General features: G+C 42.2%; 99 protein-coding genes and 1 tRNA gene (2 of these 100 cut by a window edge). 52 read left to right on the forward strand and 48 right to left on the reverse strand.

The window, feature by feature from the left end; genetic code table 11:
* Positions 1-846: the 5' portion of an SMP-30/gluconolactonase/LRE family protein gene (locus tag ACFQZS_RS01545; RefSeq protein WP_377096642.1), read on the reverse strand. Its footprint begins 111 nt before the window's first position; 846 of the gene's 957 nt are visible here — the first part of the coding sequence; the start codon lies at positions 844-846; its stop codon lies beyond the left edge, outside the window.
* A gap of 109 nt (positions 847-955) precedes the next feature.
* Between ACFQZS_RS01545 and ACFQZS_RS01550 the strand changes: the two genes are divergently transcribed.
* Positions 956-2,158, forward strand: coding sequence for a DUF763 domain-containing protein (locus ACFQZS_RS01550; RefSeq protein WP_377096645.1), 1,203 nt, complete (start codon positions 956-958; stop codon positions 2,156-2,158).
* A 123-nt stretch (positions 2,159-2,281) separates the two neighbouring features.
* Positions 2,282-2,614, forward strand: coding sequence for a GIY-YIG nuclease family protein (locus ACFQZS_RS01555; protein WP_377096648.1), 333 nt, complete (start codon positions 2,282-2,284; stop codon positions 2,612-2,614).
* Between the two features lie 117 nt (positions 2,615-2,731).
* Here the strand turns inward: ACFQZS_RS01555 and ACFQZS_RS01560 are convergent, their stop codons facing one another.
* The gene (locus tag ACFQZS_RS01560; protein WP_377096651.1) at positions 2,732-5,314 is read right to left on the reverse strand and encodes a phosphoenolpyruvate carboxylase; all 2,583 of its coding nucleotides are present in this window, start codon (positions 5,312-5,314) and stop codon (positions 2,732-2,734) included.
* Between the two features lie 197 nt (positions 5,315-5,511).
* Between ACFQZS_RS01560 and ACFQZS_RS01565 the strand changes: the two genes are divergently transcribed.
* Positions 5,512-7,656, forward strand: coding sequence for an FUSC family membrane protein (locus ACFQZS_RS01565; RefSeq protein ID WP_377096654.1), 2,145 nt, complete (start codon positions 5,512-5,514; stop codon positions 7,654-7,656).
* Between the two features lie 19 nt (positions 7,657-7,675).
* Here the strand turns inward: ACFQZS_RS01565 and ACFQZS_RS01570 are convergent, their stop codons facing one another.
* Both ACFQZS_RS01570 and ACFQZS_RS01575 read right to left on the reverse strand, forming a co-directional pair.
* Complete coding sequence (locus ACFQZS_RS01570) at positions 7,676-8,083, reverse strand: hypothetical protein (protein ID WP_377096656.1); 408 nt, start codon at positions 8,081-8,083, stop codon at positions 7,676-7,678.
* A 180-nt stretch (positions 8,084-8,263) separates the two neighbouring features.
* Positions 8,264-8,896, reverse strand: coding sequence for an HAD family hydrolase (locus ACFQZS_RS01575; RefSeq protein WP_377096659.1), 633 nt, complete (start codon positions 8,894-8,896; stop codon positions 8,264-8,266).
* Between the two features lie 169 nt (positions 8,897-9,065).
* Between ACFQZS_RS01575 and ACFQZS_RS01580 the strand changes: the two genes are divergently transcribed.
* Positions 9,066-9,142: transfer RNA gene (locus ACFQZS_RS01580), tRNA-Ile, on the forward strand.
* Between the two features lie 284 nt (positions 9,143-9,426).
* Entirely contained in the window at positions 9,427-10,254 is an 828-nt protein-coding gene (locus tag ACFQZS_RS01585; protein ID WP_377096662.1) for a hypothetical protein, read from the forward strand.
* A 399-nt stretch (positions 10,255-10,653) separates the two neighbouring features.
* On the opposite strand, the gene ACFQZS_RS01590 is transcribed toward ACFQZS_RS01585, so the two are convergent.
* Positions 10,654-12,087: a carboxylesterase/lipase family protein gene (locus ACFQZS_RS01590; RefSeq protein ID WP_377096664.1), complete on the reverse strand. Its 1,434-nt coding sequence runs from the start codon at positions 12,085-12,087 to the stop codon at positions 10,654-10,656.
* A 390-nt stretch (positions 12,088-12,477) separates the two neighbouring features.
* On the opposite strand from ACFQZS_RS01590, the gene ACFQZS_RS01595 reads away from it, so the two are divergent.
* The 5 genes from ACFQZS_RS01595 (at position 12,478) to ACFQZS_RS01615 (ending at position 20,432) form a co-directional block, all read left to right on the forward strand.
* Positions 12,478-13,464 (forward strand): ligand-binding sensor domain-containing protein, encoded by a 987-nt coding sequence (locus tag ACFQZS_RS01595; protein WP_377096667.1) that lies wholly within the window; start codon positions 12,478-12,480, stop codon positions 13,462-13,464.
* A gap of 270 nt (positions 13,465-13,734) precedes the next feature.
* The gene (locus ACFQZS_RS01600; protein WP_377096669.1) at positions 13,735-14,964 is read left to right on the forward strand and encodes a Pycsar system effector family protein; all 1,230 of its coding nucleotides are present in this window, start codon (positions 13,735-13,737) and stop codon (positions 14,962-14,964) included.
* Positions 14,965-14,969: 5 nt separating this feature from the next.
* Positions 14,970-17,000, forward strand: coding sequence for a polyphosphate kinase 1 (ppk1, locus tag ACFQZS_RS01605; RefSeq protein WP_377096671.1), 2,031 nt, complete (start codon positions 14,970-14,972; stop codon positions 16,998-17,000).
* Entirely contained in the window at positions 16,997-17,860 is an 864-nt protein-coding gene (locus tag ACFQZS_RS01610; RefSeq protein WP_377096672.1) for an SdiA-regulated domain-containing protein, read from the forward strand. The genes ppk1 and ACFQZS_RS01610 overlap by 4 nt, the downstream gene beginning before the upstream one ends.
* Positions 17,861-17,864: 4 nt before the next feature.
* The gene (locus ACFQZS_RS01615) at positions 17,865-20,432 is read left to right on the forward strand and encodes a BamA/TamA family outer membrane protein (RefSeq protein ID WP_377096674.1); all 2,568 of its coding nucleotides are present in this window, start codon (positions 17,865-17,867) and stop codon (positions 20,430-20,432) included.
* Between the two features lie 172 nt (positions 20,433-20,604).
* On the opposite strand, the gene ACFQZS_RS01620 is transcribed toward ACFQZS_RS01615, so the two are convergent.
* Both ACFQZS_RS01620 and ACFQZS_RS01625 read right to left on the reverse strand, forming a co-directional pair.
* Positions 20,605-22,938 (reverse strand): GAF domain-containing protein, encoded by a 2,334-nt coding sequence (locus ACFQZS_RS01620; RefSeq protein ID WP_377096675.1) that lies wholly within the window; start codon positions 22,936-22,938, stop codon positions 20,605-20,607.
* A 103-nt stretch (positions 22,939-23,041) separates the two neighbouring features.
* The gene (locus ACFQZS_RS01625) at positions 23,042-23,653 is read right to left on the reverse strand and encodes a phosphatase PAP2 family protein (protein ID WP_377096677.1); all 612 of its coding nucleotides are present in this window, start codon (positions 23,651-23,653) and stop codon (positions 23,042-23,044) included.
* Positions 23,654-23,888: 235 nt separating this feature from the next.
* Between ACFQZS_RS01625 and ACFQZS_RS01630 the strand changes: the two genes are divergently transcribed.
* The 5 genes from ACFQZS_RS01630 to ACFQZS_RS01650 all read left to right on the forward strand — a co-directional run bounded on the left by ACFQZS_RS01630 (position 23,889) and on the right by ACFQZS_RS01650 (position 37,892).
* Positions 23,889-28,154 carry a hybrid sensor histidine kinase/response regulator gene (locus ACFQZS_RS01630; RefSeq protein WP_377096679.1) on the forward strand — a complete coding sequence of 1,422 codons (4,266 nt, stop codon included), beginning with the start codon at positions 23,889-23,891 and terminating at the stop codon, positions 28,152-28,154.
* A gap of 692 nt (positions 28,155-28,846) precedes the next feature.
* Positions 28,847-32,008, forward strand: coding sequence for a glycoside hydrolase family 2 TIM barrel-domain containing protein (locus tag ACFQZS_RS01635; protein WP_377096681.1), 3,162 nt, complete (start codon positions 28,847-28,849; stop codon positions 32,006-32,008).
* A gap of 91 nt (positions 32,009-32,099) precedes the next feature.
* Positions 32,100-34,430, forward strand: coding sequence for an outer membrane protein assembly factor BamB family protein (locus tag ACFQZS_RS01640; protein WP_377096683.1), 2,331 nt, complete (start codon positions 32,100-32,102; stop codon positions 34,428-34,430).
* Between the two features lie 37 nt (positions 34,431-34,467).
* Positions 34,468-35,442, forward strand: coding sequence for a hypothetical protein (locus ACFQZS_RS01645; RefSeq protein ID WP_377096685.1), 975 nt, complete (start codon positions 34,468-34,470; stop codon positions 35,440-35,442).
* A 47-nt stretch (positions 35,443-35,489) separates the two neighbouring features.
* Positions 35,490-37,892, forward strand: coding sequence for a glycoside hydrolase family 31 protein (locus ACFQZS_RS01650; protein WP_377096686.1), 2,403 nt, complete (start codon positions 35,490-35,492; stop codon positions 37,890-37,892).
* A 67-nt stretch (positions 37,893-37,959) separates the two neighbouring features.
* On the opposite strand, the gene ACFQZS_RS01655 is transcribed toward ACFQZS_RS01650, so the two are convergent.
* Positions 37,960-38,814, reverse strand: coding sequence for an alpha/beta hydrolase (locus tag ACFQZS_RS01655; RefSeq protein ID WP_377096687.1), 855 nt, complete (start codon positions 38,812-38,814; stop codon positions 37,960-37,962).
* Between the two features lie 532 nt (positions 38,815-39,346).
* Here ACFQZS_RS01655 and ACFQZS_RS01660 point away from each other — a divergent pair.
* A complete protein-coding gene (locus tag ACFQZS_RS01660) occupies positions 39,347-41,050 on the forward strand; it encodes an endo-1,4-beta-xylanase (protein WP_377096688.1) in 1,704 nt (567 codons plus the stop codon).
* 373 nt (positions 41,051-41,423) lie between these two features.
* On the opposite strand, the gene ACFQZS_RS01665 is transcribed toward ACFQZS_RS01660, so the two are convergent.
* Both ACFQZS_RS01665 and ACFQZS_RS01670 read right to left on the reverse strand, forming a co-directional pair.
* A complete protein-coding gene (locus tag ACFQZS_RS01665) occupies positions 41,424-42,629 on the reverse strand; it encodes a GAF domain-containing sensor histidine kinase (RefSeq protein ID WP_377096690.1) in 1,206 nt (401 codons plus the stop codon).
* 199 nt (positions 42,630-42,828) lie between these two features.
* The gene (locus ACFQZS_RS01670) at positions 42,829-43,854 is read right to left on the reverse strand and encodes a hypothetical protein (RefSeq protein WP_377096692.1); all 1,026 of its coding nucleotides are present in this window, start codon (positions 43,852-43,854) and stop codon (positions 42,829-42,831) included.
* Between the two features lie 189 nt (positions 43,855-44,043).
* Here ACFQZS_RS01670 and ACFQZS_RS01675 point away from each other — a divergent pair, with 189 nt between their 5' ends.
* The 3 genes from ACFQZS_RS01675 to ACFQZS_RS01685 all read left to right on the forward strand — a co-directional run bounded on the left by ACFQZS_RS01675 (position 44,044) and on the right by ACFQZS_RS01685 (position 45,447).
* Positions 44,044-44,694 (forward strand): MgtC/SapB family protein, encoded by a 651-nt coding sequence (locus ACFQZS_RS01675; RefSeq protein ID WP_377096693.1) that lies wholly within the window; start codon positions 44,044-44,046, stop codon positions 44,692-44,694.
* 103 nt (positions 44,695-44,797) lie between these two features.
* Positions 44,798-44,989 (forward strand): cold-shock protein, encoded by a 192-nt coding sequence (locus tag ACFQZS_RS01680; RefSeq protein ID WP_377096695.1) that lies wholly within the window; start codon positions 44,798-44,800, stop codon positions 44,987-44,989.
* A gap of 5 nt (positions 44,990-44,994) precedes the next feature.
* Positions 44,995-45,447, forward strand: a complete 453-nt coding sequence (locus ACFQZS_RS01685; protein WP_377096697.1) for a cold-shock protein — start codon at positions 44,995-44,997, stop codon at positions 45,445-45,447.
* A gap of 168 nt (positions 45,448-45,615) precedes the next feature.
* Here the strand turns inward: ACFQZS_RS01685 and ACFQZS_RS01690 are convergent, their stop codons facing one another.
* Positions 45,616-46,149, reverse strand: a complete 534-nt coding sequence (locus ACFQZS_RS01690) for a YceI family protein (protein ID WP_377096699.1) — start codon at positions 46,147-46,149, stop codon at positions 45,616-45,618.
* A 258-nt stretch (positions 46,150-46,407) separates the two neighbouring features.
* On the opposite strand from ACFQZS_RS01690, the gene ACFQZS_RS01695 reads away from it, so the two are divergent.
* From ACFQZS_RS01695 to ACFQZS_RS01725, 7 genes are all read left to right on the forward strand, one after another.
* Positions 46,408-46,842 carry a LexA family protein gene (locus ACFQZS_RS01695; RefSeq protein ID WP_377096700.1) on the forward strand — a complete coding sequence of 145 codons (435 nt, stop codon included), beginning with the start codon at positions 46,408-46,410 and terminating at the stop codon, positions 46,840-46,842.
* Entirely contained in the window at positions 46,820-48,079 is a 1,260-nt protein-coding gene (locus ACFQZS_RS01700; protein WP_377096702.1) for a Y-family DNA polymerase, read from the forward strand. The genes ACFQZS_RS01695 and ACFQZS_RS01700 overlap by 23 nt, the downstream gene beginning before the upstream one ends.
* Positions 48,080-48,145: 66 nt before the next feature.
* The gene (locus tag ACFQZS_RS01705) at positions 48,146-48,757 is read left to right on the forward strand and encodes an SOS response-associated peptidase family protein (RefSeq protein ID WP_377096704.1); all 612 of its coding nucleotides are present in this window, start codon (positions 48,146-48,148) and stop codon (positions 48,755-48,757) included.
* A gap of 322 nt (positions 48,758-49,079) precedes the next feature.
* Positions 49,080-50,837 carry a circadian clock protein KaiC gene (gene kaiC / locus ACFQZS_RS01710; RefSeq protein WP_377096706.1) on the forward strand — a complete coding sequence of 586 codons (1,758 nt, stop codon included), beginning with the start codon at positions 49,080-49,082 and terminating at the stop codon, positions 50,835-50,837.
* The gene (locus ACFQZS_RS01715; protein ID WP_377096707.1) at positions 50,837-51,130 is read left to right on the forward strand and encodes a circadian clock KaiB family protein; all 294 of its coding nucleotides are present in this window, start codon (positions 50,837-50,839) and stop codon (positions 51,128-51,130) included. The genes kaiC and ACFQZS_RS01715 overlap by 1 nt, the downstream gene beginning before the upstream one ends.
* Before the next feature lie 3 nt (positions 51,131-51,133).
* Positions 51,134-51,454: a circadian clock KaiB family protein gene (locus tag ACFQZS_RS01720; RefSeq protein ID WP_377096709.1), complete on the forward strand. Its 321-nt coding sequence runs from the start codon at positions 51,134-51,136 to the stop codon at positions 51,452-51,454.
* A 7-nt stretch (positions 51,455-51,461) separates the two neighbouring features.
* Positions 51,462-53,129 carry a PAS domain-containing sensor histidine kinase gene (locus ACFQZS_RS01725; RefSeq protein ID WP_377096711.1) on the forward strand — a complete coding sequence of 556 codons (1,668 nt, stop codon included), beginning with the start codon at positions 51,462-51,464 and terminating at the stop codon, positions 53,127-53,129.
* Positions 53,130-53,135: 6 nt separating this feature from the next.
* Here ACFQZS_RS01725 and ACFQZS_RS01730 read toward each other — a convergent pair whose 3' ends face one another.
* On the reverse strand, positions 53,136-53,966 hold the full coding sequence (locus tag ACFQZS_RS01730; protein WP_377096713.1) for an ion transporter: 831 nt from the start codon (positions 53,964-53,966) through the stop codon (positions 53,136-53,138).
* A gap of 165 nt (positions 53,967-54,131) precedes the next feature.
* Between ACFQZS_RS01730 and ACFQZS_RS01735 the strand changes: the two genes are divergently transcribed.
* The 4 genes from ACFQZS_RS01735 to ACFQZS_RS01750 all read left to right on the forward strand — a co-directional run bounded on the left by ACFQZS_RS01735 (position 54,132) and on the right by ACFQZS_RS01750 (position 57,300).
* Entirely contained in the window at positions 54,132-54,722 is a 591-nt protein-coding gene (locus tag ACFQZS_RS01735) for a class I SAM-dependent methyltransferase (RefSeq protein WP_377096715.1), read from the forward strand.
* The gene (locus ACFQZS_RS01740) at positions 54,719-55,222 is read left to right on the forward strand and encodes a hypothetical protein (RefSeq protein WP_377096716.1); all 504 of its coding nucleotides are present in this window, start codon (positions 54,719-54,721) and stop codon (positions 55,220-55,222) included. The genes ACFQZS_RS01735 and ACFQZS_RS01740 overlap by 4 nt, the downstream gene beginning before the upstream one ends.
* Positions 55,223-55,234: 12 nt before the next feature.
* Complete coding sequence (locus tag ACFQZS_RS01745; RefSeq protein ID WP_377096717.1) at positions 55,235-55,597, forward strand: diacylglycerol kinase; 363 nt, start codon at positions 55,235-55,237, stop codon at positions 55,595-55,597.
* 71 nt (positions 55,598-55,668) lie between these two features.
* Entirely contained in the window at positions 55,669-57,300 is a 1,632-nt protein-coding gene (locus ACFQZS_RS01750) for an ArnT family glycosyltransferase (RefSeq protein WP_377096719.1), read from the forward strand.
* Positions 57,301-57,532: 232 nt separating this feature from the next.
* Here ACFQZS_RS01750 and ACFQZS_RS01755 read toward each other — a convergent pair whose 3' ends face one another.
* From ACFQZS_RS01755 to ACFQZS_RS01765, 3 genes are all read right to left on the reverse strand, one after another.
* Positions 57,533-58,108, reverse strand: a complete 576-nt coding sequence (locus tag ACFQZS_RS01755; RefSeq protein ID WP_377096721.1) for a DUF1543 domain-containing protein — start codon at positions 58,106-58,108, stop codon at positions 57,533-57,535.
* 9 nt (positions 58,109-58,117) lie between these two features.
* Positions 58,118-59,851, reverse strand: coding sequence for an FAD/NAD(P)-binding protein (locus ACFQZS_RS01760; RefSeq protein ID WP_377096722.1), 1,734 nt, complete (start codon positions 59,849-59,851; stop codon positions 58,118-58,120).
* A gap of 85 nt (positions 59,852-59,936) precedes the next feature.
* Positions 59,937-60,299 carry a hypothetical protein gene (locus tag ACFQZS_RS01765; RefSeq protein WP_377096724.1) on the reverse strand — a complete coding sequence of 121 codons (363 nt, stop codon included), beginning with the start codon at positions 60,297-60,299 and terminating at the stop codon, positions 59,937-59,939.
* A 101-nt stretch (positions 60,300-60,400) separates the two neighbouring features.
* Here ACFQZS_RS01765 and ACFQZS_RS01770 point away from each other — a divergent pair, with 101 nt between their 5' ends.
* A complete protein-coding gene (locus tag ACFQZS_RS01770; RefSeq protein ID WP_377096726.1) occupies positions 60,401-60,889 on the forward strand; it encodes a hypothetical protein in 489 nt (162 codons plus the stop codon).
* 53 nt (positions 60,890-60,942) lie between these two features.
* On the opposite strand, the gene ACFQZS_RS01775 is transcribed toward ACFQZS_RS01770, so the two are convergent.
* Positions 60,943-61,383, reverse strand: coding sequence for an SRPBCC family protein (locus ACFQZS_RS01775; protein WP_377096728.1), 441 nt, complete (start codon positions 61,381-61,383; stop codon positions 60,943-60,945).
* Positions 61,384-61,543: 160 nt separating this feature from the next.
* Between ACFQZS_RS01775 and ACFQZS_RS01780 the strand changes: the two genes are divergently transcribed.
* A complete protein-coding gene (locus tag ACFQZS_RS01780; RefSeq protein WP_377096729.1) occupies positions 61,544-62,293 on the forward strand; it encodes a hypothetical protein in 750 nt (249 codons plus the stop codon).
* 14 nt (positions 62,294-62,307) lie between these two features.
* Here the strand turns inward: ACFQZS_RS01780 and ACFQZS_RS01785 are convergent, their stop codons facing one another.
* From ACFQZS_RS01785 to ACFQZS_RS01800, 4 genes are all read right to left on the reverse strand, one after another.
* On the reverse strand, positions 62,308-62,712 hold the full coding sequence (locus ACFQZS_RS01785) for a hypothetical protein (RefSeq protein ID WP_377096731.1): 405 nt from the start codon (positions 62,710-62,712) through the stop codon (positions 62,308-62,310).
* A 68-nt stretch (positions 62,713-62,780) separates the two neighbouring features.
* On the reverse strand, positions 62,781-66,014 hold the full coding sequence (locus ACFQZS_RS01790) for an error-prone DNA polymerase (protein WP_377096733.1): 3,234 nt from the start codon (positions 66,012-66,014) through the stop codon (positions 62,781-62,783).
* A 218-nt stretch (positions 66,015-66,232) separates the two neighbouring features.
* Positions 66,233-67,735 carry a Y-family DNA polymerase gene (locus tag ACFQZS_RS01795; RefSeq protein ID WP_377096734.1) on the reverse strand — a complete coding sequence of 501 codons (1,503 nt, stop codon included), beginning with the start codon at positions 67,733-67,735 and terminating at the stop codon, positions 66,233-66,235.
* Between the two features lie 7 nt (positions 67,736-67,742).
* The gene (locus ACFQZS_RS01800) at positions 67,743-68,483 is read right to left on the reverse strand and encodes an ImuA family protein (protein WP_377096736.1); all 741 of its coding nucleotides are present in this window, start codon (positions 68,481-68,483) and stop codon (positions 67,743-67,745) included.
* A 265-nt stretch (positions 68,484-68,748) separates the two neighbouring features.
* On the opposite strand from ACFQZS_RS01800, the gene ACFQZS_RS01805 reads away from it, so the two are divergent.
* Positions 68,749-69,183 (forward strand): hypothetical protein, encoded by a 435-nt coding sequence (locus ACFQZS_RS01805; protein WP_377096738.1) that lies wholly within the window; start codon positions 68,749-68,751, stop codon positions 69,181-69,183.
* A 2-nt stretch (positions 69,184-69,185) separates the two neighbouring features.
* Here the strand turns inward: ACFQZS_RS01805 and ACFQZS_RS01810 are convergent, their stop codons facing one another.
* The gene (locus ACFQZS_RS01810; protein ID WP_377096739.1) at positions 69,186-69,350 is read right to left on the reverse strand and encodes a hypothetical protein; all 165 of its coding nucleotides are present in this window, start codon (positions 69,348-69,350) and stop codon (positions 69,186-69,188) included.
* A gap of 90 nt (positions 69,351-69,440) precedes the next feature.
* On the opposite strand from ACFQZS_RS01810, the gene ACFQZS_RS01815 reads away from it, so the two are divergent.
* The 6 genes from ACFQZS_RS01815 (at position 69,441) to ACFQZS_RS01840 (ending at position 73,018) form a co-directional block, all read left to right on the forward strand.
* Positions 69,441-70,199, forward strand: a complete 759-nt coding sequence (locus tag ACFQZS_RS01815; RefSeq protein ID WP_377096740.1) for an MBL fold metallo-hydrolase — start codon at positions 69,441-69,443, stop codon at positions 70,197-70,199.
* Positions 70,200-70,298: 99 nt separating this feature from the next.
* On the forward strand, positions 70,299-71,081 hold the full coding sequence (locus ACFQZS_RS01820) for a Rossmann-like and DUF2520 domain-containing protein (protein ID WP_377096742.1): 783 nt from the start codon (positions 70,299-70,301) through the stop codon (positions 71,079-71,081).
* Between the two features lie 19 nt (positions 71,082-71,100).
* Positions 71,101-71,433: a 2Fe-2S iron-sulfur cluster-binding protein gene (locus tag ACFQZS_RS01825; RefSeq protein WP_377096744.1), complete on the forward strand. Its 333-nt coding sequence runs from the start codon at positions 71,101-71,103 to the stop codon at positions 71,431-71,433.
* Positions 71,434-71,528: 95 nt separating this feature from the next.
* The gene (gene iscX, locus ACFQZS_RS01830; protein WP_377096746.1) at positions 71,529-71,771 is read left to right on the forward strand and encodes a Fe-S cluster assembly protein IscX; all 243 of its coding nucleotides are present in this window, start codon (positions 71,529-71,531) and stop codon (positions 71,769-71,771) included.
* Positions 71,772-71,844: 73 nt separating this feature from the next.
* On the forward strand, positions 71,845-72,366 hold the full coding sequence (locus ACFQZS_RS01835) for a KdsC family phosphatase (RefSeq protein WP_377096747.1): 522 nt from the start codon (positions 71,845-71,847) through the stop codon (positions 72,364-72,366).
* An 85-nt stretch (positions 72,367-72,451) separates the two neighbouring features.
* On the forward strand, positions 72,452-73,018 hold the full coding sequence (locus ACFQZS_RS01840; RefSeq protein WP_377096749.1) for a Maf family protein: 567 nt from the start codon (positions 72,452-72,454) through the stop codon (positions 73,016-73,018).
* Positions 73,019-73,425: 407 nt separating this feature from the next.
* On the opposite strand, the gene ACFQZS_RS01845 is transcribed toward ACFQZS_RS01840, so the two are convergent.
* The 3 genes from ACFQZS_RS01845 to ACFQZS_RS01855 all read right to left on the reverse strand — a co-directional run bounded on the left by ACFQZS_RS01845 (position 73,426) and on the right by ACFQZS_RS01855 (position 79,060).
* Positions 73,426-75,792, reverse strand: coding sequence for an ABC transporter permease (locus tag ACFQZS_RS01845; protein ID WP_377096750.1), 2,367 nt, complete (start codon positions 75,790-75,792; stop codon positions 73,426-73,428).
* Positions 75,793-76,206: 414 nt separating this feature from the next.
* Entirely contained in the window at positions 76,207-77,625 is a 1,419-nt protein-coding gene (dacB, locus tag ACFQZS_RS01850; RefSeq protein WP_377096752.1) for a D-alanyl-D-alanine carboxypeptidase/D-alanyl-D-alanine endopeptidase, read from the reverse strand.
* The gene (locus tag ACFQZS_RS01855; protein ID WP_377096754.1) at positions 77,597-79,060 is read right to left on the reverse strand and encodes an APC family permease; all 1,464 of its coding nucleotides are present in this window, start codon (positions 79,058-79,060) and stop codon (positions 77,597-77,599) included. The genes dacB and ACFQZS_RS01855 overlap by 29 nt, the downstream gene beginning before the upstream one ends.
* A gap of 150 nt (positions 79,061-79,210) precedes the next feature.
* Between ACFQZS_RS01855 and ACFQZS_RS01860 the strand changes: the two genes are divergently transcribed.
* Entirely contained in the window at positions 79,211-81,454 is a 2,244-nt protein-coding gene (locus ACFQZS_RS01860; protein WP_377096756.1) for a sodium-translocating pyrophosphatase, read from the forward strand.
* A 71-nt stretch (positions 81,455-81,525) separates the two neighbouring features.
* Here ACFQZS_RS01860 and ACFQZS_RS01865 read toward each other — a convergent pair whose 3' ends face one another.
* Entirely contained in the window at positions 81,526-81,957 is a 432-nt protein-coding gene (locus tag ACFQZS_RS01865) for a DUF1801 domain-containing protein (RefSeq protein WP_377096758.1), read from the reverse strand.
* A 173-nt stretch (positions 81,958-82,130) separates the two neighbouring features.
* Here ACFQZS_RS01865 and ACFQZS_RS01870 point away from each other — a divergent pair, with 173 nt between their 5' ends.
* On the forward strand, positions 82,131-83,609 hold the full coding sequence (locus tag ACFQZS_RS01870; RefSeq protein ID WP_377096759.1) for an amino acid permease: 1,479 nt from the start codon (positions 82,131-82,133) through the stop codon (positions 83,607-83,609).
* Between the two features lie 82 nt (positions 83,610-83,691).
* Positions 83,692-84,273: a MarC family protein gene (locus tag ACFQZS_RS01875; protein WP_377096761.1), complete on the forward strand. Its 582-nt coding sequence runs from the start codon at positions 83,692-83,694 to the stop codon at positions 84,271-84,273.
* Between the two features lie 174 nt (positions 84,274-84,447).
* Here ACFQZS_RS01875 and ACFQZS_RS01880 read toward each other — a convergent pair whose 3' ends face one another.
* The 4 genes from ACFQZS_RS01880 to guaA form a co-directional block, all read right to left on the reverse strand.
* On the reverse strand, positions 84,448-86,847 hold the full coding sequence (locus ACFQZS_RS01880; protein WP_377096763.1) for an ABC transporter permease: 2,400 nt from the start codon (positions 86,845-86,847) through the stop codon (positions 84,448-84,450).
* Between the two features lie 129 nt (positions 86,848-86,976).
* On the reverse strand, positions 86,977-88,143 hold the full coding sequence (locus ACFQZS_RS01885) for an RsmB/NOP family class I SAM-dependent RNA methyltransferase (protein WP_377096764.1): 1,167 nt from the start codon (positions 88,141-88,143) through the stop codon (positions 86,977-86,979).
* Entirely contained in the window at positions 88,140-89,396 is a 1,257-nt protein-coding gene (locus tag ACFQZS_RS01890; RefSeq protein WP_377096766.1) for an ABC transporter substrate-binding protein, read from the reverse strand. Before ACFQZS_RS01890 ends, ACFQZS_RS01885 begins: the two co-directional genes overlap by 4 nt.
* Positions 89,353-90,882: a glutamine-hydrolyzing GMP synthase gene (gene guaA / locus ACFQZS_RS01895; RefSeq protein ID WP_377096768.1), complete on the reverse strand. Its 1,530-nt coding sequence runs from the start codon at positions 90,880-90,882 to the stop codon at positions 89,353-89,355. The genes ACFQZS_RS01890 and guaA overlap by 44 nt, the downstream gene beginning before the upstream one ends.
* Before the next feature lie 201 nt (positions 90,883-91,083).
* Here guaA and ACFQZS_RS01900 point away from each other — a divergent pair, with 201 nt between their 5' ends.
* Both ACFQZS_RS01900 and ACFQZS_RS01905 read left to right on the forward strand, forming a co-directional pair.
* The gene (locus ACFQZS_RS01900; protein ID WP_377096769.1) at positions 91,084-91,545 is read left to right on the forward strand and encodes a peptidylprolyl isomerase; all 462 of its coding nucleotides are present in this window, start codon (positions 91,084-91,086) and stop codon (positions 91,543-91,545) included.
* A gap of 12 nt (positions 91,546-91,557) precedes the next feature.
* Positions 91,558-92,106: a DUF5606 family protein gene (locus ACFQZS_RS01905; RefSeq protein WP_377096771.1), complete on the forward strand. Its 549-nt coding sequence runs from the start codon at positions 91,558-91,560 to the stop codon at positions 92,104-92,106.
* A gap of 80 nt (positions 92,107-92,186) precedes the next feature.
* On the opposite strand, the gene ACFQZS_RS01910 is transcribed toward ACFQZS_RS01905, so the two are convergent.
* The 12 genes from ACFQZS_RS01910 to ACFQZS_RS01965 form a co-directional block, all read right to left on the reverse strand.
* On the reverse strand, positions 92,187-93,098 hold the full coding sequence (locus tag ACFQZS_RS01910; protein WP_377096773.1) for a cation diffusion facilitator family transporter: 912 nt from the start codon (positions 93,096-93,098) through the stop codon (positions 92,187-92,189).
* Between the two features lie 4 nt (positions 93,099-93,102).
* Positions 93,103-93,657: a WcaF family extracellular polysaccharide biosynthesis acetyltransferase gene (locus ACFQZS_RS01915; RefSeq protein ID WP_377096774.1), complete on the reverse strand. Its 555-nt coding sequence runs from the start codon at positions 93,655-93,657 to the stop codon at positions 93,103-93,105.
* Positions 93,644-94,192, reverse strand: coding sequence for an exosortase Y (gene xrtY / locus ACFQZS_RS01920; protein ID WP_377096776.1), 549 nt, complete (start codon positions 94,190-94,192; stop codon positions 93,644-93,646). Before xrtY ends, ACFQZS_RS01915 begins: the two co-directional genes overlap by 14 nt.
* The gene (locus ACFQZS_RS01925) at positions 94,179-95,045 is read right to left on the reverse strand and encodes a glycosyltransferase family 2 protein (protein ID WP_377096778.1); all 867 of its coding nucleotides are present in this window, start codon (positions 95,043-95,045) and stop codon (positions 94,179-94,181) included. Before ACFQZS_RS01925 ends, xrtY begins: the two co-directional genes overlap by 14 nt.
* Positions 95,042-95,662: a class I SAM-dependent methyltransferase gene (locus ACFQZS_RS01930; RefSeq protein WP_377096780.1), complete on the reverse strand. Its 621-nt coding sequence runs from the start codon at positions 95,660-95,662 to the stop codon at positions 95,042-95,044. The genes ACFQZS_RS01925 and ACFQZS_RS01930 overlap by 4 nt, the downstream gene beginning before the upstream one ends.
* Complete coding sequence (locus ACFQZS_RS01935) at positions 95,655-96,794, reverse strand: XrtY-associated glycosyltransferase XYAG1 (protein WP_377096782.1); 1,140 nt, start codon at positions 96,792-96,794, stop codon at positions 95,655-95,657. Before ACFQZS_RS01935 ends, ACFQZS_RS01930 begins: the two co-directional genes overlap by 8 nt.
* A gap of 116 nt (positions 96,795-96,910) precedes the next feature.
* Positions 96,911-97,774, reverse strand: coding sequence for an ABC transporter permease (locus tag ACFQZS_RS01940; RefSeq protein WP_377096783.1), 864 nt, complete (start codon positions 97,772-97,774; stop codon positions 96,911-96,913).
* Positions 97,764-98,729, reverse strand: coding sequence for a glycosyltransferase family 4 protein (locus ACFQZS_RS01945; RefSeq protein WP_377096785.1), 966 nt, complete (start codon positions 98,727-98,729; stop codon positions 97,764-97,766). Before ACFQZS_RS01945 ends, ACFQZS_RS01940 begins: the two co-directional genes overlap by 11 nt.
* Before the next feature lie 148 nt (positions 98,730-98,877).
* Positions 98,878-100,665 carry an asparagine synthase (glutamine-hydrolyzing) gene (asnB, locus tag ACFQZS_RS01950; RefSeq protein ID WP_377096787.1) on the reverse strand — a complete coding sequence of 596 codons (1,788 nt, stop codon included), beginning with the start codon at positions 100,663-100,665 and terminating at the stop codon, positions 98,878-98,880.
* A 125-nt stretch (positions 100,666-100,790) separates the two neighbouring features.
* Positions 100,791-101,306: a UpxY family transcription antiterminator gene (locus ACFQZS_RS01955; RefSeq protein WP_377096789.1), complete on the reverse strand. Its 516-nt coding sequence runs from the start codon at positions 101,304-101,306 to the stop codon at positions 100,791-100,793.
* 20 nt (positions 101,307-101,326) lie between these two features.
* Positions 101,327-103,747: a GumC family protein gene (locus tag ACFQZS_RS01960; protein ID WP_377096790.1), complete on the reverse strand. Its 2,421-nt coding sequence runs from the start codon at positions 103,745-103,747 to the stop codon at positions 101,327-101,329.
* Positions 103,747-104,559, reverse strand: a complete 813-nt coding sequence (locus tag ACFQZS_RS01965; RefSeq protein WP_377096792.1) for a polysaccharide biosynthesis/export family protein — start codon at positions 104,557-104,559, stop codon at positions 103,747-103,749. Before ACFQZS_RS01965 ends, ACFQZS_RS01960 begins: the two co-directional genes overlap by 1 nt.
* A gap of 61 nt (positions 104,560-104,620) precedes the next feature.
* Here ACFQZS_RS01965 and ACFQZS_RS01970 point away from each other — a divergent pair, with 61 nt between their 5' ends.
* The 6 genes from ACFQZS_RS01970 (at position 104,621) to ACFQZS_RS01995 (ending at position 109,838) form a co-directional block, all read left to right on the forward strand.
* Positions 104,621-105,367, forward strand: coding sequence for a glycosyltransferase family 2 protein (locus tag ACFQZS_RS01970; protein WP_377096794.1), 747 nt, complete (start codon positions 104,621-104,623; stop codon positions 105,365-105,367).
* A 71-nt stretch (positions 105,368-105,438) separates the two neighbouring features.
* Complete coding sequence (locus ACFQZS_RS01975; protein ID WP_377096796.1) at positions 105,439-106,542, forward strand: MraY family glycosyltransferase; 1,104 nt, start codon at positions 105,439-105,441, stop codon at positions 106,540-106,542.
* 79 nt (positions 106,543-106,621) lie between these two features.
* Entirely contained in the window at positions 106,622-107,617 is a 996-nt protein-coding gene (gene gap, locus ACFQZS_RS01980; protein WP_377096798.1) for a type I glyceraldehyde-3-phosphate dehydrogenase, read from the forward strand.
* Complete coding sequence (locus ACFQZS_RS01985) at positions 107,617-108,063, forward strand: GNAT family N-acetyltransferase (protein ID WP_377096800.1); 447 nt, start codon at positions 107,617-107,619, stop codon at positions 108,061-108,063. Before gap ends, ACFQZS_RS01985 begins: the two co-directional genes overlap by 1 nt.
* A gap of 97 nt (positions 108,064-108,160) precedes the next feature.
* Positions 108,161-109,354, forward strand: a complete 1,194-nt coding sequence (locus tag ACFQZS_RS01990; protein WP_377096802.1) for a phosphoglycerate kinase — start codon at positions 108,161-108,163, stop codon at positions 109,352-109,354.
* 85 nt (positions 109,355-109,439) lie between these two features.
* Complete coding sequence (locus ACFQZS_RS01995; protein WP_377096804.1) at positions 109,440-109,838, forward strand: (R)-mandelonitrile lyase; 399 nt, start codon at positions 109,440-109,442, stop codon at positions 109,836-109,838.
* Positions 109,839-109,848: 10 nt separating this feature from the next.
* On the opposite strand, the gene ACFQZS_RS02000 is transcribed toward ACFQZS_RS01995, so the two are convergent.
* The 4 genes from ACFQZS_RS02000 to ACFQZS_RS02015 form a co-directional block, all read right to left on the reverse strand.
* The gene (locus ACFQZS_RS02000; protein WP_377096806.1) at positions 109,849-110,802 is read right to left on the reverse strand and encodes a hypothetical protein; all 954 of its coding nucleotides are present in this window, start codon (positions 110,800-110,802) and stop codon (positions 109,849-109,851) included.
* A gap of 35 nt (positions 110,803-110,837) precedes the next feature.
* Positions 110,838-111,260, reverse strand: a complete 423-nt coding sequence (locus ACFQZS_RS02005) for an arsenate reductase ArsC (RefSeq protein WP_377096807.1) — start codon at positions 111,258-111,260, stop codon at positions 110,838-110,840.
* Positions 111,261-111,400: 140 nt separating this feature from the next.
* A complete protein-coding gene (locus ACFQZS_RS02010; RefSeq protein WP_377096809.1) occupies positions 111,401-111,955 on the reverse strand; it encodes a DUF6428 family protein in 555 nt (184 codons plus the stop codon).
* Positions 111,956-112,011: 56 nt separating this feature from the next.
* Positions 112,012-112,341, reverse strand: a complete 330-nt coding sequence (locus tag ACFQZS_RS02015) for an ArsR/SmtB family transcription factor (RefSeq protein WP_377096811.1) — start codon at positions 112,339-112,341, stop codon at positions 112,012-112,014.
* A 445-nt stretch (positions 112,342-112,786) separates the two neighbouring features.
* On the opposite strand from ACFQZS_RS02015, the gene ACFQZS_RS02020 reads away from it, so the two are divergent.
* Complete coding sequence (locus ACFQZS_RS02020) at positions 112,787-113,254, forward strand: hypothetical protein (RefSeq protein ID WP_377096813.1); 468 nt, start codon at positions 112,787-112,789, stop codon at positions 113,252-113,254.
* A gap of 137 nt (positions 113,255-113,391) precedes the next feature.
* Here the strand turns inward: ACFQZS_RS02020 and ACFQZS_RS02025 are convergent, their stop codons facing one another.
* Together ACFQZS_RS02025 and ACFQZS_RS02030 are read right to left on the reverse strand one after the other, a co-directional pair.
* Positions 113,392-113,775 carry a hypothetical protein gene (locus tag ACFQZS_RS02025; RefSeq protein WP_377096815.1) on the reverse strand — a complete coding sequence of 128 codons (384 nt, stop codon included), beginning with the start codon at positions 113,773-113,775 and terminating at the stop codon, positions 113,392-113,394.
* A 130-nt stretch (positions 113,776-113,905) separates the two neighbouring features.
* A complete protein-coding gene (locus ACFQZS_RS02030; protein ID WP_377096817.1) occupies positions 113,906-114,682 on the reverse strand; it encodes an XRE family transcriptional regulator in 777 nt (258 codons plus the stop codon).
* An 84-nt stretch (positions 114,683-114,766) separates the two neighbouring features.
* Here ACFQZS_RS02030 and ACFQZS_RS02035 point away from each other — a divergent pair, with 84 nt between their 5' ends.
* Positions 114,767-115,120, forward strand: coding sequence for a GIY-YIG nuclease family protein (locus ACFQZS_RS02035; RefSeq protein ID WP_377096818.1), 354 nt, complete (start codon positions 114,767-114,769; stop codon positions 115,118-115,120).
* Here ACFQZS_RS02035 and msrB read toward each other — a convergent pair.
* A protein-coding gene (gene msrB, locus ACFQZS_RS02040; protein ID WP_377096820.1) for a peptide-methionine (R)-S-oxide reductase MsrB crosses the window boundary here: on the reverse strand, positions 115,110-115,343 show its 3' end. The gene runs 243 nt beyond the window's last position; only the last 234 of its 477 coding nucleotides appear in the window; its start codon lies beyond the right edge, outside the window; the stop codon is at positions 115,110-115,112. The two genes, ACFQZS_RS02035 and msrB, sit on opposite strands and share 11 nt — an antisense overlap.

A 115,343-nucleotide genomic window follows, 5' to 3' on the forward strand; every position in this document is an offset into this window, starting at 1 on the left:
CGTAGGAACCGGAATTTGCGCTATGCGTTTGCCATCCTTATTATAAACGGTTACACCGCGACCTGTTAAATAAACATTGCCTTTATTATCTAAAGTCATACCGTCTGATCCCAGATCAGCAAATTGAGTTTTGTTGCTTAATGTACCATCTTTTTCAATGGTGTATTTAAAAGTTTTTCTGCCCCCGTAATCGGCAACGTACAGATATTTTCCATCAGGAGTGCCAACAACGCCGTTAGGTACACGCATATCGGTAATTACCGGTATCGCCTCACTGGTGCCTTTGCGTACCAGATAAACTTTCTGACCGTCTAATTGCATGCCCGGAGCGCCGCGGTGTTTCCAAAAAGAACGTTGGAAATATGGATCAGAAAAATACATATCACCTTTTTCAGTTACAAAAACATCATTAGGGCCATTCATAAATTTGCCGCCAATGTCTTTAACCAATGTGGTGATCTTTTTATCGGGCGATATGCTAATGATCTCGTTCCTTAACTCTGCAGCGGTAATCAGGTTGCCTTTTTTATCAAAGTAAGTACCATTTGCACGGCGCGAACTATCCATCCATACGGTTAACTTGCCGTCAAGACCATACATCCAAATCTTGTCGTTGTTCTGATCTGTAAAGTAAACGTTGCCTTTTTTATCAGGTGACGGACCTTCTGTAAATCCAAACTGGTCTGATACCAAAACCGGCACTGTACCATCAGCAAACAGATCACTGGTCGAATCAGGCAGCATTACCAATCTGGGGTTAACAACCGGCGTAGGGTTTATTTTCATCGCGATTAATGCCCCAAGCGATAAAGCCGAGGCCAAAAATATTTTCTGGGTTAATTTCATGTGTGTATATAAATGGTAGCCAATTATAATTAATAAAACGCTTATTGGCAAAAGTATGATGTTAAAATTTACTAATGGTTTAATATTAAAATTTGCTAATTTTGTTAGCATGAGGCATTCTGGACGAGCAGACCTGCCCTTGCATTACGGTTATGTACCGCAATGGCTGGCAGAACGTATGGCTAAATTGGGTTTAGCGGTTGTAGAGACCATTGTAATGGACTACGGCGCCAACGAGGTTCTACGCCGCCTGAGCGATCCGTTCTGGTTTCAAAGTTTAGGGGCGGTAATGGGTATGGATTGGCACTCATCAGGCATAACTACCTCTGTAATGGGTGCGTTAAAACGGGCCGTAAATCCGCATAGCAGGCAATTGGGTATTTACATATGCGGCGGCAAGGGCAAACATTCTAAACAAACGCCGGATGAGTTACTGAGGATAAGCCAGCAAACGGGCGTTAATGGCGACGAATTGGTGCGCTGCAGTAAGTTAAGCGCCAAGGTAGATAATACTGCCGTACAGGACGGCTTTCAGCTTTATACGCACAATTTTATAGTTAGCAGTACCGGGCAATGGAGCGTTATCCAGCAGGGGATGAATGGCGATTCGCGCATGGCGCGGCGTTATCACTGGCACTCCGAAAAAATAAACTCGTTTGTTGAGGAACCGCATAGCGCCGTTTGCGGACCCAACCTGGGTTATATTTTAAACATGACGGATAAGCAAGCGGCCCCAACACGGGAGGGAATAATGCAAATTGCCGGCGAACATCCCGAAAGGATGATGCATGAGGTTAAAAAACTGGTGATGCCTTCGCATCACGATGTCAGGGCAGAGGACGTGGATTTGAAAAGGTTGGGATCCGTTTTATGGCTGGCGCACGAAAAACAACCTAAGGATTTTGGGGACCTGTTATTATTGCAGGGACTCGGTCCGCGGACCTTGCAATCGCTCACCCTGGTAAGCGAGGTGATACATGGCACGCCATCGCGGTTTAAAGATCCGGCGCGTTTCTCGTTCGCGCATGGGGGTAAGGATGGGCATCCCTTCCCGGTGCCAACCAAGGTTTACGACGAGACAATTGGCGTACTGCAAACGGCTATCCACAAAGCTAAACTGGGTAACAGCGAAAAAAGCGAAGCCATAAAACGGCTTACCCAAATTGCGCAAAAAGCCGAAGGTAGTTTCACCCCTAACGCTGATTTTGATAAAGTGATTGAAGAGGAGCGCAGCAACTCATGGAAATATGGCGGTCGTACTGTTTTTGGTAGGGAGAAACGGCCGGGAGTGGAGCAGTTGAGGTTGTTTTAGAATAAAACGACTGTCATTCTGAACGCAGTGAAGAATCTTATACGCTTTGCTAGCCCGGCGCTCGGAATGTCATTGTTTACAAGATTCTTTACTGCGTTCAGAATGACAACTTATGTTTTTTATATGAGACAGTACAATTTCTATACTTACATCTTAACAACTTCAAGCAAAAAAGTATTATACGTTGGCGTAACAAATAGTCTTGAACGGAGATTGTATGAGCACTATTTTGGAACGGAGAAAAAGGACAATTTTACCACAAAGTATAAATGCTACTACCTGGTTTGGTTTGAGAGATATCAGTATGTAAACCATGCTATCGAAAGGGAGAAAGAAATAAAGGGATGGTTACGTATCAAAAAAGAAAAACTTATTGAAAGTCAAAATCCTGGTTGGCGATTTCTTAATACCGAAATTATGGATTGGCCACCTAAGTCAGACCTTCACAATCAATAAATTGTCATTCTGAACGCAGTGAAGAATCCTATACGCTTTGTAATGCAAGCGCTTGGTATTGCACCATTTACAAGATTCTTCGCTACCGCTCAGAATGACAATGACATTAATATTAACCTACACCAAATTCCTTCCCGCGTTTACAATACCATAAACCGTACGAATGATGAGCTTATGATAAACGGCGTTTAATTCCTCGTCTTTTGAGTGATTTAAGAGCTGCAATGCATAATGCTGCACAATGACCAAAGGCAGTACAATGCGCTCGCGTATGGCTATTGAGCTTTTGTCCACCGGCGAATCCTGCATCAGGGTTTCTGATTCTGTTAATTCAAGCAGTAGCTTTTTGGTAAGTTCAAATTCATCTTTTATCTGTTTCCAAAACACACCAAACTTTTTGTCTTTTTCAAGATAAGCGGTTATCCTGAAATCAGATTTAGACATAGACATAACGCAATTATCTATCATCGTTCTGAAAAATCCGGAAGTTTGGTACAGCGTTTTAACATCTTCCCAATTACCTTCCTTCTGCATTTTTTTCAGCGCCGTGCCTACACCGTAAAAGGCGGGCACATTTTGTTTAAGCTGGCTCCATGATGTAACAAAACTTATTGCGCGCAGATCTTCCAGTTTAAGCGGCGCATCGGCATTACGCTTGGTTGGGCGACTGCTAATGTTAATACGCGACAATAACTTAAGCGGACTGAATTTCTCCAGATATTCAACAAACAGCGGATCAGTGCGCAGGGCCATAAACATTTTATAGCTTTCATCGGCCATGGCAGATATAATATCCTTTTGATGATCTTTTAAAACATCACTATTTTTTGGTTTTAAAGCCGATTGTACACCCGCGTTTATTAATTGCTCGGTATTAAATCGCGCTCTCTCCACAGACCCATATTGCGAACTTATGGTTTGCCCCTGTATGGTTAATTGTATGTGCTCGTTAGCTATTTCGCCCCCCATTGAAGCATAAAAGCGATGTGTTTTGCCGCCACCACGCGCGGGTGGGCCACCTCTGCCGTCAAAAAAGCCGAGTTCTATTTTGTACTTGCGGGCCATGGCGGTTAGTTCAACTTTGGCTTTGTAAATAGACCAATTGGCCATAATATAGCCGCCATCCTTAGTGCTATCTGAAAAACCCAGCATTATGGTTTGGCAGTTACCGCGTCGTTTTAAATGTTCTCGATAGAAGGGGTGGGTATACAACCTTTCCATTACTTCGGCAGCCACTTTAAGGTCGTTCACTGTTTCAAACAAAGGCATAAAATCAACGGTCAACTCTTCAGCTTTCCATCCGCTCCATAAAAACAGGTCTATTAATTGCAGAATATCCGACGCTTGCTGGCAATTACTGATAATAAAACGTTGACAAGCCTTCTGCCCGTTGGCATATTGGATCTTCTTCATCAGCCTGATGGTATTCAACGTATCTTTTATCAAATCATCCGCATCATCCGGGCAAACAAAATACCGCTCGTTAAACGATAAGGTGGATAGCTTTTGCTGCTCGTCCATTTCCATATAACCTTCAGGAAGGCCCGTATCAACATGCTCCGTAACATAACTAACAACATTACGCAGTATGCGGCTGTCTTGTCTTATATCCAGCGTGGCGAAGAAACAGCCAAACAGGCGGATCTTGCGTATCAGATCGTCAACAATTTCAACAAACAGGCTGTAGTGGCTTTCTACCAGGGTTTCACGAATGGAACCTAATAGTTTAAGCATCTCCGCTTGCAGGTCGCGGGCATCTTCTTTGGGCTTGTTAAAAGCGTTCTCATAAAGCAGGCTCTCCAAAGTAGCTATGGTCTTCTCAATGCCACGAAAGGTGATACGGCGTTTCAACAGCCTGAAATCGCGGTAATAACAACGGAATATAATTTGTCTTAACAAGGCAGCTACTTCGCGGGTTGTTTCGGTATTTACGTTGGGGTTACCGTCGCGGTCGCCACCGGGCCAAAAGCCCAGCTCAAGCAGCTGGCTTTTCCGCACCTCATCAATATCAAACTCCTCCTCCAGGGTTGATTGTATGCCCGAAATGGCGTGATAAAAAGTGTTCTCTAAAAACCATACCAGGCTAACGGCCTCGTCAACCGGGGTAGGCGAGGTTTTATTAAAGAAAGGTGTTTTACCCAATTGCTGCAATAAAACATCAATGTTATGAATGTCATTGGTTTTTAACGCTTCTATCAGGTCGTTCATTATACCCAACACCGAGCCCGGATAAAACTGCGTGGGATGCGCCGTAAGCACCATCCTTAACGAGAAATTTTTAAGCTTGTCGCTGATATTATCGCGCTGTTTATCGCTACCTGCAGCCTGTTGCAGTAAAGCCTTCAAGGTGCCCGCGTCGTCGTTTTTCCCTATTTTGCTGAATGATGAATCTTCAATAGCATCAAAAAGCACTACCTGGCGCTCAATATACTGTATAAACCTGAACAGGCGGTTAAGCTGTTCCACATGGTCAATATCCGGAACGTATTTTTTAAAAAAAGACTCGATAATATGTGTAGGCGATTCTTCTTTAGCAGCACCCTTATCGCAATGCGAACTGAAAAAGGGCAGCAATATGCCTATCTCTTTTACCTGGTAAAACGGCAGGGTTTGAAACAGGCTGTTATATAACTCAAAGCGCGTAACTACTTCACTATTAAAGGCTGCCTCCCGCTGGCTGAGTTTTAAGGTTGATGACATACAGGTATGTTTTAAATTCAGAAAAAAATTGGCGAAACACAAACTCACCAAAGTGAGGTGAATTTAAGTTAAATAAGCCGAAAATTGAAGAGTTATTAAAAATAATAAGCAATAAATATCAATATCTACAATAAAATATGACATAGATGTAATTATTGTAAATTTGGATATAAGGCTTTTTTACCGAAATTTACCCAATGCTATCAACCGAAAAAGAGGTAAAAAGTTTCTTCTTCAGTCAATACTTTTCTGATGGGCTGCGTATGTCATTAGGCATACTTATACCCGCCCTTACCCTGTTGCAGTTTGACAGGTTTGAGCAAGGCATAGCGCTATCATTAGGCGCTGTTTGTATTTGCGTTACTGATAGTCCCGGGCCCATTTTGCACAAGCGTAATGCAATGGCCATTGGTAACCTGTGTATGTTTATTGTTGCGCTTATAACGGGTTTCGCGCGTTTTAATATATACACGCTGGGTCTGGAAATTGTGGCGTTCTCTTTCCTGTTCTCTATGTTTACGGTATATGGTAACCGTGCGGCGTCTGTAGGCACAGCAGCGTTATTGGTTATGATATTCATGATCGACAGGGACATTGAGCCTGGCCAGGTGCTTAAATACAGCGGCAATATTTTAGCGGGCGGTATATGGTATATGGTATTTAGCCTCGTGTTTTTTGGTATACGGCCGTATCGCGCGGCACAGCAGGCATTGGGCGAGAATGTTGCGGATATAGTTAGCTTTCTGCGTATAAAGGCTGATTTTTACCTGCACGAAACGGATATTGAGGAAAATTACCGCAAGGTAATATCGCAGCAGATAAAGGTAAGCGAACACCAGGACCTGGTACGCGAACTGTTATTTAAAAGCCGCATTATGGTGCGCGAATCAACCAACGCCAGCCGGATATTGGTATTAACGTTTGTTGACCTGGTTGATATGTTTGACCACATAATGGCCACACATTACGATTACCAGGCTATACGCGAAAAATTTCAGCATACCGGGGTGCTTCCCGTAGTTTCAGATCTGATACAAAAAATGGCCGACGAATTGCAAAAGGTAGGCTATATGGTATTAAGCAATAATCGCCATAAAAACCTGCGCAGCTTTTTGCCCGAATTAGAAGAACTTAAGCAAAAAATTGATGCTATTGGTAATGATAAAGAAACCAGCACGCTTGTATTAAAAAAGATCCTTATCAATCTGCGCGATCTGAATAAGGAGATTGAAAACATCTGGAACTATTATAACTCCAGTTCATCAAAAATATTAATCGAGCAAAAAAACCGGCCTGCTTCAGATCATTCAAAATTTGTAACGCATCAGGATTACGACTGGCGTATATTTTTTGATAACCTCACCCTGCAATCGGGCGCTTTTAAGCACGCTTTAAGGGTATCGCTGGTTTGTTTAATAGGTTTTGTTGCCGCGCGGTCATTACCGTTAGGGCATCACAGCTATTGGATATTGCTTACCATTATTGTTATTCTTAAACCTGGGTTCAGTCTGTCAAAACAGCGTAATTACGCGCGTTTGTTAGGCACCATCGGCGGGGGCGTTATTGGGGTGGTAGTGTTAAAATTTATTCCCAACAGCAATGTGCAGTTTGCCTTAATGGTAGCTTTTATGATAGGCGCGTACAGTTTTATGCGGCTTTACTATGTGGTAAGCGTTATATGTATGACACCCTATGTTCTTATTCTTTTTAAATTTTTGGGGATAGGAGGCTTTGATATTCTGGAAGAACGCGTAATAGATACTGCGGTTGGATCAGGTATAGCCATATTAGCCAGTTACCTTGCCTTCCCCACCTGGGAGTTTGAACAAATAAAGAAAACACTGGCCGCGGCCATTACCGCTAATACGTGGTATTTGGTAAAGGCCACAGAAAGCCTGAGCGGCAAACCCGTATTGCTCACAGATTATAAACTGGCACGAAAAGATGTTTATATAAAATCTGCCAATTTATCTGCCGCGTTTGAGCGGATGACATCCGAGCCAAAAAGCAAGCAACGTAATATTAAGGACGTGCACAAGTTTGTAGTGCTTAACCATATATTATCGTCGTACATAGCCACGGTAGCAGGCGAGGTTACGGTTAAACCCGATTACAAAGCCCGGCCGGAGGCTTTAAAGCTGATAAGAAAAAGTCTGGCGCTTTTAAACGAGGCCATAAAAAAACTGGGTGGCGACAAGGTTGAATTTTACGACGATAAAACTACTTTGCTTGCGGAGGAAAAGCCAGGTACCGTACATGATACCCTGCTAAAAGAACAACTGGAATTCATCAACAAGATAAGCGTTGATATTACTAAAGTTACTGAGGCGGTGCTGAGGTAACGCTTCTTAAGTACAAATATCAATCAATGATCTTAGCCAGATCACGGTACACAAAGGTGGGCGCTCCATTGGTGTTAACAATATCCAGCTGCAGATCTGCTAATTCCGCGCCATGGTAGCCCATGCCTTTGGTGCGCTTAATTCCTTCCAGCTTATTCCAGCTATTGATCAAAACCAGGCTTTTCGCGTATATGCCGCTGCCGCTAATGTCTACTTTCATGTAGTCTTTGCCGCCAATATTGGCCAAGCCCTGAAAGTTAAAAGTGAGGTTTCTAGTGCCCTTATCTAAAAACTCTTTGATCAGCTCTTTTTTATATTGCGTTGATGATGGATCAAGCCTCTCGAAAGTTTTATTTGAGTTTGTAGACGTGCATGATGATGCAAGTAACACGCAGAAAACGCAAGCTAAGGTGAAGGAATTTTTCATGATGATTAGGTTTTTAATTAATGCAATATACGTTTTTCTACATCTCAAGTGTATACAATCAATAGGAATATGCCGCTTAAATGCCTGTTATTTCAAAATTAGTATTATGCTAATGTGTTGTAATGCAGTATTTTAATAGATTGTATACAGGCGTGCAATTGCTGTATACGGCTACACGTGCTACAGCAATCCGTTTACCTTAAAGTACTGTTGTATATTATCCGGAGCAGTCATTAAATAGGTTTGCAGGCCCAGCTTTTTAGCAGTTTCCAGGTGCTGCGGACTATCGTCAATAAACAATGTTTCGGCAGGATCTAAGTTGTTTTCCCGTAAAACCTGCTCAAATATCTCTGCATCCGGCTTGCGTTTTCCCATCAGGTGCGAGTAGTAAACTTTTTCAAACAGATCATCATTGTTCTCCATGCCAAATTCTGTGTTTAAATATTGATGCACATAGTCAAAATGGATTGCATTAATATTGCTTAGCAGAAATGTGCGGTATTTGGGCTTTAATTGCGCCAAAAGCTCATGATTGCCTTCCGGAATACCCAAAAATATAGCGTTCCAGGCGCCGTCTATTTGCTCATCGGTAAGGTCCGGCTTGTTGGTAAGTTCGCGTATCCGGTTTCTAAAACCTTCGGGTGTTATCTGCCCGCGTTCCAATTGGTTAAAAACATCGTCCTGCTGCCGGTGACCGTAAAACTCGTGCGCGTTAGTAATGCCTAATTTTTTCCAGGCTTCGGCAACCTTGTTAAAATCAATATGGAAAATTACGTTGCCGTAATCAAAAATGACGTTTTTTATATTGTTCATATAATTATGTGTAGTCTGCTTAAGCTATTTTTCGCCGCAAAAATATAATTATTTAATTAAGTGGATGTTAGATCAAGAACAGGAATAAATACATTTTTTTAAATAAATACACTTTGTAATATGAAGGTAAAGTCGTAAAATTGCAGCCTGAAATTTAACAGATTTCACTGCGCCTATAGCTCAGTTGGTTAGAGTAGAAGACTCATAATCTTTTGGTCCCTGGTTCGAGCCCAGGTGGGCGCACCAACTACTCCTTAAAAGAAGTACAAAACCCTGTAAACTAATTGATTTACAGGGTTTTTTGTTTAATTCCCTATCAAGCAACTACAAGAAATTCAAGGTTGTGCTTACCAATTGGGATCTGTTTTCGTTTTCAACCTTTTAGGTTTATAAATAGTTTAATTATCTAATAAACAGAATATTACATAAAATAATTAAGAGAAAATTCTGTCAAGGTATCTGCTGCGTCATCAAGAAAAAAGAGAGGAGGTCCTTCAGTCCTGAACATCGTTTAGCTATATTTGTCATTGATGAAAGCCTTAATAGTTACCGTCTTATTTTTCATAGCGCTAAGCTGCGATGCGCAGGTTTACAATTTCACGTCGCACATACAATATAAATCAACCAGATCCGGAGGAAAGAGTTACAGCGTCAATATCAATGAAATTGACACCAGTATGACTAGTACTTTTACGATAGATCTCGATCATAACATCTTTACCAGCAGGGAAAGTTTAAACTGGAGCGAGAAGGTTGAAGATATTTCCAGCGTGAGGCGTGATACGTCAGACCACTTTATTGTTTTAGATATAAAGCTTCCGAAGCGAGGCGACAGCGTTTGGCGCAGGTTTCGGATTGAGCTTGAAGACAATAGTAAAGTGGTGTCGATCGAGAGATTGGAACGCTACACTGGTTCGCGGTTTGCACTTGACACATTCTGTAAAGCCTATACAAATGATGCCATACACTTGTCGTTCTACCAGAAAACGGGTCATGTTAAAACGCAGGCTTCAGATACGAGGGAAGTTTTGAGCAGTGAGAAAGATGTGACGTACTTGTACAACAAACCGTTTGAAAATGCGGACCATTCGTTTGAAGTTCGCGATGGAAAAGTTAACTGGAGCGAAGGTGCCGGCCTCGAAAAGAAAGTTTACAGCGCAGTTTTAACCGGGGGCAAGATCATTAAGAACGAACAGGAGACGGGCGTTATGTTCATCTGGAAGGAGGACGGATTAACGCATGTTTTGGAAGGCACCGATAGTAAGAGTCCAGTTGACAAGGTAACAAAGGTGACTAAGCTGGTAAAGCTATCTAAATACAAGGGTAGGAAATTGGTGTCTGTGTCATTCATGTACTAATGCCGCTAATTCTTTGCGCTCGGGCATTTAAGTTTGATTATTTCAGAATTACCAATACAGGGCTAAAGTAAGGATATATTTAGTTTATTTAAGCCGGTTAAAAATTCTTTGACCGGCTTTTTATATGCTGATGTATATCAGCGGTACAAAAATCGCTCATAAGGCCTTAGATATTCAATACCTGGGCTGATTGAGTGTCCGCCCGTGCTAATATGAAAGAATGTTCGATTCTATCCACAGCTCTTGGGGTAAATGCTTGAATATATTAAATCAACAATACGGGCGATGTAATTGTCGATTTTAATAAATAGAAATGCCGCATTCAATTATAAATGCGGCATTTCTATTAAGAGACTAAGTCTTAAAAGAGACTGTTTCTACCGTGTTAGCGGCATATTTTTATCTTCTGTTTAGGCCGTTGCCCTTATACTGTGGAGTCGCAGTCATGCTAAATACTGCCTTGTCCTTATCTGCATCCAACAACAAAAATTGCGGGTTTTGAGCGGTATAAGGTTTCCAGGTACTTCCCAGTTTACCATTAGGGTTGCCTGACTTAGCAAAATTGGTCCAGAAGTCAACCATTTTCTTACTTAATTCTTCGTCGCCGGCTGTAGACGGGCGCCAGCTGTGGCGTAGCGAGTGGAAAATGTACCATAGGTCGGCAGAGTGGAAAGCGCCACTTGCATCGCCCGGAAGCTGACGCTGAAACATATAAGCATATGTTGGCTTTGTGCTCTGGCCTGCACGCAATGCAGCGAAATCGTTGATTGGCTTGGTCATGTCACTTAGGTCATTAGATGTAAAACCAATCATATATGGGATATCTGGTATCTCTCTGGCCATTGCAGCTTCTGAAAAAGTTTTCTTTAAGAAGTAGTTGTCGATAACAGGGCTCCAAGCCAAACGCATTTTGGTAGCTTCAGTGTATTTTTGAGACATTTGAAGCAGTTCGTCGAAAGATAGGGATCTCATTTCGGCTAGCGTTTTCTTATCGAAGTGATCCATCATTTTTTTGTTTTGTAATTGCGCAGTGTCTAAAGAAACTCCTGGCCTGCTATTTGTATTAAGTCCGCCACCGCTCATGCTAATGGCTTTACTTATCATGCTTTTAGAGACAGGAGAAGCACATAAAGATTGTACGCTACCGGCACCGGCGCTCTGTCCGAAAATGGTGATATTTTTAGGATCACCACCAAATTTTTCAATGTTTTTGTACACCCATTTCACGGCTGCTGCCTGATCCATCAAGCCATAATTGCCGGATACTTTGTTCGGGCTTTCAGCCGACAAAAGCGGGTGAGAGAAAAAGCCCATCACTCCAAGACGGTAAGTAACAGATACCAGAATTACGCCGCGAGAAGCCCAATCTTCACCTCCGTCCATTTCAGGTTCGAAAGCAAATCCTTCGCGGTAGCCGCCACCGTGAATCCACACAGCAACCGGAAGTTTTTTAGTTTTTTCGCCAGCTGCTGGTGTCCATACATTCAGATAAAGGCAATCTTCTTTAAACGGAACACTGCCGCTGGCACGCCATTCTTTACCATAAAAACTGTTCGGATCCCAGGTAACCTGCATAGCTGCTGCTCCGTATTTGTCAGCTGTTTTTACGCCTTTCCAGGGCAATACAGGCTGAGGTTCTCTCCAACGCAGGTTGCCTACAGGCGGGGCTGCAAATGGAATTCCTTTGTAGGCAATAATTCCTTTAGTGGGGGTCGGAACTCCTTTAATTTGTCCTCCCTCAACGGTAAGTACCGGATTGGTGTCTTTTCCACTCCAGGAGGCAAAAGACACTGCAAGAGCCAGGAATAGAAACGGGATAAATAATTTCTTCATACGAGTAATTGGTTTTTTGGGTGGTTAGTTAAAAGTGATTTGATTTATAAGCGATAAAATGCAATTTAATCAGAAAAACTGATTAAGCAAATTGTTTTAAGGGCTATTAACCCACCAACTGTTAGCGAAAGTCTGGTGAATCAATCGACAACAACACTGGGTATATAGCCCAGGTGGGCGCACAAGCCTCAGAGAAATTCTGAGGCTTTTCTTTTTTTGCCTCACAACACTGCTACAGTCCCAAATAGCAGTTCCGGGCTGTCGTACATGTTATTTACGATTTATTTACAGAGTTTACATTTTTATTTACAATTCAGGTTTTTCAGGCTGAAGGATATCACAGTAGATTTGCCGGATCAATTTTCGTAACCTATATTAAATTTAATAATTATGAAATACCTACACTTATATACTTTGTTCTTTATGTCTGTTTTTCACACTGCCTGGGGACAAAACCGAACGGACATATCAAAAAAAAATGCCAACCCGCTAACTATCAAGTCCGAAACCAAAGTTCCACTCACCTCTAACGTTTGGGACATCAAGCAAGATAGAAATGGAAATATTTGGTTTGCAACAAGCGGTGGTGTTTTTAGATACGATGGAAAATCGTTTACCAAAATCACAGCTGAACTAATTTCAAAACCCTTCTTTTCGGTTTTAGAAGATAGCAAAGGAAATTTCTGGTTCGGGACGTATGGCTCAGGCGCCTATTATTACAATGGCACAGCCTTTCAGCACTTTACAACTAAAGAGGGACTTGCCAATAATTCGGTTATGCCTATTTATGAAGATAAAGCCGGCATTATCTGGATGGGTACCGGAGGCGGAGTAAGCCGTTATGATGGTAAATCGTTTCGAAATTTTACCGATGCAGATGGACTGACCAATAATGATGTCCATGCTATCGTTCAAGACAAAACAGGCAAAATGTGGTTTGGAACACGGGGGGATATCTCTATTTATGATGGAAAAAAAATTACCACACTTAGCGATAAAAACAGCAAAACTTTCAGGAACGTATGGTCTATGTTGAAAGACAAAAAAGGTAATATCTGGTTCGGTGCCGATGGCCTTTGGCGGTATGATGGCCGTGCCTTCACCCAAATTGATCAGACGGGTGCCGGTGTTATAATCCAGGATAAAAAGGGAGACGTTTTGACCAGTATAGGCGGCCCCATTTTACGTTATGATGAACGGTCGTTATCTGATAAAAAGCCACATGTAACAGTAATAAAGACAAAATATGAAGGCCGTAGAAATTTGCCTTTCGGGTTGTTATGGGCTAATGATGGATGTATTTGGATTGGATCTGACCGTTATAGTTATGATGGAAAGACCCTCAGGGACTTTAAAAGTATAGAGCGTAAAAAATAATGTAAACTTGCTTTCAATTGGCAACGGCGTCCAATTGATAGAGTATAGTAATCAGGATTATTCGGTGAGAGAAACGCACAGGTGGGTGCACAGAAAATCCTTACAACATAAGTTGTGAGGATTTTCTGTTTTAGGCAGAATGTTTTTTCGGCTTAAGTTTTAACCCCCATACCCTTGGTGAATGCAATAACATAATTGGAATATTATTTAATTTTCGGCAAATAGTTGTTAAAACACATTAAATTTGGATGTAGTCCTTACACAACACTCATGGAATTTGATCAACCGCTGGAAAACGTTAAGCAATATGTGCTGAGTTATTTTGCCAGGCATCATGATAAGGATCTGGTTTATCATGATCTTCAGCATACTAAAGATGTTGTAGCCAATGCAACACGTATTGCCAATCATTATCAATTAAACGACAGGGATTTTTTTGTGGTAGCCGCCGCTGCCTGGCTGCATGACATTGGCTATTTTATAGATAAAATGAACCATGAGGAAGCAGGTGCGTCTGCCGCGGGTGATTTATTAAAGCAGTACAACGTAGAACCTACGCTTATTGAGAAAGTGCAAGGCTGTATCCGGGCAACCAAACTGCCGCAAAAACCACAGGGCCTGTTGCAGGAAATAGTATGCGATGCGGATCTTTTTCATTTAGGTACCGACAAGTTCAGCGATCGGAATAAACTGTTGCGAAAGGAAATAGGCCTTATCAAGCATATTGATCTGGATAAAAAGCAGTGGCGGCAAAAGAATATAGAGATGTTGCGGTCGCACCAATATTTTACAGATTATGTCAGGCTATTGCTGAATGGTCAGTATCAAAAAAATCTGGATAAATTACTAAGCAAGCAAGCAGAAGATACCGGCGAGCCGGTTGCAACGTATACACCGCCCGTGGTAGTTAAAACTGAACCTGTGGCAAATGAAAAGAAGGCCAAGTCAGACAGGCCGGACCGTGGTATTGAAACCATGTTCAGGATAACATCAGGCAATAACCAACGCCTTAGCGATATGGCCGATAATAAGGCTCATATTCTGATCACGGTAAACTCTATCATTTTATCAGCCATCATCAGTTTGGTTTTACGCAAGCTGGAAGAGAACAGCTTTTTAACCATCCCCACCTTTATATTGCTCACCATCAGTTTGCTTTCAATGACGTTTTCTATACTGGCAACCCGTCCGGCTATACCGAAAGGCGTTTTTACCCCTGATGATATTGAGAAGAAAACAGTGAACCTGCTGTTTTTTGGTAACTTTTATAAAATGCACCTGGAGGAATACACCGACGGAATGCTTAAAGTGATGGCTGATAAAGATTTTTTATACGGCACGCTTATTCGCGATGTGTATTCGCAAGGCGTTGTACTGGGGCGTAAATACCGTTTATTGCGCACTGCTTATAACGTTTTTATGTTTGGGCTTATCGTATCTGTGCTGGCCTTTATCATCGCATCTGTTATCAATAATCATTTGGATGTGAAGCATCATTAATAGCTATGGCTAAATATTCTTTCTTTGACCGTGACCTGAGCTGGCTTAGTTTTAATGAACGTGTTTTGCAGGAAGCCGCCCATGAAGATGTGCCTTTGATGGAACGAGTTAATTTCCTGGCCATATTTTCTTCCAATTTAGACGAGTTTTACCGCGTACGCATGCCTGTTTTATTGGCGATGGATAAACTGGGTAAGCTGAATGATACCGTGTCTGAAAATCCGCTATTAACAGCGCAGCAGCACATTATGCGCATGCAAAATGAATTTGGCGGGATATTTACCCAACGCATTATTCCCTTGCTGAAAGAAAACAATATTCATTTATTGTTTAATGAACCGTTACCATCTGCCATTGCCGAAAATGTGAACGATTACTTTTTAAGCCAGGTAATGGCTTTTTTAAATCCGGTTGAGCTGTCGGTAAAAAGTAAATTCTTCCCACAAAATAACGAATTGTATTTTTTGATCGACCTGTTAGAAAACGGTAGCGAAAAAACTATTGTACTTAACATTCCATCAGCCGGGTTACCCCGGTTTTTTAAAGCCGATGCCGGCGGGATATCCTATATCCTGTTTTTGGATGACATCATCAGGTATAACCTTTACAGGCTGTTTAAAGAAGCGACTGTGAAAGGATGTTACTCGTTTAAAATTACCCGAGACGCGGAGCTTGACCTGAAAGATGAATACGCCGGCGATATGGCAGATCAAATAGAGACCCAGCTCTCTAAACGTGATCTGGGTATAGCTACGCGGTTTTTGCATCAGCCGGGTGTGCCATTGTCTACGTTGAGTTTGGTTTGTGATAGTTGGGGCATACCCGCCACCAGCACCATACAGGGTGGGCTGTATCATAATTTAAAAGATCTTTTTGGTTTTCCTGTTAAGCGCCCGGACCTGCAGTATGCCAAATGGCCGGTAGCACATAACCCTGTTAGTACAGACGTGCCGGTATTTGAACAAATAGACAGCCAGGATATATTGGTAAATACACCCTACCAATCCTACAGCACCATTTTACGCTTTTTTAATGAGGCCGCGCTTGATACCGACGTTGAGGAAATAAACGTTACCCTTTACCGCGTGGCCCGCGATTCGCGCATTGCTAATGCCCTTATTAACGCCGCTTTAGCCGGGAAAAAGGTAACCGTTTTGGTTGAGTTGAAGGCCCGTTTTGACGAAGCCAACAACATTAAATGGGCTAAGAAAATGAAGGCGGCAGGCGTAGACATAATTTACAGCATAACAGCCTTAAAAATACACGCTAAGGTTGCATTGGTAAAAAGACGGGTGGCGCATCGCGTTAAATATTACGGCTTGCTGGCTACCGGCAATTTTAACGAGAATACAGCCGCTTTTTATACAGATCATATTTTAATTACAGCTAACGGCGATTTATTAAGAGAGATAGAATTGTTGTTCGTCTTTTTGGCCCGACGAGAAAAACCATCGTCGCCGGATGCCATAAGGTTTGATAATTTATTGGTTGCCGGCTTTAATTTGCAGCAGCGTTTTATGGATATGATAGACCGCGAGATAGCTAACGCGAATAAAGGCTTGCCTGCATCCATCCAAATTAAACTAAACAACCTGGAGGAGCGAAAGCTGATAAGTAAGCTTTATGATGCTTCAAACGCGGGTGTTAAAATTTCGCTTATTGTGCGGAGCATTTGCTGTTTAATTCCGGGTGTAAAAGGCATGAGCGAGAATATAACCGTAAAGCGCATTGTTGACCGCTATTTGGAGCACGGCCGTGTATTTATATTTCATAATAACGGCCAACCCGAGGTTTATATGGGATCGGCAGATTGGATGAACCGCAATATCTACCGCCGCATTGAAGTGTGTTTCCCGGTATATGATGAACAAATAAAGGCAGAAATAACCGCTATAATAAACCTGCAATTACAGGATAACGTACAAGCGGTAATGCTGAATGAGAAATTAGAAAATGTGACTATACAAAGAGTTGAGCCTGCCATACAATCCCAATATGCTATACATCAACTTTTGGATAAAATGGTAACAGTATGATGAAGATTCGCATATTACTTTGGTTAGTTTTTGCATGGTTTATAGCTATGTCGGTATTGTCATGTAACGGGCAGCAGCGTTATAGCAGTCCGCAGGGCTATGATTTAAACAACCCTGTTAAATACTTTATGCCGGATGCTTTAAATGAAATATCGGGTATCGCATTTCATAACGGCAAAGCAGACTCTATTTACGCAGAGCAGGATGAAGACGGACACGTCTACTATATGAAGTTGGGAGATAAAAAGGCGGCTCACTCAAAATTTGAAGCGCACGGAGACTATGAGGATATAGCTATAATGGGTAATGAGGTTTTTGTGCTACGCAGCGATGGGCAGATATTTACTTTTCCCTTTAAACAAGTTCGGAGCGGCAATATAAAAAATCCGTTTGTGTTAGGTAGAATGCTCCCGAAAGGTGAATATGAAAGTATGTATGCCGAGGAAAAGACCAAAAGGTTATATGTACTATGTAAAACATGTAAAGACAACGATAATAAGAATTTTGTAACAGGACATTTTTACACGATAGTTGATGGTATGCCAGAGGATAAAATAGGCCTTTTCAGCATTAACGTAAATGACATCAAGGCGAAGTCTGGAAAAAATAAAATGAGCTTTCATCCCTCTGCTTTGGCTAAAAACCTACGCACTAATGAGTGGTATATCCTGTCGTCTGTAAACAAATTATTAGTAGTTACAGACGCTAATTGGAAAGTTAAAGCAGCATATTCGCTTCCGTCATCATTGTTTTTACAGCCGGAGGGTATAGCTTTTGACAATCAGAATAACCTGTACATATCTAACGAGGGTGATAAGATGACTAAGGCAACAGTGTTAAAATTTAACTTTAAAAAATAGGCAAATGGTTTTTAACCAATATCGAATAGGCATTTTGACCTTTTTCCTGGCGATACTAACGGCACAAACTTTTGCGCAGGGCGACAGTGTGACTATAGCTATTGAGCCCGCTTATGATAAAGTAGGCGGGGCGCACCGTTTGTTTTTTGGTGAGGGTTATCGTAAACTATGGGCTACGCCGGTAAAAATGCGGGTGTTTCATCTGGCTAAAGAGAAAGGCGGACTAAAAATATTGCAGCGCGGTGGTGGCTACCAAACCAAATCATTACGATTGGAAGATGCCACGGGGCAGGAGTGGGTGATACGCACCATTCAAAAATACCCTGAACGTGTTTTGCCTGCAACGCTAAGAAAAACCATAGCCGCTTCTATTATTCAGGATCAAATTGCGGCAGAGCATCCTTTTTCGGCTTTGATAGTGCCGCCGTTGGCTAAAGCATTGAGCATTCCGCATGCCAGTCCTGAGGTTGTTTTTGTGCCGGATGATCCTGCTTTTGGCGAGCAACGCGCCGATTTTGCCAACCAGGTGTTTTTATTTGAAGAGCGTGAGCCGCTGGATGCTAAAAAAACAGATAACACCGCCAAAACACAGGACAGGCTGAAAGAGGACAATGATAATACGATAGACCAAAAAACCGTGCTGCGTGCCCGCCTGCTTGATATGCTGCTGGGCGATTGGGACCGGCACGAAGACCAATGGCGCTGGGAACGGACAAAAGGCGCTAACGGCACTGTTTATGAACCTGTACCACGCGATCGCGACCAGGTTTTTTACAACACATCGGGCGTGTTGCCCTGGCTGGTATCGCGCCACTTGCTAATGTCAAAGTTTCAGAGTTATGAGGATCACATTCGTTCCATTAATCGTTGGAATTTTAATGCGCGGTCTTTTGATCGGTATTTTTTAAATGGCTTAAATCAGCAGGATTGGGAGGCGGAGATTGCTAATGTTCAGAAGGCTTTAACCAATGATCTGATAAGCCGATCGGTTAAATTGATGCCTGCTGATATTTACAAACAAGGCGGGGCGGAACTGGCTAGCAAAATGATAGCCCGCCGGGATTTTCTGAAAAAGCAAGCTTTAAAATATTACCGCTTTTTATCATCAACGGTAGAAATTCGTTTATCTGATAAAAACGAGCTTTTCGACATCACCAACCAGGCTGATGGCAAGGTAAGCGTTGTCATCAATAAAATTAAAAAGGATGGCAGTAAAGACCAGGTTATCTATCAGCGCGTGTTCGACCCAAAAATAACCGATGAGATCCGCCTTTACGGCATGGATGGGGAGGACATTTTTAAAGTTCATGGCAACAATAATTCGCCGATAAAGATCAGAATGATTGGCGGCGGCGGTGAGGATACTTATAACGTTGATAACACATTGCCGGGCAAAAGCAACCGGTTGGTTTATGACAGGGCCGATAAGAAAAACAACATTGCTGATAGCGGATTGAAGCTGCGTTTAGGTACCGACAGCACGGTTAACAGCTTTGATAAGTTTGGCTTTAAGTACGACTTTTTTCAACCGCTGATACTAGGTAGCTTTAATAAAGACTACGGCTTACAGGTTATAGGCAACTTTGTTTGGCAAAAGCACGGCTTCCGTAAAGAGCCTTATGCTTACCGTCAAAGCCTGTTGGTGAATTACGGGTTTACCTATAATTCGCTATTGTTAAGCTATAATGGCATTTTTAAAAATGCCATTGGTAAAAGCGATCTCGTGATAAGCGCGCTGAACAAGGGCCCTAATTACACCAGCAACTTTTTCGGGGTAGGCAACAACACCGTGTTTGAAAATACTGGCGACAGGCGCTTGCGTTATTATCAGAACGTTTATAATTACAGCGAAGCTGATATCCGCGTAAAACACACTTACGATAGCAAATGGAACATAAGCGGTGGCTTAGTGGCACAATATTATAACGGCGACGCTGACGATAATACCGACCGCTTTTTAAAAGCGTATGACCTTGAGCACCCCAACGAAAAAGTGTTTGCCACCCAAGCCAACGTTGGTTTAGTTGCCGGTTTTGGTGTAGATACCCGCAACGTAGGGGCTATTCCGCATAAAGGTGTTTATTGGAATACTAATTTATTAACGGTAAAATCGCTTAACTCCAGCTCGCATACTTTCGGGCAGATTCAAACAGAGTTTAGTTTTTATGTTGATCCTTTAAAGGATTCTGTCCTGGTATTGGCGGTTCGCACAGGTGGTGGTACTTCTTTTGGTAATCCATCCTATTATCAGCAGTTAAAATTAGGCGGCAACCAAAACCTGAGGGGTTATTACATTGGCAGATTCACCGGCAAAAGCATGGTATATAACAATATTGAACTGCGTTTAAAAGTATTGGATTTTGCATCATACCTATTACCGGGAACGCTGGGCCTGGTAGGCTTTAACGACGTTGGCCGTGTCTGGTCGCCCGGCGAAACATCATCGCAATGGCACTTGGGCTATGGCGGTGGTATTTACTTTTTACCGGCGCAATTGTTATTGATACAGGGTGTGGTGGGCTTTTCTAAGGAAGGTGCTTATCCGTATATACAGGCCGGGTTTAGGTTTTAGGATAGCAACTCCGCATTGTCATTTCGAAAGAGCAGCGGTTGGACGATGTGCGGACGCGAAAGAGAAATCCTTTCGAATAATGCCCGCAACTATCGCTTTGAAATGGTTTCTCTTTCGCGTCTCTCGCGCGCTCTTTCGACAGGCTCAGGATGACAAACCCGCAGTTGTTGGCTTACAACTGCTCGTACAGCTTATCATATGATGCCGCCCGTAACGCCGGGAGATTTTGATCATGCAGCACACCAACCCGCAACGCCTTTAAACCTGATACGGCCTGCAGATCCTCTACTTCCAGATGCTCTACTGTGGTATCTAATATCCCTTCGGCCTGCAAAATTTTTATATACTTTTTGTATTCCCGGGCTTCTTCGGCTTTTGAATATACAATGGTGATCTTTCCGGGCTTGGTTATCCGTTCGTCAGAACCTTTAATGTGAGCTTTGTCAATTCGCTTTTTGATCACCTCGTAACGGATGTTGTAAGCGCCATCCACATCAAAATGCTTCTCATCCATACGGAAACGGATAGCGATAGGCGTACTGAATATCAGTATTAACGAGGTTACACCCAATGGGTAAGGCAATATACTTTTCAGATCAAACTGCTCTATCTCCATTTCGGCAGTAACCCGCAGTTGCCAAAGGCGTATCCGTTTTAAGTGTTCAGACTTGAACTCCATTTTGGGCGCTATGGTAGCACCCATGTAAAGATTATGCTCAATACCATCTGTTTTAAACCGTTCAAAATAATGCGGAAAAAACTGCTGGATCTCCGCTTGGCGGGTATCAATTACTGTTGTTAATTTTTGATTGATAAGCGACAACGTTTTCTCATAATTTCGGCGTTCCTGATGAAATTCGCCGGTTTTTAAATCCGCATTTAAAAAGTAATTGTCTATTTCTTTTTTAGGCGGCAGCGAACGAAGCAGCGGGTAAACTTTCGTCTCAATGTAATGTTGGATCTGTTGTTCTGTATCTGCCCGGATGTTTAGCAGCAGTTCATCTGTAAAGGTGCGCAGATCAAATAAAACTTCTTCAATATGCAATGTGTTGCCGGGTTTGTTTGCAGCATCTAATATGGCTATAAGCGCTTTTAACTGGTTACCCAGATCTGTCTGCACGCTTTTATTACGGGTTAGCGATGATTCGCTGATATCTACCTGCCCATAAAAAGGGTAAACCTCTTTAAACGTGATCTCTTTAAAAGCATAATCAAGGCCCATGTTCCCCTCGCTTATAAAATTCATGGCCTCGCGTTTAAATTTCCAGTAAACGCTGGGGTGCAGGGTGGTGTAATGGTCTTGTATAAGGGCCTGAACATGGTTTTGCATTTCCTGCATTTTACGGTCGATGCTGTCAACCAAAAAAGGCATTATAATATCCAGCTTGTTGGCCGTAACACTATTCAATTCGTGTCTTCGGGGCGATACCAGTTCTAAAACCCCAAGTAAGGTTTCATTTTTGATAACAGGAGCCAGGATAAAGCTTTGTATACCCTGCTGATGTAAGTGCTTTAACAACCTACTTTCCGGGTACTCTTTTATCATCGCTTCTACATCAGAGCCCGCAAAGTAAGTCTGATCGTGCATAATGCACTGGTAGGGCTCGCCGCTCAGTACCGTGTCAGACTCGGTGCCTAAAATGTAACTTTCAAACTTTAAGCCAACTGCTTTATTGTTGAAATAACCTTCATCCTGATCAAAACGAGAGAATCCTATCTTTAGATCGGGCAGCCTGAACATAGAACGGAAAGCATCCTGAAGGCTTTCCTTTACAACGCCAGGCGCTTGCCGGCTTAACAGATCCTCTTTTAAATTAGAGAGCGCGCTTTCCATGGTAACGTCAACCAGGCTCATAATAGCGAAGCCTTTCATGGCCCAGGCATTAAGCGGAAATTTCTTTTTCCAAAGCGCCAGATCGTCATAATTATCTATCAGTTCGTCAATATCCGCCTGTGTAAGTACCGGCGAATCTTCTGTAGCTGTTACCTCTAAAAAATCGGCATTGTATAAAATGCGGTAATGTTTTACAAGGCCGTCGGCAGTGGGGATATCGTAAAAAAGCGGCTTGGTAAAATCAAGGTGTACATTGTAAAAGCGACTTAAAATTATGCAGCACGTTAGTACATAATACTGATGTTCATCAAAATCGCGTATGTTAATGGCAAAATCGGGGCCGGCTTCATTTAAAATATTTTGAAAGCGCTGCGTTTTGTTAAAAATAAGCGATTGATAAGGCAAACTCACTGCCTTTATTTCGTTAAGCGTTAAGATCTCCGGAAACAGGTCGGCCAGTAGTTCTGCTACAAGCGCTTCGTTTTCAGTGATCTGCTCACGGGTGGTAATACCGTCACGCAGTTCGGGGTGCTGGTTAACCCTGGCTAACAGATCAGCCGCGTGCGCGCTGCGCCAGTCCGCACTGTTTTGCGCGGTAGTTTCCAGCTTTTCAATTACTTTATGAAACGAGAATTGGAAGCGTAAAGGTTTGTCTGTGAACAGCGTAAGCATAGGGATTTCATAAATAACGGGCAAAGTTAATTATAAAAGTATTAGAGCAAATAGCGGCCCCGCTATATTACATTCAAATGAAGCGCTGAAAATTACACAGCCTTTACGGCGTTGCCTGATTGGCTCTCATAAAAGATAAAGAAACAGCCGTGCCCGCACCTAACAATGCGCCGCCCGCAACATCTGTTGGATAATGTACGCCCAGATACATACGCGAATAGCTTACAGAGCCTGCCCACAAAAATGCCGGAGCAATTACATACCATTTGGGGTAAGCCATAGATAAAGCGGTAGCCGTAGCAATGGTAGAAGAGGTATGGCCAGATGGAAAAGAATATTCCTGGGCGCGGTAAACGGGTACAATTTTTATGTTTTGGATAAACGGGCGCGGGCGCTTAGCTATTACTTTAATTAACTGGTTAAGTCCGTAAGATATGGCAGTGCTGCTGGCTACATATAAAGCGTTTTCGCGCATTTGCCTGTCATTACCAATAATGCCGCCAACTAATAAACCTGCGGGGATGCCGATATCGCCATAACGATAGGTATCAGACAAAAATAGCATGAGGCCGGTTTTTTGCGGTGTGCGGTGCTCTGCCAGGTTTATCATAATCCTATCATCCCACTTTTGTATAGGCGATTGCGCAAATCCGTTCTGAAATACGCTAATTATAAAGCACAGCAGTAACAGCCTTTTTCTTATCCTAATGGTCATAAAGCAATATACAATAATAATAAAACCAGTTCTATTATAAGCGGGTGTACACGGTCTTCTCAATTTATTAAATAATTTTTTATTTTCGATTAAAACATTGAAGGGTTAAGTGCATTTATAAAACATATTTTGCAATGTTTTCGTAAACCTTTATAACGTCTGTTTCCCCAATACACTTTAGGTACACCTAATTTACATTAGTGGCTTATAAATGTGGCCAATTATAATAGATAAAATGTGCAAACTTTTGATAAACAGGTACAGCCTGTGGCTTATAATAATTTTAACAGCTTGTTTTTCTTGCCAGGTATTATATGCGCAGCAAAGCTTATCCGGCAAACAAAATGTAAAGTTTACGCATATAACTACAAACGATGGTCTGTCGCAAAGTACAGTTAGCTGTATTTTAAAAGATAGGTATGGTTTTATGTGGTTCGGTACCGAGGATGGGTTAAATAAGTACGATGGTTACCGCTTTATTATTTACCGGCATAAGCTAAGCGATACCAATAGTATTGCAGGTAACACTATAACCGCGCTTTACGAAGATAAGGCGGGCAATTTATGGATAGGCGCAAAAGAGGGGTTGAGCAGATACAACCGGTTGAATGATACTTTTATTAATTATCATGCCGATGCCAATAACCCAAACACTTTAACCAATGCAAGTATTAATACCATTTGCGAGGGCGATAATGGTAACATGTGGATAGGTACCTATATTAACCTTAATCTGTTAAATCTTAAAACAAATAAAATTACGCGCTACCTGGCAGATGGTAAACCCGGCAGCTTAAGTAATACAAGGGTAACCAAAATTTTAAAAGATAGCCTGGGACGCCTATGGGTGGGTACCAATAATGGTTTGAACCTATTCAATCCAAAAACCGGAAAATTCAAAACGTATCGTCACAGTGATATTGATAAAAATAGTATAGGCAGTAGTTATATTAAAGTAATGGCCGATGCCGGGCAGGGGAAACTTATAATCGGAACAAATGATGCCGGTCTGGATATTTTCAATACGGGTACAGGGGTTTTCAGCCATCACCTTGCAAAAAGTAGCGATACTTCAGGTATAAGTCATAATAACGTTCATGCTATTGCTGAGACAAGCGCCGGGAATTTTTGGATAGGTACTGAAGATGGGCTTGACTTTTATAATATGCATAATGATAAGTTCACCACCTTTAAAAACTCTCCTGCAGATAATACCAGCTTAAGCGGATCATCAGTAAGGGCCGTATTTGTTGATGAACTGGGTACGCTTTGGGCTTCGGCAAATGCAGCCGGACTAAGTAAGTATGATAAAAGTTTATCCTTATTTAAAACCTATAGTTATTTATATGGTGATAAAAGGGGCCTGGCAGACAAGGAAGTAACCTCATTTGCTAACGCTGATAACGGCAATATTTGGATTGGCACGGATGGCGGAGGCGTAAATCTGTTTGATACAAAAAATAATACTTTTAGCTACTACCAGCATCAGGATAAGGTAAAGAACGGAATATCTGCTAACAACGTTCTTGCTATTTTAAAAAGCAAAACAGGTAACCGCTTATGGATAGGTACTTATACCGGCGGCCTGGATCTGTTTGATATCAACAAAAAAACGTTTACCAATTTCACAAAAGGAGACCGCGCCGACCAATTGTCAGACGAAAGGATTTTTGCTTTAATGGAAGACAGCAAAAACAATTTATGGATAGGTACAAATGGTGGTGGTATTAATATACTAGACCCATCATTAAAAAAAATTACCAGGCTTAAAAGTGAGTTAAACAATAGTAACACCATAAGCAACGATGTTATACGCTGCTTTTACGAGGATAGAAATGGCAATGTATGGATTGGTACATATAATGCAGGCCTTAGTGTTTATCATGCTGCAACCGGCACCATTAGCAGGCTTAACAAGAGTAACAGTGGGCTGTCAAACAATATTATTTATAACATCACCGGCGATAGAAACGGCAATATCTGGGTGGCTACCGGGGGCGGATTAAATAAATTTTTACCGGATAGAAATCGATTTAAAGTATATACAACCGCAAACGGGCTGCCAAATAATAATATTTACAGTTTGGTTTATGATGGGGGAAGATACCTGTGGTTGAGCACCAATATGGGTATCAGCCGTTTTGATCTCAGCACAAGCACCTTTAAAAATTTTACATTAAAAAACGGCCTGCAGGATCATGAGTTTAAGTTGAACGCGGGTTTCAAATCTGCTTCAGGCGAAATTTATTTTGGCGGAATAAATGGATTCAATCGTTTTGATCCAACGTATATAGTTGAAAATAAGAATATTCCGAAGGTGGTTATAACAGGTTTTGAATTATTTAACAAGCCGGTTATAGCAGGGCAGCCCAATTCGCCATTAAAGCAGTCTATTAGCGATACGCGTGTTATTACGTTAACGCACCGGCAGTCCATATTTACATTTGAATTTTCAGCCTTAAATTATACGGTGCCAGAAGACAATACCTACGCGTATATGCTGGAGGGTTTGGAAAAAGATTGGAACTATGTAGGCAATCATCACAGGGCTACTTATACTAATTTAAACGCGGGTACCTACATTTTTAGGGTTAAAGCCGCTAATAATGATGGAGTTTGGAACGAAAACGGCACAGCAATAGAAGTTATAATATTGCCGCCCTTTTGGTTAACCTGGTGGTTTAAAATACTGGTGGGGGTGTTTATTGTTTTTGTACTATACGCTTTATACAGTTATAGGATAAAAACCATTAAAGCGCAGAAACTTGTGTTGGAAAGACAGGTTACAAAACGAACACAAGAGGTGCTGAAACAGGCGGAGGACCTTAAAAAATTAAATAATGATCTGATAGAACAGACCGAAGAGCTGCAGACTTTAAATGAAGAGTTGCACGAGCAACGTATACAGGAAGAAAAAGCCCACGCAGACGCGGAGCAAGCCCGGTTAGACGCTGAACAGGCCAACAAGGCTAAAAGCATATTTTTAGCTACCATGAGCCACGAAATACGTACACCTATGAACGGTGTTATTGGCATGGCAGCATTACTGGGCGAAACCAAACTTAATGAAGAGCAGCACGAGTATGCCGAAACCATAATACATAGTGGCGAGGCGTTGTTAAACGTAATTAACGGCATACTTGATTTTTCAAAGATCGAATCGGGTAAAATGGAGCTGGACCCGCATGAATTTGAACTGAGAGTATGTATTGAAGAAGTATTTGACCTGTTTGCCAAAAAAACGACGGAAAACAATATCGACCTAATTTATCAAATAGACCATCGGTTACCGTCTTTAATAATTGCTGATGGAATGCGTTTGAGGCAAGTATTAATTAACCTGGTAAGCAATGCCATTAAATTTACACATGAGGGCGAGGTTTTTTTAAATGTTATGTTGCTTGGCCGCACGGATAATGTATTAGAGCTGGCTTTTGAAGTAACCGACACAGGTATAGGTATACCCCCGGAAAAGTTACCACAATTATTTGAAGCATTTACCCAGGTAGACTCGTCAATAACGCGCAAGTATGGCGGCACGGGTTTAGGGCTGGCAATTAGTAAACGACTTATACATTTAATGGGCGGCTCAATAACCGTAGATAGCAAGGAGAATAAAGGCACCAGTTTTAAGTTTACCATAAAGTGCGATGCTTTGCAGCACGATAGACTGGAAGCATCTGCACTTCCGGACATTCAGAATAAAAACATACTGATTGTTGATGACAATGCAACTAACTTAAAAGTATTAAAAGCACAGCTAGAAATATGGAAACTGAATGCTACTTCAACACATTCGGCAGCTGCGGCACTTGAACTTTTAGAAACCGGGAGTACTTTTGATATGGTAATTACCGATATGCAAATGCCCGAAATGGATGGCCTTGCTTTTACCCGAGTGGTTAAAAAAATGTATCCTCAATTGCCGGTAATTCTGTTAAGTTCTATAGGTAACGAGTCGCAAAAAAATTATCCTAATTTATTTGCGGCAACGCTCACCAAGCCTATAAAACAGCATCATTTAAGCATGGCCATACAAAATGAGTTTAAGCACAAACAGTACTTAAACAATAACGAACATAAAACCACATCGCTTTTGTCTGTTGATTTTGCTGTTGAAAACCCGGCCAGCATATTGGTAGCCGAGGATAACCTGATAAATCAAAAGCTTATTATGCGGATTTTAGAGAAGCTTGGCTTTGAGGCCACATTAGCCAATAATGGCCAGGAGGTATTAGAGCAGCTTGATAAAAGGCCCTTCGATATTATATTAATGGACATACAAATGCCGGAAATAGATGGGTTAGAAGCTACCCGTATTATCCGTAAAACGGATAAAATTGATCAGCCATATATTATTGCTATGACTGCTAACGCCATGCCCGAAGATAGGGAGGATTGCTTTGCAGCCGGTATGGATAATTATGTGTCCAAACCTGTTAGGCTGGATTTGCTGATAAATGTGCTGCGGGAGGGCTACAAAGCCAGGCACACCCGTTAACAGCAAACTTGTTTCGCGCTCTTAAATACGGCCAATATTAACTCGGCGGTAATAATATATTTATATAATCGCGGGTTTAAGTATGGTAATATCCCTTAATAAAAAGGTAATTAGATTAATTTTTAAATGCTGAATTAAATGTTAATTCGAAATACCAATTAAAGTCTTAAGCATCAAAATTTACAGCTATTCGCGAAGCATTTACGTGGATCCAAAACGGAAAAACTGTTAAATGAGCATTTCGCGAATGATGCGATTTTAGCGGGTTGTTTGAACAAAAAAAGCCATTCGCTTTTGATTTCGCGAATGGCATTTAAGGCGAACCTGGTGTGGAGTGGTTACAATACCCCAGGCTTCATTTTAGTATAAGCGGGTTAAAGCCGCGTTATCAATAGATACGCGGCTTTTATTTTGTTACAAAGACTAAAACGCATTAAATATAACATTTACAGATGATTAAAAAAGGTTTAATTTTTATAAAGCAGCATTAGGAAGATGAGCGCGACGGATATAATTGCTTGCCATAGGCGACAGGACAGGTGCTTATACTAATTATCTAAAAAGCCGTACATTTAATATCGTAATGGCAAGCGAAAAAAATGGTGGTGGTGTTGATCAAGATACACCGGCCAAAAAAATAACTTACACAGGTAAACCAATTTTAATTAAAATTTAATAACTACAACCTATTTATGTTCCGTTCAGGATTTTCTTTTAAGCGCCTTTGTTTAGCAGGCATTTTCATTTTAGCGTTGAGTAACACTGGCAATGCGCAAACAGCGCTCAGGCCGGGCATTGATTTTCCCGCAGAAATAGAAAATCCCGAAATAACAGGTATCAATAAAGAGGCTTATCACGCTACTTTAATGCCCTATGCTAATTTACAGGAAGCATTGGCAGCAAAAAGACACGCTTCAACATTCGCGCGTAGTCTTAATGGCAAATGGAAATTTAACTGGGTAGCCAGCCCGGAAAAACGACCGGTTGATTTTTATAAAACAGATTTTGACGTATCCAAATGGGCAGATATAGCTGTGCCTTCTAACTGGGAGGTGCAGGGCTATGGTACGCCATTTTACCGCAACCTGGGTTATACAATAAAGAAGGATTTTCCGCACGTAATGAGCGAGCCCGATAAAAGGTACACCGCTTACAATGAGCGTAATCCGGTGGGTAGCTACAAAAGAAATTTTGAAGTCCCGGCAGAATGGGCTGGCAGAAGGATATTTGTAACTTTTGACGGCGTTGATGCAGGCTTTTTCTTATGGGTGAACGGACAAAAAGTAGGTTTTAGCGTTAACAGCCGTAATGCTGCCGAGTTTGACTTGACTAAATACTTAAAACCGGGTACCAACACCATCGCTGCCGAGGTTTATCAATATACATCAGGCACTTGGTTAGAAGACCAGGATATGTGGCGCTTGCATGGCATCTTCCGCAATGTTACTTTATGGAGTTCGCCCCAAACACACATCCGCGACTTTTTTGTAAAACCCGAATTGGATGCGAGCTATCGCGACGCGGTTGTAAAAGTATCTGCCAAAATAAAAAACTACGGCGATAACACTTCCAAAGCGCAAGCGTTGACAGCTACGCTTTACGATAATACAGGTAAGGAAATTGCTAAGGGTAATGTATCCGGCGGCGCGTTAAACGCTAACCAGGAGCAGGAGCTGATCATTACTTTTCCGGTTACCAATCCTGCAAAATGGACGGCAGAAACACCAACGCTGTATACAGCGGTTTTAACCACCGGCGAGGGCGAGATCATTTCTCAAAAAATTGGCTTCCGTAAGGTAGAGATCAAGGGGCGTATATTCATGGTAAATGGTGTACCCATCAAGTTAAAAGGCGTTAACCGCCACGAGCATTGGTCAGACGTGGGGCATGCTATTACAGAGGAGCAGATGATACGCGACCTTGAAGTTATAAAACAAGGAAACTGTAATCACATACGTACTTCGCACTATTCAAATGATCCTCGCTGGTATGAGCTTTGCGATGAATGGGGTATTTGGCTGGTTGCTGAAGCGAATATGGAGTACCATGGTTATGACCGTAAGTTTGACGAGGAACCTACCATGAAAGCTGCTATTGTTGACCGTAACGTAGCCAACGTTGAAAATTTTAAGAACCATCCTTCAGTAATCATATGGTCATTAGGCAACGAAGGTGGTATAGGCGGAACCAATGTTGGAGCAGCCCTTACGGCTATTAAAGCCATTGATCCATCGCGCCCAACACATTATGAGCGTTACGGTACCGGTAAAAATAACCCTGCCGATCTGGATGGCAGAATGTACGGAACCGCTGAAGATTATCTAAGAATAGCTCAGGATAAAAATCTTACTAAACCCTTATACATTTGCGAGTTTGTGCATGCCATGTTTAACTCAATGGGTTCTTTAGATACCTACTCTGAGTTATTTGATAACACCCCCGAAATTTTGGGTGGTGCGATCTGGGAGTTTCAGGATCAGGCATTGTGGAACAGACGCGATCCTAAACACCCTATTTTAGCTTATGGTGGTGGTTTTGGCGAGTTCCCTAATGATCATTACTTTATCCATAAAGGTGTTGTAGCCTGGGATAGAAAAACGGTTAAGCCGCATTATCCGGAAATGAAAAAGGCGTTCCAATGGATCGGTACTGATCTGACAGATGCCATTGCCGGTACTATCCGTATCCGCAATAAGTTTCAGTTTGTAGCGCTTGACGGTTATGACGGAGCGTGGAGCTTGACAGAAAACGGCGTGGAAATAAGTAAGGGGACATTTATTGTACCACGTGTTGCTGCCAAACGCGAAGGACGTGCCACCATCCCATTTAAAATTGAGCACCCTAAACCGGGAGCAGAGTACTACTTAAGAATATCATACACACAGGACCATAAAACCCTTTGGGCCGATAAAGGCTTTGAGGTTGCCTGGGATCAGTTTAAAGTGCCGGTTAACACCCTGCCTATCGTAGAAGCTAAATCAACCAAACCGGTTGCATTAAGCCAAACACCACTGCTTATAAAAGTTACCGGCCAGGGTTTTGCATTAAACTTTGATAAAAAAACCGGGCAAATGAGCCAATTGGTTAAAAATGGTGTTAACGTACTAACCGCAGGTGGCGGCCCTAAAGTTCACCTGTGGAGGGCTGCCCACCGCAACGATGACATGTGGGCCAATTCTGCCTGGGAAAAATATGGTGTAAATAACCTGAAGTTTTCATTGGTAGATATTAAGGCGCAAACAGTGGATATGTTTACGGTTAAAGTAACAGCTACGGTAAGGGGCGAAGGGAAGGAAGGTTTTGGCGTTTATCATACAGCTACTTACTTAATTAAGGGAGATGGTTCTGTTAATGTTGATAATGATATGCAGTTTGAAGGCATGCAGATAAGCCTGGGCCGCATTGGCGTGCGTATGTTGCTTAACAAGGACCTTGACCATATGAAATATTTTGGCAGAGGCCCATTGGAAAATTATAATGACCGTAAAGCCTCGGCTGATGTTGGATTGTATGAACTGGGTGTTAACGACCAGTATGAATATGAAAAACCGATGGATAGGGGCAACCATGAAGAAGTGCGTTGGGTTGAGTTTGCTGGTGGTAAAACACCTTCACTTAAAATAAAAAGTGACGCCAACCTTATGCAGGTATCGGCATTGCCGCATACCGACGAGCAAATGTTCCCGGTTGAGTACAAGATCGATTTGCCGCCAAGCACGGCTACCGTGTTTTGTTTGTCAACCAAAACGCTGGGCGTTGGCTCGGCAAGTTGCGGTCCAAGGCCGTTGGAAAAATTCCAGGTATGGGCCAACAATACCAAATTTGCTTATACCATACAGTTAAGTCCTAAATAAAAAAATGTAACATTCTTAATATGGCTTGAAGGTATGAGGGAAGGCTGTTAACTTAGCATTAAACATAGTTTACCAATAATAAACCAATTATATGAAACCAATTTTACTTAAAAATTTATCCTACGCCCGTAGTATAAAAATTGGTCTTTCGGCTGTCGCTTGTATGGCTTTTATAGCGGCTGTTGTGCCTTCTAATAAAGAGGATGGACCTAAAAAGAAAGCTGCGGCAGTTGTGCCACCGCCCCATACAGAGTGGAAAGATTACGGAGGCGGCCCTGACCATTCAAAGTTTATGAACTTTACCCAGATCAACAAAAAAAATGTTGCTGATCTGCAACCTTCATTCATATATTCAACAGCTGCAGAAAGGGGAAACTCATACAAGTTTAACCCTATTATTGTTGATGGGATAATGTATGTAATGGCAAAAAATTACTCACTGGTCGCAATCGATATAGCAACAGGCAAAGAGTTGTGGATACATGCTAATTTGAGATCCATCGTTCAGCGTGGTATCAATTTTTGGCAAAGTAAAGACAAAAAGCAGAAACGCTTTTTGATCTCGTTGGGCAATTATCTTCAGGCAATTGATGCCAATACTGGAAAATCTATAATGACATTTGGAAAGAATGGTTCAGTGGATCTTAAAGAAGGGATTGGCCGTGCTCCCGAATTGTTAAGGCGTATGGCATCAACCTCTGCAGGGCATATCTATGATAACATATTGCTGCTTGGCTCTGCTCCTGGTGAGGATCCTTTTGCAGGCCCCGGCGATGTTAGGGGTTATGACGTAATTACCGGCAAGATGCTATGGGTGTTTCATACCATTCCGCATCCCGGCGAGTATGGTTATGACAGCTGGCCTAAAGATGCCTGGAAATATTCAGGAGCAGCCAATACCTGGGGAGAGATCTCGGTTGACGAAAAACGCGGTATAGCTTACTTCCCTCTGGGTTCTCCTACTTATGATTATGATGGTGTTGACCGTAAAGGCAATAATGTTTTTGGCAATAGCCTTTTAGCATTAGACGCGCGTACCGGAAAACGCCTTTGGCATTTCCAAACTGTACACCATGATATATGGGATTATGATTTGACAGCAGCACCGCAACTTGTTACAATTAACCACAATGGTAAAAAAATTGATGCGGTAGCTCAGGCTTCAAAAAACGGATATATGTATGTGTTTGACCGCGTTACCGGTAAACCTATATGGCCTATTAAAGAAATGCCTTTCCCTAAAAGCGATTTGCCGGGTGAGTGGACATCGCCTACACAACCCATTCCAACTGTAGTACCGCCGTTTAACAGGCACAATGTTACTGAAAAGGATGTAAATCCTTATTTGCCTGAAGCTACCCGGGAACAATACATTGCACGCATTAAGGCTGCCAAAACAGGCATGTATCAACCGCTGTCTGATAAATACGAGGTGTTTGCTTCGCCCGGATCTGTTGGCGGCGCCAACCAGGGTAATACGGCAGCAAACCCGGATAAGGGTATGGTGTATGTAATGTACCAGGAAATGACATGTTTTTACCAATTGGTAAAAAGGGCTGACAGGGCGCCGCGTGGCGGAGGCAATCCTAACGCTGCCCTGGCGCAACGCGGACAAGCTGCTTACGTGCAGTATTGCCAATCATGCCATGGGGCAGACCGTAATGGCGTTGACGGAGCGGGAGTGTCTTTGGCAGATTTGGGTAACCGCGTACCTGCTGATCTGTTTAAAACATATATCAATAATGGTAAGGGCCGTATGCCTGCTCAGCCGCACATTGATGATGCTACACTTACGTCGATATACACTTTCCTTAATCCTGGTGGCCGTGGCGGTCGCCCGGGTGCTGGTCCGGCATCTAACGCTATGCCAGAGGGTCCGGTAGTTGCATCAGGTGGCGCTCCAATACAAAATCCGAGCAGTGCAAGTGAATCTGCGGGTGGCATGACTGATTATCCTGCAGATTACACAGGACCAAAATCTATTTACATAGAGAGAAGCAATTGGGGTACTGCCATATCTGATATTTTGGCTCCGCCATTTGCAGGTATCGCAGCGTACGATATGAATAAAGGCACCATAAAATGGAAAATACCTTTGGGTGAGTATTCAAAATCAGATGTTAAAGGTTTAGGCACCCCTAACGGTACGCAAAACAAAGGTATGGTAGTAACTGCCTCAGGCTTAATATTTGCAACTTGTGCTGATGGTAAAGTGCGCGCAATAGATGCCGACAATGGTAAGGTTTTATGGGAGTATAACCTTGGCCGCAGCCAGCCTTCAGGCATACCTGCTATGTTCATGCTTAATGGCAAACAATATCTTGTGGTAATTTCAACAGGTGCTTTATTAGATAGGACCAAGAAAGAGGAAGATGTGCCAAAAGGTTATATCACCTTCGCGCTGCCCGATTTGAAAAAATAGATTTATTATAATAATACTAAATCATAAACTAAACACCATGATAGTTAACAAAAAATTACAATTAGTAAGAGCAGCTTGTATGCTCTTGCTAATTGTATCAATTAGCATTACGGCTTCGGCACAAAAGGTACCCACTAAAACCATTTATTTTTTAGCTGGTCCTAAAGATCATGCCGGCCCGGAAGGCTCGGGGCGCCATGAAACCCGCCGTGACCTTTTAGTAATGCAGCGTTGTATAGATAGTATCAGTAACGCAACAGGTGTAAAAATTGTAACTAAGTTTTCTTACATGCGTAATGCGTTGGATATTGAGGATTTGAAAGGCGTTGATGCTATAATTGTTGAATGCAGTGCCGAAGGCTCTTCAAAAGAGCGTGCGCACCCTTTATTTCCGCCCAGCGGCGACAATACCAGGACATATGATAAGGCTACGCTTGCTTATTTGGCACAGTTAGATAGTTTGCATAAAGCAGGTATGGGCATTATGGTATTGCACTGGGGAATTACTACTACCAATCAAAAAGCAACACAATATTATCTAAGCTGGTTTGGTTCATCAAGTTTAAGTGGTTACACCCGCAACCCGCTGGGTTATTGGGAGGTTAAACCTATTGAAGCCGCAAAGAATCATCCTATTTTACGTGGTGTTGGTCCGTTTAACTATAAGGATGAAATATTCTCAAGAATGGTTGTTAACCCGGGCGATCCCTACCGTACAGATCTGCTTACCGGCACAATATCAAAAAGCAATCAGGGCGCTTCCGAGCCGTTGGGTATCGCGACAGCATATGACAAAAATGGCGCACGTGGCGTACTTTGGGGCGGTATGGACTATCACTCAGCTTTGCTAAACGAGAACTATCGCCGCTTTGTGCTGAACGCGATATTATGGACAGCCGGTATAGAGGTACCAAAAGGTGGTGTTAAAACGAATGCAAAAGGACTGCAGTTATCAGCCAGTAAACCTGATGAATTTGACAGATTGAAACCTGAAGGATTTGTATTAAAGTAAAACTATGCGTGTGTCTTTGCTGATGCACTTAATTATACCAACAAGCAATGTTAAAATCCATTTTTAAGGCGGCACTTTATTTAGGTGCCGCCTTCCCAATTATTTGTAGCGCCCAAACTTATCAGCCAACTACATTAGGCGCTAAGGCTGTGTTAAAAGATCAGTCAATAGAAATACAGTTTTACAGCCCCGATATTGTTAGGGTTATAAAAACGCCGGTTGGCAGAACTTTCCGCACCGAAGGCTTGTCTGTAATAAAAAAGCCTGAACAAACTGCATTAAAACTTAGTAAGCGCGGCGATGCAGTTGATATTGCCAGTAGCAAACTGAAGGTATCGCTTGATCTTAAAACCGGAGCAATTAGCTATGCAACAGCTAAAGGCGCTTCATTATTAAAAGAGAAAACGGATGGTGCATCTTTCAAGCCATTTGATGATGCCGGAAATAAAACGCTTACTGTTGCTCAATCTTTCGTGTTAGATAAGGATGAGGCTATTTATGGCTTAGGGCAACACCAACGCGGTAACCTGAACCAGCGCAACCAGGTTTACAAAAACATGATGCAGGGGAATACAGAGGACGTTGTACCTTTTATTCAATCTGTTAAGGGATATGGCGTATTTTGGGATAATTACTCGCCTACAACTTTCAGTGATACCCAGGCCGAAACCTTCTTTTCATCTGATGTAGGTGAGGGGATAGACTACTATTTTATGAATGGCGGCAATGCTGATGGAGTTACCGCTAAAATGCGCGATCTGACAGGGCAGGCACCCATGATGCCATTGTGGACGTTTGGTTTCTGGCAAAGTAAAGAGCGTTATAAAACCCAGGACGAAACAGTAGGTATCGTAAAAAAATATCGCGAGTTAGGTGTGCCGCTTGATGGCATTGTGCAAGACTGGCAATATTGGGGCAACAATTACTTGTGGAATTCTATGGAGTTTTTGAACGTGGATTTTTCAAATCCACGAAAAATGATGACAGATGTGCATAATTTAAACGCGCATCTGATGATCTCTATCTGGTCATCATTTGGCCCTGAAACCAAGCCTTATAAAGATATGAAGGCTAAGAACATGCTGCTTGATTTTCATACCTGGCCAGAATCGGGATCAGAATTATGGCCGCCCAAGCAGGACTATCCTTCGGGCGTTCGCCCTTATGATGTATATAACCCCGAAGCACGTAATATTTATTGGAACTACCTGAGTAAAGGTTTATTTCCTTTTGGTATAGACGGTTGGTGGATGGATTCTACCGAACCCGATCACCTTAGCGCCAAACCAACAGACCTGGATATTAAAACCTATTTGGGCTCTTTCCGTAAGGTACGTAATGCCTATCCTTTAATGGGTGTTGGCGGCGTTTATGACCATCAGCGTGCGGTAAGCTCAGACAAACGTGTTTTTATATTAACACGTTCTGCATTTGCCGGGCAGCAGCGCTATGGCGCCAACACATGGTCTGGCGATATTACCTCTTCATGGGAGACACTTGCCAAGCAGATCCCAACCGGGCTTAACTTTTCTTTAAGCGCTATCCCATATTGGAATGCCGATATTGGCGGATTCTTCTTAACTAAGTACCCCAGAAAGCTTCAGGATGCGGATTACAGAGAACTTTACGCCAGATGGATGGAGTTTGGAACCTTTACCCCTTTAATGCGTTCGCACGGTGCAGATGCGCCGAGAGAGATCTGGCAGTTTGGTAAAAAGGGAGATAAGGTTTACGATGCTGCCGAGAAGTTTATCAATTTACGCTACAGATTGCTGCCTTATATCTATTCTGCATCGTGGGATATAACCGCTCATCAATCAAGCATGATGCGGGCCCTGTTTATGGATTTTGCAGCGGATAAGAACGTTTGGGATATAAACGGCGAGTACATGTTCGGTAAATCAATATTGGTAAACCCGGTAACCAAGGGTATGTATACCAAGACGCAGGGCACCAACAGTAATACAGAAGATTTCAGCGCGGTAAAATCTCAGGAGACCTACTTGCCTGCAGGTGCATCATGGTACGATTTCTGGACAGGCCAGAAATTGGCAGGAGGGGCTAAAGTGACCAGGGAAACGCCCTTGGATATAATTCCACTGTACATTAAGGCGGGTTCTATTTTGCCTTTCGGTCCGCAGGTGCAGTATTCGTCAGAAAAAAAATGGGATAACCTGGAAATAAGGGTTTACCCGGGTGCCGATGGTGATTTTACGCTCTACGAAGACGAGAACGATAATTACAACTATGAAAAGGGACAGTACAGCGAGATCACTTTCCATTGGGATGATAAGAAAGGCACACTAAGCATAGCCGACAGAAAAGGCAAGTTTAAAGGAATGCTGAATAACCGCACCTTTAATGTTGTGTTGGCCCCGGCAGGAGTAAATAACAGCACTAATGTGAAAGCTGTAAGTTACACAGGCAAAAAAACTTCTATAAAACTTTAAACGCTTTAACAATAAAAAAAGTCCGTTCCTATTAAAGGGGACGGACTTTTTTTATTTAAGGGATTTATTACTTTTTAACCAACACGTTAGCCTTTAACCAGGCCTCGGCGTAAGTGGGCCATACCTCGGCGGCGGGGTTTCCGGCGCGCAGGCCATAGCCGTGGCCACCCTTGGGTACCAAATGAAACTCAACCGGGGCCTTGGCTTTTTGCAATGCTAAAGCGTAGGTTACAGAGCTGCCGCCGCTACCATCATCAGCAGCCTGAAAAACAAATGTGGTAGGGGTATTGGCGTCCATTTTACTTAACTCCGGGGTTAGTGTTCTGTTGGGGCCGTCGTTTAGGTAGCCGGGGTAAATTATCATGGCAAATGCCGGTTTAATGGGTAGTTTGTCCAGGTCATCTGCCGGGGTATAGGCATTCTTATCGTACTGTGTACTTAATTTGGCAGCCATATCCGCCCCGGCCGAGAAGCCGATAACGCCTAGTTTATCAGGATCAATTTTCCATTTGGCGGCATTACTTTTTATTACGCGCATGGCACGCTCCAGATCCTGCAAAGCGCCTAAACGCTTTTGTGGGGTTCTATACTCTAAAACAAAAGCCGTATAGCCCATTTTATTGAACCATTGCGCTATTTCTGATCCCTCTTTATCTGTAGCCAGGGTTTCGTATCCACCGCCCGGGCAAACCACTACAGAGTAGCCGTTGTTTAACGATGGCTGTGGCTGAAAAGCTAAAATTGCCGGGTTGGTTACATTGGTTGTTCGCTTAACGTTGCCTGATTGGTTGGCAGATAAAACAGGCTCGTGTTTGGCTTCTGTTTCGCCGGGTACTGCACCGGGCCACAAATAGGTTTTGGTTTGAGCATTTGTACTTAAGGCAGCTATAAAAAGAGCAGCGCATGTCCAGGCAGCTTTCATAACAGATTTAATTTTAGGGTTACAATTGATCGAAGTTAGCAAATTAACATAATTGGCAGGACCCGAAACGCTTATCACAATTTAGTTAGTGATTGGAGGGGGATATAGGAGATATAAGGTAACGGGCGTGTTGCAGGAATATATGCAACACATTGCAACAGTTTGCAACAGTGTTTTTTGTAAATAGTTGACTATAAGTTTTTTATCAATTATTTATGTTTAAACATGCAACACTTTGCAACAGACATATTCGTCAGGAAAATTAGCTGTAAAATAGTTTTAAATACTTGTTTACCAGCTAATTGAAAATTGATGATTTTTGACGCTCGTCTGCAACACTTTTTGTTGTAATAATTGAGGATAACACAGGGGTAGTGAGATCGCTAATTATCCCGGCACATAATTCTAAGTGCCTCGTTACTTGTAACCAACAGTATTGCATTTGCATATAACTTGCAGTTGTGTAACATACTGATTACATTTATCTACCCGATTATAAACAGCGCCCGGCTTTCCGGGCAAAACCAATTGTATGAACACATCTGTACTAAAAATGTGCTGCTTGGCTGCGGCTGTACTATTTGCTACCTCTTGTAAAAAAGGAAACACCGATAATCCAACGCCAGCACCACCTGTTACCACCACTACCACAACGCTTATTCCCGGTTATACAGACACTGCCGGGGTACTTAAAGCATTAACCGCGTCAAAATTTGGTGCCATGGGTTTTGCGGTAACCTATAATTTGATGGCCAATAACGCCGATTACCGCAATACCGTAAAGCGACATGGCGATGTGGTTACTTTTGGTAACGAGTTAAAAGAAGGATCAATAGTAAAAAGCGATGGCAGCTATGATTACAGCACGGCCGATGCTTTATATAATGTTTGCAATACTAACGGTTTACAGGTGTTTGGGCATACGCTGGTATGGCACTCGCAGCAAAATGCCGCCTACCTTAACGGCCTTATTACCGCCGCCGGAAACCCGGGAGTAGGGGGCACACCCGGACCAAATTTATTAGCCAGCTCAAACGGCGATTTTCAACTGGGCACAGGCAGTACATTTACCAATTGGCAAACTTTGGTGGGTGGCACCGCTGCAGCAACCTATGCAGAGGCTACCGGTAATAGTTCAAGCCGCGCGTTGCAGGTAACTGTCACCACACCCGGCGTAAATGGGTATGATGTGCAGGCCATTGGTCCGGTAGTTAGTGTGCCAAGCGCCCCACCGGCCCGTACCATTAATTTCTCTATAGATATTAAAGCCGCTGCAGCGGGTGGTAAGGTGAGGGTAGTGGTACAAAACGGCAATTACCTGGCTTATGATATAACACCTACAACCAGCTGGGCTACATATACTTTCTCCTTATCCGTTGCCGAAGCGGCAGCTACTATAAGGTTAAATTTCCCTAACGCGGGTACGTATACCATTGATAATATTACTGCCAGCGACCCAAGCCAGGGAACACCCGGCTCAGGGGCGGCACCTGCCACAGCCGCGCAGGCAGCTGCCGTTATTGATAACGAAATGAAGCGTTACATAACCACCAGCATAAACCATTATGCCGGCAAAATAAACGCCTGGGATGTGGTGAACGAAGTTATTGCTGATGGCAACGCCGCAATGCGCACAGATGCTAACTCAGGTGCGGGGAGCAATCAGTTTTTTTACGGGAAGTACCTGGGTGTTAAATACGATCAGGATAATTATGTTCTAAAAGCCTTTAAATATGCCAAGCAAGCCAATGCAAGTGTGCTGAGGTTTATTAATGATTATAACCTTGATTATTCGCGTACCAAAACCGACTCGCTGGTGGCCCTGGTTAACTTTATCAATAAGGACGGCGCGGCGCTGGTAGACGGCATAGGCACCCAAATGCATATCAGCGTTAACAGTAATAAAAGCAATATTGACTATTCGTTCCAAAAGTTGGCCTCAACAGGTTTAAAGATCAAGATCTCTGAAATGGACGTAGCAGCTAACACCGCTAAATCAGGCTCGTTCACAGCCGACGCCATAACGCTGGCGGCCCAGGCAGATATGTATAAATATGTTATACAATCGTACATAACCAATGTACCCGCAGCGCAGCGTTATGGCGTTACGGTTTGGGGCGTAGCCGATAGCGACAGTTGGATCAATACCGCCGCTAATCCTGATGTGCCTTTGTTGTTTGATAAGAACTATATTAAAAAGGCGGCTTTTGTGGGGGTGAAGTTAGGGGTGAAGTAAGTTGGTTGATTGGTGATTAGTTGTTTCCCTCTTGGCTTTGCTGGAACGAATCAATCCTCAAGCTATAGGGAGCGAAAATGTCCTTGCCATAGACGCTCGTTTATTTTGAATTTGATCGTTATCCCCGCTTACATCCACCTCATAGGCAGCGGTTTCACCAATGTAAAATAGATAATAAGAGCCAGTATTAGGGCAATTAATACCATTTCCCAGATCCTGTGTTGTTGTTTAGGATTTTTCATAAGCCTTGGGAGGCTAAAGTTACGGGTATATCCCACAACCCTACTGACGAATAAGGCAGATTTTAAAACTTGGTATTTCGGGTTCGAAGCACGTCTGCAGAGGAATTAATGGTTGTAGAATGGAGGTTAGCCTATTTTTTAAGCCTGACAGTGAAAACACTACCCTCGCCATACGCTGACTTTACAGTTATTTCGCTGTTTAATAAACGCAGCAGGTCTTTTACGGTTGATAGCCCTATGCCAGAGCCCTGGGTTTTAAACCGGTCTTTTGCATTTATGGTAAAGTTATTTTCAAAGATCCGCTCCTGCAGTTCTTCGGCAATGCCTATGCCATTATCCTTTATTTCCAGATGATAAAAATGCTCGTCTTCTGCAAAGGCTATCCGGATCATCGGGTTTTCCTTGTCGTTATACCTGATGGCATTACTTAGCAGATTAATAATAATTTGCTCAAACGCTATAACGGAGTAGTGGATAATGTTTCTGTTAGGCGGTAATTCAACCTGCACATCTTCCGGCACGGTTAAAAGGCCTAACACTTTTTGTAAAAGCCCGTTCAGTTCAAACTGCTGTTTCTTTTGCAGTAGCAGGGTGGGGTTTTTAGAGTATGCCAGCATCTCGTCAACCAGTGTAAGCAAATTATCCGTCGCGGTAATATTCATGTTAACCAGGCGCAGGCAACCATCATCCTGCAATTTTTCGTGCCGCATTTTAAGCGCCTGCGAGGTTAGTTTAATACTGCTCAATGGGTTCTTAATGTCATGCGCGGCCATAGATGCAAACTTTTGAATAAGCACGTTGGCATTCAACAGGTCCTGGTTTGATTTTTCCAGGTTAAGTACTTTACGGCGTAACTCTATTTTATCAACCACCTGCTTGCCCAATGCTTTTAAAGCGTTGGTCTGCATCTCAGTAAAATTATGACTTTGCAGATCCATAACGCAAAGTGTGCCTAAAGCGTAACCATCCTCATTAACCAGCGGTACGCCTGCATAAAAAGTTACATTAGCCTCAGATACAACGGGGTTGTCTGCAAAACGCTCGTCCTGTGTAGCATCGGGCACTATAAGCAGATCACCTGTGCCAGCTATTGTGTGTGTGCAAAAAGACAGATCACGAAAGTTTTCGGTTAAGTCCGTACCAATATGCGATTTGAACCATTGGCGTTGACCATCAATAAAAGTAATCAGAGATATAGGTGTTTGGCATATGGCCGAGGCTATAGAAGCAATGGCATCAAAATCCTGTTCCTCTCCGCTATCCATAATATGATAAGATTCAAGGGCGATAAGCCTTTCCGTCTCATTTTCAGGAAGCAACAGTTCTTTTTCTGCCATGTTAAATATTAAGGTACAAACGTAAGCTTTTAAGATGATTGGTAGGCATAACAAGCATATTATAGCATTGTTTTAACGTTTGTTTAGCCGTTTGTGGCAGGCTGATAAACAAAACAGCCCCTGCCGGCTTTATAACCGTACCAGAGGCTGTTTACAGATTGGCTAAGCGCCAATCTTCAATCTTTAATAACTAATCTTATCACCCAAAATTAACCGTAATACTGCCATTGGTACTCACCTTTACCGGTGCGCCACCGCCATTAACGGTACCATCAACTTTATCATCGTCTTTGCTGCCGTTAAAGTTGCTTAGCTGGTTTATTTTTATGCGCTGAGCACGTAGTTTAAGGTTAAGGCCCTGGTTGGGCATACTTAAGTTGATACTGCCGCCGGAGTTATCCAAAGTTAAATATTTACCCACCTTGGTAATGCTGGCGTTTATGCTGCCGCCATTGGTTGATGCATCTAAACTGCCTGATATATTCTGCAGGGCCATGCTGCCCCCGCTGGTATGGGTGGTGAGTTCGCCGGTTATATTATTGGCGCTAACAGAACCGCCGCTTGTATTGGCCTCAATGGTGCCACCCAGATCGGTTAAGCTTAAAGAGCCGCCCGAAGTAGACAGGTTGATATTACCGTTGCAGTTTTGAGCCTTAATGCTACCGCCGCTGGTTCTAAGCGTTATCTGGCTTTTTGAATTTGCTATGCTGATGCTACCGCCGCTGGTGTGTCCGTTTATATTGCCGCTTAGCTGGTCAAGTTTTAAACTGCCGCCGCTGGTTGAAAAATCGTGGCTGCCGTTCAAATCGGCCATTACTATACTGCCGCCGCTGGTATTTAATTTGGTTGATACGTTTTTTGGCACATATATTTTAAACGAGATGCTTAAGCCGTTTTTCCAGTTAAAAAATTTATCTTTTTGGGTAGCGGTAGCGCTTAGCTGTCCGTTAGCGGCAGAAACATTAAGGGTATAATCTTCGGCCAGGCGCTCTTCAATTTCCGCTTTGCTCAGGGTTTTGTTGTTTTGGCCTTTAATGTAAACCTCAACGCGTGCCTCGCCGGCTGCAACGCCGTTAACGGTTATGCTGCCGCCCGATGTGCGTGCTAAAACGTTTTGAACAGACGCGCTGTTAAAAGTTTTTGTTAAATACGGCGTGTTATCTGTTTGCGCATAAGCGGCTGTACTTAGCGCTGCTGCTAATAAAAAACTGAGAAATTTTTTCATGATGCTTTGGTTTATGCCTTATATGACGCTTTATAGCAGGCAAAGGTTACACCAAATTACTAATTAATTGATATACAGCAAAATATAAGGATATGGTAAAAAATAAATTGCATCAATAACGAACAATTACCGTACGGTTTTGGGGCTTGTTTACGCACGTTTAATTTAAACTAAACACAATATTAATAAATGCGTTTACTGTGCATGGATTTTGGTATAGAGTTAAAAGACATTTTCAGTATCATCACCTCAATTATTTGCGGGGGCATTATCGGGTTTGAGCGGGAGTATAAAAACAAATCGACAGGCTTTCGAACCATTATGCTTATTACATTAGGCTCAACCATTTTTACCATTGTATCAAAACACGGCGTTGGTGCAGACGACCGGATATCGGCCAATATTATAACCGGCATAGGTTTTATAGGCGCGGGTGTTATTTTTAAGGATAAAATGTCTGTGCTGGGTTTAACCACTGCTGCCGTTATATGGACATCGGCCGCTATTGGCATGACGGCGGGGATAGGTTACTATTCGCTGGCCATTGTGTTTACAATTATAACCTGGATAGTGTTGGTAATGGTGAATAAGGTGGAAGGGCTGATAGGTAACCTAAAGAAAAGTAAGATAATTAACATAACCTTTGACGGGTACGACCTGCAGCAGCTTAGCCAGGTAGAAGAAAAAATAAAAGACCTGCATTTACACAGCAAGCGCCTGCAAATTTTTAAGGCTGATAAGGTGCTTTGCGCCGTTTTAGAAGTATCGGGCACAAAAAGTAACGCCGATAAGCTTTCCACAGAGATGCTTAACATGACCCAAATCAAGGAGTTTCATTAGTAAAAGCACGCAAAACGCGGATTAATTTGGTAATATGTATAACTATTTGCCTATTAATACAAATTTACCGTATCTTGCACGCTTAACATTTTTAAAAACAATCATGGCAACAGGTACAGTAAAATTTTTTAACACTTCTAAAGGCTTTGGCTTCATCGTTCCTGATGGTGGCGGCAAAGAAGTATTTGCACACGTAACAGGTTTAATTGACGAGATTCGCGAAGGCGATTCAGTTACCTACGAAGTTGAAGACGGCAAAAAAGGTCCGAGCGCGGTTAAAGTTAAATTAGCGTAATCACCTTGGCCAGATCAACAGAAACATTCAATAAAAAAGAACGGGAAAAAAAACGTCAGAAAAAATCGCAGGATAAAAAGGAGAAGGCACTGGACCGTAAGGCAAGCGCCACCAAGGGAAAAAGCCTGGAAGATATGATGGCCTATATTGATGAATATGGCAACATCACGTCAACCCCTCCGGATCCATCGCGTAAATTGAAGGTAAACTCTCAGGATATACAAATAGCTGTTCCTAAACAGGAAAACATTGTTGAGGATATTGTACGTACTGGTATAGTGGCATTTTTTAACGAGGCCAAAGGTTATGGCTTTATTAAGGACATGCAAACCCAGGAAAGCATTTTTGTGCACGCCAATAGCCTTAGCGAACCTATTAAGGAAAACAACAAAGTAACGTTTGAAGTGGAGCCCGGACAAAAAGGGCCAACCGCTGTAAGAGTAAAAATATCCAGGTAACTATTGATCTTCTTGTTTGCACCGGTTAGCCGGCCATTCAAAACAGGGTAGGATTTAAAAAACAAAGCCATCTGCATTTGCAGATGGCTTTTCTGTTATCACCCTCACTATCCCGGAATGAACGGGATTCTCTAACTAATCACTAATCAACCAATCACTAATCTCTGCTTAAGCTTGCTTTGCAAACTGAACGTTAAATATTAGTTTAACCTCGTCGCTTACCACAACAGAACCGGCTTCGGTTATGCCATCCCAGGTAAGGCCAAATTCTTTACGGTTAATTTTGCCCGTAACATCAAAACCTGCTTTTGTGTTACCATAAAAATCTGTTGCAACACCACCGTACTCGGCAGCAAGGGTAACAGGTTTGGTAACGCCTTTTATAGTTAAATCGCCTTTAAGCGTATAATCACCGCCGTCTTTCTCAAAAGATTTTGATTTGAAAGTTATAGCCGGATATTTTTCAGCGTCGAAAAAGTCAGCGCCTTTTAGGTGTCCGTCGCGTTGATCCTGGTTGGTATCAATGCTGTTAACGTCTAAACTGATATTGATATCAGCGCCGGTAAAATCGTCATTATCTGTTTCCAAGGTACCTTCAAACTTTTTGAACGAACCGGTAACGGTTGATATAACCAGGTGTTTTACCTTAAATTGTACTTCTGAGTGCATGGGGTCTAATACCCATTTTGTTATTGTTGCCATTGTAATAGAGTTTTAATTTTAAATGATAGAACAAATGTAAATAATATATGTTTAAACATGTAATTTAATTATTCAATATTACAATGCGCAGACATATAGTTGTTTAAACATGTAAATGCTTGAATTGTTTTTACTTAGCACATAGATGTAAGGCCGAAAAAACGATCAGCCACCTTATGCTACACAACCAAAAAAAGACTATTTAAGGCAGGGTTAATAAATCATACTATATTTGCTAATAATATTAGTAAATATAGTATGTTAAAGATAAGAAAACATCGTCAGAAAAGAGATGTATTAGGTTTCAGGTTGCCGATGTTGACTTATGAAGAGCCGGAACTGGACGTGAGTGAGATAATTGTTATAGACCCGGACAATACGTTCTTTATGCGCATGGGTAGTACAGCCATGACAAGCTATCATATTCTTAACGACCATATATTAGTTATAGACCGCTCACTTACGCCAGTTACCGGTAGCATAGTTGTATTTTTTTACGAAGGCCATTTTTACACGAGAGTGTATATGCCCCAGACAGGGAGATTAGTATTGAAGGGTAACACTGCAGGTGATGACATAAGTATTGAGCAAGGGAATCATTTTGCCTGTTGGGGAGTTGTTACTCTTACGCTTAACCCTGTGTTGCAGCCTCAACACCGTATTGGGAGGTATGCTAATGTTTGCGCATGTTGATATTAATAACTGCTACGTAAGCTGCGAGCGGCTTTTCAGACCTGAACTGGAGGGCAGGGTAGTAGTGGTACTATCTAATAATGACGGCTGCGTAATAGCCCGAAGCAACGAAGCGAAAGCTCTTGGCATAAAAATGGCCGACGCCGAATTTATGGTGCGCAAACATCTCAAGGAAAATAACGCGGTTATATTCAGCAGTAATTATCCGTTGTATGCAGATATGAGCGCGCGCCTGATGAATAACCTTTCACGGTATACCTATACATTGATGGTGTACAGCATTGATGAAGCCTTTATGGCGTTAGGCGATATTACAGGCCTTGATCTTGAAAAACATGCATGCATGATCAGCCGTAATGTTATGCGTGATACGGGCTTGCCCATTACCATAGGTGTAGGCCCTACCATGGCATTAGCTAAATTGGCAAATAAGGCTGCTAAAAAGCTAAAAAGGGCTTATCTGGTGTTAGATACTGCTGAGAAGATTGATAATACAATTAAAAACTTCCCCATAGAAGATGTATGGGGCGTTGGGATAGCTTACTATAATAAACTGGTAGCGTATGGTATTAAAACGGCTCATGATTTTAGAGAATTAAAATCAGATTTTGTACGTCAGCACATGACGGTGCAAGGCTGGCGGCTGCACCAGGAGCTTTGGGGTAAGCCCTGCAATATTATTCGTGATGTGGCTGACAGATCAAAAGGAATTGAGAGCAGTCAGAGTTTTAACACCTACCAAACCAATCTGGAGGCTATTGAGGAAGCAGTTGCTATGCACGCCGCAACGGTAGCTCTTAAGCTCAGGCAGCAAAAAAGCATGGCTGTAACATTAACCGTTTATATTCGCACCAATAAACACAACGTTAAGCACGACCAGCATTATCCAAGCATTACGGTAAAAGTTCCTTTTGCCGCAAATAGTACGCATCAGCTTACCAGGGTAGCCGTTCAGGCCATCCGGGCAATATGGCAATCTGGTTATAATTATCTTAAAACCGGCGTGCGTGCCACCGGTATTATCCCCGAAGGCGAGGTGCAGTATAACCTGTTCGCGGGTTACGAACACAGCCGGGAGCAGAAACTTGCAAGTTTAATTGACGATTTGAACAAACGGTATGGCCGTGGAACCCTACGCCTGGCAGCAGAGGGTTTTGACCGTAAATGGGTAATGAAACAGGAGTTTTTAAGCCAACAGTACACCACTAACTGGAAAGAAATAGTTGTAACTAAATAGCTTTAAGTTTTAAAACCTGTAATTAATTGCTAAAAATATTAGCTTTGAATTAAATTCTGTTGGATTATGTGCGGACATGTTGAAATAGGCGAACAAAAAGATGTTAAGATCATTACCCGTGACGGGGGATCGTATACAGCTAAAAACAATGGCAGCGGCAACCCGGGCTCTATGTTGCCTGTAGTGACTGATGCCGCGCCGGATAGAGTGCAGCAGTTTCGATGGGGATTATTGTCGCTTGATGATGATCGTATTCATAGCAAAAGTAAACACGCACGTATTGAATCACTGTTTTTAGTGCCGCAGTGGAAAGAATTGATAGGCCGTAAACATTGTGTTGTACGCATACAGGCTTTTTTTGAATACAACAAAGAGCAGGAGCGCACCTATCGTATTGAGCGTGCAGACGGACAACCGTTTTACATTGCAGGTATTTGGGATATTTGGTTTGACATTAAAACCGGTGTGTTGCTGCCAACCTTCGCTATGATAACTATGCCGCCCAACGCGGCGATGACTGACGTTCACGACCGCATGCCGGCTATTTTAGAGCGTACGGATATAAAAACATGGATAAACAGCAACTACACCGGCCAACAGCGCGTTGCACATCTGCGTAGTAACCCGTGTCCGCCTGAAAACCTAAAGATCACCGTACATAAAGAATCGAAACGCTAAGGCAAACGGTTTTATGCGGGGTATGTTGGTTTTCTTACAGTTAAAAACCATGTAGTTTTCTTCAAACACTCCTCCTTTAAGCCCACGTTAATTACATCTTCCATTGTTCTGTATATTTTTCAATACGAAAAAAAAACAATATTATTCGAGTTGTTGTTTATAGTCCAAGCCGTTGATAAATGGCTTTTTTCGGCAACATATTTAGCGGAGTTGACTATGTATATTAAAACTCCTGAGCGTAATTTTACGTATGTTGTTTAAAGTTATTTTATTGATTATTTGTTGAATAAAACGCTGTTTTTATAGTTCTAAGAAATAAAGAATGAGTAAAACCTCAAAAAAAGTTTCACCTACACCATTGCAAGCACTGCCAAAGTCGGCCACAGGTATTATCGGGTTAGATGAAATAACAGGCGGTGGGTTCCCAACGGGAAGACCCACCCTAATATGTGGCGACGCGGGAAGTGGTAAAACGCTGCTTTCTATGGAGTTTATAGTACGCGGGGCTACAGAATTTGGCGAGCCGGGCGTATTTATGGCTTTTGAAGAAAAGGCGAGTGAATTAGCAACCAACGTCGCGTCATTAGGCTTTGATCTGAAAAAATTACAAGCGGATAAAAAAGTAAGGGTAGACCACGTTCATATTGAGCGTGTTGAGATTGAAGAAACAGGCGAGTATGACCTGGAAGGCTTATTTATACGGTTGGGCCATGCTATTGACAGCATTGGTGCTAAGCGTGTGGTACTGGATACTATTGAGAATCTTTTTTCGGGCCTGAGCAACGAGCGTATTCTGCGTGCAGAATTAAGCAGATTATTCCATTGGCTTAAAGAGAAAGGTGTAACAGCCGTAATAACCGGCGAAAGGGGCGAGGGTAGGCTAACCCGGTATGGGTTAGAGGAGTATATATCAGACTGTGTGATCTTTTTAGATCATCGTGTTATAGATCAGATATCAACACGCCGCCTTCGTATTGTAAAATATCGTGGTACCGTACATGGCACCAACGAATACCCTTTTCTAATTGACGAGGAAGGTATTTCGGTATTACCGGTAACATCCTTACATCTGACTAAAGAAGTGCTGACCGAGCGTATTTCAACCGGTATTGCAGGTTTAGACGAGATGTTGGGAGGTAAAGGTTTCTACAAGGGAAGCAGCATTTTAGTATCAGGCACGGCAGGTACCGGTAAAACCAGTATTGCCGCTTATTTCGCTGCTGAAAGTTGCAAAAGGGGTGAGCGCTGTATTTATTTCTCGTTTGAGGAGTCGCCTAAACAGATCGTCAGGAATATGAGTTCCATAGGCCTAAATGTTCAGCGGTATTTAGATAACGGGCTGCTGCATTTTCACGCATCGCGGCCAACACTTTACGGGCTTGAAATGCACCTGGTGGCTATGCACAAGCATATTCGCAAGTTTAAGCCGCACACCGTAGTGTTAGACCCTATTACTAATTTGATAACCATTGGCTCTATCGGCGAAGTTAAATCAATGTTAGTACGCCTGATAGACTTTTTAATGGAAGAGCAAATTACGGTGGTGTTTACGGCTTTGGCATTAAATACTATTGTAAGCGAGCAAACGGATGAGGGCGTATCATCATTGGTGGATGCCTGGTTGCTGGTGCGCGATATAGAGTACAACGGCGAACGCAACCGGGGTATGTATGTAATGAAATCGCGTGGAATGAAACACTCTAACCAGGTTAGGGAATTTATAATAACAGATAATGGCCTTAGCCTTGTTGATGTTTATTTAGGGCCTGATGGTGTATTAACGGGGGCCGCGCGCGAAGCGGAACAACTTAAAGAATATGCGGGCCGTGCCATACGAGACTATGCGCTTGACAGAAAGGACAGAGAGGTGCTGCGCAAGCGTAAGGTATTAGAATCAAAGATATCAAGCTTGCAAGCCGAATTTGAATCTGTTGAAGAAGAGCTGAATAAAATTTACCTGGAAGACGAATTGAAAAAAAGTATCCTGGAGCAAAACCGTAAAGAGTTAACGAATATGCGACGCGAACGCATAGATGATGATGCGAAAGCAGCCCCCGCTAAAAAGAAAGGCAAGAAATAATGACACCCTCAAAATCAAAAAAAGCCTGGGAACTGCGTTTGTATGTTGCCGGTAAAACAATTAAATCTGTTACGGCGCTGGCTAATCTTCAAAAATATTGCGAAGAACATTTAAAAGGACAATATGTTATAGAGGTGATAGATCTGCTTGAGAAGCCGCAACTGGCAGAGGGCGATCAGATATTTGCAATACCAACATTAGTTAGAAAGGTGCCGGAACCGATACGTAAGATCATCGGTGATCTATCTAACGAAGAAAAAGTTTTAGTAGGGTTGAATATTCGCCCTGCATAGCCGATGAAGACAGAACAGTGGTTACAGGAAGATAGCAGCCAAAACGAGGGCGAGATAAGGTATCAACTACGTTTATTTATAACGGGGGCGTCCCCTAATTCTACGCGCGCGGTTGACAACCTGACAGCCTTTTGCGAAAATAACCTGCCGGGTAATTACTCGCTTGAAGTTATTGACGTTTACCAGCAACCTGCTGTGGCACAAACAGAACAAATAATAGCCCTGCCTTTACTAATAACAAACGGCACAGAAACAAAAAGGCGATTAGTAGGCGATATGTCTGACACGCAAAAACTATTTAGATATTTTAGTTTAACCCCTTGAGCAACCCATGGAACAGCAACCCACCTACCAACAGCTGCTGAACGAGAACAAGGAGTTACGATGGCAGTTAGAAGAAGCAAGTGACGCGATTGATGCCATCCGCAACGGACAGGTTGACGCGCTAATTGTAAAAGACGGAGATGGCGGCCCACAGCTATACACCTTAAAAAGCGCCGATCAAACCTATCGTGTTTTTGTTGAACAAATGAATGAAGGCGCGGTAACATTAAACCGCGAGGGGCTAATATTATACAGTAACTCCCGTTTTGCTACGTTAGTGAGTAAGCCGTTAGAAAAGGTTATTGGCTTTAACTTTGCTGATTTCGTGGCCGGAGATAAGGCTGTTTTCCTTGAAATTTTAACCGGAAGCTGGGAAAAAGGCTGTAAAGTAGAAGTGCTGATAGGTACTGATGACAATAACATTCCTTGCCTGCTATCATGCAATGCAATGGATTTTGACGGCGGGACGGCGCTAAGCATCATCGCGACCGATCTATCTATACAGAAAGAAAATCAGCTGCAATTGGAGATGCAGTTTGATCAACTGGAAGTGGCGCAACAGTTAACGCAAAAACTAAACGATGAGTTAGAAGAAACTGTTAAGGTAAGAACTAAAGACCTGACTATCAGTAGGGAATATTTGAAGTTGTTGATGGACAATATCCCTCAAATGACCTGGACAAATCTGCCTGATGGTGAAATAACGTTTTTAAATAAGCGCTGGTACACCTATACCGGCAGTACGCCCGGACCGGGTGAAAATAACAGTTTCCGGTCTTTCGTTCATCCGCAGGACCTAAAACTTACAGAAAAACACTATTACGGCGCTCTGCGAAGTGGTAATGTTTTTGAGTTTGAAAATCGCTATAAAAAAGCCGATGGTACCTATCGCTGGCACCTTAACCGGGGTATCCCACTGCAAGATGAAAATGGAGAGATCCTGTTTTGGGTTGGTTCTGCTACCGATATTGAGGAGCAGAAGCAGGCCATGGATAAAAAAGATGAGTTTATTGGGATTGCCAGTCACGAACTGAAAACGCCGCTTACAAGTTTAAAGGGCTACATACAACTGATGGGTATGTACAAGAAGGAAGAGGTGCCGCAACCGATTAAACTATACATAGCAAAAGCTAACATCGCCATTAACAAACTGCAGCATCTGATAAACGATTTGCTGGATGTTAGCAAGATCCAAGCCGGTAGGTTAGAATACATGATGGCTAATGTAAATCTGGCCGAAATGGTAAACGCAGGGGTTGACAGCGCCATCCAAATGTACCCCGATTACATAATCAACCATAACGTAGCGCCCGACCTGCCGGTTTACGGCAACGCTGAACGCCTGGAACAGGTTTTGAACAATCTGGTAAGCAACGCGGCTAAATACTCAAAAGCAGGCAGCCAGATAACTATAGAAGGAAAAGTTGTTGACGGTAACGTACGTGTATCGGTAACTGATGAGGGCATTGGACTGTCTACAGAGCAACGCGAAAAGATCTTTGAGCGTTTTTACCGGGTAGAGGATAAAACTTTTAGCGCCAGCGGACTGGGCATGGGGCTTTACATCTCTACAGAGATAATTAACCACCACAAAGGGAAGATAGATGTACAAAGCGAGTTGGATAAAGGCTCAACTTTCTATTTCATACTGCCCGTATCAAAAGGCAATCAATAACAATTGCTATCTCCCTACAAATAACGATGCGCCGCAGTGCTTGCAAAAAAGCGCGTCACTTTCATGCCCTTCGCGGCCACAGTTCAGGCAAGATTCCGGTAACTCCTTCCGTTTTCGCGCGGCCATGGCTATATCGTGCGTAATAATACCGGTAGGCACCGCGATAATGGCATAACCTATCAGCATAACAACCGAAGCCACAAACTTACCCATAGGGGTAACCGGCGAGATATCGCCATAGCCCACGGTGGTGATAGTAACAATGGCCCAGTAAATACTTTCGGGGATATTGGAGAATCCGTTCTCCCGTTTTTCAACCAGGTACATAATAGAACCTAGTATTACGGTGAGCGTTAGTACAGTAAGCAGGAAAATACTGATCTTGCGCAGGCTGCCTTTCAGTGCTGTGGTCAGAAAGTCTATCTCGGTAAGAAACTCCGCCAGCTTGAATATGCGAAATACCCTTAACAGGCGCAGCGCCCTGAACACCAGCAAGGCCTGCGCGCCCGGAAATATCAGACTGAGATAGGAGGGGATAAGGGCTATAAGGTCTATCAAACCCAAAACACTAAAAACATAGCGCCAAGGCTTACGGATGCTCACCAATCGCAGAATATACTCAATTGTAAATAAGAAAGTGTAAAACCATTCCAGCCTGTTAAAAAGCGTGGCGCAGGGTCTGTGCAGACTCTCCACGCTATCCAGCATTACCACAAGGATGCTGGTAAAAATAGCGATGAGGAGGCCGACGTCAAAAGCCTTGCCTGCCCGGGTATTTGATTCGTATATGATCTCGTGCAGGCGGTAGCGCCAATCTGCGGATTGTGTTGTGGGCATGTTGGTTAAACAGGAGTAAAGCGGGATTGTTTACCTGCGGTTAGTGGCGACTGATCTATGTGATTAACAATAGATTTAACTTTCGTCCTATTTTATTTGAAAGTACTTTGAAATTAAAAGTAAAATAATACTTTTGTCTTATTATTCGGGTAAAATTATTTTTCGATGAGTAAACAAACCGACTCCTTTTATAACAAATTCTCGTTCTTCTATCCACTTGTGGATGTGTTCCTTAAATCGCAGAAAAAGGTGTTGTTTGCCCACATCAATAGCTTACCTGATGGCCATTTGCTGGAGATTGGTGTTGGTAACGGCTCCCATTTCGGGTTGTATAAAAAGCATAGGGTAATTGGGATAGACACGTCGGCGGCAATGCTTAATGCTGCCCGAAAGCATTGTAACGAAAGGATCCAGCTTTTAGAGATGAACGGGGAGAGCCTATTATTTGAAGATGAAAAATTTGATTATGTGGTGCTTTCCCATGTTATCGCGGTTGTAGATCATCCGGAGCAATTACTTAACCAAGTGTGGCGGGTATTAAAACCACACGGGCAGTTGTTTATTCTTAATCATTTTACGCCGCCTAACTGGTTGGGTTATATTGATGGCGCTTTTCAGCAGGTTTCAAAAATGCTGCATTTCAGGTCGGTTTTTCATATCCATCAAATAGCGGCCATCAAAAATTTCACACTACTTAAGCACCTGAACTTTGGCGCGGCATCCTATTTTAAACTGCTGATCTACCAAAAAAGATGAAAAGGAAATACATACTTATCCTGATAGCACTTTTTATCAGTCTTTTTATCTACCTGTTTTACAGAACAGACCACACGCTGGTTAACCGCTTGCTTATTTATCTCATCTCGCCCGGTACCTACACAAGGTTAAAGGCAATTATTAGCCACGCCTTGTCGTTAAATGATGTTATTGTGTACTCTTTACCCGAAGGCTTATGGGTGTTTTGCATTACGCTCACTTCCAGGCATTACTATATCAGGCTGGCCGGGTGGCAGATGGATTGCCTGTATATCCCTTTAATTTTCTCTGTTGGTTTAGAGCTGTTTCAACTGCTTCATATTACCAACGGCCGGTTTGATTTGATGGACATTGCCGTTTCACTCCTGTTTTGGATATTAGGTGCCTATCGTATTAGCGGTACTTATCAGCAACAAAATATTTTAAAACAGTTTAACTTTAAAACCACGGTATGTTTAGTAAGTTATGGCATTGTCTATTTGGCTCACGTTTTTAAATAGATTGTAAATATAATGAATAGGATAAGGCGACATTTATCAAGCTACCGTTATTCCGTACGCGGGATAGTATTTGCATTTAGGTATGAAAATAACATGCTCATTCACCTTGCAGCTGCAATTGCCGTCGTAGTTGTAAATGCGCTTCTGCACGTTAACCCAACCGAGTGGCTTATAACCTTGATATTAATAGCGCTGGCATGGATGGCAGAGATATTTAATACCGCTATAGAAAAATTAGCCGACAGGGTTACTAAAGAACAGGATGAGCTGATAGGGAAGGCGAAAGATCTGGCATCGGGCGCGGTGCTGGTAATTTGCTTTTTCGCGGTGATATGCGCTAGTATTATTTATCTGCCGTATATTTTGAAGTTGTAAGGGCCCAATTGCGTTAAGGTTTTGTAAAAAAAAATCATGACCTTGCACCCGTCAAAAAACACCTGCTGTTGATGAAAAAATTAACGGAAGCAAATGCCCGCTCGTTTACCATAACGCTAATAATAGTTACCTTTTTTATACGCCTGTTGATAGCCGCCTATACCGGGCTGGGCAACGGCGAATCGTACTATTTTCGTGGCGCGCTGCACCTGGAATGGAGCTATTTTGACCAGCCGCCATTGTTCTTTTGGTTCGGCGGCCTCAGCATAAAACTATTCGGCCTTACCAATTTCGGCATCCGTTTTCCAAGCGTTTTGTTGTTTGCGGGTACTACCTGGTTACTGTATTTAATTACTCAGAAAATATTTAATGCTAAAGCAGGTTTTTGGGCTGCTGTTGTAATGAATTTGAGCGCGGTATTTACTGTGGCTACCGCGGTTTGGTTCCAGCCTGATGGGCCGCTGATGTTTTTTTGGTTGGCCGCCACCTGGTATTTGGTTAAACTAATGGGTATAGGCGAGGAAAGGCCCCTGGATGTTAAAACTGATAAAAACAAAATATACCGTTTATGGCTACTTACCGGCATCTGTTTGGGCCTGGCCACCTTAAGTAAATACCATGTGCTGTTTATGTTTGCCGGCGTATTTTTATTTGTGTGCACCCGCAAAGACAGGCGGCATTGGCTTACGCATCCGGGGCCGTATTTAGCGGTATTGATTACTATTTTAATGGCTGCCCCGGTAATTTGGTGGAACTACAATAACAATTGGGTGTCATTTGTATGGCAAGGCGAACGCGCGGGTACCCGCGATCAGGCTTTTAAATGGCACATAGATTGGTTTTTACGCAGCATAGGGGGGCAGGCCGCCTGGTTGCTGCCCTGGATCTGGTTCCCGACCGTAAGGCAGCTGTTTGTAAGCTGGAAAGAGCGGGTGAAACCGGAGTATGGCTTTAACTTTTGGATGGCTGTATTGCCCATTGTATTTTTTACGGTGCTTACCCTGTGGGCAGATCTGCAATACCATTTCCACTGGCAGGCGCCCGGTTACATGATGTTGTTTATGCCTTTGGGTTTCGTTATTGATAAGGCGCTAACGGGTGCTAACGAGGCCCGCAAAATACTCACCCGCAGATGGCTCAATTTCTCTATTTACTTTACTGTAATTACCATTACCGTATTGGGCTTGCACCTGGTTACAGGTTTTTGGCAAAGCTACGGCCCTAAATGGGTGGCAAGTTTGGGAGGGGGTAAGGTTGATCCTACTATACAGGGTGTTGATTTTGATGAGGTAATGACCCGTTTTGAAAAAGAAGGCTGGTTAAATAATGATAAAGTGTTTGCAGGCAGCAGCCGCTGGTGGCTGGCCGGTAAAGTTGATTGGGCCTTAAAAGGTAAAAAGCCTATTATCTGTTTTAACCGCGATGCCCGCAACCTTGCTTTTTTAGTAGACCCGAAGACTTTATTAGGTAAAGACGCCATTGTTATTGGCGAAGCAAACGCGTATGATGAAACGATTTACAGGGACGGCACCCCATTTTTTGACAGCATTACCCGGCTGGCAGATATCCCCATCATTCGCGGTGGGGTAGTAGAGGAGCACCTGCAGGTTTACTATTGTAAAAACTTTCACCAATCAAAAATGCCGCTGCCCGATTACCCGGTTTACAGACAATTGAATGGGTTAGTGCCTTTTGGGAAATAAATATAAAAACAGTGTCATCTCGAACGATAGTGAGAGATCCATACATGACATTATAGGCGACATGCTTTGTGTATAGATCTCTCCTTAGGTCGAGATGACAAATTCCTTAAATAATAACATTTCGGTGTAGGGAGGGGTAATCACCGTGCTAAACCCATTCCCGCCAATGCATAAACCAGACGCACCATTCACAGGAAAGGATTTCTGGAGTGGAATTACTTTTAACATGTAGTTATACATACACCTTATCCAGCTTTAAATAACCCAGCTGGATAGCATCAGCTATGCCTTCAGCATTAAGTTCAAGGTTGATATGGTAGTTGTTTTTATCATCATCGCTCAGCAGATCATCAATCCGGTAGATCTCGTCTACATCAATACCATATTTCTCGTCTATATGCGCGGCAGCGCTTTTTATGGCTTTAATAGTATTGCTTTTAAAAAAATCTGTAGTGGTGGCTGCTTTTATCGCCCATTTGCGGTCGTCTTGCACGGTAAGCAAGGTGTAATGCTGTTCTTCCAGTTTGCCGCTTATGTAGCCGCCCAGGTTTACAAAAAACAGGCGTTTGCTGTTGTTAGGTTGAGCTGCCGATTTAGGCGCAATGCTTACCCGGTAACCCTCAACGTGCGTTATTTCGCGCCAGCCGTCAATATGCAGACTGCTGCCTGCCTCGGGCCAAAAATCGCGCATGCGGGGTATTAGCTCATGCATTTCATTAGCAATGCCGAAAAAGAAATCGTGCTGCTCAACATTTCGCTGCGGAGCTTTTGATCCTAATAAAACCATAAAAAGCTTCAAATCTGCCATATTGTTACATTAGCATGCTTTGGCTAACTGATTTCCTGTGATAGCCTCAATTATAGCGACCGACGCCGCTTCACAAAAATCAAGTCCCGAATAGTCAGGATTATAACCACCTATCAGCGGAACCGCCATAACATATATCCTGTCGTTAAGCGCGTTAAACTTATCCAAAAGCTGAAAATGATCGTTTACAGCCATACCCGGTACAACTAAATAATAATCTTCATCGCTGCCTTTTATAACAGGTTTTTCCGCATCGTTTAACAATTTTCTACCCACTGCAGCATCGCGAAAGCGTAAAGTAGCAGCACTTGCCGTATTATCATTAATAAGGCTTTTATAGGGAATATCATTAAATGCCAGATGCGGTTGACCAATACAATCAACAAACAGCGGGTAATGATGTTCCTGCTCCTGGCCTTTTTCGTCGGTGTATTTGTAAACGGCACCACCATCTTTATGCGGCGTAACTTCGCTGTCTTCGCCAACGGTTACCATAGTTAGCCTGCCTGCATCATGCAGCGCCATCAAGGCTTCGGCCGAGCTTTGCGGTACAAAAGCTATCACTACGGATATCAGCGGCATTAATGTTTTTTGCAGGCGCAGCATATCTTCTGCCGAGAAATACTTGGCCGGATAATTCATGGCGAAGCTTAATACCGCCAGCATTTCCTTCCAGTAAACAGATTCGTGGCGGATAATTGATTCGCGCGCTTCTACATACTCTTTTTTAAGCAGATCAAAAGGATCCTGGTTTTCACGATAGGTCATCACCATATCAACAAAGCCTTCCATATTAAGCTGCGCTATCTTTTTATAAAATTCCGGGTCGTTTTTGCGGATGTGTGTTTTAAAATTCTGCTCAAAAACATAATCTAACGACAAAAAGCCATCGTTTTCTTTGCGATTGGCGCTTACTTCCTCATCGCTTAAAACAGTATCCTTACCTAAATGACTATCTTCTAAATGAAAACGCACCGCTGGCAGCAAGCCATTGCGGGTGTGCATTACTATGCTAAAATTGGGGCTTTCCTCATTTGCATAAAATTTAAGGATCCCTTTTTCATCTTTTTCAAAACGCCCGTTATGCCGGGCCAGTGTACGTATAGCATCAATAGCCGTAAGCGAAGCTCCCCTTATAGCGACGGTATGATCGGCATGCAGCGCAATTTTTTGCGGCGGGTAGGGCGAATCAAACCAGCCGGGTACTTTATCCTCGTACTTTTTAGCCCAAACATGTCCGCTGCAAATTACAACGCGGCTGTAATGTTTTTCGCCAGTATCTGTAACAACTACAACCTCATTTTTGTCGGGCGCGTCAATAACATCATGCACCAAAGTGTTATAGTATATCTGGGTGTTTACGTTTTGCTGCCGGGCCTGTTTAAGCAGCAGTTTAAACTGCGCGTTAAGGTATTGGCCAAACAATAGCCTCGGCAGTACTTTATACTCGTTAAACTTTCCGGGGTCTATGTTGTATTTGTCAAGCGTGTCTTTGGGTACAGTTTTTATCCATTCCTGTACGGTGGTTACCAATTCCGGGATCTCATTGCCAGACACATTGGTTATATGCTCATCGGCCGCGCCATCATGGCTGTAAGGCATGCCGCAGCCCAGGCAATCATTTTTCTCGTAAATATGTACTTCCAGTCCGGGTGTGGCGTTCTCAATAAGTTGCTTATACATAAACAAACCGCCGGGGCCCCCACCAATAATGGCTATCGTGTTATTTTGATGTGTTTTCAATAGATATAAGTATTTGCAGCAATATAACCGTGCAACCTGCGCTTTGTTTAGTGCCAGAAATACTTATCGGCAGAACTTTTTGGAGTTACCCTCTCAACCTTAATTCGGGTACTATAATTTTTTCAATCAATAAGCTCCGGGTATCGTTGGCATCCACACTAATAGCGCCATGATTATTAAGCGCATCCACAGCCTCCTGTGCTTCGCGCGTTGATGCTGCATGCACACTAATAATAGTGCCGAAGCGCGCTAATGAGGCATAATGGTCAGCCTCGTCCTGGTTTTCGTACAGGTGGCTAAATAAGTTGCCCACGCGGTCACTTTCTGCCCTGGTTGGGTCGTTGGTATGGCGGTCAATGTTTTCGTTCTCAAACTCATTGGCTAATAAATAATCAGCTGCCTGTTCTGCAAGGGCAGGGTTGGCAAAAATTCCTATTACTGTTATCATATCTGGATAAATGAATAAGCAAGTTAATTGTTTTACAGGAGCTTTATAAATATTGGCAGCGCATTTGCTTATGTTTTACATACCTATAAAAACAAAACAATATGATTTATAAAGACGACGAGTTTCTGAATGATTTTGAGGATCAACAGGAACAAAACGAACTTACCGCCCACATTGAAAAACCGGCGGATAATGGAACACCTAACGCTTATGTAGTTAAAGACGATGCCGGCGTAGAAGAAAAAAACCTGCAGCGCAGCTATTTATTTGGCGATGCCGAAATGAAACCCGTGCGTGAAGGGCAACCTATGGGCGGCGAAAGCTTTGGCGAAAATAATGTAACGCCTGCCGGTGATGATAAAAATAATCCATCGCAGAACGCGGGATATAGTAACGCTTACTTTGGGCGTACGGAACCTGCAGAGGAACACCCAGAGAACAGCAATTTTACCACAGATGGCGAGAACGGCCATGCAGAAGGAACCGTTGACAGTGATGGTGCCGAACAATACGGCGCTCCCGGCCCAATTGAAATTCCGGGTAAAACGGATAATGACGATGACAATGTACAGCGCCATATAGAAACTTAAATAAAGTAATAGAGCCGTCCCGCCGGTACTGGCGGGACGGTTCTATGTTAAGCCTACCTTTCGGCTATTTCTTTCAATTTATTGAGCGCTTTTGGCCATATCTCTTTAAACATGTCAACATAATCGTCGGCCATATCGCAATCAACAGAAAATTCTGTTTGACCATTTACCGTTTTTAGCGTGTAATTTTCGTGCGCGCCGGCCCATTGTTTAACCTTGTCGCTGGTGGTATCCTCTACGCCATCTTTTATTTCGCCCAAATGCTCAATGGATAAAAATTCGTTCGGAATGTTTTCTTCAATGCGCGATACCATGCCATCCGTACCTCCGGGACCTAAAAATAAAGCCTTGCTTCCCTTTTGCCAATCGGTAACAGCGTATGATCCTTCCATAAATGCTGACGTCCATTCGCGGTAAGTTGCGTCGTCAAGTGTTGTTTTCCACACTTTTTCGCGTGGCGCGTTAATTAAAATTTTAAAATGTAGTTTTTCCATTTTGCAGATTTGTTGGTTACCGCAAGTTATAACACATTGCGTTTTAAACTGTTGTGCGAAAAAGACATTTAAAGGGGTGAAAAAGGACAAATTATATTAAACCTTTAGCGTAAATCAGCGTCCAAGTTTCAGTATTTTTGACTCACGTCTATTTATTATTATGAAAAACCTATCACTTTGCTTTACAATTGTTTTTTGCTGGATCTTTTTGCAGGCATGTAAAAAAGGCAACGAGGTTGTATTGGATACTAATACCCCCAAGCCGGTATCTGCTGTTTATAAAGACAGTGTCTCATTTACCGTTAACCAAACAAATTATGTGTTTAATGACAGGTTTGGCTTTGGATCTGGAAATTACGCTATAAACATTAAAAGATCCGAAGTGAAAATACCCGGTGGCAAGCTTGCATCCGAAACAGGGAACGCTTATTGGTACGGTGTGCCCGATTCTACCTTGTATGCTGCCTCTTACACATTAAATTCAAATCCTTATGGTGATCAATTTCAAATAGCCTTTACTAAAAAGTTTAAAGACAGTGATTTGGTCAGGAAAGGGACGTTATTATATCTTCAAAACCACGGCCAGCTATTTAAAACCGGTGAAACTGGCTTTGCGGCGGATCTGGATAAAGAGAACACCATGGAAGGGGTGGCGATAGAGCTTTATGACAGGAAGCTCAATAGTTCATTGATAAGTAAAATACCGGGGTTCTCTATAATAGTTAGATCAAACCTTAAAAAGGACATTCAGAATAATTCACACTTTGTTGTTACCAAAGTAGAAAAAACCAAAGAGGGGCAATATCTTATAGAGGCAAAATTTGATTTAAACTTGTTTGATGAAAACGGAAAATTGTACAAGCTTGAAAACGGTTTTCTAAGACTAAAAGCGCCCGTTTTGTATAACTAAACGCGTATGTTTTGCTATTCAATATAGATAGTGAATAAGTATAGATCAGTTTTATATCTATCAGAATAGTATATATCGAAGCTTTTGCCGCCAATATTTTGAGCATCTTTTAAAGAAAAAGTTAAAGGCTTAAACATCCCGTTTCCTTTAACTATACTATGCTTTATTTTCCTGTCATCTAATAAAATAAGTCCGGTTTCACAATTGCTGCATGGCCTGTCGTTACTATAATTTACGCTGATGCTGTCAGAAGCTTTTAGCGTTAAGGCTTTTATATGAATAATCTTTTCGTATTCGTGTATGTTATATTCTCTGATGAGTTTACCATTATATCGTACGTGCCAATAATCAATAGTATCCGCTCTACTTGTAATAACAGTACACAGAAGCAGTAAGAAGATAAGTGTTTTTGCTACCATGGAATTTTTAGTAAGGATGATCTCAATCCTGCACTTTCCATAAAAATGTTGAAATAAGCTAAAATTTATTAATGAAAATTCCTCCCCTTATGAAAAGCATCTTTTGGTGATGTTTCGGGTGGGATTTGCCGGGCATCATAGGGGAATGGCGCTGTAACCTCATCACCGCGCGATGGTATAAAGGGGAAATCATCATCGGTAACTGCTGTTAAGTTATTCAGCATTTTATTCAGGTTAAAGCAGCGTGCGGCTACCACATGTATCACATCGCCTTCTATCTGTAATTTGCCCTCTACCATAAATAATTTAGCCTGGAGTATTTCTTTGCGGTATTTTTCAAAGATCTTTTCCCAAACTACCAGGTTAGAAAAGCCGGTCTCATCTTTTATGGTGATGAATACAATGCCCTTTGCCGTACCGGGGCGTTGGCGTATGGTGATAAGTCCCGCTACTTTTACACGGTCGCCGTCCTTCATTTCTTTAAGCTTGCCGGTAGGGGTTATATTCAACATGTCCAGTTCGCGGCGGATAAAGCTAACAGGGTGAGCTTTAAGGGATAATCCCGTAAAGGCAAAATCATGCACCACGTGTTCGGATGCTTTCATAGTGGGCAGTTCCATTTGCAATTGTTGGGTATTATTATCTTTTTTACCTGCAAAAAGGCCTACAGGTTTGGTGTTAATGGCAGGTACTTCCCACAACGCCTGCCGCCTGTCTAAGCCTATGGAGCGGAAGGCATCAGCATCCGTTAACCGTTCAATAGCGGCTTTTGGTACCCCCGCATCGCTTATTTGTATCAGATCGGTATAGCCTGTGCCGCGCTTATCCACCAGCACTTGCATATCTGCTTGCTTCAGGCCTTTTACCTGACGAAATCCGAGGCGAACAGCACAATATTGGCCATCTTTTTCCTCCATAATATTATCCCAATACGAGTAATTAATATCAACAGGACGTACTACTACGCCATGCTGCCGGGCATCATCAACAATCTCGGCAGGCTGGTAAAAACCCATAGGCTGACTGTTCAGTAAAGCCGTACAAAAAACGTCAGGATAATGATACTTTAACCAGCAGGATATATAAACCAAATGTGCAAAAGCAGCTGCATGGCTCTCGGGAAAGCCATAGCTACCAAAGCCTTCCAGTTGCTTAAAAATGCGTTCAGAAAATTCTTTCTCATATCCCTTTTTAACCATTCCGGCTACCAGCTTATCTCTAAAAGCACTTACTTGTCCCTTGGCTTTAAAAGTAGCCATGCTGCGGCGCAACTGGTCGGCCTCGGCATGGGTAAAATCAGCTGCTACAATGGCAATTTCCATGGCTTGTTCCTGAAAAAGAGGAACACCCTTTGTGCGTCCCAATACGTCTTCTAGTTCTTTAGATGGAAAAACTATTGGATCAATTCCGTCTCTCCGCCGTAAATAAGGGTGCACCATATCGCCCTGTATAGGTCCGGGGCGAACGATGGCTACCTCAATTACCAGATCATAAAAAACGCGTGGTTTCAATCTCGGAAGCATTGACATTTGCGCGCGACTTTCTATCTGGAAAACGCCCAAAGTATCTGCCTTGCAGATCATATCGTAAACATTATCATCCTCCTGCGGTACATTTTCCAGCGTAAGTGGCCGGTTGTAGTGTAGTTTGGTCAGATCAAACGCCTTACGGATGCAGGTAAGCATACCCAAAGCCAGTACATCCACCTTTAATATTCCTAAGTCTTCCAGATCATCCTTGTTCCACTCCAGTTGGGTGCGGTTTTCCATTCGGGCGTTCATTACCGGGCACAGGTCTGATAGCTTACAGCGCATAATTACAAAACCGCCGGTGTGCTGCCCCAGTTGCCGCGGGAAACCACGCATTTGCATGGTAAGATTAAGCGTTTTTTTCAGCAGCGGATCGTCGGGGTTCAATCCCTGGCTAATAATACGATCGCGATCAAAAGCTTCTTCCGAAAAATCCCATATGGCCCCGCCCAAACGTTTAATGGTATCTTCAGACAGCCCCATGGCTTTTCCTACATCTCTTAGCGCACCTTTATGCCTTTGTTGGGTTACGGTAGCTACAATACCGGCGTATTCGCGCCCGTAAGTTTCATAGATCCATTGAATGATCTCTTCGCGGCGCTCGTGCTCAAAATCGCAATCCACATCGGGCCATTCCTCGCGCGAGTCGGACATGAAACGCGAAAACAGCATTCGTTGCTTAAGCGGATTTACAGGCGTTATCCCCAAACAAAAACAAACCGTACAGTTAGCTGCCGAGCCACGGCCCTGGTGCAAAATACCCAGTTCCTCGGCTTTTTGGGTGTACTCATATATCCTTAAAAAGTAAGGAGCTAATGCTCTTTTTTTAAAAAAGGCCAGCTCAAAATTGATCTGATCAATAATCTCAGTCGTGATCTCGCTGCCAAACATTTTTTTAGCGCCTGCCCAGGTATGCTGGGCCAAATGCTCATCAGCCGTACGTCCATCCGGACTAATCCATTCTGGTTCCAGATATTTGAGTTTATCTAAAGAGAACTTGCAGGCATTGGCAATTTCCATTGTGCGATCCAAAGCTTCGGGATATTCGCGAAAGAGACGGTCTATTTCTTTTAGCGATTTTAAATAACGTTCGGCATTGGCATGCAGTTTATAACCGGCGTTGTAAATGGTGCATTTCTCACGCACGCAGGTTTCAATGTCCTGTAACTCACGTCTCGCATAAGTATGGTAATACACGTTCCCTGTGGCTACCATAGGTATGCCGGTTTGCTTTAAACGGTAAAAGCGTTTGGCATCTTCGCCATTGTATAAGCAGCTTGCTGCTATATACAGTTGATTGCCAAAGGCTTTTTTATATGCTGAAAGATGGTTTTTAAAATCGTCATCAAAATCAAACAAACTGTTAAGTTGGTCTGGAGGGACAACAATAAATAGTATGTCTTGCGCATTATCAAAAATATCTTGCTTGTACAACTCGCATTTGCCTTTTTCGGTACGCAGGTTGCCACGTGTTAATATGCCGCATAATCGGCTCCATGCTTTAATATTGGTAGGGTAGGCCAGCAGGCTGGGGCCATCCAATAAGTCTAAACGGCAGGCAGGGATAAATTTCAGTTGAATTTGTTTATTAAGCACTTTAGCCTTTTTTAAAGCCATATGGGCGCGTACAATCCCTGCCATGGTGTTCCTGTCGGTTACAGCAAGGTGACTATAGCCTAACTCAATGGCACGCTCAACCAGTTCATCAGGATGCGAGCCGCCCCGTAGAAAGGAAAAATTGCTGGTTATTTGAAGTTCTGCGTAATTTATCATGACCTTAAATGATTGCCCCGGAGGGGCTACCTGTTTGTAGAATATAAATTGAATGGAAAACTGCACCAGAGGTGCAACCCACCAGCATTGTATTCCCTTTGCGTAATAAGGGTTGCTCCTCCGGAGCAATATATTTGATTGATTTTTGCTACAAACAGGTAGCCCCTCCGGGGCATGATATGCATATAACTAAGTACATTTTGTTTGTTTTTCATTTTCTAAGCAAAAAAACCATGTATAAACCACTTTTTATTCCCGCTATCATAATGCCCCGATCTGAATACCCAATAACGCCTGCCTTCGGTATCTTCTAAAGCATAATAATCGCGATGTTCTCCTTGTTCCAGCCACCATTCGCGTTCTATGCGTTCGGGGCCATCCGCTTTAGCAATGTTGTGATGTTTGCCTTTGTATTTAAAGTATTTAGGGGGATAATCAGGAAGTAACGACATTACTTCATTAATCTGTTCCGGCTCACTCAACAAACGCAACGGCCTGGGCCTGTCGGTTCGCCAGTAAGTTGAGGGGACATCCTGCAAAGTTTGCGCTTCTTTAACCGACCGCTCAGGCCAGTAATGCTCGGCAGGCAGGTATCGGTGAATTCGATGTGCCCCCAGTTTTCCGCCTATTTTATCCAGCAGTTCAGCAAGGGCGTTATCTTTCAGATCGGGTTGGCTTATCCAAACGTTTTCCTGTTTTACAGCCATATCCTCTACTCTTGATACCTCCATTATAAACAACTCAATACCTAGGGCAGGCTCAATTTTATCAATTTGTAAACCAAACAACTTTTGTAGGTGCGACACGCTGTGCGAACCCCGTGTGGTGCTGATGGCTACCTGTACCTGTTTGCCATCTATACGGTAACACTTTAACATGGCTTTGCGCAAGCCTTTACCCTCGGATAAGAGCCGTGCACAAATTTGTTCTAACAATTGTTTTATAGCTATTTCTATCCCTGTAACTGTTTTAATAGGTTCAAGGGAAGGAAGTCGTTCCACATAAGGTACTGGTGGAATAACAGGTGTAAAAAACTCAGGCTTAAGCCCTAATGCCTGTGTAAGGCGTGTTAGCAATTCATCGCCAAAGCGTTTGCGTAATTCGCGGCCCGGCAGGTTCATAAAACTACCTATGTTTCGGAAGCCCAGTTTTTGTAACTGCTCTAAAACCGTCTCCTCCAATCGCAGCGCGGCAGGGGGAAGTTTTGCAATAGCCGCCGTCTGTGTTTGCGGGGCAATAATGGGTGTAACCCTGCCGAACCGTGCTACCGCCCACGCAGCTGCCATAGTATCTGCTATGGCGGCACGGGTATCATAACCGTTGCCGCGCAGCTTTAAAACAATCTCTTTTAAATAACCTCGCTCGTCATCCCAAAGGTGGGTGCAGCCTGTAATATCCAGTAGTAAACCATCGGGTGCATCAATAGCTACCAGCGGAGTATAGCGGATGCACCACAGGGCCAGCTTGCGTAAAAGTTTTTCCTGTTTTCCTGTCAGATGATCTAAAACCTGTAAGCAGGGGGCAATAGCTTTTGCATCGGCAGCGGCCATGCCTGCGTAAACGCCTTCATTCTCTGCCGCTTTATTGGCAGCGGTTACAATAATACGGTTGCGTATTGGCGCTGCAAAAACAAAGGGCGTATCTTTCATTTCAGGCTGGCGGAGCGATTGCCAGTCAGTTAATAAATGCCTGAACCATATAGACATATAACGTTTTTGCATCACTCATTTACCCCGCCATTAGCTGTTGATATTCAACACTTGCTTGTTGAGCAACCAATTGTTCAATCACTTTAAATTCGCCATTTGCCCATTCCATTTCCCAGCAGCCGGGTTGCCCGTTGCGCACCTTTAACAACTCAACCCGCCAGCGCGGAAAACCCAAGCCCGGCATTCCATCTGTCGGCGTGCTGGGTAGCGACGAGATCTGCCAGCGGGCGGCGCAAGCAGTAGGCGTTAATTTTTGTGTTTGATTACGAAGAATAAAACCCGTTACCCGGCTTTGCTCAACCGCCAGTTGTAAACGGCGTGATTGTTTAAAATTAAGATCGCGCACTTCGGCAATGGTCATCACCAGGCCGGGACACTTTAGGGCTTCTTCGGTAGCCCAAAGTACATCATGGTCATTAAGTACATTGATGAAGATCACCCTGTCGGCATCCACTCCAAAATTTTTAAGTGCCGATGGATAGATATTGGCTGATAGGCCTATCCACAAGCAAACACCGCCCTGCTGCATTAGCTTAGCCATTACACCGCTTATAAAAGCGCTGGCTGCGGTAGCCTGCTCTGTATTGGCGCAAAGCACCTCGTGCACGGTGCCTGTCGGGAGCACCCCGTTAGGAAAAGCCTGCTCAATTGCCCCAAGCCCCATAGCAGCATGTTTACCTGCCTCGGGCGGCCTGTAGCCTTCCCACTGCAAAATATCTTTTTGCAGCCTGCTGATGATGGCATTTTTGAGCAAGGGCATAAACACTAATAGTTTTAACGATGTAAAATTGCTAAAAATATTAGTATTTTAACAAAAGAAAATATAAAAGTTATATTTGGTTCAGACCATATTAGTTATGCGGCGATTTAGATCCCTTATCATAAGTACAATACTTTTATTCCTAATAGTAAATACCCAATACTATTGGGATGTGTTAATATCTGATGTTGATTGGTTGTTAAAGTTTTTATGCTTAATAGCTTTTTCTGTACTTGTAATATGCTTACTGTATCAACTTTTTTTAATGTTAAAAGAACGGTTTGAAAACAGGCCAAGAGTATATACAGTATTAATAATAGGAGTGTTATTAGGTCTAATAATTGCAAAACCATCGGGAATAATTGACTTTGCAAAATTTGAAGGAAAAGAAATATTTACAGCATGGCAAGAGGGTGTTGATGGTTGTGGTATTGGTCTTATTTTAAAGGAGAATAAAGATTTTTATTTAAAAAGCATTTGTTTTGGTGTTGAGGATAAAATGCGAGGAGTATATGTTATCAAAAATGATACTATAAAATTAAAATTTTCGACTTTAATAGGTTTTACCAAAAAATACGAATATGGAGTTTATAAATCAAAAGGTAGTAAAAAAACAGAAGGGGAAGTCTTACTTTTTACTTCAAAAAAAGACAAAATCCCTTACGTGTTAAATGTCTTTAAAAATGAGTTGATAAAGTAATATTACCTATGCCGTATCAAAGCTTTCTTCAAAATAGCATTCCTACGTAGCATGTCGGTAAACAGCCTGAATTTCTCCATATCAGGACGATATACATCTCTTTTTAACCGCTCAATCTCGGCCTCTGTCATTGCAGGTTCAATATGTTCTTTATCCTGTTTTTGCATGGTAAGCTAATATACAAACAAATTACATTAAAATTTGTGGCAGCAATGGCATAATACCCGTAATTTTATCCTATTAAAAAGGCAACTACCATGAAACTAAAAATAGCGCTTACACTTTTATTAACCGCTGGCTTGTTAACAGCCAACGCACAACGCCCCGCTGCCGACAAAGAAAAGGTTAAAGGCGGCGAATTAACCATCCAGCCCATAACACACGCTACAATGGTGCTTAGCTACCAGGGTAAAAATATTTATGTGGACCCAACCGGTGGTGCAGATGCCTTTAAAGGACTCGGCACAGCAGATCTAATACTGCTTACTGATATCCACGGCGACCATTTTGATACTAAAACCATTGAGGCTATTAATACTGCTAAAACCACACTGGTAGTGCCGCAAGCCGTAGCAGAAAAATTACCCGCCACTATTGAAAAAGCTAAGGTGGTGATATTGAATAACGACCAGAAAACAACGCAGGGCGATATTGTTATTACTGCAGTGCCTATGTATAACCTGCCGGGTGCAAGCAATGCTAACAATCACACCAAAGGCCGAGGTAACGGTTATATTTTAACTATAGGCGGTAAAAACGTGTATATATCTGGCGATACAGCGGGTACCCCCGAAATGAAAGCGCTGAAAAATATAGACATCGCTTTTGTTTGCATGAATCTGCCTTATACCATGGATGTTAACGAAGCTGCACAAGCGGTACTGGCTTTTAAACCAAAAGTGGTTTATCCTTACCATTACCGCGGACAGGATGTTAATACTTTTAAAAGCCTGGTTAATACCGGCGATAAAAATATTGATGTGAGATTGCGCGACTGGTATCCGGCAGCTAAATAATCATAACACAAGCGGGGTGGCTCACGGGGCTCACGGGGCTCACGGTGGCTCACCCGGCTCTGAGCCACCCCTTCTCCAAAAATAAGTTTCTGTTTTTCTATGCGCATAACTATTATAGGCTCGGGCAATGTTGCTACCCACATGGCTGCCGCGTTAAAAAACGCCGGCCACAATATTGTGCAGGTATACAGCCGCGATATGCAGAACGCCGCCTTGCTGGCCTATCACGTAAAAGCCGAGCCTGTTGACGATCTGCAGCATATTACCCCCGATACAGACCTTTTTATTATTGCTGTTAAGGATGATGCGATAGGTATTATTGCTGAACAGCTGGCAAAGCATGATAAACTGATAGTACACACATCAGGCGCTACTGATCTGTACGTTTTATTGGCTTTTACCGATAAGGCAGGGGTGTTATACCCGCTGCAAACCTTTAGTAAGGTTAAGGAAGTAAACTTCAGGCAGGTGCCTTTATGTATTGAAGGTGCTGATGCCGCTATCACAAAACAAATTGAAGAACTGGCGCAGAGCATCAGCAACAACGTTTACAGGGTTGACAGTGCTCAACGTAAAATTTTGCATCTGGCAGCCGTGTTCGCCTGCAATTTCCCTAATTATTTGTACGAAGTAGCAAGACAGCTGCTTGATGCAAAAGGACTGGATTTTGAATTATTGCGCCCATTGATACTGGAAACTGCTCAAAAAGTACTGGAGCGGCTTCCGGCTCAGGTACAAACCGGTCCGGCGGTGCGGAATGATACAGGTACGATGAATGACCACTTAAAATTGTTGGCAGAAACACCTCATTTACAGGATATATATACAATGTTAAGTCAGGGTATTATCAAAATGGATTTTACACCGCACGGCGATAAGTAATTTTGTTACTTTTGCCCAAATGAATATTTTTAAAATAAAGATAAACTTTGAGGAGGCTGATCACCAATCGGTAGAACTGCCTATAGCCGAAGGTGAGTCTGTACTTGATGTTTGCCTGGATAACGGTATTGAATTACAGCATAATTGCGGCGGCGTATGTGGCTGCAGCACCTGCCATGTTTATATAAATAAAGGAATGGACAACATCCAGGAGATATCTGATAAGGAAGAGGATTTTATTGACAGGGCCGTTAACCCACGCATCAACTCGCGTTTAGGCTGCCAGAGTGTGGTTATTGATGGCGATATTGAAGTTACGCTGCCTGATCAATCACAGTTTTTAGGGCATTAGTATTTATGCGTGTAACGTTTTACGTTGTACGTGCCTTGCGAATATATTTACATAATTAACCACGTAATACGCACCACGTAAAACGTACAACACAAATGAAAGACGATAAATTTTCTTTACCTATTCACTGGAACGATCACGAAGATATCGCCATGAGCCTTTACGAAAAGTTTGGTGATGATTTTAACGAATCAAAAATATACCGCATAAGGTTTACCGACCTGTTAGAATGGGTGCTTTCGCTGCCTAATTTTGCCGGTACCCGCGAAGAATCAAGCGAGGGCCACCTGGAGCAGATCCAGTCTGCCTGGGTGTATGAGTGGCGCGATAACCAGTAATTCAGTTGGCAGTTAGCACTTTAGCCTAGTTTAAAACTGCCCACTGCAAACTCAAAACTGCAAACTGACAAAAATGGAATCATTTCTATCCAAACTTAAAGATATTACCACATTTGTATTTGATGTGGACGGCGTATTAACTGATGGTTCTGTATTAATAACAGACACCGGCGAGCAGGCCCGCGCCTTTAATATTAAGGATGGATATGCCTTGCAACTGGCCGTTAAATGCGGTTATAATGTTTGCGCCATATCTGGCAGCAGGTCTAAAATAGCTATTATCCGTTTAAATAGCCTGGGGATTAAGGATGTATATGTAGGGGCCAACAGAAAAGTGGATAAGATGAAAGTGTACATGGAGGAAAAGCATGTTATTGGCTCCAATGTGCTTTACATGGGCGATGATATTCCTGATCTGGGTGCCATGAAACTAGTAGGTTTACCGGTTTGCCCCGCTGATGCCGCGGAAGAGATAAAAGAAGCCAGTTTATATGTATCGCCACTTACCGGCGGCAGGGGTTGTGTGCGCGATGTGATTGAGAAAGTGCTTAAAGTACAAGGTAAGTGGATGACCGAAGAATCATATAGCTGGTGATCTTTAGTCCATGGTCCATAGATGATGGTCCATGGTTTTGTATAATTTTGCTATGGACTATGGTCCATGTACCATCGACAAACAAATGAAATCTATTCCTCATATCATCCTCGCATCTAAATCTCCCCGCAGGCAGGAGTTGCTAAAGTTAATGGACCTTGATTTCCGTATTGTGCTAATGGAGGTGGATGAGTCATACCCTGATGGCCTTTCGCCCGAAGAGATCGCTGTTTATATCGCCAAAAAGAAAGCTGAGGCCTTTAATGAACTGGTAACGGATGAAGTAGTGCTTACCGCCGATACAATTGTAAGCATAGGCGATAGAATATTAGGCAAGCCCGATAATGAAGAGCACGCGGTTGAAATGCTTAACCTGCTTTCGGGTAGTACGCACCAGGTGATTACCGGTGTATGTTTGTTCTATAAACAAGAGTACCACAGCTTTTTTGATGTATCCGACGTTACCTTCCGCCACATGGGCGATGAGGAAATACGCCATTACGTTAGCAAATACAAGCCTTTTGATAAAGCCGGCTCATACGGTATACAGGAATGGGTAGGGGTTACGGGTATCGTTAAAATCAACGGATCATACACCAATGTGGTAGGGCTGCCTACCGAGAAGCTTTACCAGGCGCTGGTAAAGTTGTAGTTGTTTGTCCCACATGGATGTGAGACAACATGGGACAAGTTGGGACAATATTTTCAGTAAATATTTGAACTTTAGCGTTTTAAGGTTTTGGCCTGGGACAAAGTGAGACAACTTTTAAGTCAGGAGATTTAGCTGTAAAATTTGGTTAATTTATTGATAATCAGATGTGATGCGAAAAGGTGATTTTTTGTCCCATAAATTTTGAAGGAAGCAACTCGTCTAACACTAAGCTTCCTTTCCTTTTGCCATTTAAGCGGACTTGATAATGCCAATAATAACTATACTTTTAGTAGTAGTATTTATCCAATTACCTGAGCTGTTAAATGAAAAGAGTGGCTTTTAATTTATGCGTCCTCGCTTAATTTAATCGTTTCTGTAAGTAATCGGAGTAGTTAAGCGGAATTGGTTCAATCTGTTTTTAAACTCTTTATAGGATTTACAATCGCGGCCTTTACAGACTCATACCCAATAGTAAGCCAGGCAATAAATAACGCTGCTATTGAGGAAATAACAAATATTGGCCAACTAACCTGTATGTGATAGGCAAAACCTGACAACCACCTGTTAGCCGCGTACCATGAAAATGGTATAGCTATAGCGATAGCGATGAGGATTAGCCGGGTGATTCCCGTAGATAATAAATAAACCAGGCCCGGTACCGATGCGCCTAATACTTTACGAATACCAATTTCTTTCGTCCTTTGCTCAGCCATAAATGCCGATAGACCATATAAGCCCAGGCTTGATATAAAAATTCCTAATAGGGCAAACAGGTTAAAAATATTACCCATTTGCTGTTCTCCTTTGTATAAGTTATTCAAACTCTTGTCAACAAAATCAAATGTAAATGGGTAAGCCGGATTCAGTTTCTGGCATATTTGCCCCAAATCTTTTATGGTCGCCTCCAAATGGCCAGGTTTGGTTCTTACAACCATATAACCGCCGTTTCTGTTAAACTTTAACACCAATGGCTGTATAGACTGCTGAACGGGTTTAAAATTAAAATCCTTTAAAACACCTACAATTGTACCTGTGTTATTGTTAAGTGTCAGCTTTTTCCCTATTGCAGAGTCGGCTGTCAGGCCCATGGTAGCAACCATTTTTTCGTTAACCATGTAATTATCTGAGTCTGTTGTGAATGACCTGGAAAAGCTTCTGCCGGCTTTCATCTTCATCTTAAAAACATCCACAAAATCTTCATCAACAGCTATTTTTGGCATAAATATTTGTGCCTTCGGATCTTTGCCCTTCCAGTCTATATCAAGTGTCCAGTCTCCCAAGTCGGTTGGTATTTCAGATACAACTGTAAAATCGCTGGTCAGCGGATTTTGTGCCAGTTCATTTTTTAGCGCTTGCCGTTTGTCTGATGAAAAACCTTTTGTTGGCACGTATAAAAGATTAGCTTTTTCAAACCCGGGATTTCTGTCCCTTATAAATTTAAGCTGGTTGTAAATTACCACAGTACCCACCAGCAATATAATAGAGATCATAAATTGGGTTACAACCAAAGTGTTGCGGAACAGCAAATTGCCGCCCATTGATTTTACATTACTCTTGAGCACTTTAACCGGGTTAAAGCCCGAAAGGAACAGCGCCGGATAACTGCCGGCGATAAGCCCGGTTAACAACGCTATACCGAACATGCTTAACCAAAGATTGGCATCCGCTACGTTTATGATTAGTTTTTTGCCGGCCAGGTCATTAAACGCCGGCAGGGCGATACTAACTATTATCAGCGCTAATAATAATGAAAGGAATGCGATGAGTACAGATTCGGTTAAAAACTGAATGATCAACTGGCTGCGTACAGCACCCGCAACTTTACGTAGCCCGATCTCTTTAGCCCTGCGGGCCGAACGCGCGGTAGCAAGATTCATAAAATTGATACAGGCAACAACCAGGATCAAAATGGCAACAATAAAGAAGATTTTTACATACAACGCGTTACCGTGCCCCGGCAGGTCGTACTTTATTTCGGGAGCCAGATGGATGCTGGCTAAAGGCTGTAATTGATAAGTGACTTTTACGTCGCCAACCCGTTTGTGATAAATTTTGTCTATCTGCTTTTCAAGCTGGTTTAAATTTGCAGTTGCAGGGTCAAAGTTTTTATCTATTTGAATATAAGTATGAAAGTTAAAATTGCCCCATGTATCTTCTTTCAAATCACTGATGTAAGGGGTAATAGCGGCCATTGGTACCACAAAATCAAATTGCATGTGCGAGTTATCAGCCACATCCGCTAAAACTCCGGTTACTGTCAAGTTTATACCCTCGTATAATATTATAACCTTACCTATGGGGTTTTCATTCCCAAAGTATTTTTTTGCGGATGATTGCGTTAATAAAATCCCGTCTGCATGTTTTAAAGCGGAGTCCCTGTTTCCCTTAACCAGGGAAAAGGAGAAAACATCTAAAAGGCTTGAATCTGCAAATGCCACATTCTTTTCGTCGAATTTCTTATTCTTAAACGTTACCAGTGTTGAAGAAGGGAAGGCTAAACGAACGGTTTTTTTGATAACCGGCATTTGCGCTTTCAGCCCGGCGGGCAAACCCGCAGGAGTAGTTGCAGCTTTTGAATCGCCAAAATCGCAGGTTAGCTTATAAATTTGATCAGCATTGGTATGAAATGTGTCGTACGATAACTCATTCTTTACCCAAAGCAGGATAAGGATACTTGATGCCAAACCTATGGCTAATCCGGTTATGTTAATAACGGAATTGGCTTTATTTTTTATTATATTTCTATAAGCAAGTTTAAAGTAAGTTTTTAACACCGTTATGATCTTTTAAGTATTGACAATTAGTTGGTTGAAATCTATGCCAGTATTTAAATATTTAATAATGAGGTATTTGTGAAAATTTATTTATAAACGTAGTACGGAAACGTTACAACGGGTGTACGGTTTTATAATATGCTGAATGTAAAAAAATAAATGCCCTCATCATGCCGGATTTATTTCGGCACCCCATTGGACAAGAACGCGTGCTGAGCATGTGGGATGCTGAAACAAGTTCAGCATGACCAAAAAATAACTCCCGGTCATGCCGAACTTGTTTCGGCATCCCACAGACAGGTAACGAACTTTGCGCATCGACACTTCGGTTACTTAACGTGTGGGCTACTTAGCGTGTGAGTTGCTGAAACAAGTTCAGCATGACGATTGGGGAGAATATAAGTGGAGTCACCCTCACTTCAAAACATCCAACACCTTAAACATTTTCGTCCGTATCCCACTGGTGCTACCGTTATAATTATTCACCATAATAGAAAAACACAACTCGCGACCTTGGTGGGTGACAAAACCTGTATAAGCCAGCACGTGGTAAATGCTGCCGCTTTTCATGTGCATATCGTTATAAATAGGCAGGCTATCGTAAAACCCATTATACCACGGCTCCTTGCGCGTGCTTTGCATAATGGTGGCAATGGTAAGCGACGTAATACGATTAGCAGGTGAGAGGCCGCTGCCATCTGCAACATCCATGCTGTGTGGGTCAATGCCACGCCCTTTCCAGTAGTTTTGTAAAACTTCAACAGCATTATTTGTTGTTACGGTTTTTCCGTCTTTTAGAGCTATCGTTTTTAACAATTCCTCGGCATATAAATTAACGCTTTTGCGGTTGGTCCAGTAAACAATTTGCCCTAATGTTGGCGATGTAATATTTAAAAGGTTGTTAGCAATAACGGGTGTGGGCTTGTTCTTAGCCGCCAAAGTTAAGCTTGATTCGGGCGAGACATTAACCGCCATTCCAAGGCGTTTTAAAGTATCCAGCAGGCGATAGGCTATATCAAAAGCTGGATCAGGGATGGCTGTTGCCACAGACTTCTCAGCTTTATCAGTTGCATACGTGCCGCGCAGGTACATTAAATTGGTAGTTCCCGTTGGCAAATAAGGATAGGCCTGGTCACCGCTTCCCGCTGCTCCGGTGGTCAATTCGCTTTTAAATGTAAGGTAAGGCATGGCGGGGGTAGAGCCTGTTATGCTTACAGCTGAGCCAACGGTGCCGGTGTGCAGGTTAATATCAAACTGATTCTCATGCCAGCAAAGGGCATTAACACCTGCGCCATAATAGGTGCCCATATCCTGCCAGATCCAGCCATCAGGTATGGCTTGTGTGCCGTACAAGCTATCATCGCCAATAATTCTTCCGTTTAGTTTGGTAATCCCCGCTTTTTTTAGGGCCGATACCAGTTGGTTTAGTATGTTAGAGCGATTGGTGGTTGTCCATCGCCAGCTGCCCAGGGTAGGGTCGCCGCTGCCTTTAATAATAATATCGCCGTTTAGCGTTCCGTTGGTAATGCTGCCTGTATAGCCAAATGGGGTTTGGTAAGTAAAACCACTGCCCAACAGGTTGTACGCCGTAATGGTGGTAACGGTTTTCATGGTTGAGCCGGGCGCCATACCAACGTTAGGGTTGCCGGCAAATACTTGTTCGCCGGTTTTGGCATCCAGTACGGTTAATGATACCGTGCCGTATTTGCACTGCTCGTCGCTTTGCAGTCGACTAAATGCGGCCGAGATCTGCTGTTGCAGGGACGTTTGCGCAAAAGCAGTAGCCGCGGTTAATAAAAATAAACTAAGTAGTGCTAACCTCTTCTTCTCCATTATTAAAGTAACGGTTGGCCACAAAGTATATTGGGATACCGATTAAAACTATTATTAATCCGCCCCATGCATATTGCGGCTTATATAATAACAACAACACGCAGAAAGCTAAACCTAATATAATATACAATGCGGGTAACAGCGGGTAACCAAAAGCTTTATAAGGTCGTTCAGCATTGGGCTGTTTGGCGCGCAGTATAAATATCCCTATTATGGTAAGCATATAGAAGATAACCGCTACCAGGGATATCATATCCAGCAGGTCGCCATATTTACCGCTCAGGCAAAGTATGCAGGCTATAAGGCACTGTACCCACAAACCAAAGCTGGGTACAGCAAACTCATTTAAGGTGCCGGTGCGTTTAAAAAATAAACCGTCCTTTGCCATAGTGTAATACACCCGCGCGCCCGACATGATCAACCCGTTATTACAGCCAAATGTTGATATCATTATCATTACGGCGATTATCCGCGTGCCTATATTGCCAAATATTACCTGCGATGCTGCAACGGCTACTCTTGATTTTTCAGCGTTTACTATATCAAGCAATGGCAATACACCTGTATAAACCAGGTTAATACTTACATAAATTATGGTAACTATCAAGGTGCCAAAAAATAAACTCAGCCCAACATTGCGCTGGGGGTTGCGCATTTCGCCCGCAATAAAGGTTACGTTATTCCAGGCGTCGCTACTAAATATAGAACCTACCATCGCGGCCGCAATAGCACCTAAAGCAATTGCCGTAGTATACGGAGTTATGCTTCCGTCTTTATTTAATTGATGAATATCCCACGCATTCGTCCAATTGGCTGTCCAAATGTCCGGTTTAAGCATAATAAAGCCAAAAATTATCAACCCAAATAAACTGGCTAATTTGGTAACTGTAAATGTGTTTTGTATAAGTTTCCCACTTTTTACGCCACGCGTATTAATGTAGGTAAGGAATATTATAAGTAATATGGATACACATTGCGCCGAACTAATGGTAAAATGCCATGACCCAATCATGGTATCGATAACCTTATGGTCCTCACTTACATAAGGCACCAATGCAGTTGGCACAACATACGCGGCAAACTTGGAAAAAGCAACACCAACCGCGGCAATAGTGCCTGTTTGTATCACTGCGAATAAGCTCCATCCATATAAAAAGGCTACAAACTTATTGTAGGCCTCTTTTAAATAAACGTACTGACCGCCCGCTTTAGGATACATAGCACTCAATTCGCCATAGCTAACTGCGGCAGTTAATGTCATAAAACCGGTTATGAGCCAAACCGCGATAAGCCAACCTGCAGAGCCCACATAGCTTGTAATATCAGCAGCTACTATAAATATCCCTGAGCCGATCATGGAGCCGGCAACCAGCATAGTGCCGTCAAGTAAGCCAAGCGAGTGTTTTAGTTTAGGTTGGTCAGTTGTTTTGCCCATAGAGTTTTAGAGGTTTAAGCTTCTAAGCTATCAAAAAACTTTATAATTGACATAGTATTGTAAAGAAATTAATTTTATCTATTTTGCACCCCCAATTATAAACGCTTATATTACTAGAAGATTAAATAAAACGAAAACTGATTAATTTATATGGATTTTTTAAACTCTTACTTAATTTATTTAATTCCCGCATTTGGTTTAGTGGGAATTTTATTCATGGCCATTAAATCTGCCTGGGTAACCAAACAGGATGCCGGAAGCGGAGAAATGGCCGAACTATCAGGTTACATTGCCGATGGTGCAATGGCATTTTTAAAAGCGGAATGGAAAATACTTGGGTATTTTGTATTTATAGCCGCTATTTTATTGGGATGGAGCGGCACAACGGTGGCTAACTCAAGCCCTGTTATTGCTATTTCGTTTGTAATAGGTGCATTCCTTTCTGCCTTTGCAGGATACCTTGGGATGCGTATTGCTACTAAATCAAACGTGCGTACAACGCAGGCTGCCAAAACAAGTTTGGCACAGGCACTTAAGGTTTCGTTTACAGGTGGTACTGTAATGGGTTTAGGTGTTGCCGGTTTAGCTATCATTGGCCTGGGTTCGTTATTTATATTGTTTTATACCATGTATGTTAAAAACGTTGGCGGCGACGTTAACGGCGAAGCAATGGCTAAGGCCCTTGATGTACTGGCAGGTTTCTCATTAGGTGCCGAGTCAATAGCACTGTTTGCACGTGTAGGCGGTGGTATTTACACCAAAGCTGCCGACGTAGGTGCCGACCTTGTAGGTAAAGTTGAAGCGGGCATCCCTGAGGATGACGTGCGTAACCCTGCAACCATTGCCGATAACGTTGGTGATAACGTGGGAGACGTAGCAGGTATGGGTGCCGATTTATTCGGATCATACGTAGCAACCATGCTGGCCACAATGGTATTAGGTCGCGAGATCGTATCGCATGATAACATGGGCGGAATTGCGCCGATATTATTACCAATGGTTATAGCCGGTTTAGGTTTGATATTCTCTATAGTTGGCGCTGCTTTCGTTCGTATTAAAAGCGAAACCGACAGCGTACAAAACGCATTGAACATGGGCAACTGGGCATCAATAGTTTTAACTGCTGTTGCTACTTACTTTGTAGTGCAATGGATGTTGCCTAACGATGCGATGCATTTAACACGCGATTTGGATGCAAGCGGTAATATAAAAGCGGGTGCATTGGTTTTTACCAAAAATGGTGTATTCAGCGCTATAGTAGTTGGTTTAGTGGTGGGTACGTTAATGTCTATCATAACCGAATATTATACCGCAATGGGTAAGCGCCCGGTTTTAAGCATTATTAAGCAATCATCAACAGGCCATGCAACCAACATTATTGGTGGTTTGGCTATCGGTATGGAATCAACTGTTCTTCCGATTATAGTTTTGGCAGCAGGTATATTTGGCTCTTACCATTTTGCAGGTTTATACGGCGTAGCTATAGCAGCAGCCGGTATGATGGCTACAACGGCTATGCAGTTGGCTATTGATGCTTTTGGCCCTATTGCAGATAACGCCGGTGGTATTGCCGAAATGAGCCAATTACCTCCCGAAGTTCGTCACCGTACAGATAACCTTGATGCTGTTGGTAACACTACTGCCGCTACAGGTAAAGGTTTCGCTATAGCGTCTGCTGCATTAACGTCATTGGCGCTGTTTGCTGCCTTTGTTGGTGTTGCAGGCATTGAGCATATAGACATTTATAAAGCAGATGTTTTGGCCGGACTATTTGTAGGTGGTATGATCCCTTTCATCTTCTCTGCACTTTGTATCTCGGCTGTTGGTCGTGCTGCAATGGCGATGGTGGAAGAAGTTCGCCGCCAGTTCCGCGAGATACCGGGCATTATGGAGTACAAAGCTAAGCCTGAGTACGAGAAATGTGTTGCTATTTCTACACAAGCTTCTATCCGCGAGATGGTTGCTCCGGGCTTGATAGCGCTTATTACCCCAATTATTATTGGTTTCGCTTTTGGTCCGGAAGTATTGGGTGGTTTATTGGCAGGTGTAACGGTATCGGGTGTGTTAATGGGTATCTTCCAAAGCAATGCCGGTGGTGCATGGGATAACGCAAAAAAATCATTCGAAAAAGGTGTTGAAATAAACGGTGAAATGCATTATAAAAAATCAGAGCCGCACAAAGCATCAGTAACAGGTGATACCGTAGGTGATCCGTTTAAAGATACTTCAGGTCCGTCAATGAATATTTTGATCAAATTAATGTCAATCGTATCGCTAGTTATCGCACCGCATTTAAACTCCGGCAAAGCTGCTGAAGTGAGTGTGAAGCATCAGCTGAATAAACAACCTGTGGTAACCACCATCCACGTTGTTAAAACAGATAAAAAGATCTGATTATCAGATTTAAATAAACAAAAAGGGGAAGCTATAAGCTTCCCCTTTTTTATTTGTCATGGCTAACTACGTTAATATTCGCTTGTAACCTCAACCCCATATCGTATTGCCGCTTCCAGCACATTAATGTTGATGTCTTTTAACGATTTAAACTTAATGCAGTATCCCGTTATGCTTGCCTTGCCTATGTCTTTTCCAAAGGTTTGGGGTAGATATGTTTTATCTTTAATACCCATGATGTATACAGAGATGCCGGTTGTGTTGGCACTTAACCCAATTTGAAAAAACTCGCGGGTCTTTCCATCAGCATATTTTATGATATAAGATCCGTAGCCGATGTTAGGATTAGAAACCGTTTTGCCGTCGCTGTTCTTACCATCTTCAAACCACAATTTACAACCCGGTAAAACCTGAAGTATGCGCTGGTGCAACGCTTGCATATCGTTTTGCTTAAGTTGGGGGTGGCTGGTAATATAGCTGTTGATCTGTTCTTGTACGTCCATATAAAATTGAATTATGCTATCCTCTCAAAGTTCGCTTTATTTTAATTATAAGTCAATTTTAACCTATCACGTCAAAATTCTGTGGCCCATTGTTGCCAAACATTTTTTTGCAAAAATTTAACTATGTTTGAGATAACATTAACTGAAAAAAAAGAACACATTAATTAATTTTTATGAGATTCAAAAAGCCTCTCGACACATTACTACAAGAAGCGGCAGAAACCGGTCAAGGCACATTAAAGCGTACCCTGGGTAGCTTTAATTTGGTTACTATGGGTATTGGTGCCATTATAGGTGCCGGTTTATTCTCTTTAACCGGCCTGGCGGCTGCTAATAATGCCGGCCCGGCTGTTACCATTTCGTTTATTATTGGTGCCATTGGTTGTGCATTTGCCGGCTTATGTTATGCTGAATTTGCCAGTATGATACCCATAGCAGGTTCTGCCTACACCTACTCATATGCTACTATGGGTGAGTTTGTGGCCTGGATTATTGGCTGGGATCTGGTGTTAGAATATGCATTGGGCGCGGCTACGGTGTCCATCAGCTGGTCGCAGTACCTGGTAAAGTTTCTTCATTATTTTGATATACAAATTCCGCCCCAGCTCACCATGTCACCATGGGAGAGTGTAACTATGGCAGATGGGGCAGTTGTTCATGGTTATTTTAATCTTCCGGCAGTTTTTATTATAGTTTGTCTTTCATTACTATTAATACGCGGTTCAAAAGAATCTGCATTTGTAAATAACACGCTTGTTATATTAAAGGTGGCTGTGGTATTGGTGTTTATTGCAGTTGGCTGGCAGTTTATAAAAGCCGAAAATCATACACCCTATATTCCTAAGAACACAGGCACTTTTGGTGAATTTGGCTGGTCGGGTATTTTCCGCGGTGCGGGGGTTGTGTTTTTTGCTTTTATCGGTTTTGACGCGGTATCAACAGCAGCACAGGAAGCTAAGGATCCCAAACGTGGTATGCCAATAGGTATAATTGGTTCTTTGGTAGTATGTACATTGCTTTATGTGCTGTTTTCGCACGTAATGACAGGTATAGCCAATTACACAGAATTTAAAGGCAGCGCTGCACCCGTAGCTATAGCCATTGCCAAAACACCTTATGCATGGTTGCAGGAGGGGATAATAATTGCCATACTTGCAGGTTACACCTCGGTTATTTTGGTGATGTTGATGGGGCAGTCGCGTATATTCTTTACTATGTCAAAAGATGGTTTGCTACCTAAAGTTTTTTCAAGCGTTCACCCTAAATTCCAAACCCCATATAAGGCTAACCTGTTTTTTGCGGTATTTGTAAGCCTTTTCGCTGCATTTGTACCTGTTAATATAGTAGGCGAGATGGTATCTATCGGTACATTATTCGCGTTTGTGCTGGTATGTATCGGTGTAATGGTAATGCGTAAAAGCGATCCGAATACACCACGCCCTTTCAGAGCGCCATGGGTACCGTTTGTACCTGTTGCAGGTATTTTGATCTGTTTATCAATGATGGTTGCATTGCCACTTGATACCTGGATACGCCTTGCCGTTTGGATGTTACTGGGCCTGATAATTTACTTTGCGTATAGCAAGCACCACTCATTAATTAGAAAAGGAGTGGTTGTAGTACCAAAAGACCCTCAGCCACCAATGGCGTAAATAATAAAAAGTAAAGGCTCTGAAATACAGAGCCTTTACTTTTTGCAACTGAACCTGTGTATATTTGATTAAACACATTGCTATGGCATCATTAGCTTTAAATTTCAGAGAGATCCTTTCCGTCACCATGATCCTGTTTGCTATAATTGATATTATAGGCTCCGTGCCCGTGATAATTGATTTGCGGCAACGGGCAGGGCATATTCAATCAGAAAAAGCAAGTGTGGCTGTACTGGTGCTTATGATAGCCTTTTTACTGGTTGGCGAGAAGATGCTTGATATTATCGGCCTTGATGTAGCGTCCTTTGCCATCGCCGGCTCGCTGGTAATATTTATTATTGCTATGGAAATGATCCTGGGCATACACCTTTTTAAGGCCAACGAAAACCTTCCGTCGGCATTATCAATAGTACCCCTGGCGTTCCCCCTTATAGCCGGGGCGGGTACTATGACAACGTTACTTTCGCTTAAATCTCAATACGCTACCCCTAATATAATAGCAGCCATAGTTATCAATACCCTGTTTGTTTACCTTGTATTAAAAAACGTTAAATGGCTGGAGAAGCTGCTCGGCCTCGGAGGTATCGAGATATTACGTAAGGCCTTTGGCGTTATATTGCTGGCTATAGCAATTAAGCTGTTCAGGAATAATACGGGGCTTTAAAGAGCCAAGAATCAAGAGCCAAGATTTTTATATGGGATCGCCTCATTTAAATCTTTCGACGCTTTGGATTTTTATATCTGTATTGATTCTTGACTCTTGATTCTTGACTCTTGATTCTTGGCTCTTGATTCTTGGCTCTTGATTCTTGGCTCTTGATTCTTGACTCTACAACACCTATTCCGTCCTTAAACTTTTAACCGGGTTAGCCAGTGCTGCCTTCATGGTTTGCAGAACGATCAGCAAAGTTGTAACTGTTACCAGCACCAGCATTGCTATACCAAATGGCAATACATTCAGCGGTATTTTGTAGGCGTAACCATTTAGCCAGGTGCTCATTAACCAGTAAGCTAACGGGCATGATATAAGTCCGGCTAAAGCTACAACACCAAGAAAATCCTTTAAAAATAATGCTATCACGCCATTAATTGAAGAGCCTAATACCTTGCGTATGCCAATTTCGCGTGTGCGTTTCTGAATACTGAGCGATATGAGGCCTAATATCCCTAAAAGCACAATTACAATGGCTAGCGCGGTAGCCAGGTATGCTGCCTTTTTTAGCTGAAGTTCTGTTTTATACATCTTAGCCAATGCATCATCCATAAAATTGTATTCAAACGGCGCGCCGGGTAAAAGCTCCGCCCATTTTGTTTGCAGGGCGGTAAGGTTGGCCTGTGTGTTGCCTGGTTTGAGTTTTATTGAAAAATATCTGTACAGGTTGTTTTGATTAACGTTCATGATCGTCATAGGGCCTACAGCTCCCGTCATGGCCCCAAATTGAAAATCGTCTACAACACCGCAAACGGTAAAGGTTGGGTTAAATTCTGCGTTGAATTTTTGTCCGATCGCTTCCTGTGGCGATTTAAATCCCAGGGCTTTTGATTGCGCTTCGTTGATCACCACTAAGGCCGAGTCTGATTGTACATAGGTAGTTTTAAAAAACTCACCGGCCTTTAAATGGATATTATAAGTTTTAGCATAACCATTGTCGGTTATCAGCAATTGCGAAGAAAAGGCTTGTTGAATATTATCTGAGATCTTATAGGTTTGTAACGCGCCGCTGTTGTTGCCATCGGGGATCTCCCAGGATAGTGTTACCGATTTTACCTGCGGCAATTGCGATAGCTGAGTACGGATGTGCTGCATTTTTTGTACTCCGCGTTTAGACCAATCCCGTGGTAGTTGCGCGTAAACCACGTAATCTTTATCATACCCCAGGTTTTTGCCAAAAAACAGGTCTATTTGTTTTGAAATAACTATGGCAGCAACTAACGCCACCGCCGCCGTAGCGAACTGAAACCCTATCAATACCTTTCTGAATATAACATTGTCTTTAACGCGGTCGCGTTTGCCTTTTAATGAATCAACCGATTTTAGCGACGAGAGTATTATTGCCGGATATAAACCCGCTAATAAGCCTATTAGCAGGGCGAAAGCTATCAACCCCAGGTAAAAGAAATAAGGAAAAGATAGAACGCCGGTCATTTCGGTAGATAACAGGTCGGCAAAAAAGGGTTTTGCCACAACATATATTCCGGGCGATAGCAGTGTAGCTATGGAAACCATTAATATTGATTCTGTTAAAAACTGACCGATAAGCTGTTTTCTTAATCCGCCTAAAACCTTGCGCACACCCATCTCCTTCATACGTTGCGATGAGCGGCTGATGCAAATGTTAATGAAATTGATAATCGCCATTAGCAAAATAAACACGGCGATGCAGCTCAGCGTGAACAATGATTTTTTAACCGCTGGGTCCTTGCTATAAAAAGCCTGCAGATTGGTTAAGTAGGGTGTTAAATTATCCGCAATTCGTTCAGGCGCGTTGGCTTTTACAAGCGTTTTCATAGGGCCCTCCAGATCAGCAGGTTTAACACCTTGTTTTAATTCCACCAATCCGGCAACCACCGTATTGGGCCATGCATCCAAATCGCGACCTAAAAATTTTGCTGCTTCGGCGGGTAGAAAAAAGGCACTGTTGCTGCGTTCAATTATACTGGTTACTGAGTTTTTATTGTATTTTGCTAATACACCGGTTACTGTAAAATCGTGCTTGTCGCCTTTAAAGCTTTCAATGGTTAGCGTTTGGCCAACGCATTCTGCATTGCCAAAATATTTTATCGCTTTTTCTTCTGTTATAACTACCGAAAAAGGATCTGTTAACGCGGTAGCGGCATTGCCGGATAACAGCTTAAAGCCATACATGTTAATAAAAGAGCTGTCGCCTACCTGTAGGTTTTCACGGAAAACCTTGTTGCCTTTTGATACGTTAGAGCTCACGCCATCCCAATGATAATAATTGGCTATAAGGTGGGGGTAGTTTTGTTTTAAGGCCCGCGGTAACCCGGCAAGCGTTAAGAAATCATAACCGATCCCGTCTTTTTTCCATTTGCTGCGAATGAGGTACTGATTATCGGCGTTTCTTAACTCGCTGTTAACGGTTGATTCCTGCCAAATATAAACGGCAATAACCAATGTAAAAGAGATGCCCATGGCAAGGCCGAAAATATTAATGAGCGAGAAAAACTTGTGTTTCCAGATGTTTCGCCAGGCAATAATTAAGTAATTTTGCAGCATAGTGTAGGGCTTATTTATAAGCTAAAATAAACGCTAAGCCCCAAACAGTGAAAAGATTAACATTATTTAACGTTAGCCCCTAACTTTAAAGTTGAACTATTGCCGGCAATATTTAGCAGTGCTCCCCCTTTAGGGGGCCGGGGGGCTCAATCTCGCTACAAACATAGTATCCGCCTTACGCTCATAACCTTTTAAAACCTTCATTTCTTCAAGTTTCAGCCCTTTTTCTATCAGATAATTCACCACATCCTCATTTTCGGCCTTAAAGGCAGAGCAGGTAATGTAAATAAGTGGTTGGCCGGGTTTAAGGTACTTAATAACATTAGCCGCTATAGTTTTTTGCAGCTGCTGAAAGAACTCAATTTTATGTGTCTCAAATTGGGCTATCATTTCGGGGGTACGTCCCCAGGTGCCCGAGCCGCTGCAAGGTGCATCCAGTATTATGCCGTCAAAAGCGTAATTGTACAATTCCTGATCTACGTTTTGCATCAGGTCAAGCTGTTTTTTTTGATATTTTAACAAACCCGCCGAGCGGAAACGCTCATCCAGATTAGACAGGATGGACTCCCGGATGTCTGACACAACCAACTTCACTGTGGGTTCAAGGCCGTGTAACAGCAACGATTTTCCACCAGATGCCGCGCAGGCATCCCACCACGCTTCCCATTTTTGCGGTTTAAAATAGTTGGCAGTTTGTTGCGATGATTTGTCTTGCACCTCATACCAGCGCGGGTTAGATATTACCGTTTCAAGCCTGGTGCCGTTGGGTAAGGCTAAGCAACCGTTACCCTCATCTTTAAAAGCTATTGAACCGCCATTCAGTTCGGCCTTTACCAAATGTTCAAACCCCGTATTTACGCGTATATATAGGTCGGGCTGCACAAAAAACGACTGTAGGAATGCTTTGCGGTCAATCCCATCAGAAAGCGCACCCGCCCATGGAAAAACATCATCCAGATTAAACATTGGATAGGTTTTTTTTACCAGATCTATCTTTTCGTTAATATCAAAATTAACGCAGGCGGCCCAATCGGGTTTAAAATGCTGCAGGAAGGAGTTGGTTTGGGTATTACATAAAAAATCAGCCACCACAACACGCTCGTCGCTTGGCAAGTCGCTTAAGGCGCGGCCCAGGCGGAAATAGTTATAAACCAATCGGCCTGCTACGCGGCGATCGGTTGAGCCCATTTGCTTGTTTTGCCTGTAAAAACCGGGTAAAAATTTGCTTAAAGGGGTTTCCGCCGGATATTCATCCACAATCCGCTGAAACGTTTTAAGCTGGTTTATTGCCTTCATTCAACCTTTTTTAATTCAAAATTGACATAAGTGAGCACATCAACATAGGTATTTACCCAGCCCGCACCGGCCAGCCCCACAAAATTGAAATCACTGTGTATACCGGTAAAGTCGGTTTTTTCCAGATCAGGTTTTATATTGGCGGTACCGCTGTTAGCCAATAACTTGCCAAAATACATACCCTCGTCAAACCCCTTAATAGCATATTCAGACGGTTCTATTTTATATATCTTTCTGTAGTTGCGTAAAAACTTTACAGTTGAAGCCGCCTTATAGTTTACCCTGTCTGAGCTGGTGATATGTGTTTTAAGGCGTTGCAATAGCTCTGCTTTTAAAAACGTAACTTTTTCCCAGTTAGGGTGCCCGAACAGGGTTACCGGGTATTTAGTACTCAAGTCATCAAGCGACTGCAAGGTGACCATCAAGAATTGTTGATTGGTAGAAGACACAACAAACACATTCTCCGTAGTGGGCGACAGGCGTGGAATAATAGTGCTTAAATCGCCTTTAGAAACAACTACTTCTGTAAACTGGACTGTTTTTTTCGTTAAGCTATCTACCGCTTTTTTAAAATAGCCAATATATTCCTTATCTGCTGTGAAGCCTGAGTTTAAAATGAAAATTCTCTTGGCTTTCACTTTCCCTGTGGCATATTTGGCGGCAGCTATGGCGTGATATTGCAGCGGCGGCGTAACTGTTATCAGATTTTGATTGCCGATAGACGATGGTGCGGCGGGGGATAAGGGCGAAATAATGGGATTGCGCGCGCTTTTCAATACACTTGCAAATGCCTTCATATCCTCCGGGAAAACCGGGCCCACTATCAGATCGCTAACACGTATCTGCGAATTATAGGCTAAAGCGTGCGATTGACTGGTTTGTCCCTGCGTATCAAATACATGCAGTTCATAATTATAACCAAAAGCTGTAAGCGAATCAAGCGCCATTTTAAACCCCTGATAAAAATCAACGGAAAGATTAGCCTGTTTAAGCCCTTCGTTGGTATAACCGGCACTTAAATTATTTAAGGCAAAAGGCAATATTAACGAAACAACGCTGGTTTTAGCCGGGGGCACAACCACCGGTTTTGGCTGTACTTTTACTACCTCAGGCTTTTCTTCAGTTGCTGTTTTTACTGATGGGGCAGGGGGCTGCACTTTTGGAGAACATGCACCCAGCCCCAGCATCATTAAAAACAACCATAACCATTTATTCCCACTCAATTGTAGCAGGTGGTTTTGAACTGATATCATATACTACCCGGTTAATTCCTTTAACGTTGTTAATTATCTCGTTAGAGATCTTCGCCAATACATCATACGGCAAATGGCACCAATCAGCTGTCATGCCATCCAATGATTCAACAGCGCGCAAACAAACTACATTCTCGTAAGTGCGCTCATCGCCCATAACACCCACAGATTGCACAGGTAAATATATAGCGCCCGCCTGCCAAACTTTATCATAAAGGCCGGAAGCGCGTAAATTGTTTATATAAATTGCATCGGCCTCCTGTAATATAGCAACTTTTTCGGGCGTAACGTCACCTAATATTCTGATAGCCAATCCCGGCCCCGGGAAAGGGTGACGGCCTAAAATATTTGCGTCGATATTTAAAGCCTTGCCAACACGGCGCACTTCGTCTTTAAATAAAGTATTTAAAGGCTCTACAACCTTTAGTTTCATAAAATCAGGCAAACCACCCACGTTATGGTGAGATTTGATAGTAGCTGATGGACCTTTTACTGATAGCGACTCAATAACATCCGGATAGATGGTTCCTTGTCCCAACCATTTAACATCTTGTACCTCGTGTGCCGCATCATCAAATACCTCAATAAATACCCGGCCAATGGCCTTGCGTTTTTTCTCAGGGTCGCTTATACCGGCCAGCGCATCGTAAAAGCGTTGTTTGGCATCAATACCTTTTATATTAAGGCCCATGTGCTGGTAGGAATCTAATACCGATTGGTATTCATCTTTACGCAGTAAGCCATTATCAACAAATATGCAATGCAGGTTTTTACCGATGGCCTGGTGCAACAAAACAGCAGCTACCGAAGAGTCAACACCGCCTGAAAGGCCAAGCACAACTTTATCATCGCCTAATTTCTCACGTAATTCTGCAATAGTAGTTTCAATGAAGGAGTCTGATGTCCAATCCTGTGCGCAGCCGCAAATATCAACCAGAAAGTTTTCTAATAGCTGGCGCCCATCAATGCTGTGGGTAACCTCGGGGTGAAACTGGATACCGTAAGTTTGTGTGCCGCTTATCTGGTAAGCTGCAACGCGTACGCTGTCTGTACTGGCAATCACTTCAAAGTTATCCGCAATTTTAGCTATGGTATCACCGTGCGACATCCAAACCTGCGAACCGGGATAGATCTGCTTAAATAAAGGATTCGCGTTTTCAATATAATGCAAGTGCGCACGGCCATACTCGCGCGTGCTTGATGGCAGTACCTCGCCGCCATTAAAATGCGCTACATACTGCGCGCCATAACATACTGCCAAAATTGGCAACTGACCATGATACCTGGCAAAATCAAAGTGAAGCGCATCCTCCTGGCGAACAGAAAAAGGGCTGCCCGAAAGGATGATACCTTTGGTGTTGTCGTCAATTTCAGGGATCTTGTTAAAGGGGTGTATCTCGCAGTAGATATTGAGTTCTCTGACGCGGCGTGCTATAAGCTGAGTGAATTGAGAGCCGAAGTCAAGAATGAGGATTTTTTCTTGCATGGGCAAAGATAGGATTTTTTGGGGATATCGGATTTCGAATTTTCAATTTCGGATTTTAATATTTGGTTGGATGCGAATGCGCGTGTGTAAATAACTACGAGTTCAAACCCATCGTTATTTAAAGACATGAGCTTTTTCAATTGCCAATTTTTACTACCTTTGCTACCCATTAAAAATAAACGAAAAAGCTATCATCACACTATGAGCAAAGCGATTATAAAAACTGAAAAAGGCGACATGACAGTTGAGTTTTACGATACTGACGCCCCTAACACAGTAGCTAACTTTAAAAAACTGGCTAAGGAAGGATTTTACAACGGATTATCTTTTCACCGTGTTATACCTAATTTTATGGTACAAGGCGGCTGCCCGTTCTCTAAAGATGCTGCAACTGCTTACCGCGCAGGTAGTGGTGGTCCGGGTTACCACATAGATTGCGAGCTTACCGGCGAACTGCAATATCATGATCGTGGTGTGTTATCAATGGCACATGCAGGTCGTAACACAGGCGGTTCACAGTTCTTTATTTGCCATAGCCGCAACAATACCGCGCATTTAGACAGAAACCATACTTGTTTTGGTAAGGTTATTGAGAATGTTGACGTGGTTGATGACATAAGACAGGGAGATAAGATAACCAGTATTGAAATTACAGAAGAATAGTATTCTAAGCATATGAATTTACAGGCAATAGTAGCGGTATCGGGCAAGCCGGGATTGTGGAAAGCGTTAGTTCAAAACAAAACCGGGTTTATATTGGAGAGCCTTGACGCGCAAAAAACGAAGATGGTAGCCAATCTTTCAACAGCTAAAATGGCTGCACTTGATGAGATAACCGTTTTTGGTGAAGATGATGATATTAAGCTTACCGATATCTTTGAACGTATAAAAAGCTCAGCAAATGTTCCGGATGCTAAGGCTGATGGCAATACTTTGAGAAAGTTTTTTAGAGAAGTAGCGCCTGACCATGACGAAGAAAGAGTATACTCGTCTGATATAAAAAAGATCATTACCTGGTATAATTTGCTTAAAGATATGCCTTTGTTTAATGAGGAAGCAAAGCAACCTGCTGTTGAGGATACGGTAGTTGAAGAAACAGCCGTAGCTGAAGTTGCGGCCCCTTCGGAAGCACCAGCTAAAGCCAAGCCTGCTAAAGCAGCTAAAGCTGAAGTTGCTGATACTGATAAAGCTCCAAAAGCTAAAAAGGCTCCTGCAAAGAAGTAATAATCTGAAAGTGATCATAAAACAAAAATGCCTCCGATGTGTCGGAGGCATTTTTGTTTATATAGCTTTTTGCGGGAGTTTTAGCAGTCCTGCTGTTTACATTTCTCGTCTGTAAATTCCGGTTCAAATGTGCAGTGCGAAATATTCATGTGCTGCAGCCGGTGTTTAAGGTCGTGCTTAATTTCATTAAAAGCCTGCAAACTTTCTTCTGATATAACTATGTGCGCGGTAAGCGCATTCTCTGTGGTACTTATAGCCCAAACATGCACATGATGGATGCTAACCACACTGCTGTTTTTAAGTAACTCAGTTTTTATTTTTTCCAGCTCCATCTCGCGCGGTACGCCGTCCATCTCTAAACGTAGGCTGTCTTTAAATAAGCTCCACGTTCCGCGTAAAATAACAATGGCAATAATTATACTTACTAGGCTGTCTATCCACCATAACCTGGTAAGCAGTATTATTACGCCCGAGATAACCACACCCAATGAAACCATCGCGTCAACAGCCATGTGCATGTAGGCACCTTTAATATTAAGGTCCTTATCTTTATCTTTAATAAATAGCCACGCCGTAAAACCGTTAATGGCAATACCTACCAGCGCAACCCAGGCAACTGTCTCGCCGGATATTGGCTGCGGATGTATAAAGCGCATAACGGCCTCGTAAACAATCACCAAAACGGTAGCAACTAATATAATCGCGTTGAAGAATGATACCAGTATGGTAGCGCGTTTGTAGCCATAAGTATATAGTTTACTCGAGCTCACTTTAGCCATTTTAAAGGCAAGCAGCGCCAATGCAAGGCTTGCAACGTCGCTTAGGTTGTGGCCGGCATCAGTTAATAAAGAAAGTGATCCGGTAATAAATCCCGCAATTGCCTCTACTACCACAAAAACCGAATTAAGTATAATACCCCAAATAAAGGCCTTATTAATGTGGTCTAGCTTGGGGGCGTGGTCGTGGTGATGATGCGAATGATCGTGACTCATGGAATTAATTTTCTAATACGCGGTCTCTAACTTTTACAGCAGGATTACCCTGGTAAACGCTAAAGGCGTCGAGGTTTTTTGTTGCTACAGACCCACTTGCCAGTACGGCATGCGATGCCGCGATAATGCCCTGATTTACTATAGATTTTGCCCCTATCCAAACGCCGTCTTGTAGCACAATGTTGCCTGTTATAAGGTTAAAAGCTTCCTTTTTATAGTTATGACTGCCGGTTAGCAGCAGTGCACCTTGCGACAAACATACATTAGAGCCTATTGTCACCATCACCAGGTTATCAATCCACACATCTTCGCCTATCCAAACATGATCGCCTACGGAAAGCAGCCAAGGGTATTTTATGTTAACACAGGGTTTTATTTCGACACCCTTGCCAATTGTTGCTCCAAACAGACGAAGCAAGGCATTTTTAAACCCATAAAACGGCAGCAGACTACTTTTTAGGAACATGGCATTAACATAATACCAAAGTACCCTTTTAAGCATGGAACCACCGGGGTGGTAAGGCGAATTATTATATGCAGAAAGATTAGTTTTTTGCATGATTTTTTCTATCGTCGGCTGTTACCCAAAAATAAAGTGCTATCCCAATAACAAGGTATATAATTGAATTAAATATAATATGATGATCAATTATGTTTTGAGCACGTCTTCCCCAAAATAAAGCTACAATGGCCATCCGTATAATATTGAGCAACTGAATTACAAACAACCCTGCAATTAAAAAAACTACTTTCTGTTTAAATGCTTTAGGGTAAGCTAATACGAAAGCGGTAAAAAAACTCATTAAACCGAGGCCGAGGCAGGAGTAAACTAACCGGATACCTCCGCGACCGGCCACTAAGATCTCATACTCGTTCATAATAGTGGCATAACCCGCGCAATGCAGCAAGAATGATGTAGACAGCAGCAGCAGGTGCCTAAGTATCCTTATGTAATTAAAATTATCGGCAATAAAGTGATTGTAGTTTTGCGATTGCGGGCTGGTAATGCTAAAAAAGCCAATGTTGAAATAGTAGAATACAACAAACAGCGCAATAAAAACTACAGCGAACTTGATGGGCTTACTTTTTAACATCGCGCTGCTGTTTAAGTAGTTCGTCTATTTTTATATCTACAACCAGCCTGAACCAAAAGCTTTGCAAAAAATGATAAATAATGCCGGTGCGTCCATCCAAAAGGCCAAGCTGAAATATCATTCGTTGGGTTAAATAAAGCATGGGGCGTATATATCTGGGTAATTTCCACCAAAGCTGCTTACGCCAGGCCGTGCGCTCGTCTGGCGTGCCTGATAAGCGAGGTTTAACAGTTTGCTCACGTAAAGACTGCATACGTTCAACCTCTTCCTGGGCTACCAGATCGCTATAGCGGTTGTGTTTATCCAGCCAAAAACTTATGTTGTTCTCTTTAAAGTTCTCTTCTACAATAAGGCCTTCTTTCCAGATCACCGTATTGCCGGGTACCACAAACCTGTGGTCCATGTGCTCATTCAAATCCGAATATCCAACACCGTATTTAAACATTTTGAGCTGGTAAAACGGATAATATCCCCCATGTTTTATCCACTGCCCTTTAAAAACGTATTTTCTGTTAAAATATATGCCATCTATTTTATCATATTCCTCGCCGTTGAAGTTCAGTAGTTTTTGCCTCAGTATTTCGCTAACAATTTGGTCAGCGTCAAGACAGATAACCCAAGGGGTTTCTATTCCAAAATTGTTAAGCGCGTGATGCCATTGTTGCGGATGATTAATGAATTTGTTTTGCAGCGTTACTGCTCCAAATTGTTGGGCAATAGCCAATGTATTATCTGTACTGCCCGAATCCAGAATAAAAACAGGCGCATTTAAACCCGCAATTGATTGTAGCAAACGCGGTAAATGCATTTCTTCATTATAGGTTAAAATAACAAACGAAAAAGGTGTTTTCAATTCAATGAAGCTTTAATGATCATTGATTTCCAAAAATACGGAATTCTGCCGCAGCCTTTAAAAGCTACTACTGTAAACCCGGCATTAGTAAGCGCTTTAGATAAAGTATGTTTTGACCATAACTTTATGTGCCCGCCATACCACAATGGGTTTATATGTGTATCCCACTTGTTAAAAACACTTAAAAAAAGGTTTTTAAAATACCCATGATATGGGGTGGAGATAATAATTTGGCCCGAGGAACCCAGCAGGTTTTTACAGAAAGCTATAAAACCTTCCGGGTCATACAAATGCTCAATTACTTCGGTAGATATAATTACGTCAAATTTGATGTTCCGTAACTCTTCAGGTAAGGCACCAGAAGATATGTCCTGTACAAAAAATCTATCGGGATGAGAACGTTTTGCAATGGCTATTCCTTTTACAGACGCGTCTGTACCGTATACATTAAATCCTTTTTCAATCAAATAGTTGGCAAAATATCCGTTACCGCAGCCCATATCAAGAATGGCTTGTTGCTTATTTTCGCCTATCATTAACAGCATCCCTTCGGTTAGGTAGGAGAAAGTATGCGCAGGCTCTTCACTTTCAAAACCGTAGTCTTTGTATTCAGTCATTTTGGTCAATTTGATTATACATATCAACGTAGTTTTGGGTCAACGCGTCGTCACCAAAATGGCTTGCTATAAGTGCCGGAGCATCGGTTTCAATTACAAGGCGTTTATCCACGTCTTTGGCTGCAAGCTCTATCGTATTTTTAAGTAGGGTTTCATCCAGATCAAATATCCAACCCAAGTTATGTTCTTTAACGTACCCGGCCAAACCCACATGTTTACTAATTAAAACCGGAGTGCCAACGCTCAGGCTTTCTAAAACAACATTGCCAAAGTTTTCGTTGTGCGATGGCAATATAAAAAGATCATGTTGACGATAAATTTCAAACTTGTCTGATTGTCTGAACCCAAGCCAGGAAATATGATGATCAATTTTTTTTGCCACAGCCAATTTCTTCACACGCTCAATATATCGTACGTCACCATCGCCGGCTATGCTAAGGCTCCACGGAATATTGACCAATGCAAGGGCATTTATTAGTATATCAAGCCCCTTCTTTTCATCAATCCGCGAGAGGAAAAGCAATTTTGTATGATCACGGTCACCGGCTTTTGCCTTTTGTTCAAAAACGGGTAATTGGATAAAGTTGGGAATATTAAATATCAGTTTGGGATTTATCAGATCAGTTAGCTCTTCCTGCTCGCTGGCAGAAGTTGCATGTATGGCGCACCTGCGTAGTAAGTTGAGGCCTATGGTTTTATGAAAGACGCTTTTTAACAAGCCGCTTTTGTGCTTAAAAGAGTATTTACTTAAAGTGCCGCGCGGCGAAACAACAACCTTAGCACCTTTTGAAAGCGCTATCGCGCACGACAGTACCGATACCAGATTCCACCAGGCATGTATATGTATCACATTAAAAGTACTGGCTTGTTGCCTAACAGCATTTAATAGTTTAGGTGAAAAATGGGTATGGTCTTTTGTTATCCGGTCAAAATAAACAACGTTTACTCCGTCTATAACTTTTGCAGCGTTAGGTTTAACGGATAGCTCCTCTTCGCCATTAGCAGTAGTTGTAAGTACCAATACGTCGTGTTTGGCTTTTACCAAATGTTCTGATAGCGCCGAGACTGACATTGTGGGGCCGCCATAAATATAAGCCGGTTTATAAGAAGCGTTTATTTGTAAAATTCTCAAATTGGGTTTAATATTTAAGCTACCGAAATACCTTAAACAGAAGGAAGCATCGTTACAAAAGCTCTAAAAAACAGAGTTGAAGAGATATTCAAAACATCCCCCAAAAAGTGCCTTTACTATACGGTATCAACAAATGTTTTTTCAACTTTATTAAACACCACCATGCCTAACAGTAATATTATAGTCGTTACAAAACTGCTATAGGCCAACAGTTCCCAACTAAACGTTCCTTTACTAAAAAAACCATACCTGATGGTTTCAATAACAGATGTAATGGGATTGAATTTTATTATCCAGCTATATGCAGGGTATTTATGTAATACTGTTGATAGGGGGTATATTACCGTTGTGGTGTACATAAGCAGCGGCACACCGAAGGAAACTACAAAGGCAAGGTCGCGGTATTTGGTTGTAACTGCTGATATAAGCATGCCCATGCCCAGCCCAAGGGCGGCAACAAGCAGTATTAGTACAGGTAGCAATAACAGGTAAGCGTTAGGTGCAAAACCACTGCCTGTTATTGCATAGCCGGCCAACATAATAATAAAAAGCATAAACTGCACGCCAAAGCGTATCAGGTTTGATGCTACTATACTTAAAGGCATTATAAGCCGCGGAAAGTAAACCTTACCGAGCATAGCGGCATTATCTTTAAATACAGTTGATGTTTTTGTTATACAGTCGGCAAAGTAGTTCCATATAATGGTGCCTGCCAGATAAAAGAGGGGTTTTGGTATCCCATCAACAGGTATACCTGCCAGGGTGCCAAAAACAATGGTATAAATTACAATGGTTGCAATAGGCTGTACAAAGAACCATATGGGCCCTAAAACGGTTTGCTTATAAAATGATACAAAATCCCGCCTTACTAATAGTACAAGCAGATCGCGGTAATGCCACACATCCCTTAACCCAAGGGTCAATACCTTGTTATCGGCGGTAATTTCAATGTCCCAATCCTGCTGCTCGTTATCTATCATTTATAAGTAACTTTTCAAGGTTTGCTATGTAAGTGTCGCTGTTAAAATAGCTTATGCACTGTTGTTGTAAACTTGCCCGTTCTGTTAACGACGTGCGGTTTTCTAAATGTTTTACTACCGCGAGTTCAAGTTCGTCGGCATTGTCCGGATTTATTGCTGTGCCAAGTTGTCCATGTTTTACAGCATCAAGGCTCCCGTCTGTATTACCACAAATTACCGGCAGTCCACATGCCAAAGCTTCTATAAACACTATTCCGAAGCCTTCTTTTTTACTTGGTAATATAAAAAGATCGGCGATTAAAAAATGATCCGTTAGTTCTTCTTCATTAATAAAGCCCGACAAAATTACCAGCCCTTCGGCGTTGTGTTGCGCAATTAAGTTGTTTATACGCTGTTTTTCTTCCTCGTCATACTGCCCGGCTAAAACGTATTTTATCTCCGGGAATTTAGTTTTTAGTTGAGCAAGCGATCTGATTACCTGGTCGTACCCTTTATATTGCTCGGTGTTAGCCAACCGTGTAAGTGTAAATAGAATATCGTTATTAAGGGTTAACCCATAACGCTCCAGTAACGCGGCAGGCTTATCAAGCTCAGCCGGCAACTTCATAAAAGGGTCTATCGCGTTATTTAGTACTACACACTTAGCCGGGCTTACGTTATGCCATTTTATAACTTCTGTACGCGTAAACTCACTCACACATATAATTTTATCACAACGTCTTAAAAACAGCTTTTTTACAGAACTGACCGGCCGCCATACTTCAATTCCATGCGCAATAAGCATAAGCCTGCATTTAGGGTTAAGCAGCTTTATAACTAAGCCAACCGCCGCCATATTAATATGGCTTAAAATTACAGTATCGCATTGTCTGCCCAGCTTAACAGCTTCGGTAATAAATTTAACCCGGTCTGCTCCGAATCCTTTAAATTTAGATGGAGACAAGTATTTAGGCATTATATGTTCATCACAGTCGTAAACTGACCATAAGTTGAAGTCCTTGTTGTACCTCGCAGCTATATTTTGTAAACAATAGGCCAATGTGCGGGTCATTTTTTGAATGCCACCGGTGGCGCTAAATGTTTGTAAACTAAAAAGGACTATTTTATTTCGCATGTAATTGAGTCAGATAAAGCGCAAACGCCTTTGACCAGTGCGTTTTGTCATTTTTAAAATTCCTGATGAGATTTTTAGCATACCCGCCGGTGTATAGGCTTTCCTCGGTCATCTGGTTATGGTTTCGCATCCACTGTTGTAGCGGGAACGAAAATCCCATTTTCGGTCTGTTCCAAACCGCGTTCGGCAAAATGTTTTCAAAGCTATCTATCAGGAGCTTTTTTGGCTGATGCTTGTTGAACCTCAACGCAGGCGAAATGCTAAATACTGCTGACTGAAAATCTTCATCCAAAAATGGAACCCTCACCTCTAATCCATGGTTCATGCTCATTACGTCAGTATCCCGCAGCAATTGGTTTTGCATGTATATGTTACTTTCAAGCCACGAAGCCAACTCCTTCCCTTGCAGATCTTTTTCCAGCGGGATATTTATATCAAAAAGCGCGTTGTTAACCTCACGCTCATCACAGTCAAGCAATTTAGCTATTTCTGTAGCTGTGAAAATTGCCCGCATGGCTAAATATAACGCCAGTTGATGCGGATTGGCCAGATAGGATATTTTTTTATACCGGTCGCTCAGCAAATAATTGGCACCGTTAAATAAAAATGCCGGCAGCTTTTGCAAGGTTTGAATGGTACTTATTCTCTTAAATGATGGATAACCACCAAAAAGCTCGTCGGCACCCAGACCCGATAGAACAGCCTTTAATCCATCCATTCGCGCATATTTACTTATAAACCACGAGTTAATTCCATCTGTTGTGGGCATATCCATTGCCGCAACAATGTCAGGCATGCAGTTATCAAAATCCTGTTGCTTAATTAAATGCGAAAATTTTTCACCCCCAATTTTATTGGTCACTACTTCCTGAAAAGCATGTTCGTCATAAGCTTTCTCATTAAAGAATATGGAGATAGTTTTTAATTTGTCCTGCAATTGTTCGGCGGCAAGCAGAGTAAGCAAACTAGAATCAACACCTCCGCTTAAAAATACACCAATAGGGGCATCGGCTATTAGCTGGCGTTTTACAGCTGCTCTCAAGCTACCGGAGATTGCATTACGTGCCTGGTTAATATCTTTTATGGCAGCTGCCGCAGGCTTGTTGTAATAGGATTTAATGGTATAGCTTTGCCGGGCGTTGTCCCAACGAAGCATATTACCTTTTGGTAAGCTAAATACGTTTTTTAAGGTGGTATCCGGCTCGGGTACGTGGCCAAATGCCAGGAACCTTATACGCCATGATGGGTTATCTTCTGTTGCTATACCGGCAGCGTTAAGGGCTCTTACTTCTGAAGTAAAACTTAATGTCCCGTTATTTATATGGTAATACAACGGTTTAACCCCCATACTATCACGCACCAGATAGGTTACATTATTTTGTACATCATATAATGCAAAAGCAAAAATTCCGCGTAGTTGGGCAAAACCTGCAACGCCCCAGCGCAAATATGCCTGTATAATAACCTCGGTATCTGTATTAGAGTTAAATACTGCTCCCAAAGCTACAAGTTCTGCTTTCAGCGGCTGGTAATTATATATTTCGCCGTTAAAAGTTATATATGCTTTTTTAGATACGTCGGCCATGGGTTGGTGGCCGTTATTGCTCAGATCAATAATAGAAAGCCTGCGATGCCCAAATACCAAGCCCGTTTCAGTTTCAAATATGCCTTCATCATCAGGGCCGCCATGCTGCAGCGCGTTGCACATGGTTTTCACCAGCTGCCGGTTAATGCCATTATCAACATTTTTATTGATTATTCCTGCTATTCTGCACATGGTTTCGGGCTAAACACAGCTTCGCCCCGTAAGTTACATTTGTGTAATTTAACTTATTAATTATCAGCAAGTTATTTGCTGTTTATTATATGCAAAAACAGCCTTAAAAAGGCTGTTTTTATTTTTTATAATCTATCTATCAGCGCTGCCGCAACATTAACTATTATGGAACAGCCCAGGTTGTCAAGTCGCAACGCCAATTGCTTCTGCGATCGGTATGCTATTATTTCACCCATCAGGCCTTTTAATGCTCCTGCTTTTATGGTCACCTTTTCTCCGGGCTGCAGGTCTTCCTGTGTTATTTCTAACTCAATGGAGCTTGCCAGTAAAAGTTTTAGATCATTGATCTGCCGCTCCGGCATGTTAGCTATTTTGTTTGAAAAATAAATAAACCGAGAGATTCCCTTTGTCATCAGCACCTCTGTTTTTTCCAGTTCATTAATATTTACAAAAAGGTACGATTTTATTAAAGGTTCTTCTACCCATTTTTTTCTATCGCTCCATTGCTTTTGTTGCCGATGCAACGGCAGGTAAGCTTGTAACCCTTTATTGATGAGCGCCTGATATGCCTTCTTTTCTGCACGTGGCAGTGTGCATACCGGATACCACTGGCGTATATCTGAGTTTAATGCCTGAGCCATTTAATTTAACATCACCGGCGTTATTTAAACCAGCGCCATAAGTCCCACCATTTCTTTTTTTCCTCGTCATCAACATAATATCCCTGGTCTGCATATCCGGAGTAATCAGAATAGTAATAGTAGCGGCTGTTGTAGCTTTCGCCGGTAAATTTTGTAGTATAATACCTGGAATGTAAAATATCTTCTTTAAAAGCATTAAGTATTATTACAGTATTATCTAAATGGTACTCGCTCGCTATTTTCTGCGGTATGGTAGCAGAGTAATATTTTGATTTGCCCGAACGGATAACAAAAACGTTAATATCGCTTAATCGTATTAAAGGTATCGCATCAGAAACCAGGCCCACAGGAGCAGTGTCAATCATAACTATATCGTACCTGTTGCGCAGTTCTTCAATCAGCTCAGACATTTTTTTTGTGTGTAGTAGTTCTGATGGATTTGGCGGAACAGGGCCCGAAGATATAAAGTGAAGATTTTCCTGCTCGGTATGTGTAATCACTTCATCCAACGATTTTTGATTGATAAGATAGTTACTTAGCCCCAGCTCGTTGGTTAACCTGAATGTATTGTGCAGTTTTGAACGCCTAAGATCTGCTGCTATGATGATAACTTTTTTGTCAATAAGGGCAAGGGTACTTGATAAATTGACCGCGACGAATGATTTGCCTTCGCCGGCAATTTCTGATGTTACGCAAATAACCTTACTTTGCTTTTCAGCCGCCAAAAAATTAAGATTTGTACGTACAGCCCTCACAGACTCAGCAAAAATGGATTTGGGTTTGTTAAGTGCCAATATTTTTGATCCGGCCTCATCAATTTCATAAGGAAACTTTCTTATCACACCAATTATAGGCACGGTGGTAAGGCTTTCTATAGTTTCTTTATCATATATGTAAGGGTTTAATATTCTTATCAAAATTATAGCGCCTAACCCTAAAAAAAGGCCGTATATAATGGCTTGTCTTTTTACGCCGTTTTCATCGGGCGATACAGCGCCATAATTGGGTTGGGCGGGTTCTAGTATACTGGCCCCCGGTAATATGGCAGAGCGGCTTATCTGGGCTTCTAATTTCTTTTCAGACAAGAAGGAATATACTTTTTCGTTGATCTCAAAATCGCGTTTAAGGCTAACCAGGTTTCGCTCGGCAACCGGCAACTTGCTGATACGGTCATTTGCACCCGAAAGCTGGCTATCTAAATAATCTATGTTTTTTTGAATTCGCTGGCCCGTCGCGTTTATATTTTCGTAGGCAGTATTTTTTACCTGTAATATTTGCTGGTTAATGTTTTGTACCTGCGGCGACGAATTGTTGTATGTTTTTAATAGGATCTGCCGTTGCGTAATCAAATTATTCAGGCTGGTTAATAATGCGCCCAGTAAAGGGTCAATATTGCCTTCAAGGTTAAAGTTAATGGCAACGTTATTTTTTTCAAGCTCTACCTGCTGTTTAAGCTGACTGACAGCCATAAGCTGAATTTTTAGCAAAGAACGTTGTGATTCCAGATCGCCTATTTTACCCAGTTCAATGCCCGAAGCACTGTTTACATCTAATATTTTTGACGTTTGCTTAAAGTTTTGAATTGAACCCTCTGATCCTTTAACACGCCCTCTTAATGTATCCAGCTGGTCGTCAATAAACTGGATCATCTGTGTTGCCGATTCAGTTTTGTGTGCCCTGTCATACTTTAAATATTCTTTCATTATGGCATTCAGTATGTCGGCAGCAAAATCAGGATTTGAGTCTGTCTGTTTTAACCCTATAATACTTGAATTTTTACCTGTTTCGCCGGCGCTGAAACCGCCTTTAACTCTTCCAATAAAACTTTCGGGCGTGTTAAACTTAAAAAGTAAAACAGCGTTTTGATTGATGTCGTTTGTAGCAGCTATAATAAACGTTGTTTTACCTATGGTAATAGGGCTGTAGTAAATACATTTTTGTTGTTTAACCGCGCCGCCTTCGTCGTACGATAGATTAAACGATTTTTTATCTATGGGTTTAAATGTAATAAGCCCTCCGTAGGGGGCGCTGTCTGATTTTATTAAGGTAATGTTTAAAGGCTTATGCGGATACAATTCCCTTGTACGTACACGGCCCTCCACATAAAAGCTTATATGGTAGTCTATGTCTTTTATAGCGCTGAGTATCAAATTACTGCTCTGCAATACAAAAAGCTCGCTTTGAATTCTGGATGCACCTTTGTCGCTACTGTTTATAACGCTAACCAGATCAGATATCTCTGATTTTTTTTCGTCAAACTTCATTGTTGCAGCTGTGGCAAAAGTTTTAGGCGTATACCACAAGTAAATATGAGCTGCAATTAAAAATACCGCAACAGATCCCGCTATCCAATACCACCGGCTGGTGAGTATTTTCAGAATCTTAAAATAATCCAGCTCCTGGTGAGGTAATTTTTGCTGTATACTATTTGTCTCTTCCATTATCGGCGGGCAAGCGTAAATATTATCAATGCAGTGTTAATTAACAGCAGCACAGGCTGTGCAAGAACAGAGAAGTTTTGAACTTTTTGCGTGCGTATTGCAGGTTGGTTTTGCGCAACGTATATAACATCGTTATCTCTTAAAATAGTTCTGGCATCGTACAGTGTTCGTGTTTCTCTGAGGTTAATTGTGGTAACATCCGGATTTTGTTGTTCGCCACGTATTAGCTGTATAGTTTGCTCATTAGCTTTTTCTGTTAAGCCACCCGCTTCGCCCAATACGTCAATCAATTTAGTGTTGTCTTTAGTTAATAGATAATTTCCAGGGTTCTTCACTTCGCCCATTACAGTTACCTTTAAATTAAGCAGCTTAACATCAAAAAGCGCCTCTTTTAAATATTTCTTATTATAAAGATCCTCAATGGTTTTTCGTGCCTCTACGCGTGTAAGGCCTGCCACTTTTATGCGGCCAATGCCCGTTAGGGGTATGGTGCCATCGTCATCCACATCATACGTTTCTCCCAGTTGGCTGGTTGTGCTTGGGCTTCCTGTAGTCCCGTTCCCTGCGGCAAGATCAACCAGGTTTTTGCTTTCCTGCATATTCCTTATCTGCAGAATATCCTGTGGCTTAATGCGGTATCCGCTAACATTGGCACGAATTTTTTGATATATGCTATCAGGAATAACGTTTGAGTGTTCAAAAAGCAATTGATTTTGTTTGTATGAGCACGACGAAAAAAGCAAACCGGTTGCTATAAACACAGATAACGAGAAGCGGATAAGTAACAAAACGTTTTGCTTAATATTTAACATGGTTTAGCGGTAAATCCAAAACTACATAATTGCATTTATAACTAAGCGTATTTTTTTTGAAGTGCAGAATCTAAAAATATCTTTAATAACGGTTACCCGAAACGCTGAAACTACCATACAACGCTGTATAGAATCCGTTTTATCCCAAGATTATGCCAATGTTGAATATATAGTAATTGATGGCCTGTCAACAGATGGTACAGTTAAAATTATAAACCAGTATAAAGAGCAGATAAGTTATTTTGTTTCTGAACCCGATGGCGGAATATATGCAGCTATGAACAAAGGCATTAAAATTGCCACAGGTGATGTAGTTGGAATATTAAACGCCGATGATTGTTTTGCCGATAACAAGGTATTAAGTGAAGTGGCTGAGGCTTTTATAAACAACGAGGTTGACGCGCTATACGGCAATCTGGATTATATAAAGCCAAATGGAGACGTAGTGCGCAGGTGGAAGGCGGGGAGTTATAAAGTTAATTCGTTTAACTGGGGATGGATGCCACCACATCCTACTTTTTATTGTAAACGATTGATTTACAATAATTTAGGATGCTACAATGAAGGATTTGGAACGGCTGCAGATTATGAATTAATGTTAAGATTCATGTATCTGAAAAAGGTAACCGTTTTTTATTTAAACAAGGTGATGGTTATAATGAGTGTGGGTGGAGTAAGTAATGAAACTTTAAGTGCCCGCATACAGGCATGGAAGTTTGATTATAGAGCAATGGGGAAAAATGGGGTATTATTTCCCCGTATGTGTGTAATATTTAAACCATTACGAAAATTAGTTCAATACTTTTAAATGCGAATTAAGAAACCTGTTAAAATGTTAGTAAAATTAATATCAAGCATTTAGCACTTATAAAATTTTCAATGGCCGATCTCCTCCTTAACAATCAAATCCTCTATTCTGTTTTTATTTTCCTATTAGCGATGGGTTTCTCGTGGGCTGTAATACCATCAATATTACATGTGGCAAGAGCGCGCCATTTGTATGATGATATAGGCCATTTCAGAAAACAGCATGACCATGGAATTCCCCGGCTGGGCGGAGTAGCTATTTTTGCAAGCTTTGCCATGGCTGCCCTTATATGTTCTATTATTGATAATAAATTTCCGGTTGGGTATATACTTACTGCCGCAATTGTGCTTTTTGTAATGGGCCTTAAAGACGATCTTTCCGGAGTAAACCCAAGCACTAAGTTGGTTATACAAATAGTAGCGGCTTTAATTTTGGTTATTTGGGGCAATGTAAGGTTAACCAGTATGTACGGGGTTTTAGGTATATATGAGCTTCCGTATACATTTAGCTGTATACTATCCATATTGGTTATAATAATGGTTATTAACGCGTTTAACCTTATTGACGGGATAGATGGGTTAGCAGGAGTAACCGGCATAATAACGCATATTTCATTCGCTACGCTTTTTATTTATACTCATCAGTATCATTTAGCCTTAATTTCTGCTATAATGATAGGGGCAATTGCCGGATTTTTACGGTTTAATTTAAGCCCGGCTAAAATTTTTATGGGCGATACCGGGTCACTTTTTATTGGCCTGATCTCGGTTATTATGGCGATAGAATTTATAGAGGGTAATAAATTTTCTACCGCGGGCTCCCCAATGGTTTATTCAGCTCCGGCGTTAACTGTGGCGATACTGATAGGGCCTATATTTGATACGCTTAGGATTTTCTTTGTAAGAATATTAAGCGGTGTTCCGCCTTTCACAGCTGATCGTAACCACATCCATCACCGTATGTTAAGGTTGGGATATACGCACATGCAAACCACATTTATATTAGCAGCAATTAATATATTGTCTATAGTAATTACGCTTCTGTTTAGCAACCTGGGCAACTATACGCTTATTTTAATGATCTTTCTGATATCAATGTTATTTAACTGGCTGGTAACATTTCTTATCCGCTCAAAAGAACGCGAGCAGGTATCCTTGCGTAATCTGTTTGTTTAATCTCAATGTCTGTTTTTATTGCGGAGGGTTAATGTAACCTTTCTTTTTGGTAATTTTGGGAGCTCACAAATGCCTCAGAATGAAAATAGCTATTAACGGATTTGGCAGAATAGGCCGAATATTTTTACGCAGCATTTTAACAAAGCAAGATATACAGGTTGTAGCCATTAATGACCTTACAGATACCCGCACGCTGGCGCATCTTTTTAAATATGATTCGGTACATGGTGGGTTTAAAGGCGAGGTTAGTTTTGACGATGACTACCTGTATGTTGATGATCAGAAAATAAAGATACTTGCCGAAGCTAATCCCGAATTATTGCCATGGAAAGGTCTTGAGGTGGATCTCGTTATCGAATCTACCGGAAAATTCACTTCAAATGCCGACGCTCAGAAACACATAACAGCGGGTGCCAGGCAGGTTATACTTTCTGCACCATCAACAGACAAAAGCGTTCCTACCGTTGTGTTAGGCGTTAATGACGCTACTATCGATCTGCGTTCTGCCGTTCTCTCCAGCGCTTCTTGTACCACCAATAACGTAGCCGCTATGGTAAAGATATTAGATGATAACTGGGGCATTGTTGACGGCTACATTACCACGGTACACTCCATGACAGGTGATCAAAACCTGCATGATGCCCCACATAAAGATCTGCGCAGGGCAAGAGCGGCTTCGGCCTCTATTATTCCAACCACTACAGGCGCAGCCAAAGCAATAACGTCTATATTTCCTCATCTGGAGGGTAAGCTGGGTGGTGCAGGCATAAGGGTGCCGGTGCTAAACGGATCGCTTACAGACTTTACCTGCCTGCTTAAAAGAAAACCTACAGTAGCGCAGATTAATGAAGCATTTAGAACGGCTGCCGCGGGTAGTTTAAAAGGGATATTAGCCTATACCGAAGACCCAATTGTATCATCAGACATATTGGATAACACACATAGCTGTGTGTTTGATGCACTGCTAACCTCAATAGTTGGCGATCTGATTAAAGTGGTAGGCTGGTATGATAATGAAAGTGGCTACAGCAGCCGCCTGGCGGATCTTGTTGAGAAAATACACCTGCTTGGCTGATGATAAAATTTATAAAAGTAGAAGAAGCGCTGCCGCTGCGCAATACGGTTTTACGTGAAGGAAGACTAAAGCCGGACGAATGCCGGTTTCCGTCGGACAATTTGCCCGGTAATTTTCATCTGGGTTATTTTGATAACGACGAGCTTATATGCATAGCTTCATTTCATCCTCAAAGCTATGGGGAGTACGCCGGGGTGGGTTATCAGCTTCGCGGAATGGCTACAGCCGGCGGTTACCAGGGAAAAGGTGCAGGCAAGCAACTGGTTGAATTTGCAAAAAATTATTTGCGTGGACGTAGCGCCAGCTATATGTGGTGTAACGCGCGACAGGTGGCGGTAGGTTTTTATGAGCGGCTGGGCTTAAAAATAGTTTCGCCACAATTTGATGTTCCAGGTATAGGGCCGCATTATGTGATGTATGTTCCACTTGATCTGAAGGCAACGTAGCGTTAAACAGTCAACGCTCACTAATTTCATTTTGCATTGTGCTATTAAAATTAAAATGCTGATTTTGGCCCCCGCTTAGCTCAAAACAAAAACTTGCATGAAAATAATAGATCAAATAAGCTTTTCAGATAAAAAAGCGCTTATACGCGTAGATTTTAACGTTCCACTTGACGAGAACGGCAATATAACTGACGATAACCGCATAACAGCTGCCCTGCCAACTATAAAAAAAATTCTTAGTGATGGTGGTGCGGTAATTTTAATGTCGCATTTAGGCAGGCCTAAAGCCGGCCCGAACGACAAGGACTCGTTAAAACATATTATCAAACATCTTTCTGATCTGTTGGGTAAACAGGTTGACTTTGCCAACGATTGTATTGGAGAAGAAGCAGTAGCTAAAGCCAAAGCGCTGGCAAATGGTGAGGTTTTATTGTTAGAAAACCTTCGCTTTTATAAGGAGGAGGAAAAAGGCGATGTTGAGTTTGCTAAAAAATTAGCCGCCCTTGGCGATGTTTATGTTAACGACGCTTTCGGCACGGCGCACCGCGCTCACGCATCAACAGCAGTTATCGCGCAGTTTTTTCCAAATGCCAAATACTTTGGCTACTTAATGGGAGCGGAGTTAAGCAATGCAGAAAAAGTGCTTAATAACCCCGACCGGCCGTTTACCGCTATTATGGGCGGATCAAAAGTATCTGATAAAATATTGCTTATAGAGCGCTTATTAGATAAGGTTGATAACCTGATAATTGGTGGCGGTATGGCATACACCTTTGCTAAAGCAAGGGGAGGAAATATTGGTACATCATTAGTTGAGTTGGATAAACTGCAACTGGCGCTTGACCTGGTACAGAAAGCAAAGGATAAAGGCGTTAACCTGCTGTTACCGCTTGATAACATTACTGCCGACGATTTCAGTAACAATGCCAACACCGGAGTTGCCAAAACCGGCCAGATTCCTGATGGTTGGATGGGATTGGATATTGGCCCCGAGACTGTCGCACTTTTCAGCAAAGTAGTTGAAGAATCAAAAACTATATTGTGGAACGGCCCAATGGGTGTGTTTGAAATGGATAACTTCATGGCGGGCACCAAAGCCGTTGCTGACGCAGTTGTAAAAGCTACGGCAGCAGGTGCATTCTCATTAATAGGTGGCGGCGATTCAGCTGCAGCTGTATCTAAATTTGGCCTTACAGCTGATGTTAGTTATGTATCAACAGGCGGCGGCGCGTTGTTAGAATACATGGAAGGTAAAGAGCTACCGGGCGTTAAAGCCATTAACGAGGATTAAGATTTACAAGGCTTAAGGTTTAGCCGTAAGCTTTATGCTTGTGCAATTTTCAAGTAGTATATTTAACTTATAAAAGGGAATATTCATGGAAATTAAACGCGGCGGCTCGCAGCCTTCAACTTATGCTTCGGCAGAATATTTTACAGGCACGGTACGCATTGATCCGCTTTTTGAACCGCCTGCGCCGGCACGTTCGTTTTCGCTTTTGGTTACTTTTGAGCCTGGAGCCCATACGTGCTGGCATACGCATCCGCTTGGCCAAACGTTAATTGTAACGGCAGGTGCAGGCTGGGTGCAAAAGGAAGGGGAGGACAGGCTAAACATTTTTCCCGGCGATGTGGTTTACATCTTCCCGGGCGAAAAGCATTGGCACGGAGCTACTGCAACCACGGCAATGAGCCATATAGCGGTGAACGAAAAACTGGACGGAAAAGCGGTTGAATGGATGGAGCCGGTTAGCGCAGAGCAATATAAGGGCGCATAGGTACAAAGGTTTAACTTTTCCTTATGGGCCCTATGTATTTTTTTGCCATAACCAAGTTTGCAAATTTTATGTGGTGCGAAGTACCGGCAGGACTTGTGTCGTCAAAAAACTCTATCCAAAGATAATTTACCTTCAAAGCCTCATCGGTTCGCCACCTGAAGCCCTTGAATGGGGCACCCGCAGGCGTATTTATCCACGAATCAATGTTCCAGTACCCTTTAGGGAAGTTTGGCCCCCAGTGCCCCACTTCCTTGCCATCCTGCCATACTTTAAGCTCGCCGTTATAGGCTGATACTGGATTATTCATTTTTACCATTGTTTCCACACACATCCATTTATCCCACTTTAACCGCGACTCTTCGGTGGCTGCATTAACCATATCGTTACCGTAACATTGCCCGCGAGCGCCCGGTTTCATATCGCCCCAATACACGTAGGTGTCCATAGCAGACGCGTTAGCAGGCTCGTATGCAACCGATATGCGCTTATCGCCTAAATCGCATATACCTGCTTTTGGACTTGGATACGCGGTTGAAGGGTTGTAACCACCAAACCATACAGATTCGTGGTGAATATAACCTTTTGATGACAAGGGGTATTTAACATAGTAGCGCACGTATACCACACTATCAAAACTTTTTTTAAACTGCTTATAAAGGTGCCCGCCATCATTCACTCTGCCTCTATTGGTAATTTTTAAAGCAGAGGACAAGCTTCCCTCGGGAACGTCGTTTTTATCTGTTGACATGCCTTCGCCGTTTTTAACTTCTGTATATCTCGCGATAATGTTTTTTATACCCCCGTTAAAATCTTCGGCAAAAAGCACATCCGGATCATTGGCAATACCAACATCGTTTAAAAACTTATCAGCAATGGCAGCAGACTTTTGCAGCTTAAGCGGTTTAAAGCTTGCTATGGCGACTATTATCAGTGCGACAGGAATGAGCCGTATATTCATCAACATAAATATACAAGCTTCTATTATAGTTAAGCCGGATATTATTTTTTGTCGATAAACCTAAGTGCAAAATCAGCCGTATAGGCTTTTATCATATTACGCACTTTTCTAAACTCATTCAAAATATCTTCTTCCGTTCCTGCTGCTTTTGCAGGATCCGGAAAGTTGTAATGAAAACGCACTACTTTGCCCGGAAAGTACGGGCAAGCCTCATTCGCATTATCGCATACAGTTATTATTGCATCAAAATCGATAGCTGCATATTCATTAACATTGTTAGAAGTATGTCCGGATATATCGATGTGATCTTCTGCCATTACCTTAATAGCCCGCGGATTTACACCGTGCGTTTCAATACCGGCACTGTAGATCTGCGCCGCATCGCCGGCAAAAAATTGTAAATATCCGTGTGCCATTTGGCTGCGGCAGCTATTACCTGTACACAACACTAAAAATTTATTCATATAAATTGTAAATATTAAACTAATAACCAGATAAGGTTGATAATGCAAAATTTGGCATCCCAGCCAAAAACTAGTTGCAATACTATAACAGACGTGGTTATAATAATTGCCTTTTTATATTTTATAACGGTAGCCAACATTTAGCAACACCCCGAACCTGGCATACAGCAGTCGGCAGCAACCGCGAGATTTTTTTGTGTATTGGCTTTAACCTGAGCAACCGGCACGCAGCACTCCTCGCCCTTATCATTAGTACCACAGCTGCCGCCACGCTCAATGGCTTTGCACTGTACCGTATCTGCGCGAAGATCAACTACCAGGTTATCACCATCTACAATTAAGCCTTGTGGCAGCATCTGCCGGGTATCAAACCCCGAGTTACCAAACTCAATTTTAACTATTCCATTTGGGTTTAACGGGAGGACTTTTTCAACCAGATTAATTATAGACAGCGCTTTACTTATCTGCATGGCTCTTCCTGCTCCGTTATCAGAAGGTTCCCATAGTTGTATTATTATCTCCGTCCACGCGTTCATTACGCCGCCACAGTCTACCGATGTAATTGGAGACTGCTTTATTTCTGTAATGTGATAAGCCGCATTTACCCGCTTTTCTTCGGCATATTGAAATTGCAATGTAAGCGCCGGGTTGGCGTTGAGTAGCTGTTTAAAAGCCTGCCATTTTAATGTTTCCATAAGTTGTTGTTTGTAATGTATTATTGCAATATTGCGATGTATGTATTCAAATTTTTTTAGCAGCAGGTTTTAGGCTCTGTATACGAATCAAAAAAGTTATTCAGATTGTTTTTTAGTAGGGCCCATGCTTTAGGTTCAATGCAATAGCATACACTTGCTCCTTCAATAGTGCCTTGTATTAACCGGGCATTCTTAAGTTCTTTTAAATGCTGTGATATAGTTGCCTGCGCCAAACCTAACTCATCTACCAGGTCGCCGCAAATACAAGCGTTAGCATTTATAATATGCTGCAGTATAGCTATGCGCGCGGGGTGTGCAATAGCCTTTAGCATAACTGCTAATTGATTTTGCTCATCAGAGAATATGTCTGTTTTTGTTATGCCCATAATTACATCGCAATATTACGATATATAATTGTATTAAAAGTTTTTAAAAAAATAATTCTGAAACTCATCTCCAGCGCTATTTTTTTAAGAAAAAGGCTTATTGTTCTGTAACAAAAATTATAGAAAATCATTAAAAACAAGCGTTTTGTCAATGCAATGTCACGGTGTTAAATTGAGGTAAATATGGCGTTATTTTAAAAATTAGGCTGTTTTTGGTCATTTTACTGTCTGTGTTAGTGTGTTTGTTACACAACTTGATTTTTATGTTGTATTTTGTACACTAAGTATATTGATGATATTGTAATTTATACACTATTATTGATGAAAATATTGAAATAAATTGCCCGATATGTGTGTGTATTATTAAATTTTCATAAAAATTCAAATTTATTTGCCAAATCGTTAACACTACTGTACTTTTGTTATGGATTTAAAATTTAAGACTATGAAAAAATTATTTATTACAGCAGCAATCGCTACAATGTTTAGCGTAACTGCGTTTGCAGATGGTGGAAAAAAAGCTAAAGCTGAAGGCGAGAAAAATGTATCATATACTGCACTTAACAAGTTCTCTGCCGAATTTGAAAGTGCTTCAAACGTTGTTTGGACAGTAACTCCAAATACTCAAAAAGTTGATTTCGTGTTTGAAGGTGCTAAATTCACCGCATTTTACGACCTTGACGGCGAATACCTTGGCCGCACCCAGGAAGTTTCTGTATTGCTTTTACCTGAAACTGACCGTAAAGAGCTTACAGCTAAATACGCTGATTATACTGTTAGCCGTGTTATACAGTATGAAAATAAAAGCGCAGAACCATTGGTTTATTTTGTTGACCTGGTAAAAGCAAATAAAGAGATTGTGTTAAAAGCAGTTCCTAATGAAGGCTTGACTTTTTTTCAAGCTATTAAATAAGTCCAGTACAGTTTACCCTTTTTAGTTTTGGATCCGTCCCGGTTTATCGGGACGGATTTTTTTTGTTGCAAAATATTGGGGCAAACAAAAAAGCCTTCCGAAACTTCGGAAGGCTTTTTTGTTGATAACAGGATCAATTAGCGAGGGCCGCCACCGCCGCCACCACCAAAACGGGCAGCTCTTTCGGCTTGTGCTTTTTCATAAGCAGCAAACTGCTCAGGAGTTAAAATGCCTTTTAATTTTGCTGTAGTTGAAGCTGTAATTGGAGCCATTTTTTCTCTCATAGCACCAAAATCACCATTCAAGGCTGTTCTTAAACTATCCTGACTTTTAGATTGAGTCTGGAAAACAGCTAATAATTTTGCAGATTGAGCATCGGTTATGCCGGTAAGTGAAGTTTTTAAACCTTCAACCTGAGCTTCAGGAGTACGGCCCATTCTGCCACCACCGCCACCACCTTGTGCGAAACTAACAGCGCTAATGCCTAATACAAAAGCGCCTACTAATAATACTTTTTTCATTTTCTACGGTTTTTATTGTTTTAGTATAAGATAAAGGTATACGCTAAAGGTTTAATTTTTACTATGTAACTTAAATGTTGCTGTATAAAATTAGATTCTTTATGTAAACGTTTATCGCGCAGCAAATGGCTTAATTCTTATTTTGTTGCAGGTTACTTATTGACCTTTGCATCTGTGCCATCATACTTGTCAGGCTTTCTAAAGTTGGTTCTGCCAGGGGTTCAGGCAGCTGCATAGATATGTAGGCTTTAGCTTTCCACAACTCAAGTACATCCTCGCCGTCTATCTCGTAAGGTTCGTAAACGGGGTTGTCTGATACCAATTTCAGCTTTTTATTGTCTTTAAATTTATTGCCTATCCTTTTATAAACCACGCCTTCAGTTTTTGATATTACCACGTACGTTTGGCCGGCTTTAACATCGCCCCAGTTTTGTACATACTCACCTATTATAGTAGTACCCGATGTGAGCGGGAGCATAGAGTCTCCGCTTATTTCAAAGGCACGGTAGGTACCTTGTTTAAACATAGGTAAATAAAATTTGGGCAGTTTAGCCACATATTCCGGATCGGCATAGCCGTTTAAATAACCCGCACTGGCCTTAACCGGTACCATTTCTATATTTTCGTTATCATCCTTATCAACAGATATGCTAAGGATGCGTAAATTATCAGGATTGCCTTTTGGTTTTGGTGCCCATTTTTCGTTTATTTCGTCATTAATAAAGTCGTCCAGGCTAATATCAAAATATACTGCTATTTTTTTTAGTAAATCATATTTGGGTTCCGCGCGTTCTTCTTCATAAGCGCCCACTAATGATCTTTTTATACCTATCTCATCTGCAAACTGTTGCTGCGTAAGACCTTTTTTCTTCCGGAGGAATTTAATATTTAAAGAAATATTTGCCATAAAATTTGGAATTGCTAAATTAATTAGTAATTTTATGCTCATAAAGTTAGTAATTATTTTTTCATCAGCAAATTTTATTATCAAATGAAGCGCTTTATTTATATCATAACCGACAGAAACCGTAACAACCTGCATGTTGGCCTGTGTTCAGACCTGTTAAAAACCATCCAATTTTATAGCGAGATGCCTACTTTGTTCTTTGATAATTCAAAGCAGTTAAACCGTTTGGTTTATTTTGAAGAGATAAATAACGAAGATATGGCTATGGAGCGCTTTAAAACGGTAAGCACTTATACCCGGCCGCAAAAAGAAAGAATGATAAGACCTGTTAATCCTGATTGGATAGACCTTACAGCAGCGTTGAATTTTGAGAGTGGTGTTAGAAGGCCGCAACAAGTACGGCCTTCAGTTAATATAGGCAGAAGGCTTACTGCTTAATAAATTTAAGCGCTCCCGAGTTCATGCAATATCTTTTGCCGCCGCGAGATTTTGGCCCGTCATCAAAAACATGGCCCAAATGCAGGCCCGTGCTGCGCTCAATTACTTCCTGGCGCTGCATGCCGTAGCTATCGTCTACTATTATTTCTACTTTCTTAGGGTCAACCGGTTTTACAAAACTTGGCCATCCGGTTCCGCTATCAAATTTATCTGCCGACGAAAA

The organism is Mucilaginibacter calamicampi, from assembly GCF_042676765.1.
Taxonomy (GTDB): Bacteria; Bacteroidota; Bacteroidia; order Sphingobacteriales; family Sphingobacteriaceae; genus Mucilaginibacter; species Mucilaginibacter calamicampi.

Bases quoted from the DNA above. Each gene is read 5' to 3' on its own strand.
- ACFQZS_RS01550 (WP_377096645.1), top strand. From the start codon at position 956: ATGAGGCATTCTGGACGAGCAGACCTGCCCTTGCATTACGGTTATGTA.
- ACFQZS_RS01555 (WP_377096648.1), top strand. From the start codon at position 2,282: ATGAGACAGTACAATTTCTATACTTACATCTTAACAACTTCAAGCAAA.
- ACFQZS_RS01560 (WP_377096651.1), bottom strand. From the start codon at position 5,314: ATGTCATCAACCTTAAAACTCAGCCAGCGGGAGGCAGCCTTTAATAGT.
- ACFQZS_RS01565 (WP_377096654.1), top strand. From the start codon at position 5,512: ATGCTATCAACCGAAAAAGAGGTAAAAAGTTTCTTCTTCAGTCAATAC.
- ACFQZS_RS01570 (WP_377096656.1), bottom strand. From the start codon at position 8,083: ATGAAAAATTCCTTCACCTTAGCTTGCGTTTTCTGCGTGTTACTTGCA.
- ACFQZS_RS01575 (WP_377096659.1), bottom strand. From the start codon at position 8,896: ATGAACAATATAAAAAACGTCATTTTTGATTACGGCAACGTAATTTTC.
- ACFQZS_RS01585 (WP_377096662.1), top strand. From the start codon at position 9,427: ATGAAAGCCTTAATAGTTACCGTCTTATTTTTCATAGCGCTAAGCTGC.
- ACFQZS_RS01590 (WP_377096664.1), bottom strand. From the start codon at position 12,087: ATGAAGAAATTATTTATCCCGTTTCTATTCCTGGCTCTTGCAGTGTCT.
- ACFQZS_RS01595 (WP_377096667.1), top strand. From the start codon at position 12,478: ATGAAATACCTACACTTATATACTTTGTTCTTTATGTCTGTTTTTCAC.
- ACFQZS_RS01600 (WP_377096669.1), top strand. From the start codon at position 13,735: ATGGAATTTGATCAACCGCTGGAAAACGTTAAGCAATATGTGCTGAGT.
- ppk1 (WP_377096671.1), top strand. From the start codon at position 14,970: ATGGCTAAATATTCTTTCTTTGACCGTGACCTGAGCTGGCTTAGTTTT.
- ACFQZS_RS01610 (WP_377096672.1), top strand. From the start codon at position 16,997: ATGATGAAGATTCGCATATTACTTTGGTTAGTTTTTGCATGGTTTATA.
- ACFQZS_RS01615 (WP_377096674.1), top strand. From the start codon at position 17,865: ATGGTTTTTAACCAATATCGAATAGGCATTTTGACCTTTTTCCTGGCG.
- ACFQZS_RS01620 (WP_377096675.1), bottom strand. From the start codon at position 22,938: ATGCTTACGCTGTTCACAGACAAACCTTTACGCTTCCAATTCTCGTTT.
- ACFQZS_RS01625 (WP_377096677.1), bottom strand. From the start codon at position 23,653: ATGACCATTAGGATAAGAAAAAGGCTGTTACTGCTGTGCTTTATAATT.
- ACFQZS_RS01630 (WP_377096679.1), top strand. From the start codon at position 23,889: ATGTGCAAACTTTTGATAAACAGGTACAGCCTGTGGCTTATAATAATT.
- ACFQZS_RS01635 (WP_377096681.1), top strand. From the start codon at position 28,847: ATGTTCCGTTCAGGATTTTCTTTTAAGCGCCTTTGTTTAGCAGGCATT.
- ACFQZS_RS01640 (WP_377096683.1), top strand. From the start codon at position 32,100: ATGAAACCAATTTTACTTAAAAATTTATCCTACGCCCGTAGTATAAAA.
- ACFQZS_RS01645 (WP_377096685.1), top strand. From the start codon at position 34,468: ATGATAGTTAACAAAAAATTACAATTAGTAAGAGCAGCTTGTATGCTC.
- ACFQZS_RS01650 (WP_377096686.1), top strand. From the start codon at position 35,490: ATGTTAAAATCCATTTTTAAGGCGGCACTTTATTTAGGTGCCGCCTTC.
- ACFQZS_RS01655 (WP_377096687.1), bottom strand. From the start codon at position 38,814: ATGAAAGCTGCCTGGACATGCGCTGCTCTTTTTATAGCTGCCTTAAGT.
- ACFQZS_RS01660 (WP_377096688.1), top strand. From the start codon at position 39,347: ATGAACACATCTGTACTAAAAATGTGCTGCTTGGCTGCGGCTGTACTA.
- ACFQZS_RS01665 (WP_377096690.1), bottom strand. From the start codon at position 42,629: ATGGCAGAAAAAGAACTGTTGCTTCCTGAAAATGAGACGGAAAGGCTT.
- ACFQZS_RS01670 (WP_377096692.1), bottom strand. From the start codon at position 43,854: ATGAAAAAATTTCTCAGTTTTTTATTAGCAGCAGCGCTAAGTACAGCC.
- ACFQZS_RS01675 (WP_377096693.1), top strand. From the start codon at position 44,044: ATGCGTTTACTGTGCATGGATTTTGGTATAGAGTTAAAAGACATTTTC.
- ACFQZS_RS01680 (WP_377096695.1), top strand. From the start codon at position 44,798: ATGGCAACAGGTACAGTAAAATTTTTTAACACTTCTAAAGGCTTTGGC.
- ACFQZS_RS01690 (WP_377096699.1), bottom strand. From the start codon at position 46,149: ATGGCAACAATAACAAAATGGGTATTAGACCCCATGCACTCAGAAGTA.
- ACFQZS_RS01695 (WP_377096700.1), top strand. From the start codon at position 46,408: ATGTTAAAGATAAGAAAACATCGTCAGAAAAGAGATGTATTAGGTTTC.
- ACFQZS_RS01700 (WP_377096702.1), top strand. From the start codon at position 46,820: ATGCTAATGTTTGCGCATGTTGATATTAATAACTGCTACGTAAGCTGC.
- ACFQZS_RS01705 (WP_377096704.1), top strand. From the start codon at position 48,146: ATGTGCGGACATGTTGAAATAGGCGAACAAAAAGATGTTAAGATCATT.
- kaiC (WP_377096706.1), top strand. From the start codon at position 49,080: ATGAGTAAAACCTCAAAAAAAGTTTCACCTACACCATTGCAAGCACTG.
- ACFQZS_RS01715 (WP_377096707.1), top strand. From the start codon at position 50,837: ATGACACCCTCAAAATCAAAAAAAGCCTGGGAACTGCGTTTGTATGTT.
- ACFQZS_RS01720 (WP_377096709.1), top strand. From the start codon at position 51,134: ATGAAGACAGAACAGTGGTTACAGGAAGATAGCAGCCAAAACGAGGGC.
- ACFQZS_RS01725 (WP_377096711.1), top strand. From the start codon at position 51,462: ATGGAACAGCAACCCACCTACCAACAGCTGCTGAACGAGAACAAGGAG.
- ACFQZS_RS01730 (WP_377096713.1), bottom strand. From the start codon at position 53,966: ATGCCCACAACACAATCCGCAGATTGGCGCTACCGCCTGCACGAGATC.
- ACFQZS_RS01735 (WP_377096715.1), top strand. From the start codon at position 54,132: ATGAGTAAACAAACCGACTCCTTTTATAACAAATTCTCGTTCTTCTAT.
- ACFQZS_RS01740 (WP_377096716.1), top strand. From the start codon at position 54,719: ATGAAAAGGAAATACATACTTATCCTGATAGCACTTTTTATCAGTCTT.
- ACFQZS_RS01745 (WP_377096717.1), top strand. From the start codon at position 55,235: ATGAATAGGATAAGGCGACATTTATCAAGCTACCGTTATTCCGTACGC.
- ACFQZS_RS01750 (WP_377096719.1), top strand. From the start codon at position 55,669: ATGAAAAAATTAACGGAAGCAAATGCCCGCTCGTTTACCATAACGCTA.
- ACFQZS_RS01755 (WP_377096721.1), bottom strand. From the start codon at position 58,108: ATGGCAGATTTGAAGCTTTTTATGGTTTTATTAGGATCAAAAGCTCCG.
- ACFQZS_RS01765 (WP_377096724.1), bottom strand. From the start codon at position 60,299: ATGATAACAGTAATAGGAATTTTTGCCAACCCTGCCCTTGCAGAACAG.
- ACFQZS_RS01770 (WP_377096726.1), top strand. From the start codon at position 60,401: ATGATTTATAAAGACGACGAGTTTCTGAATGATTTTGAGGATCAACAG.
- ACFQZS_RS01775 (WP_377096728.1), bottom strand. From the start codon at position 61,383: ATGGAAAAACTACATTTTAAAATTTTAATTAACGCGCCACGCGAAAAA.
- ACFQZS_RS01780 (WP_377096729.1), top strand. From the start codon at position 61,544: ATGAAAAACCTATCACTTTGCTTTACAATTGTTTTTTGCTGGATCTTT.
- ACFQZS_RS01785 (WP_377096731.1), bottom strand. From the start codon at position 62,712: ATGGTAGCAAAAACACTTATCTTCTTACTGCTTCTGTGTACTGTTATT.
- ACFQZS_RS01790 (WP_377096733.1), bottom strand. From the start codon at position 66,014: ATGATAAATTACGCAGAACTTCAAATAACCAGCAATTTTTCCTTTCTA.
- ACFQZS_RS01795 (WP_377096734.1), bottom strand. From the start codon at position 67,735: ATGCAAAAACGTTATATGTCTATATGGTTCAGGCATTTATTAACTGAC.
- ACFQZS_RS01800 (WP_377096736.1), bottom strand. From the start codon at position 68,483: ATGCCCTTGCTCAAAAATGCCATCATCAGCAGGCTGCAAAAAGATATT.
- ACFQZS_RS01805 (WP_377096738.1), top strand. From the start codon at position 68,749: ATGTTAAAAGAACGGTTTGAAAACAGGCCAAGAGTATATACAGTATTA.
- ACFQZS_RS01810 (WP_377096739.1), bottom strand. From the start codon at position 69,350: ATGCAAAAACAGGATAAAGAACATATTGAACCTGCAATGACAGAGGCC.
- ACFQZS_RS01815 (WP_377096740.1), top strand. From the start codon at position 69,441: ATGAAACTAAAAATAGCGCTTACACTTTTATTAACCGCTGGCTTGTTA.
- ACFQZS_RS01820 (WP_377096742.1), top strand. From the start codon at position 70,299: ATGCGCATAACTATTATAGGCTCGGGCAATGTTGCTACCCACATGGCT.
- ACFQZS_RS01825 (WP_377096744.1), top strand. From the start codon at position 71,101: ATGAATATTTTTAAAATAAAGATAAACTTTGAGGAGGCTGATCACCAA.
- iscX (WP_377096746.1), top strand. From the start codon at position 71,529: ATGAAAGACGATAAATTTTCTTTACCTATTCACTGGAACGATCACGAA.
- ACFQZS_RS01835 (WP_377096747.1), top strand. From the start codon at position 71,845: ATGGAATCATTTCTATCCAAACTTAAAGATATTACCACATTTGTATTT.
- ACFQZS_RS01840 (WP_377096749.1), top strand. From the start codon at position 72,452: ATGAAATCTATTCCTCATATCATCCTCGCATCTAAATCTCCCCGCAGG.
- dacB (WP_377096752.1), bottom strand. From the start codon at position 77,625: ATGGAGAAGAAGAGGTTAGCACTACTTAGTTTATTTTTATTAACCGCG.
- ACFQZS_RS01855 (WP_377096754.1), bottom strand. From the start codon at position 79,060: ATGGGCAAAACAACTGACCAACCTAAACTAAAACACTCGCTTGGCTTA.
- ACFQZS_RS01860 (WP_377096756.1), top strand. From the start codon at position 79,211: ATGGATTTTTTAAACTCTTACTTAATTTATTTAATTCCCGCATTTGGT.
- ACFQZS_RS01865 (WP_377096758.1), bottom strand. From the start codon at position 81,957: ATGGACGTACAAGAACAGATCAACAGCTATATTACCAGCCACCCCCAA.
- ACFQZS_RS01870 (WP_377096759.1), top strand. From the start codon at position 82,131: ATGAGATTCAAAAAGCCTCTCGACACATTACTACAAGAAGCGGCAGAA.
- ACFQZS_RS01875 (WP_377096761.1), top strand. From the start codon at position 83,692: ATGGCATCATTAGCTTTAAATTTCAGAGAGATCCTTTCCGTCACCATG.
- ACFQZS_RS01880 (WP_377096763.1), bottom strand. From the start codon at position 86,847: ATGCTGCAAAATTACTTAATTATTGCCTGGCGAAACATCTGGAAACAC.
- ACFQZS_RS01885 (WP_377096764.1), bottom strand. From the start codon at position 88,143: ATGAAGGCAATAAACCAGCTTAAAACGTTTCAGCGGATTGTGGATGAA.
- ACFQZS_RS01890 (WP_377096766.1), bottom strand. From the start codon at position 89,396: ATGATATCAGTTCAAAACCACCTGCTACAATTGAGTGGGAATAAATGG.
- guaA (WP_377096768.1), bottom strand. From the start codon at position 90,882: ATGCAAGAAAAAATCCTCATTCTTGACTTCGGCTCTCAATTCACTCAG.
- ACFQZS_RS01900 (WP_377096769.1), top strand. From the start codon at position 91,084: ATGAGCAAAGCGATTATAAAAACTGAAAAAGGCGACATGACAGTTGAG.
- ACFQZS_RS01905 (WP_377096771.1), top strand. From the start codon at position 91,558: ATGAATTTACAGGCAATAGTAGCGGTATCGGGCAAGCCGGGATTGTGG.
- ACFQZS_RS01910 (WP_377096773.1), bottom strand. From the start codon at position 93,098: ATGAGTCACGATCATTCGCATCATCACCACGACCACGCCCCCAAGCTA.
- ACFQZS_RS01915 (WP_377096774.1), bottom strand. From the start codon at position 93,657: ATGCAAAAAACTAATCTTTCTGCATATAATAATTCGCCTTACCACCCC.
- xrtY (WP_377096776.1), bottom strand. From the start codon at position 94,192: ATGTTAAAAAGTAAGCCCATCAAGTTCGCTGTAGTTTTTATTGCGCTG.
- ACFQZS_RS01930 (WP_377096780.1), bottom strand. From the start codon at position 95,662: ATGACTGAATACAAAGACTACGGTTTTGAAAGTGAAGAGCCTGCGCAT.
- ACFQZS_RS01940 (WP_377096783.1), bottom strand. From the start codon at position 97,774: ATGATAGATAACGAGCAGCAGGATTGGGACATTGAAATTACCGCCGAT.
- ACFQZS_RS01945 (WP_377096785.1), bottom strand. From the start codon at position 98,729: ATGCCTAAATACTTGTCTCCATCTAAATTTAAAGGATTCGGAGCAGAC.
- asnB (WP_377096787.1), bottom strand. From the start codon at position 100,665: ATGTGCAGAATAGCAGGAATAATCAATAAAAATGTTGATAATGGCATT.
- ACFQZS_RS01955 (WP_377096789.1), bottom strand. From the start codon at position 101,306: ATGGCTCAGGCATTAAACTCAGATATACGCCAGTGGTATCCGGTATGC.
- ACFQZS_RS01960 (WP_377096790.1), bottom strand. From the start codon at position 103,747: ATGGAAGAGACAAATAGTATACAGCAAAAATTACCTCACCAGGAGCTG.
- ACFQZS_RS01965 (WP_377096792.1), bottom strand. From the start codon at position 104,559: ATGTTAAATATTAAGCAAAACGTTTTGTTACTTATCCGCTTCTCGTTA.
- ACFQZS_RS01975 (WP_377096796.1), top strand. From the start codon at position 105,439: ATGGCCGATCTCCTCCTTAACAATCAAATCCTCTATTCTGTTTTTATT.
- gap (WP_377096798.1), top strand. From the start codon at position 106,622: ATGAAAATAGCTATTAACGGATTTGGCAGAATAGGCCGAATATTTTTA.
- ACFQZS_RS01985 (WP_377096800.1), top strand. From the start codon at position 107,617: ATGATAAAATTTATAAAAGTAGAAGAAGCGCTGCCGCTGCGCAATACG.
- ACFQZS_RS01990 (WP_377096802.1), top strand. From the start codon at position 108,161: ATGAAAATAATAGATCAAATAAGCTTTTCAGATAAAAAAGCGCTTATA.
- ACFQZS_RS01995 (WP_377096804.1), top strand. From the start codon at position 109,440: ATGGAAATTAAACGCGGCGGCTCGCAGCCTTCAACTTATGCTTCGGCA.
- ACFQZS_RS02000 (WP_377096806.1), bottom strand. From the start codon at position 110,802: ATGTTGATGAATATACGGCTCATTCCTGTCGCACTGATAATAGTCGCC.
- ACFQZS_RS02005 (WP_377096807.1), bottom strand. From the start codon at position 111,260: ATGAATAAATTTTTAGTGTTGTGTACAGGTAATAGCTGCCGCAGCCAA.
- ACFQZS_RS02010 (WP_377096809.1), bottom strand. From the start codon at position 111,955: ATGGAAACATTAAAATGGCAGGCTTTTAAACAGCTACTCAACGCCAAC.
- ACFQZS_RS02015 (WP_377096811.1), bottom strand. From the start codon at position 112,341: ATGGGCATAACAAAAACAGACATATTCTCTGATGAGCAAAATCAATTA.
- ACFQZS_RS02020 (WP_377096813.1), top strand. From the start codon at position 112,787: ATGAAAAAATTATTTATTACAGCAGCAATCGCTACAATGTTTAGCGTA.
- ACFQZS_RS02025 (WP_377096815.1), bottom strand. From the start codon at position 113,775: ATGAAAAAAGTATTATTAGTAGGCGCTTTTGTATTAGGCATTAGCGCT.
- ACFQZS_RS02030 (WP_377096817.1), bottom strand. From the start codon at position 114,682: ATGGCAAATATTTCTTTAAATATTAAATTCCTCCGGAAGAAAAAAGGT.
- ACFQZS_RS02035 (WP_377096818.1), top strand. From the start codon at position 114,767: ATGAAGCGCTTTATTTATATCATAACCGACAGAAACCGTAACAACCTG.